The 112,780-nt window shown below is 66.2% G+C and carries 100 protein-coding genes, 3 tRNA genes and 2 pseudogenes (1 of these 105 cut by a window edge); 67 read left to right on the forward strand and 38 right to left on the reverse strand.

The genetic code is table 11. The features are described from left to right. From EPD66_RS13155 to EPD66_RS13165, 3 genes are all read left to right on the forward strand, one after another. Positions 1-705 (forward strand): FAD-binding protein (locus EPD66_RS13155; protein WP_142848980.1); only part of this gene is annotated, 705 nt, incomplete at its 5' end. Positions 706-744: 39 nt separating this feature from the next. Beyond that, a complete protein-coding gene (locus EPD66_RS13160; RefSeq protein WP_142848981.1) occupies positions 745-1,617 on the forward strand; it encodes a 3-hydroxybutyryl-CoA dehydrogenase in 873 nt (290 codons plus the stop codon). A 109-nt stretch (positions 1,618-1,726) separates the two neighbouring features. Continuing rightward, entirely contained in the window at positions 1,727-2,488 is a 762-nt protein-coding gene (locus EPD66_RS13165; protein WP_142848982.1) for a phosphatase PAP2 family protein, read from the forward strand. Between the two features lie 6 nt (positions 2,489-2,494). Here the strand turns inward: EPD66_RS13165 and EPD66_RS13170 are convergent, their stop codons facing one another. Beyond that, positions 2,495-3,049, reverse strand: coding sequence for a TlpA disulfide reductase family protein (locus EPD66_RS13170; RefSeq protein ID WP_142848983.1), 555 nt, complete (start codon positions 3,047-3,049; stop codon positions 2,495-2,497). Positions 3,050-3,068: 19 nt separating this feature from the next. Then, the gene (locus tag EPD66_RS13175) at positions 3,069-3,665 is read right to left on the reverse strand and encodes a TlpA disulfide reductase family protein (RefSeq protein ID WP_142848984.1); all 597 of its coding nucleotides are present in this window, start codon (positions 3,663-3,665) and stop codon (positions 3,069-3,071) included. Positions 3,666-3,695: 30 nt separating this feature from the next. Here EPD66_RS13175 and argH point away from each other — a divergent pair, with 30 nt between their 5' ends. From argH to EPD66_RS13195, 4 genes are all read left to right on the forward strand, one after another. Further along, a complete protein-coding gene (gene argH, locus EPD66_RS13180; RefSeq protein WP_142848985.1) occupies positions 3,696-5,111 on the forward strand; it encodes an argininosuccinate lyase in 1,416 nt (471 codons plus the stop codon). Then, positions 5,108-5,317: a lipoprotein gene (locus EPD66_RS13185; RefSeq protein WP_142848986.1), complete on the forward strand. Its 210-nt coding sequence runs from the start codon at positions 5,108-5,110 to the stop codon at positions 5,315-5,317. The genes argH and EPD66_RS13185 overlap by 4 nt, the downstream gene beginning before the upstream one ends. A 20-nt stretch (positions 5,318-5,337) precedes the next feature. Next, a complete protein-coding gene (gene lysA, locus EPD66_RS13190; RefSeq protein ID WP_142848987.1) occupies positions 5,338-6,639 on the forward strand; it encodes a diaminopimelate decarboxylase in 1,302 nt (433 codons plus the stop codon). 69 nt (positions 6,640-6,708) lie between these two features. Next, positions 6,709-9,090 carry a TIGR02302 family protein gene (locus EPD66_RS13195; protein ID WP_142848988.1) on the forward strand — a complete coding sequence of 794 codons (2,382 nt, stop codon included), beginning with the start codon at positions 6,709-6,711 and terminating at the stop codon, positions 9,088-9,090. A gap of 374 nt (positions 9,091-9,464) precedes the next feature. Here EPD66_RS13195 and EPD66_RS13200 read toward each other — a convergent pair whose 3' ends face one another. Then, positions 9,465-10,481 (reverse strand): DUF3426 domain-containing protein, encoded by a 1,017-nt coding sequence (locus EPD66_RS13200; RefSeq protein WP_142848989.1) that lies wholly within the window; start codon positions 10,479-10,481, stop codon positions 9,465-9,467. Between the two features lie 152 nt (positions 10,482-10,633). Here EPD66_RS13200 and ftsE point away from each other — a divergent pair, with 152 nt between their 5' ends. The 6 genes from ftsE (at position 10,634) to EPD66_RS13230 (ending at position 19,185) form a co-directional block, all read left to right on the forward strand. Beyond that, complete coding sequence (ftsE, locus tag EPD66_RS13205; protein ID WP_370511881.1) at positions 10,634-11,290, forward strand: cell division ATP-binding protein FtsE; 657 nt, start codon at positions 10,634-10,636, stop codon at positions 11,288-11,290. Continuing rightward, positions 11,290-12,192 (forward strand): ABC transporter permease, encoded by a 903-nt coding sequence (locus EPD66_RS13210; protein ID WP_142848990.1) that lies wholly within the window; start codon positions 11,290-11,292, stop codon positions 12,190-12,192. Before ftsE ends, EPD66_RS13210 begins: the two co-directional genes overlap by 1 nt. After that, positions 12,189-12,854, forward strand: coding sequence for a YdcF family protein (locus tag EPD66_RS13215; protein ID WP_255448481.1), 666 nt, complete (start codon positions 12,189-12,191; stop codon positions 12,852-12,854). Before EPD66_RS13210 ends, EPD66_RS13215 begins: the two co-directional genes overlap by 4 nt. Next, the gene (locus EPD66_RS13220) at positions 12,851-13,588 is read left to right on the forward strand and encodes a 1-acyl-sn-glycerol-3-phosphate acyltransferase (protein ID WP_142848991.1); all 738 of its coding nucleotides are present in this window, start codon (positions 12,851-12,853) and stop codon (positions 13,586-13,588) included. Before EPD66_RS13215 ends, EPD66_RS13220 begins: the two co-directional genes overlap by 4 nt. Positions 13,589-13,903: 315 nt before the next feature. Continuing rightward, entirely contained in the window at positions 13,904-15,505 is a 1,602-nt protein-coding gene (locus tag EPD66_RS13225) for an EAL domain-containing protein (RefSeq protein WP_185961407.1), read from the forward strand. 206 nt (positions 15,506-15,711) lie between these two features. After that, positions 15,712-19,185 (forward strand): LAGLIDADG family homing endonuclease, encoded by a 3,474-nt coding sequence (locus tag EPD66_RS13230; protein ID WP_142848993.1) that lies wholly within the window; start codon positions 15,712-15,714, stop codon positions 19,183-19,185. A gap of 189 nt (positions 19,186-19,374) precedes the next feature. On the opposite strand, the pseudogene thpR reads toward EPD66_RS13230, so the two are convergent. The 3 genes and pseudogenes from thpR to EPD66_RS13245 all read right to left on the reverse strand — a co-directional run. Further along, positions 19,375-19,743, reverse strand: a pseudogene (thpR, locus tag EPD66_RS13235) (RNA 2',3'-cyclic phosphodiesterase); the annotation flags it as partial. Between the two features lie 9 nt (positions 19,744-19,752). Continuing rightward, positions 19,753-20,940 carry an FIST N-terminal domain-containing protein gene (locus tag EPD66_RS13240; RefSeq protein WP_142848994.1) on the reverse strand — a complete coding sequence of 396 codons (1,188 nt, stop codon included), beginning with the start codon at positions 20,938-20,940 and terminating at the stop codon, positions 19,753-19,755. Between the two features lie 28 nt (positions 20,941-20,968). Continuing rightward, positions 20,969-21,550, reverse strand: a complete 582-nt coding sequence (locus EPD66_RS13245) for an arylesterase (protein WP_142848995.1) — start codon at positions 21,548-21,550, stop codon at positions 20,969-20,971. Between the two features lie 103 nt (positions 21,551-21,653). Between EPD66_RS13245 and EPD66_RS13250 the strand changes: the two genes are divergently transcribed. The 3 genes from EPD66_RS13250 to EPD66_RS13260 all read left to right on the forward strand — a co-directional run bounded on the left by EPD66_RS13250 (position 21,654) and on the right by EPD66_RS13260 (position 25,786). Further along, positions 21,654-22,412 carry an ABC transporter ATP-binding protein gene (locus tag EPD66_RS13250; protein ID WP_255448482.1) on the forward strand — a complete coding sequence of 253 codons (759 nt, stop codon included), beginning with the start codon at positions 21,654-21,656 and terminating at the stop codon, positions 22,410-22,412. Next, positions 22,409-24,943: an ABC transporter permease gene (locus EPD66_RS13255; protein ID WP_142848996.1), complete on the forward strand. Its 2,535-nt coding sequence runs from the start codon at positions 22,409-22,411 to the stop codon at positions 24,941-24,943. The genes EPD66_RS13250 and EPD66_RS13255 overlap by 4 nt, the downstream gene beginning before the upstream one ends. A gap of 114 nt (positions 24,944-25,057) precedes the next feature. Further along, positions 25,058-25,786 carry a Bax inhibitor-1/YccA family protein gene (locus tag EPD66_RS13260; RefSeq protein WP_142848997.1) on the forward strand — a complete coding sequence of 243 codons (729 nt, stop codon included), beginning with the start codon at positions 25,058-25,060 and terminating at the stop codon, positions 25,784-25,786. 364 nt (positions 25,787-26,150) lie between these two features. Here the strand turns inward: EPD66_RS13260 and rpoH are convergent, their stop codons facing one another. Further along, positions 26,151-27,035, reverse strand: a complete 885-nt coding sequence (gene rpoH, locus EPD66_RS13265; RefSeq protein WP_142848998.1) for an RNA polymerase sigma factor RpoH — start codon at positions 27,033-27,035, stop codon at positions 26,151-26,153. Positions 27,036-27,368: 333 nt separating this feature from the next. Here rpoH and EPD66_RS13270 point away from each other — a divergent pair. Next, a tRNA-Arg gene (locus tag EPD66_RS13270) sits at positions 27,369-27,445 on the forward strand. 224 nt (positions 27,446-27,669) lie between these two features. Next, a tRNA-Asn gene (locus EPD66_RS13275) sits at positions 27,670-27,745 on the forward strand. Positions 27,746-27,774: 29 nt separating this feature from the next. Here EPD66_RS13275 and EPD66_RS13280 read toward each other — a convergent pair. The 5 genes from EPD66_RS13280 to EPD66_RS13300 all read right to left on the reverse strand — a co-directional run bounded on the left by EPD66_RS13280 (position 27,775) and on the right by EPD66_RS13300 (position 33,891). Continuing rightward, positions 27,775-30,543 carry an ATP-binding protein gene (locus EPD66_RS13280; protein ID WP_142848999.1) on the reverse strand — a complete coding sequence of 923 codons (2,769 nt, stop codon included), beginning with the start codon at positions 30,541-30,543 and terminating at the stop codon, positions 27,775-27,777. A 73-nt stretch (positions 30,544-30,616) separates the two neighbouring features. Continuing rightward, positions 30,617-31,414: a xanthine dehydrogenase family protein subunit M gene (locus EPD66_RS13285; protein ID WP_142849000.1), complete on the reverse strand. Its 798-nt coding sequence runs from the start codon at positions 31,412-31,414 to the stop codon at positions 30,617-30,619. 22 nt (positions 31,415-31,436) lie between these two features. Next, positions 31,437-31,904: a (2Fe-2S)-binding protein gene (locus EPD66_RS13290; RefSeq protein ID WP_142849001.1), complete on the reverse strand. Its 468-nt coding sequence runs from the start codon at positions 31,902-31,904 to the stop codon at positions 31,437-31,439. 147 nt (positions 31,905-32,051) lie between these two features. Further along, positions 32,052-33,041 (reverse strand): prolyl aminopeptidase, encoded by a 990-nt coding sequence (pip, locus tag EPD66_RS13295; RefSeq protein ID WP_142849002.1) that lies wholly within the window; start codon positions 33,039-33,041, stop codon positions 32,052-32,054. Positions 33,042-33,084: 43 nt separating this feature from the next. Further along, entirely contained in the window at positions 33,085-33,891 is an 807-nt protein-coding gene (locus tag EPD66_RS13300) for a thermonuclease family protein (RefSeq protein WP_255448483.1), read from the reverse strand. A 136-nt stretch (positions 33,892-34,027) separates the two neighbouring features. Between EPD66_RS13300 and EPD66_RS13305 the strand changes: the two genes are divergently transcribed. After that, positions 34,028-35,047 (forward strand): alpha/beta fold hydrolase, encoded by a 1,020-nt coding sequence (locus tag EPD66_RS13305; RefSeq protein ID WP_185961408.1) that lies wholly within the window; start codon positions 34,028-34,030, stop codon positions 35,045-35,047. 83 nt (positions 35,048-35,130) lie between these two features. Then, positions 35,131-35,616, forward strand: a complete 486-nt coding sequence (locus EPD66_RS13310) for a metal-dependent hydrolase (RefSeq protein ID WP_142849004.1) — start codon at positions 35,131-35,133, stop codon at positions 35,614-35,616. Between the two features lie 552 nt (positions 35,617-36,168). Here EPD66_RS13310 and htpG read toward each other — a convergent pair. Continuing rightward, a complete protein-coding gene (gene htpG / locus EPD66_RS13315; protein WP_142849005.1) occupies positions 36,169-38,037 on the reverse strand; it encodes a molecular chaperone HtpG in 1,869 nt (622 codons plus the stop codon). Positions 38,038-38,306: 269 nt separating this feature from the next. Here htpG and EPD66_RS13320 point away from each other — a divergent pair, with 269 nt between their 5' ends. The 3 genes from EPD66_RS13320 (at position 38,307) to EPD66_RS13330 (ending at position 41,613) form a co-directional block, all read left to right on the forward strand. Beyond that, positions 38,307-38,666, forward strand: coding sequence for an HPF/RaiA family ribosome-associated protein (locus EPD66_RS13320; protein WP_142849006.1), 360 nt, complete (start codon positions 38,307-38,309; stop codon positions 38,664-38,666). Positions 38,667-38,790: 124 nt separating this feature from the next. Next, complete coding sequence (locus EPD66_RS13325; RefSeq protein WP_142849007.1) at positions 38,791-41,331, forward strand: helicase-related protein; 2,541 nt, start codon at positions 38,791-38,793, stop codon at positions 41,329-41,331. After that, complete coding sequence (locus EPD66_RS13330; protein WP_142849008.1) at positions 41,332-41,613, forward strand: RNA-binding S4 domain-containing protein; 282 nt, start codon at positions 41,332-41,334, stop codon at positions 41,611-41,613. A gap of 171 nt (positions 41,614-41,784) precedes the next feature. On the opposite strand, the gene EPD66_RS13335 is transcribed toward EPD66_RS13330, so the two are convergent. From EPD66_RS13335 to EPD66_RS13345, 3 genes are read right to left on the reverse strand one after another with little or no spacing between them, the layout of a single operon-like run. Continuing rightward, positions 41,785-43,176: an amidase gene (locus EPD66_RS13335; RefSeq protein ID WP_142849009.1), complete on the reverse strand. Its 1,392-nt coding sequence runs from the start codon at positions 43,174-43,176 to the stop codon at positions 41,785-41,787. A 24-nt stretch (positions 43,177-43,200) separates the two neighbouring features. Continuing rightward, positions 43,201-44,103 carry a diacylglycerol kinase family protein gene (locus tag EPD66_RS13340; protein WP_255448484.1) on the reverse strand — a complete coding sequence of 301 codons (903 nt, stop codon included), beginning with the start codon at positions 44,101-44,103 and terminating at the stop codon, positions 43,201-43,203. Positions 44,104-44,114: 11 nt separating this feature from the next. Then, the gene (locus EPD66_RS13345; protein WP_221930982.1) at positions 44,115-46,031 is read right to left on the reverse strand and encodes an LTA synthase family protein; all 1,917 of its coding nucleotides are present in this window, start codon (positions 46,029-46,031) and stop codon (positions 44,115-44,117) included. Between the two features lie 284 nt (positions 46,032-46,315). On the opposite strand from EPD66_RS13345, the gene EPD66_RS13350 reads away from it, so the two are divergent. Then, positions 46,316-49,141 (forward strand): EAL domain-containing protein, encoded by a 2,826-nt coding sequence (locus EPD66_RS13350; protein WP_255448485.1) that lies wholly within the window; start codon positions 46,316-46,318, stop codon positions 49,139-49,141. A gap of 314 nt (positions 49,142-49,455) precedes the next feature. Here the strand turns inward: EPD66_RS13350 and EPD66_RS13355 are convergent, their stop codons facing one another. Further along, a complete protein-coding gene (locus EPD66_RS13355) occupies positions 49,456-50,388 on the reverse strand; it encodes a LysR substrate-binding domain-containing protein (protein WP_142849011.1) in 933 nt (310 codons plus the stop codon). A gap of 110 nt (positions 50,389-50,498) precedes the next feature. Here EPD66_RS13355 and EPD66_RS13360 point away from each other — a divergent pair, with 110 nt between their 5' ends. Together EPD66_RS13360 and EPD66_RS13365 are read left to right on the forward strand one after the other, a co-directional pair. Next, a complete protein-coding gene (locus EPD66_RS13360; protein WP_142849012.1) occupies positions 50,499-51,245 on the forward strand; it encodes a sulfite exporter TauE/SafE family protein in 747 nt (248 codons plus the stop codon). A gap of 117 nt (positions 51,246-51,362) precedes the next feature. Continuing rightward, positions 51,363-52,016 (forward strand): J domain-containing protein, encoded by a 654-nt coding sequence (locus EPD66_RS13365; protein ID WP_142849013.1) that lies wholly within the window; start codon positions 51,363-51,365, stop codon positions 52,014-52,016. A gap of 162 nt (positions 52,017-52,178) precedes the next feature. Here the strand turns inward: EPD66_RS13365 and ppa are convergent, their stop codons facing one another. Next, positions 52,179-52,709, reverse strand: a complete 531-nt coding sequence (gene ppa, locus EPD66_RS13370; protein ID WP_142849014.1) for an inorganic diphosphatase — start codon at positions 52,707-52,709, stop codon at positions 52,179-52,181. A gap of 34 nt (positions 52,710-52,743) precedes the next feature. Beyond that, a complete protein-coding gene (ald, locus tag EPD66_RS13375; RefSeq protein ID WP_142849015.1) occupies positions 52,744-53,859 on the reverse strand; it encodes an alanine dehydrogenase in 1,116 nt (371 codons plus the stop codon). A 133-nt stretch (positions 53,860-53,992) separates the two neighbouring features. On the opposite strand from ald, the gene EPD66_RS13380 reads away from it, so the two are divergent. The 3 genes from EPD66_RS13380 (at position 53,993) to EPD66_RS13390 (ending at position 57,339) form a co-directional block, all read left to right on the forward strand. Then, positions 53,993-55,162, forward strand: coding sequence for a site-2 protease family protein (locus tag EPD66_RS13380; protein ID WP_142849016.1), 1,170 nt, complete (start codon positions 53,993-53,995; stop codon positions 55,160-55,162). A 98-nt stretch (positions 55,163-55,260) separates the two neighbouring features. After that, positions 55,261-56,463, forward strand: coding sequence for an MFS transporter (locus EPD66_RS13385; RefSeq protein WP_142849017.1), 1,203 nt, complete (start codon positions 55,261-55,263; stop codon positions 56,461-56,463). A gap of 87 nt (positions 56,464-56,550) precedes the next feature. After that, the gene (locus EPD66_RS13390) at positions 56,551-57,339 is read left to right on the forward strand and encodes an MBL fold metallo-hydrolase (protein ID WP_142849018.1); all 789 of its coding nucleotides are present in this window, start codon (positions 56,551-56,553) and stop codon (positions 57,337-57,339) included. A 40-nt stretch (positions 57,340-57,379) separates the two neighbouring features. Here the strand turns inward: EPD66_RS13390 and EPD66_RS13395 are convergent, their stop codons facing one another. Beyond that, positions 57,380-58,393: a complex I NDUFA9 subunit family protein gene (locus tag EPD66_RS13395; RefSeq protein WP_142849019.1), complete on the reverse strand. Its 1,014-nt coding sequence runs from the start codon at positions 58,391-58,393 to the stop codon at positions 57,380-57,382. A gap of 196 nt (positions 58,394-58,589) precedes the next feature. Here EPD66_RS13395 and EPD66_RS13400 point away from each other — a divergent pair. The 8 genes from EPD66_RS13400 to ptsN all read left to right on the forward strand — a co-directional run bounded on the left by EPD66_RS13400 (position 58,590) and on the right by ptsN (position 65,270). Continuing rightward, positions 58,590-58,676: transfer RNA gene (locus EPD66_RS13400), tRNA-Leu, on the forward strand. A gap of 76 nt (positions 58,677-58,752) precedes the next feature. Beyond that, on the forward strand, positions 58,753-59,364 hold the full coding sequence (locus EPD66_RS13405; RefSeq protein WP_142849020.1) for a ribonuclease D: 612 nt from the start codon (positions 58,753-58,755) through the stop codon (positions 59,362-59,364). Between the two features lie 242 nt (positions 59,365-59,606). Next, positions 59,607-60,599: an SIS domain-containing protein gene (locus EPD66_RS13410; protein WP_142849021.1), complete on the forward strand. Its 993-nt coding sequence runs from the start codon at positions 59,607-59,609 to the stop codon at positions 60,597-60,599. Positions 60,600-60,616: 17 nt separating this feature from the next. Next, the gene (gene lptC / locus EPD66_RS13415) at positions 60,617-61,267 is read left to right on the forward strand and encodes an LPS export ABC transporter periplasmic protein LptC (protein ID WP_142849022.1); all 651 of its coding nucleotides are present in this window, start codon (positions 60,617-60,619) and stop codon (positions 61,265-61,267) included. 2 nt (positions 61,268-61,269) lie between these two features. Further along, positions 61,270-62,184 carry an LptA/OstA family protein gene (locus tag EPD66_RS13420; RefSeq protein WP_142849023.1) on the forward strand — a complete coding sequence of 305 codons (915 nt, stop codon included), beginning with the start codon at positions 61,270-61,272 and terminating at the stop codon, positions 62,182-62,184. 7 nt (positions 62,185-62,191) lie between these two features. Then, entirely contained in the window at positions 62,192-62,968 is a 777-nt protein-coding gene (gene lptB, locus EPD66_RS13425; protein ID WP_142849024.1) for an LPS export ABC transporter ATP-binding protein, read from the forward strand. 12 nt (positions 62,969-62,980) lie between these two features. Next, positions 62,981-64,489 carry an RNA polymerase factor sigma-54 gene (rpoN, locus tag EPD66_RS13430; RefSeq protein ID WP_142849025.1) on the forward strand — a complete coding sequence of 503 codons (1,509 nt, stop codon included), beginning with the start codon at positions 62,981-62,983 and terminating at the stop codon, positions 64,487-64,489. 316 nt (positions 64,490-64,805) lie between these two features. After that, positions 64,806-65,270, forward strand: coding sequence for a PTS IIA-like nitrogen regulatory protein PtsN (gene ptsN / locus EPD66_RS13435; protein WP_142849026.1), 465 nt, complete (start codon positions 64,806-64,808; stop codon positions 65,268-65,270). Between the two features lie 87 nt (positions 65,271-65,357). Here ptsN and EPD66_RS13440 read toward each other — a convergent pair whose 3' ends face one another. Together EPD66_RS13440 and EPD66_RS13445 are read right to left on the reverse strand one after the other, a co-directional pair. Beyond that, positions 65,358-65,591 carry a DUF1150 family protein gene (locus EPD66_RS13440; RefSeq protein WP_142849027.1) on the reverse strand — a complete coding sequence of 78 codons (234 nt, stop codon included), beginning with the start codon at positions 65,589-65,591 and terminating at the stop codon, positions 65,358-65,360. 24 nt (positions 65,592-65,615) lie between these two features. Further along, entirely contained in the window at positions 65,616-66,110 is a 495-nt protein-coding gene (locus EPD66_RS13445; protein ID WP_142849028.1) for an Hsp20 family protein, read from the reverse strand. Positions 66,111-66,554: 444 nt separating this feature from the next. Here EPD66_RS13445 and EPD66_RS13450 point away from each other — a divergent pair, with 444 nt between their 5' ends. The 18 genes and pseudogenes from EPD66_RS13450 to EPD66_RS13530 all read left to right on the forward strand — a co-directional run bounded on the left by EPD66_RS13450 (position 66,555) and on the right by EPD66_RS13530 (position 85,234). Beyond that, entirely contained in the window at positions 66,555-67,250 is a 696-nt protein-coding gene (locus EPD66_RS13450) for a hypothetical protein (RefSeq protein WP_142849029.1), read from the forward strand. 193 nt (positions 67,251-67,443) lie between these two features. Next, the gene (locus EPD66_RS13455) at positions 67,444-70,179 is read left to right on the forward strand and encodes a LuxR C-terminal-related transcriptional regulator (protein ID WP_142849030.1); all 2,736 of its coding nucleotides are present in this window, start codon (positions 67,444-67,446) and stop codon (positions 70,177-70,179) included. A gap of 118 nt (positions 70,180-70,297) precedes the next feature. Continuing rightward, positions 70,298-70,738 carry a DUF305 domain-containing protein gene (locus EPD66_RS13460; protein WP_142849031.1) on the forward strand — a complete coding sequence of 147 codons (441 nt, stop codon included), beginning with the start codon at positions 70,298-70,300 and terminating at the stop codon, positions 70,736-70,738. 233 nt (positions 70,739-70,971) lie between these two features. Continuing rightward, positions 70,972-72,023 (forward strand): annotated as a pseudogene (locus tag EPD66_RS13465) (class I adenylate-forming enzyme family protein); the annotation flags it as partial. 45 nt (positions 72,024-72,068) lie between these two features. Further along, positions 72,069-72,515 (forward strand): class I adenylate-forming enzyme family protein, encoded by a 447-nt coding sequence (locus EPD66_RS24820; RefSeq protein ID WP_370511882.1) that lies wholly within the window; start codon positions 72,069-72,071, stop codon positions 72,513-72,515. Continuing rightward, a complete protein-coding gene (locus EPD66_RS13470) occupies positions 72,512-73,729 on the forward strand; it encodes an ABC transporter substrate-binding protein (RefSeq protein WP_142849032.1) in 1,218 nt (405 codons plus the stop codon). The genes EPD66_RS24820 and EPD66_RS13470 overlap by 4 nt, the downstream gene beginning before the upstream one ends. Positions 73,730-73,817: 88 nt before the next feature. Further along, entirely contained in the window at positions 73,818-74,573 is a 756-nt protein-coding gene (locus EPD66_RS13475) for an ABC transporter ATP-binding protein (RefSeq protein ID WP_142849033.1), read from the forward strand. Beyond that, positions 74,566-75,315: an ABC transporter ATP-binding protein gene (locus EPD66_RS13480; protein WP_142849034.1), complete on the forward strand. Its 750-nt coding sequence runs from the start codon at positions 74,566-74,568 to the stop codon at positions 75,313-75,315. The genes EPD66_RS13475 and EPD66_RS13480 overlap by 8 nt, the downstream gene beginning before the upstream one ends. A gap of 4 nt (positions 75,316-75,319) precedes the next feature. Continuing rightward, positions 75,320-76,207, forward strand: a complete 888-nt coding sequence (locus EPD66_RS13485; protein ID WP_142849035.1) for a branched-chain amino acid ABC transporter permease — start codon at positions 75,320-75,322, stop codon at positions 76,205-76,207. A gap of 1 nt (position 76,208) precedes the next feature. Beyond that, positions 76,209-77,231 carry a branched-chain amino acid ABC transporter permease gene (locus EPD66_RS13490; protein WP_142849036.1) on the forward strand — a complete coding sequence of 341 codons (1,023 nt, stop codon included), beginning with the start codon at positions 76,209-76,211 and terminating at the stop codon, positions 77,229-77,231. 292 nt (positions 77,232-77,523) lie between these two features. Further along, positions 77,524-77,817 (forward strand): integration host factor subunit beta, encoded by a 294-nt coding sequence (ihfB, locus tag EPD66_RS13495; RefSeq protein ID WP_142849037.1) that lies wholly within the window; start codon positions 77,524-77,526, stop codon positions 77,815-77,817. Between the two features lie 4 nt (positions 77,818-77,821). Beyond that, complete coding sequence (locus EPD66_RS13500) at positions 77,822-78,223, forward strand: lipopolysaccharide assembly protein LapA domain-containing protein (RefSeq protein ID WP_185961411.1); 402 nt, start codon at positions 77,822-77,824, stop codon at positions 78,221-78,223. Between the two features lie 2 nt (positions 78,224-78,225). Next, positions 78,226-79,059 (forward strand): hypothetical protein, encoded by an 834-nt coding sequence (locus EPD66_RS13505; protein WP_142849039.1) that lies wholly within the window; start codon positions 78,226-78,228, stop codon positions 79,057-79,059. 72 nt (positions 79,060-79,131) lie between these two features. Then, positions 79,132-79,857 (forward strand): orotidine-5'-phosphate decarboxylase, encoded by a 726-nt coding sequence (gene pyrF / locus EPD66_RS13510; RefSeq protein ID WP_142849040.1) that lies wholly within the window; start codon positions 79,132-79,134, stop codon positions 79,855-79,857. Between the two features lie 4 nt (positions 79,858-79,861). Next, positions 79,862-80,518, forward strand: a complete 657-nt coding sequence (locus EPD66_RS13515) for a phosphoribosylanthranilate isomerase (protein ID WP_142849041.1) — start codon at positions 79,862-79,864, stop codon at positions 80,516-80,518. A 155-nt stretch (positions 80,519-80,673) separates the two neighbouring features. Continuing rightward, positions 80,674-84,141 (forward strand): double-strand break repair helicase AddA, encoded by a 3,468-nt coding sequence (addA, locus tag EPD66_RS13520; protein ID WP_142849042.1) that lies wholly within the window; start codon positions 80,674-80,676, stop codon positions 84,139-84,141. Between the two features lie 144 nt (positions 84,142-84,285). Then, positions 84,286-84,600 (forward strand): thioredoxin TrxA, encoded by a 315-nt coding sequence (gene trxA / locus EPD66_RS13525; protein WP_142849043.1) that lies wholly within the window; start codon positions 84,286-84,288, stop codon positions 84,598-84,600. 163 nt (positions 84,601-84,763) lie between these two features. Then, a complete protein-coding gene (locus EPD66_RS13530) occupies positions 84,764-85,234 on the forward strand; it encodes a DUF411 domain-containing protein (RefSeq protein ID WP_255448486.1) in 471 nt (156 codons plus the stop codon). A gap of 1 nt (position 85,235) precedes the next feature. Here EPD66_RS13530 and EPD66_RS13535 read toward each other — a convergent pair whose 3' ends face one another. From EPD66_RS13535 to tsaE, 10 genes are all read right to left on the reverse strand, one after another. Then, positions 85,236-86,414 (reverse strand): hypothetical protein, encoded by a 1,179-nt coding sequence (locus tag EPD66_RS13535; RefSeq protein WP_142849044.1) that lies wholly within the window; start codon positions 86,412-86,414, stop codon positions 85,236-85,238. A 219-nt stretch (positions 86,415-86,633) separates the two neighbouring features. After that, complete coding sequence (locus tag EPD66_RS13540) at positions 86,634-87,905, reverse strand: folylpolyglutamate synthase/dihydrofolate synthase family protein (RefSeq protein ID WP_142849045.1); 1,272 nt, start codon at positions 87,903-87,905, stop codon at positions 86,634-86,636. Beyond that, on the reverse strand, positions 87,892-88,812 hold the full coding sequence (gene accD / locus EPD66_RS13545) for an acetyl-CoA carboxylase, carboxyltransferase subunit beta (RefSeq protein ID WP_142849046.1): 921 nt from the start codon (positions 88,810-88,812) through the stop codon (positions 87,892-87,894). Before accD ends, EPD66_RS13540 begins: the two co-directional genes overlap by 14 nt. 11 nt (positions 88,813-88,823) lie before the next feature. Further along, on the reverse strand, positions 88,824-89,669 hold the full coding sequence (gene trpA, locus EPD66_RS13550; RefSeq protein WP_255448487.1) for a tryptophan synthase subunit alpha: 846 nt from the start codon (positions 89,667-89,669) through the stop codon (positions 88,824-88,826). Next, the gene (gene trpB / locus EPD66_RS13555; protein WP_142849047.1) at positions 89,666-90,877 is read right to left on the reverse strand and encodes a tryptophan synthase subunit beta; all 1,212 of its coding nucleotides are present in this window, start codon (positions 90,875-90,877) and stop codon (positions 89,666-89,668) included. The genes trpA and trpB overlap by 4 nt, the downstream gene beginning before the upstream one ends. Positions 90,878-90,971: 94 nt before the next feature. Further along, on the reverse strand, positions 90,972-92,114 hold the full coding sequence (locus EPD66_RS13560; RefSeq protein WP_185961412.1) for a Fic family protein: 1,143 nt from the start codon (positions 92,112-92,114) through the stop codon (positions 90,972-90,974). 85 nt (positions 92,115-92,199) lie between these two features. Continuing rightward, positions 92,200-95,145: a double-strand break repair protein AddB gene (addB, locus tag EPD66_RS13565; protein WP_142849049.1), complete on the reverse strand. Its 2,946-nt coding sequence runs from the start codon at positions 95,143-95,145 to the stop codon at positions 92,200-92,202. A 156-nt stretch (positions 95,146-95,301) separates the two neighbouring features. After that, a complete protein-coding gene (locus tag EPD66_RS13570; protein WP_142849050.1) occupies positions 95,302-96,015 on the reverse strand; it encodes a nucleotidyltransferase family protein in 714 nt (237 codons plus the stop codon). Further along, positions 96,012-97,007 carry an aminoglycoside phosphotransferase family protein gene (locus EPD66_RS13575; protein WP_142849051.1) on the reverse strand — a complete coding sequence of 332 codons (996 nt, stop codon included), beginning with the start codon at positions 97,005-97,007 and terminating at the stop codon, positions 96,012-96,014. Before EPD66_RS13575 ends, EPD66_RS13570 begins: the two co-directional genes overlap by 4 nt. Further along, positions 97,000-97,476 (reverse strand): tRNA (adenosine(37)-N6)-threonylcarbamoyltransferase complex ATPase subunit type 1 TsaE, encoded by a 477-nt coding sequence (gene tsaE / locus EPD66_RS13580; protein WP_142849052.1) that lies wholly within the window; start codon positions 97,474-97,476, stop codon positions 97,000-97,002. Before tsaE ends, EPD66_RS13575 begins: the two co-directional genes overlap by 8 nt. Positions 97,477-97,604: 128 nt before the next feature. Between tsaE and EPD66_RS13585 the strand changes: the two genes are divergently transcribed. Further along, the gene (locus EPD66_RS13585; RefSeq protein ID WP_142849053.1) at positions 97,605-98,624 is read left to right on the forward strand and encodes an NAD(P)/FAD-dependent oxidoreductase; all 1,020 of its coding nucleotides are present in this window, start codon (positions 97,605-97,607) and stop codon (positions 98,622-98,624) included. A 167-nt stretch (positions 98,625-98,791) separates the two neighbouring features. Here EPD66_RS13585 and EPD66_RS13590 read toward each other — a convergent pair whose 3' ends face one another. Then, positions 98,792-99,226: a cytochrome c gene (locus EPD66_RS13590; protein ID WP_142849054.1), complete on the reverse strand. Its 435-nt coding sequence runs from the start codon at positions 99,224-99,226 to the stop codon at positions 98,792-98,794. A 4-nt stretch (positions 99,227-99,230) separates the two neighbouring features. Beyond that, positions 99,231-100,214 (reverse strand): NADPH:quinone oxidoreductase family protein, encoded by a 984-nt coding sequence (locus tag EPD66_RS13595; RefSeq protein WP_142849055.1) that lies wholly within the window; start codon positions 100,212-100,214, stop codon positions 99,231-99,233. An 88-nt stretch (positions 100,215-100,302) separates the two neighbouring features. Between EPD66_RS13595 and EPD66_RS13600 the strand changes: the two genes are divergently transcribed. Beyond that, positions 100,303-100,866: an RNA methyltransferase gene (locus tag EPD66_RS13600; RefSeq protein WP_142849056.1), complete on the forward strand. Its 564-nt coding sequence runs from the start codon at positions 100,303-100,305 to the stop codon at positions 100,864-100,866. A gap of 155 nt (positions 100,867-101,021) precedes the next feature. On the opposite strand, the gene EPD66_RS13605 is transcribed toward EPD66_RS13600, so the two are convergent. Then, the gene (locus EPD66_RS13605) at positions 101,022-102,260 is read right to left on the reverse strand and encodes a penicillin-binding protein activator (RefSeq protein ID WP_255448488.1); all 1,239 of its coding nucleotides are present in this window, start codon (positions 102,258-102,260) and stop codon (positions 101,022-101,024) included. Between EPD66_RS13605 and rsmI the strand changes: the two genes are divergently transcribed. The 5 genes from rsmI to gshB are packed head-to-tail and all read left to right on the forward strand — an operon-like array spanning position 102,215 to position 106,002. Continuing rightward, entirely contained in the window at positions 102,215-103,162 is a 948-nt protein-coding gene (gene rsmI / locus EPD66_RS13610; RefSeq protein ID WP_142849058.1) for a 16S rRNA (cytidine(1402)-2'-O)-methyltransferase, read from the forward strand. The genes EPD66_RS13605 and rsmI overlap by 46 nt on opposite strands. Then, positions 103,159-103,521, forward strand: coding sequence for a YraN family protein (locus tag EPD66_RS13615; RefSeq protein WP_142849059.1), 363 nt, complete (start codon positions 103,159-103,161; stop codon positions 103,519-103,521). The genes rsmI and EPD66_RS13615 overlap by 4 nt, the downstream gene beginning before the upstream one ends. 55 nt (positions 103,522-103,576) lie before the next feature. After that, positions 103,577-104,179 (forward strand): BON domain-containing protein, encoded by a 603-nt coding sequence (locus EPD66_RS13620; RefSeq protein WP_255448489.1) that lies wholly within the window; start codon positions 103,577-103,579, stop codon positions 104,177-104,179. 9 nt (positions 104,180-104,188) lie between these two features. Beyond that, entirely contained in the window at positions 104,189-105,022 is an 834-nt protein-coding gene (locus EPD66_RS13625) for a SirB1 family protein (protein ID WP_142849061.1), read from the forward strand. Between the two features lie 17 nt (positions 105,023-105,039). Next, the gene (gshB, locus tag EPD66_RS13630; RefSeq protein ID WP_142849062.1) at positions 105,040-106,002 is read left to right on the forward strand and encodes a glutathione synthase; all 963 of its coding nucleotides are present in this window, start codon (positions 105,040-105,042) and stop codon (positions 106,000-106,002) included. Positions 106,003-106,232: 230 nt separating this feature from the next. On the opposite strand, the gene hslU is transcribed toward gshB, so the two are convergent. The 3 genes from hslU to EPD66_RS13645 all read right to left on the reverse strand — a co-directional run bounded on the left by hslU (position 106,233) and on the right by EPD66_RS13645 (position 109,624). After that, positions 106,233-107,546, reverse strand: a complete 1,314-nt coding sequence (gene hslU / locus EPD66_RS13635; RefSeq protein WP_142849063.1) for an ATP-dependent protease ATPase subunit HslU — start codon at positions 107,544-107,546, stop codon at positions 106,233-106,235. Then, entirely contained in the window at positions 107,543-108,091 is a 549-nt protein-coding gene (gene hslV, locus EPD66_RS13640; RefSeq protein ID WP_142849064.1) for an ATP-dependent protease subunit HslV, read from the reverse strand. The genes hslU and hslV overlap by 4 nt, the downstream gene beginning before the upstream one ends. 183 nt (positions 108,092-108,274) lie before the next feature. Then, entirely contained in the window at positions 108,275-109,624 is a 1,350-nt protein-coding gene (locus EPD66_RS13645) for a S1C family serine protease (protein ID WP_142849065.1), read from the reverse strand. A 139-nt stretch (positions 109,625-109,763) separates the two neighbouring features. On the opposite strand from EPD66_RS13645, the gene hisB reads away from it, so the two are divergent. The 5 genes in view from hisB to EPD66_RS13670 are tightly spaced (at most 16 nt apart) and all read left to right on the forward strand, a layout consistent with a single transcriptional unit that may run on beyond the window. Next, entirely contained in the window at positions 109,764-110,363 is a 600-nt protein-coding gene (gene hisB, locus EPD66_RS13650; protein WP_142849066.1) for an imidazoleglycerol-phosphate dehydratase HisB, read from the forward strand. A gap of 13 nt (positions 110,364-110,376) precedes the next feature. Next, positions 110,377-111,021: an imidazole glycerol phosphate synthase subunit HisH gene (gene hisH, locus EPD66_RS13655; RefSeq protein ID WP_142849067.1), complete on the forward strand. Its 645-nt coding sequence runs from the start codon at positions 110,377-110,379 to the stop codon at positions 111,019-111,021. A gap of 1 nt (position 111,022) precedes the next feature. Next, positions 111,023-111,748: a 1-(5-phosphoribosyl)-5-[(5-phosphoribosylamino)methylideneamino]imidazole-4-carboxamide isomerase gene (gene hisA / locus EPD66_RS13660; protein WP_142849068.1), complete on the forward strand. Its 726-nt coding sequence runs from the start codon at positions 111,023-111,025 to the stop codon at positions 111,746-111,748. Between the two features lie 5 nt (positions 111,749-111,753). Next, positions 111,754-112,518, forward strand: coding sequence for an imidazole glycerol phosphate synthase subunit HisF (hisF, locus tag EPD66_RS13665; RefSeq protein WP_142849069.1), 765 nt, complete (start codon positions 111,754-111,756; stop codon positions 112,516-112,518). A gap of 16 nt (positions 112,519-112,534) precedes the next feature. Beyond that, positions 112,535-112,780, forward strand: the 5' portion of a protein-coding gene (locus tag EPD66_RS13670) for a phosphoribosyl-ATP diphosphatase (protein WP_142849070.1). Its footprint extends 72 nt past the window's final position; only the first 246 of its 318 coding nucleotides appear in the window; its start codon is at positions 112,535-112,537; the stop codon falls past the right edge of the window.

A 112,780-nucleotide genomic window follows, 5' to 3' on the forward strand; every position in this document is an offset into this window, starting at 1 on the left:
AAGCTGGCCGGGGGCTATTCGCACATCCTGGCGCCTGCCACCACCTTCGGGAAGAACTTCCTGCCGCGCGTCGCCGCCCTGCTCGACGTCGCGCAGATCTCGGAGATCGTCGCCGTCGAGAGCCCCGACACCTTCGTGCGCACCATCTATGCCGGCAACGCCATGGCCACCGTGCAGAGCAAGGATGCGGTGAAGGTCATCACCGTGCGCGCCACCGCCTTCGAGGCGGCCTCCGCCGGCGGCGGGGCGGCGGCCATCGAGGAAGCGGGCGCGGCGGACAATCCCGGCACCTCGTCCTATGTCGGCTCGGAACTGTCGAAGTCGGAACGTCCCGAACTGACCGCCGCGCGGGTCATCGTCTCGGGCGGGCGCGGCATGCAATCGGGCGAGAACTTCAAGCTGCTCGAGGCCGTGGCCGACAAGCTGGGCGCCGCCGTCGGGGCCTCGCGCGCCGCCGTCGATGCCGGCTTCGTCCCCAACGACCTCCAGGTCGGCCAGACCGGCAAGATCGTCGCCCCGGAACTCTACATCGCCGTCGGCATCTCCGGCGCCATCCAGCACCTCGCCGGCATGAAGGATTCCAAGATCATCGTCGCCATCAACAAGGACGAAGAGGCGCCCATCTTCCAGGTCGCCGATTACGGACTCGTCGGCGACCTGTTCCAGATCCTGCCGGAACTGGCGTCGGAACTCGACAAGAAATAACGTCTTCCACTGCGAGACTTTAAGACACGGAGCCCTAGCATGATTCAGAAAATCGGCGTCATTGGTGCCGGCCAAATGGGCAACGGTATCGCCCATGTCTGCGCCTTGTCCGGCTTCGATGTGAAGCTGGTGGACATCAACGAGGCGCAGATTTCGCGCGGGCTCGGTGTCATCGAGAAGAACCTCGACCGTCAGGTGTCGAAGGGCAAGATCTCGGCCGAACTCAAGGCCGCGACCATGAGCCGCATCAAGACCTCGACCGACTACAATGTCTTCGAGGACTGCGATCTGGTGATCGAGGCGGCGTCCGAGGACGAAAGCATTAAGAAGCAGATCTTCGCCAAGCTCTGTCCGGTGCTGAAGCCCGAAGCCATCGTCGCCTCCAACACCTCTTCCATCTCGATCACCCGTCTCGGCGCCGCCACCGACCGCCCCGCCCAGTTCATGGGCATGCATTTCATGAATCCGGTGCCGGTGATGCAGCTGGTCGAACTGATCCGCGGCATCGCCACCAGCGAAGAGACCTTCGCCACCATCCGGGAAATGACCCTGAAGCTGAACAAGCAGCCGGTCAGCGCCGAGGATTTCCCGGCCTTCATCGTCAACCGCATCCTGCTGCCGATGATCAACGAGGCGGTCTATACCCTGTACGAAGGCGTGGGCTCGGTCGATGCCATCGACACCGCGATGAAGCTGGGTGCCAACCATCCGATGGGGCCGCTGGAACTGGCCGACTTCATCGGCCTGGATGTCTGCCTCGCGGTCATGCAGGTGCTGCATGACGGTCTGGCCGATACCAAGTACCGTCCTTGCCCGCTGCTGGTGAAATATGTCGAAGCCGGTTGGCTGGGCCGCAAGACGGGCCGCGGCTTCTACGACTATACCGGCGAGAAGCCCGTCCCCACCCGCTGAGGGCAAGCGGACGCTTTGGGAATTCTTTTTGACAAGGACCCCGTGCCTCTTGAACGAGACACGGGGTTCTCCATTTCCTGGCCGCCTTCCGACAGAAGAGGAATAGCCTTTGGACCGGCCGCTTTCCCTGGACCTGACCACCCGCTTCCATGCCGTCAGGCGGGACCTCGTGTCCTTCTCCCGTTCTTATCCGCTGACCGCCGGTTTCATCGCAGTCCTCCTGTTCAGCCTGTTCAGCATGGTCGTCATCGACCGGCCCGTGGCCTTGTGGTTCAAGGCCAATATGGGCGGCAATATCCAGGGCTTCTTCAAGATCGTGACGGAGGTCGGGCTGGCCGAATACTGGCTGGTTCCGTCGGCCTTGCTGTGGGTTTTCTTCCGCTTGCGGGCGATGATGGCGCTGATGCTGCCGGCCCGCGAGATCCTGCTCTACCGCGCCCGGCTCTGCGCCTATTTCTTCCTTACCATGGCCCTGTCGGGCATCTTCGTGAACCTGGTCAAGCTGATCGTCGGGCGTTGGCGCCCGCGCTTCCTGTTTCATGACGAGCTCTACGGCTTTTCCATGTTCACGCTGGCGGCGAATTCCTATCCCTCGGGGCATAGTCAAGCCATCTGGGCCGCCATGACCGCGCTGATGGTGATCTGCCCGCGCTACAACTTGGCCTGGGCCTTCCTGGCGGTGCTGGTGGCCGTCAGCCGCTTCGCCACCACCGTCCATTTCGTTTCGGACGTCGCCATGGGCTCCTTCATCGGCATCGCCGGGGCGATCCTGATGCGCCGCTGGTTCGAGGCGCGCGGCTATCTTCAGCATCCCTATCCTGCCCAGGCGGGGCTGTGCTTGACCTGCCCGGCGCGCAGGGCGGCGGAATAGGGGCGGTCAGGACTGCTCCATCACCGCCTTGATCTTTTCGATCATCTGCGGCGAATCCCAGTCCCGCTCGCCCAGGACGGTCATGGCGATGGCGCCCTCGGCGTCGATCAGATAGGTGGTGGGCAGGGCTTGCAGGCCGAGGGCACGCCCGGCCGAGCCATCCTGGTCGAGATAGGCGGGCAGGTGGGTCAGCTGCTGGCGTTCGAAGAAGTCTTGTACCACCGGCAGGCCCTGGCGGTCCTGGGACAGCGTCAGGACCTGGAAGCCGTCGCCGCCCAGGCGCTGCTGCAGGCGGTCCAGCGACGGCATCTCCTTGACGCAGGGGGCGCACCAGGTGGCCCAGAAATTGACCAGCAGCACTTGGCCGCGGAAGTCTTCCAGGGTCATCGGCTCACCCTGTGGGCCGGTGAAGGCGACGGCAGGCGCGGTCTCGCGCTGGCCCTGGGGAACGGTCGGGGTGGCCGCTTCCACGCTGCCGGGGCTGGGCAGGCGCGAGACGGCGTAGGCCGAAAAACCACCGAGTGCCGCCAGAACCGCAAGAACGACCACAGCCCGCTTCATTCTTCCTTCTCCCTTTTCGTTATTGCCCCGTGGCGATGGCCTGGATATGGGCCATGATCTCGGGGCTGTCCCATTTCGTCGCGCCTTCCACCAGCATGGCCAGTCCGCCCTGGGCGTCGATGACGAAGCTGGTGGGCAGGCTGCGCAGATACATGGCGCTGACCGCCGTGCCGTTTATATCGGCATAGGGTCGCAGGTTTTCGACCTTCTGTTGACGCAGGAAGGACCGGGCCGCGGCGATGCCGCCGGGATCGACCGAGACGGCCATGACCTGGAAGCGCGGTCCGCCCATGACCTGCTGCACATGGTCCAGCCCGGCCAGCGTCTTGATGCAGGGGCCGCAGGTGCTGGACCAGAAATGCAGCAGGACGGTGCGGCCCCGGAAGAGGTTGAGGCGGATGGCCGCGCCCGACGGATCGGTGACGGTGATGTCGGGAACCTGGCGGCGTTTCCCGAGTTCGGCGAAATGTATGCCGCTATTGACCGTGGTGATGTCGAGCCTGCTTTCGGAGAGGGGAGGAATTGTGTACCCTCCCGCCCAAGCCGTGCTTGGTGCGGCGGCCAAGCCGCCCGCGATGAGGGCGGCGGAGGCGAAGACCTTCAATGCGCATTCCATCCTTGTGTTCCAGATCTCGAAGAAGAGCCGATGACCGCTAAGAACAACGCCGCCACGACGAATTCCGGAGCCAGCTCCATCTGGGGCGGCCGTTTCGAAGGCGGACCCTCCGCCATCATGCAACGGATCAACGCCTCCATCGACTTCGACAAGCGCCTTTATGCCCAGGATATCCGCGGGTCCAAGGCGCATTGCCGGATGCTGATGGCGACGGGCGTGATCGCCAAGGAAGATGGCGAGGCCATCCTGGACGGCCTTGAGAAGGTTTTGCAAGAGATTGAGAGCGGCAGCTTTGAATTCTCGGCGGCACTCGAGGATATCCACATGAACGTGGAATCCCGTCTCGCCCAGATCATCGGCGAACCGGCCGGGCGCCTGCACACGGCCCGCTCGCGCAACGACCAGGTGGCGACCGACTTCCGCCTGTGGGTGCGCGATGCTATCGACGGCATGGAAGCAGCGCTGAAGGGGCTTCAGGAGGTGCTGATCAGGCGCGCCGAACAGCATGCCGCCACGGTCATGCCGGGCTTCACCCATCTCCAGGCGGCCCAGCCGGTGACCTTCGGTCATCACATGCTGGCCTATGTGGAAATGATCGGCCGCGACCGCTCGCGCCTTGCCGATGCCCGCCGCCGCCTCAACGAAAGCCCGCTGGGCAGCGCCGCCCTGGCCGGCACCTCCTTCCCCATCGACCGCCACATGACGGCCAAGGAACTGGGCTTCGATCGTCCCTGCGCCAATTCGCTGGACGGCGTGTCGGATCGCGATTTCGCCCTGGAATTCCTGGCCGCCAGCTCGATCTGTGCGGTGCATCTGTCGCGTCTGGCCGAGGAATTGGTGATCTGGACCTCGGCCCAGTTCCGCTTCGTCACCCTGTCCGACGGCTTCACCACCGGCAGCTCGATCATGCCGCAGAAGCGTAATCCCGATGCCGCCGAACTGGTCCGCGCCAAGGCGGGCCGCGTGATCGGCGACCTGAACTCGCTGCTGATCGTCATGAAGGGCCTGCCGCTGACCTATTCCAAGGACATGCAGGACGACAAGGAACCGGTCTTCGAAGCCGCCGAGACCATGGAATTGTGCATCGCCGCCATGACCGGCATGATCGCCGACATGACGGTCAACGAGGACGTGCTGAAGGCCGCCGCCGGGGCCGGCTTCACCACCGCCACCGATATCGCCGATTGGCTGGTGCGCGTGCTGGGCATGCCCTTCCGCCAGGCGCACCATGTCACCGGGCGCATCGTCAAGCTGGCCGAGGATCGCGGCTGCGGCCTGGAGGACCTGAGCCTCGCCGACATGCAGGGCGTCGAGCCGCGCATCACCGAGGATGTGTTCACCGTGCTGGGGGTCGAGAAATCGGCGGCCAGCCGCACCAGTTTCGGCGGCACCGCGCCGGACAATGTGCGTGCCCAGGCCAAGGCCGCGCGGGAGCGTTTCCTGTGAGGCCCGTATCCTGTCTCGCCCTCGCCCTGGCCGCCCTGATGCTGGCGGCCTGCGGCCGGGTCGGGCCGCTGAACCCGCCGGAAGGCAGCGTCTATCCGCGCAGCTATCCCGAGGGCGCGCGGCAGCATCCCGTGCCGTCGCGCGAGCAGACGATGCCGACGCCGCCGGTTCCCGACACCCACCAGCAGCCCCGGCCAGCTTATTGAAGCCCTGAGCAAAGAAGATCATGAATCATTTCGAATACCGCTACGGCCAGCTTCACGCCGAAGACGTCGCCATCGCGCGCATCGCCGCTGCCGTCGGCACGCCTTTCTACTGCTATTCGACGGCGACGCTGGAGCGGCATTTCACCGTCTTCCGCGATGCCTTCGCCGGGCTGAATGCCCGCATCTGCTATGCCATGAAGGCCAATTCCAACATCGCCGTGGTGCGCACCCTGGCGGATCTGGGGGCGGGGGCCGACGTGGTGTCGGAAGGCGAGCTGCGCCAAGCCCTGGCCGCCGGTGTTCCGGCCGACCGCATCGTCTTCTCGGGCGTCGGCAAGACCCGCCGCGAGCTGGCGCTGGCCCTTGATGTCGGGATCATGCAGATCAATGTGGAATCCGAGCCGGAACTCCACGCCCTGAACGAAGCCGCCTTGGCGGCGGGCAAGAAGGCGCCGATCGCCATCCGCGTCAATCCCGACGTGGATGCCGGCACCCATGCCAAGATCACCACGGGGCGCAAGGAGAACAAGTTCGGCATCGAATGGACCCGCGCCCACGAGGTCTATCGCCGCGCCGCCGCCCTGCCGGGGATCGAAGTGATGGGCATCGCCTGCCATATCGGTTCGCAGCTGACCGACCTGACGCCCTTCCGCGAGGCGTTCCGCCGCGTCCGCGATCTGGTCGCCATTCTTCGTGCCGACGGCATCAATATTCGCCGCCTCGATCTGGGGGGCGGTCTGGGAATTCCGTATGATTCCGAAATCCCCCCGCAGCCCGAGGCCTATGCGCAGATGGTGCGCGAGACCCTGGGCGACCTGGGCTGCGAACTGGTCTTCGAGCCGGGCCGCCTGATCGTCGGCAATGCCGGCATCCTGGTCAGCCGCGTGATCTATGTGAAGGAAGGCGCCACGCGCAGCTTCGCCATCCTGGACGCGGCGATGAACGATTTGATGCGGCCGTCGCTCTATGACGCCTATCACGCGATCAAGCCGGTGGACGAGCCCAAGGCCGGTGTGCCGCTGGTGCCCATCGACGTGGTCGGCCCGGTCTGCGAGACCGGCGATACCTTCGCCCAGCAGCGCGCCCTGCCGCCGGTGAAGGCGGGCGACCTGATGGCCATCTGCTCGGCCGGCGCCTATGGCGCGGTTATGGCCTCGACCTACAACACCCGCCCGTTGATCCCGGAAGTATTGGTCAAGGCGGACAGGTTTGCCATCGTGCGCGCGCGTCCCACATACGAAGAGATGCTGTCGCTGGAAAGCCTGCCGGATTGGATGGAAGGCGGTTCCGTCGGCAGGAAAAGGTCCACCGGCACCATGTGAGGTCCCTTGACTCGAAGCGGCGCCCCTCAGCGGAAAGAGAATCCCGATCACGGTCGGATCGGGCGTCGCTTGCGCCAGGCACGCTTCGTGCTGTGGTGGGAGACCTTGTGGCCGGCCATGTGGCCGCCCTTCGGGGTGGCCCTGGTCTTCCTGGCCGTGGCCCTGTTCGATGTCCTGCCGCTCCTGCCGGGCTGGCTGCACGGATTGGTGCTGCTGGCCTTCGCCGGAACCTTCCTGGGCCTGCTGCTGCGGGCCATCCGCCAGGTCCGCCGTCATGAACCGCGCGACGAAGCCGCCTTGCGCCGGGTCGAGCGCGACAGCGGCCTGTCCCACCATCCCCTGACCGCCCTGTCCGACGACCTGGCCGCCGGGCAGGACGATCCCGTCTCCCGCTCTCTGTGGGAAGCCCATCGCCGCCGCGCCCTGGAAGCCGCCCGCAGTCTGCGGGTGGGGTTGCCCGATCCGCGCATGGCCCGCCGCGATCCGCTGGGCCTGCGCGCCGCCGCCTTGCTGGCGGTCTTCGTGGCCGTCTTCGGCACCTGGGGCAGCGCCATGCCGCGCCTGGAACGGGCCGTGACGCCGACCATTCCCTTCCTCGCCGCCGAGCCCGGCCGCTTGCAGGTCTGGATCACGCCCCCCGATTATACCGGCCGTCCGCCGATCCTGCTGGAACCCCTCCCGGAGGAGCAGCAGGCCCGGGGCGAGCCGGCGGAACTGGCGGTGCCGGCGGGCAGTCGCCTGCTGGGCATGGTCGAGGGCGGCAAGGGGCAGGCGCGGCTGGACGTGCTGGACGGCGTGAAGGGCGATTTCACCGCCTTGGGAAGCGGCGGCACCCAGCGGATCGAGATGGTGCTGGAACAGGGCAGCCGTCTGCGCATCTCGCAGGGCCGTTCCATCCTGGCCGACTGGCCGGTGGCGGTGGTGCAGGACGTGCCGCCCGATATCGCCTTCGCCGGGCGCCCCGAGACGGGAGAGCGGGGCCGCTTGCGGGTGGGCTACGAGGCCTCCGACGATTACGGCGTGACCGCTGCCTGGCTGGTGGTGCGCCGCCAGGACGGCCGCCAGGAGGAGCGGAATATCTCGGTCGAGCTGAACGTCCCGCAGGGACAGGCGGCGCGCGGCTTCCGCCTGTCTTCCTGGCAGGACCTGACCGCCCATCCCTGGGCCGGGCTTCCCGTCACCCTGCATCTGGTGGCCGAGGATGCCTTGGGCCAGCGCGGCGAGAGCGAGGCCCAGCAGATCACCCTGCCGGAGCGCCAGTTCACCCATCCCGTCGCCCGCGCCATCATCGAACAGCGCCGCCTGCTGTCGGAAACGCCCGAAGCGCGGCGCCAGGTGGCGGTGCGGCTGGACGACATCTCGCTGATGCCTGAAAGCTACGGCCATGACCTGCGCGCCTATCTGAGCTTGCGCACCGCCCGCCATCGTCTTCAGCACCAGCCGGGGCAGGCCGGTATCGACGGGGCCATGGACCTGATGTGGCACGCCGCCCTGCGTATCGAGGAGGGCGATCTGGCCGATGCCGAGGCCGAACTGGAACGTGCCGTCCAGGCCCTGGAAGAGGCGCTGGACCGCGACGCCACCGCCGAGGAATTGCAGCGGCTGGTGGACCAGTTGCAGCAGGCCACCGAGAACTATCTCCAGGCCATGGCCGAGCAGATGATGCGCCAGGGCGCCGAGCCCATGCCGGCGGAGCAATTCGCCGCCGATCAGGTGCTGCGCCCCGAGGACATGCAGGCCATGTTCGACCAATTGCGTGATCTGTCCCAGACCGGCGCCCGCGAGGGGGCCCGCCAGATGCTCAACGACCTGGCCGAGATGATGCAGAATCTGCGCATGGCCCAGCCCCAGCAGATGACCGAGGAAATGCGTCAGGCCATGCAGGCCATGGAGGGCTTGCAGGACCTGTCGCGGCGTCAGCAGGAACTGATGGATGAAGGCTATCGCCGCTCGCGCGAAGGCGGAATGGCCGAGGAAGAAAACCTGGCCGGGGCCGCGCGCCAGGAGGAACTGCGCCGCGAACTGGGGGAAATGATGCGCCAGCTGGGCGAGTCCATGGGCGAGATCCCGTCTTCCCTCGGTGATGCGGAACAGGCCATGCGCGAGGCCACCGGCAGCCTGGAGAGCAACCGCCCCGGCGAGGCCTCGGGCTTCCAGGGCGAGGCGCTGGAACATCTGCGCGAGGGTGCGCAGCAGGCCATGCAGGCCTTGTCACGCCAGATGGGGCCGGGACTGGCCCAGGGGCAAAGCATGCCGGGCCAGGGGCAGGACCCGCTGGGCCGCCGCATGCGCCAGCCCGGCCCGACCGATGACGGCACCGTGCGTATCCCCGAGGAAATGGAAATCCGCCGCTCCCACGAAATCCTCGACGAACTCCGCCGCCGCTCCGGCGAGCCCCAGCGCGGCCCGGACGAACGCGAATACCTGCATCGCCTGCTGCGCCAGTTCTGAGCGGGAGGGGTTCCCTTTCCCGCGGTGATTTCTTGCGTAAGCCCGTGGCTGTAGCGGCTTCTTGGTGCCTTGGTGGTTTCTTCCTGCTGCAGGATGCCGCCAAGGCACCAAGGGCACCAAGGCTGTGGGGGCGTGGCGTCGAGCCCTTTGCGGCCCAATTTCAACAGACTGCTGAGAAACCCTTTTTTCCTCGTCACTCCCGCGAAAGCGGGAGTCCATGGAGCTACTTCATCCATCTCTGGCGGGGCTCACATCGCCATGAACCCTAGCATGGGCTCCCGCTTTCGCGGGAGCGACGGAAATAGGGAAGGGAGTTCCGAGAGAAGGCCCTCGGCGGGGCCGGGCGGAGCCCAGCAGGCCCCGCCACCGTGACCTCAATTCGTCGGCTGAACGCCGTCTTCCGCGCGGGCGAAGGTGATCTCGAAGCGGGTCGAGTCCGGATGGGGTTCGTCCAGGCTGAGGCGGAAGGTGGTGGTGGCGCCGGCTTCCAGTCCGGGAACGGGCGGACGGACCACTTTTTCCTGCAACAGCGTGCCGCTGCGGTCGAACAGCGCCAGGCGCATCAGCGGCAGGTCGCGCGGGCGGTCGGTGACATTGGCGATGACGCCGCGCACCACCAGCACTTCGCTGCCGCCTTCCTGGCGGACGCGTTCCGGATGGAAATCCTGGAAGCGCAGGCCCGCGCCCACCTGTTCCTGGCGCAGGCCGGCGCTGCGGTACAGGCTTTCGGCGGCGGGAACGGCCCGGACGATCTGGTCCTGGAAGAACCAGGCACCGGCAGCCGCGCCGCCCAGGAGCAGCACGCTGACGCAGGCGGCGATCAGGCCGCCTTTCTTCTTGCCCTTGTCCTGGGCCTTGGATTTGGTGGCGGCCTGGGGGGTGGTGAAGACCTCGGGCAGCGGGTCCGTGCCGTCCAGGTCCAGGTCGAGATCCAGCTCGTCGGCCTTGTCCGCGCCCTCGCCGGCGATGGACTGGCTGAATTCGTCGCTTTCCTCGGGTCCGTCGCCGAAATCGAGGTTGAAGTCGAAATCTTCGGTGGTGTTCTTATCTTCTGCCGGGTCGTCGCCGCTGGGCGGCATTTCCAGCGGCAGGTCGTCCAGGCGGAAGTCGTCGGCCTGCACGCTGTCCTCCGAATAGCCGGAGGTGGCGAGGTCGTCGGAGGTGGCGAAGGCGTCGCGCGCGAATTCGGCCTGCGGTTCGGCCATCGCCTCGGCCATGGGTTCCGGCTGCGGGACGGCGGCCGGTTCGGCTTCCTCGGGCGCAGCCGCGTTCAGCGGCGCCTGATGCCAGACATGGCCGCATTTGGCGCATTTCATCTTCCGTCCCTTGGTCCCAAGGGCGGTATCGGGGACTGAGAACTGAGTCTCGCACTGCGGACAGAGAATATGCATGCGCTGCTAACCAACCAAAAGTCTTTCTCTTATAGAGTTTGCGTCAGCCCAACACAAGCGCGTGCTGGACGGAGCTGCGTGGGCAATGTAATCCTGCCTGGGTCTAAGGAGTGGGGGCAGTGCGTCAAAAGGGGTCCAATCAAGCAGAGAGCGTGGTGACGTTCGAGGAGGTCGGGCTGCGCTATGGACGCGGGCCGGAGATCCTTCAGGACGTGAATTTCGCCCTGCCGGCGGGATCCTTCCATTTCCTGACCGGCATGTCGGGGGCTGGGAAATCCTCGCTGCTGCGCCTGATCTATCTGGCGGCCCGTCCCTCGTCCGGCCGTATCCGGCTGTTCGGCCAGGATATCAGCCGCCTGCCGCGCGCGGAGATGCCCGCCTTGCGGCGGCGCGTAGGGGTGGTGTTCCAGGATTTCCGCCTGCTCGACCATCTTTCCGCCCTGGACAATGTGGCGCTGCCCTTGCGCGTGGCGGGGGCCAGGGAATCCGAGGTGCAGAAGCATGTGCCGGAATTGCTGTCCTGGGTCGGCCTGTCGGAATATCTGCATGCCAAGCCGCCGACCCTGTCGGGCGGGCAGCAGCAGCGCGTCGCCATCGCCCGGGCGGTCATCGCCCGGCCCGACCTGCTGCTCGCCGACGAGCCGACGGGCAATGTGGACGATCACATCGCCATGCGCCTGCTCTATCTGTTCGAGGAATTGAACCGCCTGGGCACGACCATCGTCATCGCCACCCATAACGAGGCCCTGGTCTCGCGCTTCAACCATCCGCGCCTGCATATCGAGCGCGGCCGCGTGGAGCGCGTGTGATGCTATTCTTCCGCCGCCGTTCCGACCTGCCGCTGAAGGACGACGCCACCAGCCGTTTCCTGCCCTGGCTGGTGGCCCTGATGACCTTCCTGTCCGCGGTATCGCTGGCGGGCGTCTTCGTGCTGGGCGGGGTGATCGAGCGTTGGGACCGCGATGTCTCCGGCACCCTGACGGTGCAGGTCGCTCCGGCCCCCGGCAATGCCGTGGATTCCGAGGTCCGCACCCGGGAACGGGTCGAGGCGGCGGTCAGGCTGCTGCGCTCGACGCCGGGCGTGCTGTCGGCCCATTCCATCGACAAGACCCGCACCCTGCAATTGCTGGAACCCTGGCTGGGGGACACGGCGCTGCTGCAGGACCTGCCGCTGCCCTTGCTGATCGACGTCACCGTCGATCCCTCCAAGCGCGTGGACCTGGACGCCTTGTCCGAGACGCTGAAGGCTTCCGTTCCCGGTGCGACCTTGGACGACCACCGGGTCTGGCTGTCGCGCCTGGTCAATCTCAGCCGTACGGTCGAGATGCTGGCCCTGTCGGTGGTGCTGATGATCGGCGGGGTGACGTCGGCGACGGTGATCTATGCCACCCGCACCGGCCTCGCGGTCCATCAGGAAGTGATCAACGTGCTGCACATGATCGGTGCGCAGGATTCCTATATCGCCCGGCAATTCGCCGAACGTGCCTTCAATCTGGGACTGGCCGGCGGCCTGCTGGGGCTGGCCCTGGCGGCGCCGGCCCTGGGGATGGTCGGCTGGGCGGCGCGGCGGCTGGAAGGCGGCTTGCTGCCCGACCTGTCGATGCCTTGGACGGGGTGGGTGATGCTGCTGGTGCTGCCCTGGATCGCGGCGCTGCTGGCCATGGTGACGGCGCGCTTCACCGTGTTGCGGAGCCTCGCGCGGATGCCATGAAGGACGAAGCCGGGATGGAGGGCGAGATCATGCCTGCCCGCTCGGGCTGGGGGGCCTTGCGTCGTCTGGTCCTGGCGGTGCTGGCGGTCGGCCTGTTCCTTTTCTTGCTCTGGCTGGCCGGGCTGATCTGGTTCGCCGCCGACATTCCCGACCGTGTCGAGGACGAGACGACGGCGACCGACGCCATCGTCGTGCTGACCGGCGGCAGCGACCGGGTGCGCACCGGCCTAGCCCTGCTGGCCGAGGGCAAGGCGCGCAAGCTGCTGGTCTCGGGCGTTCATCGCGACGTCGAGATGACCGAATTGCTGAGCCTGTTCGAGGAAGGCCGCAACATCGATTCCGATTGCTGCGTCGTGCTGGGCTATGCCGCCGACAACACCATCGGCAATGCCTCGGAAACCGCCGCCTGGATGGTCGAGGAAGGGTATGATTCGCTGCGCGTGGTCACCGCCAATTACCACATGCGCCGCAGCCTGATGGAATTCCGCCGCGCCATGCCGGGCGTGCGGCTGATCCCCCATCCCGTCTTCCCCGACCAGTTCAAGCGGGATGAATGGTGGCGCTGGCCCGGCACGGCCCATCTTCTCGCGACCGAATACACCAAGTATCTTGCGGCCTTCCTGCGCCACAAGCTGATTGACCATGGGAACCCACCTGGATGACCGCCCTGCGTTCGATTGCCTTTTCCATCGCCTTCTATCTGTGGACGGTGCCGCTCGCCTTCCTCTATCTGCCGCTGCTGCTGGCACCCCGGCGCTGGATGGTCGAGGCGGCGCGGTTCTGGATCAGGGGCGTGCTGGCGCTGCTGGCGGTCACGGCGGGGGTGCGGCATGAGGTGCGTGGGCGCGAGAACCTGCCCAAGGGCGGCTGCCTGATCGTCGCCAAGCATCAATCCATGTGGGAGACGCTGGTCTTCCACACGCTGCTCGACGATCCGGCCTATATCCTGAAGAAGGAACTGACGGCGATTCCCTTCTTCGGCTGGTATCTCAAGAAAACCGGCATGATCGCCATCGACCGCAAGGCAGGGGCCAAGGCGCTGCGCTCGATGCTGGACGGCGCGCGCGAGGCGGTCGCCGAAGGCCGCCAGGTCATCATCTTCCCGGAAGGCACCCGCACGGCACCGGGCGAGACCAAGCCCTATCATTCGGGCGTGGCGATGCTCTATGGCCTGGACGTGCCGGTGGTGCCGGTGGCGCTGAATTCGGGATTGTTTTGGGGGCGGCTCAGCTTCTTCAAGAAGCCCGGCACGATTACCCTGGAATTCCTGCCCGAACTGCCGCGCAACCTGGATCGCCGCCAGGTCGTCGCGGAAGTCCAGGGCCGCATCGAAGCCAGTTCGACCGCCCTGAAGGAAGAAGCCGAACGCCGTTTCCCGTCCTTGGTGCAAGGCTAGGGCAGCTTTCGTCCCGACGGTGCCGGAACGATAAATGCGATAAGCCCGCGCAGCGTCTGAGCGGCCCTGGGAAGGGCTGCCTGGCTGCATGCATGCGTATGTCCTTCGGTCTGTAATGCTGACCTTTGGCAGGTTGCCAGGGGAGAGGTTCCTTCCCTAAAATCCTAGGGTGTTGCTCGGACTTAACAAGATGGGTCCGAGACTTTCCGGAGTACCTCTATCCCGCGTTATCTGGCTTTTACAGACCGTGAAGGGGGGCGCATGCAGCACCCTCAGCCAAGTTCTTTATTCCTGCCTGTTTCCCTTGAAGGGACGGTGCGGAATATTGTTCTTCCAGCCGCCGTCGCCGTGCTGCTCGTCGTCGTGTACGGTGTCGTCTATCTGTCCGGCGGGAGCAAGTTCGCCTATACCCATCTCGCCTATTTCCCGATCATTCTCGGCGCCTTCCTGTACGGACCCCGGGGCGGGGTCTGCGTCGCCTTGCTCTGTGCCGTGATGCTGGGGCCGCTGATGCCCTTCGACGTGGCGACGGGCACGCGCCAGCCGCTGCATAGCTGGCTCATCCGGGGCGTCTTCTTCCTCTTCGTCGGCGGGGTGGCCGGAAAGCTGTTCCAGGCGGCCCGGCACCAATCCGCGCGCCAGTCGCTGGCCTCCCTGCGTTGCGGCCTGACGGGGCTGCCGACGCGGATGCGCTTCGAACGCGAGGCATTCCCGCATCTGGCCGACGGAACGGTCGTCCGCGCCATGGTATTCAACGACATCTTCCGCCTTACCGGCGTCTTTGGGGATGCGACGGCGGCAAGCGTGGAAGTGGCGGCGGTCGAGCGGATGCGGGAGAAGGCCGGAGGATTGCCCGTCTTCCGGATCAAGACGGGCGGCTACCTGCTGCTCGGCGCACCCAATCCCTGTACGGACCTCGCCCCGAGCATGAGCGCCGCCGTCAAGGCATGCGGCACTTCCTTCTATCTCCGCCCTTCTTTCGGGACGGCCGTCGTGCAGGCGGGGGATACGGCCAATGACGTGATCCGCCGGGCCTTTTCCGCTGCCGAACTGGCGGCGGAGGAGGGGGTGGCGCATCTGGAATTCTCCGAGGAAAGGGAGAATGAGCGGCGCCATCGCTTTTCCCTGCTGGGAGAGCTGCGGCAGGCGATCGACAATGGCGAGCTTCATCTCCTGTTCCAGCCGAAGATCCGGCTGAGCGACCGCCGGATCGGAGGATGCGAAGCCCTGCTGCGCTGGACGCATCCCAGGCGGGGCAACATCCCGCCCTCGGAGTTCATCCCGCTTGCGGAATATTCCCCGATCATGGCCGACCTGACCCTGCATGTCGTGGATCTGGCGGTGGCGCAGGTTCTGGAATGGCGGAAGTCGGGAATCGACCTGGACGTCTCGGTCAATGTTTCCGTGCGCAACCTGATGGACCCCGGATTCGCCGCCCGGCTGGTGACGCGCATCGCTCCCCTCCAGCCCCGGCCGCTGGCCATCGAGATCACGGAAAGCGCGGCTGCCGATCCGTCCTGCGATGTCTTCGCCTCCATGCAGGAAATCGCCGCGGCAGGGATCGAACTGCATGTGGATGATTACGGGACGGGGATGTCCTCGCTGGCCTATCTGAAGAAGATTCCCGCCACCCAGATCAAGATCGACCAGAGCTTCATCCGCAATATGAGCCAGGACATGCGGGACAGGGCCATGGTCAAATCGACGATCCTGCTCTGCCGTGAATTGGGACTGGCGGCGGTGGCGGAAGGCGTGGAAGATGACGCGGCTGCTGAGATTCTGCATTCCTTCGGATGTCATTACGCCCAGGGCTTTCACTTCGCTAAACCGCTGGCCGCGCGGGAGATCAGGGCGCTGCTCGCGGACGGGGGCATCCCGCAGGCCGGTCTTCCGGGGGCGGGGCGGACGGGGGTTTGAGGATATGTGGAAAACTCTGTGGACGTTCGTTTGTCCCCAGACTTTTCCACAACTGTGGAAAACCGGGAAAGCGGGGGAAGAATCGGGACACACCAGTCCCAGGGCGCATCGGAGTCTGTGGAAACAAAATAGGAACAAGGGCTCTTGACCCACCCCCTGCCCAAGACCTACACTTAGGAGCCTCACTCTAGCTGCGGAGGGCGGACATGAGGCAGGGGACAGGCATTTCCCGGCAGATCTGGGATATGAAGTACCGGCTGAAAACGCCTGAAGGCCAGCCGGTGGACGCCACCATCGAGGACAGCTGGCGCCGTGTCGCCCGCAGCCTGGCCCAGCCCGAAGCCGATCCCGTCCGCTGGGAAGCCGAATTCTACGACATCCTGGACGGCTTCAAGTTCCTGCCCGCCGGGCGCATTCTTTCCGGGGCCGGAACGGATCGCAGGGTTACCCTGTTCAATTGCTTCGTCATGGGGGACATCCCCGACGACATGGCGGGCATCTTCGAGCATCTGAAGGAAGCGGCCCTGACCATGCAGCAGGGCGGCGGCATCGGCTACGACTTCTCGACCCTGCGGCCCAAGGGCGCGGTGGTCAGGGGCGTGGGGGCGGATGCCTCGGGCCCGCTGTCCTTCATGGATGTCTGGGACGCCATGTGCCGCACCATCATGAGCGCCGGTTCCCGCCGGGGGGCGATGATGGCGACCTTGCGCTGCGACCATCCCGATATCGAAAGCTTCATCGAGGCCAAGCAGGAGCCGGGCCGGCTGCGCATGTTCAACCTGTCGGTGCTGGTCACGGATGCGTTCATGGACGCGGTGGAGCAGGACCGCGACTGGGACCTCGTCTTCGGCGGCCGGACCTACCGCACCGTCAAGGCGCGCGACCTGTGGGACAGGATCATGCGTGCCACCTATGCCTATGCCGAACCGGGCGTGATCTTCATCGACCGCATCAACCGGCGGAATAATCTTTGGTATGTCGAAAATATTCATGCGACCAATCCCTGCCTCACCGCCGATACCTGGGTCCAGACCGCTGAAGGACCACGCCGGGTGGGGGAATTGGTGGGGCGCCCCTTCACCGCCATCGTCAATGGCGGCGCCCATGAATCCGGCCCCCAGGGATTCTTCTCCACGGGTCGCAAGCCGGTCCTGCGTCTGACGACGCGGGAGGGCCATCTGCTGCGCCTGACCGACGACCACCCGCTGCGCAAGGTGGTGGAGAAAACGCGGTATCGCCTGGACACCGTCTGGGCCAAGGCGGGGGAGCTTGCCCCCGGCGACCGGGTCATGCTCAACGACCACCGCGGCCAGGCGGAATGGCCCGGCGCGCATGGTAGGGCCGAGGGCTATCTGCTGGGCTTGCTGGTGGGGGACGGCACGCTGAAAGAGGACAAGGCTGTCCTCAGCGTCTGGCCCGGCCGCTTGGCCGTCAATGGCGGCTGGGAGCGGCCGGGCATCGCCGCCGTCATGGAGGAAGCCCTGGAAGCCGCCCGGCGGATGCCCCATCGCAGCGATTTCGTGAGCTGGATGGAGGTGCCGGGCCGGGGGGAATGGCGGCTGTCCCTGGCGGCCTTGCGTCGCTTGGCCCTGGCTTTGGGCCTGTCGCCCGCGCGCAAGACCATCACCCCTGCCGTCGAAGTTTGTTCCAGCGATTTCTACCGGGGATTCCTGCGCGGCCTTTTCGATGCCGATGGCAGCGTCCAGGGCAGCCAGCAGAAGGGAGTCAGCCTCCGCCTGGCGCAAAGCGACCTGGACCTTCTGCGCGCGGTTCAGCGCATGCTGTTACGCCTGGGCATCGCCTGCAGCCTCTACCGGAACCGTCGTTTGGCGGCATCCCGTGCCCTGCCCGACGGCAAGGGCGGGATGAAGGCCTATGATTGCGCGGCCCAGCATGAGTTGGTGATAAGCGGAGAGAATATCGTCCTCTTCGCCGAGAAGATCGGTTTCGCCGATAGCGAGAAGTCAGCCCGCCTTGCCGCCAGCTTGGCCAATTACCGCCGGGCCCTCAATCGCGAGGCGTTCATCGCCACCATCGATTGCCTCGGTGCCGATGGCGAGGAGGAGGTCTTCGATGTGCAGATCCCCGGCATCAATGCTTTCGATGCCAATGGGCTGCTGGTCCATAATTGCGGGGAGCAGCCGCTGCCCCCCTATGGTGTCTGCCTGCTGGGATCGGTCAATCTGGCGAAGCTGGTGGAGAAGCCTTTCGCGCCCGATGCCGGGATCGATCTGGACAAACTGTCGGCGCTGGTGAAGACCGCCGTGCGGATGTTGGACAATGTGATCGACGTGTCCAACTTCCCGCTCGAGGCGCATCGGCGGGAGGCTTTCGCCAAGCGGCGGATCGGGCTGGGCGTTACCGGCCTGGCCGATGCGCTGATCCTGTGCCGGGCGCGCTATGGCGGCGGCGAGGCGGTGCGGCTGACGGAAACATGGATGGCGGCCATCCGCAGGGCCGCCTATCTGGCCTCGGTGGATCTGGCCCGCGAGAAGGGCGCCTTTCCGCTTTTCGATGCCGAACCCTATCTGGCGGGCGAGACCGTCCGCGAACTGGACGAGGATGTGCGCGAGGCGATTCGCGCCCATGGCATCCGCAACGCGCTGCTGACCTCCATCGCGCCGACCGGCACCATTTCGCTGTTCGCCGACAACGTATCCTCGGGGCTGGAGCCGGTCTTCAGCTTCGCCTATACGCGCAGCGTGCTCCAGCCCGACGGCTCGCGGCGCGACGAGGAGGTGACGGATTACGCCTATCGCCTCTATCGCCGCATGGCCGGAGACGGGGGACTGCCGGATTATTTCGTCGATGCCCAGACCCTGTCGCCCTCCGACCATGTGGTGATGCAGGCGGTGGTGCAGAAATACATCGATTCCTCCATCTCCAAGACCATCAACCTGCCCGAAAGCATCTCGTTCGAGGCCTTCAAGGACGTCTACCGGCAGGCCTACGACCTGGGCTGCAAGGGCTGCACCACCTATCGTCCCAACGACGTCACCGGGGCCGTGTTGCAGGTCAGGAAGGAAGCGGAAGAGAAGCCCCGGAAGGAACAGGAGGCCCGGAAGACCACGCTGGTGGTCCAGCCGGAACTGCCCTTCGAGGCCGAGACCCGCCGGGTACGGGCCGAGGACGAATATGAATCCGGCGTGGTCTACATGACCCAGCCGCTGGATCGCCCCGAGGCGCTGCCGGGCGCGACCTACAAGCTGCGCTGGCACGATTCCGACCATGCCCTCTATATCACCATCAACGATATCATCCAGGATGGCCGCCGCCGCCCCTTCGAGGTCTTCATCAACTCGAAGAACATGGAGCATTACGCCTGGACGGTGGCGCTGACACGCATGATCTCGGCGGTCTTCCGGCGCGGCGGCGACGTGGCCTTCGTGGTCGAGGAATTGAAGGCGGTGTTCGATCCGCGCGGCGGGCAATGGATGGGCGGGCGCTACGTGCCTTCGCTGCTGGCCGCCATCGGCGAGGTGATCGAGCGCCACATGACCGCCATCGGTTTCCTCGCCAATCCCGGCGAATCCAACCCGCCGCCCCAGGACCAGCGGATCGTCACCCTCCAGGCAAACCGGACGAAGCTCGCGCAATGCCCCAAATGCGGCCAGCCCTCGCTGCTGCGCCAGGAAGGCTGCGACACCTGCACCAGTTGCGGCTATTCCAAATGCGGGTGAGGGAAAGCGCGCAGGTTTCTCACCCGAGCGGATAGATCGCCGCCGCCGTGTAGACGGCGCCGGAGCGGCCGAGATGGCTGCGGAACAGGGTGAAGTGCTCGACGCGGGAAGAGGGGGCAGGCGGAGCAGGTTGTTGGCCGCCAGGAAAGCCTGGAGCCGCTGCATGGGGGCGTCCTTCAGGCGGGCGAGGGTGACATGGGGGGCGAATTTGCGGGATTCCGGGGGCAGGCCGGCCCGCACCACGGCGGATTCCACCTTGTCGCGCAGATGAACCAGTTCGGGCGAGCGCACCACCCCGGCCCAGAGGGAGCGGGCGCGGCGGCCGCTGTCGAAGCTGCCGACGCCGCGGATTTCCAGATCGAAGGCCGGGGCGGTGATTTCGCTTAAGGAATCGTGGATTTCCTCGGCCAGCGGCTCCTCCACCTCGCCGATGAAGCGCAAGGTGAGGTGGAGGTTCGTGTCCTCGACCCAGCGGGCGTTGGGGATGCCCGATTCCAGTTCCGCCAGTCTCTCGCGCGCTTCTTCGGGCAGCTCCAGCCCGACGAACAGCCTGATCATCCTCTCTCCCTACAGAAACAGCGTCAGCACCGCCGAATAGCCGAACAGGTGATCATTGCTGATTTCGCCGCTGGTATGGAAGCCGACCATGGGGAAATCCCCCAATGTCTCGCTGATCAGCGCGGTCTCGACGCTGCCGGGGCCGAACATGTGGGCGCCGCGCGCGATGCAGGAGACGTAGATGCCGCCCCGGATCGGGTGGCCGTTGACCTTCTCCTTCAGCTTGACCAGCATGTCCTCCAGGTCCTGGCGGGCGGTGTTGGGGTCGCGGCGCACGAACATCATGCGGTCGCCGGGCTGAAGCCGGTCGTCGACCGCCAGCCAGCCGCGCCGGGGATCGATGCCGGTCAGGCTGCGGACCGCATAGGTCGGTGCCTCGGGCCGCTGCGGCGGGGCGGCATTGACGCGGACGGCGGGCGGGGGAGGAGTGTCCAGCGGCAGGGCCACATGGATGTAGCCCGCCGCGCGGCGCAGGTCGCGGGCGATCAGGTCGCCCGCTTCGTCCTTCAGGACGCTCAGGGCCGGGCGGCCGTCCAGGCTCATCACCACGTCCTCCAGGCTTTCGGTGACGCAATGGATCGGGCCGATGGGCGAGCAGCCCTGGGTCAGGCCGGTGACGACGGGAATGTCGGCGCCGAACATCACCCCCGACAATCCGCCGCCCGTCACGTTGCCCGCCACCTGCGAGCGGAAGTCGCCGGTCACGGTCAGCCCGCCCACCAGGCTGCCCTGGGCGCCGGCGGACAGCCCGGCCAGCAATTCCAGCAGCATGGGATTGGACGGATCGCCATGGACCAGCCCGACCACCGGCAGGCTGTGCTCCATCCATTCCTCGTTCTGGCTGAGGAAGGGTTCGGGGGCGGCGGTCAGGCCGGTGAAGACGCGGAACGAGCCTTCGGGCAGGGCGGCGACCATGACCGAGATGGCCGCGCCGTCCTGGTATTCCTGGCCGGGCGCCAGCACGCCATGCCCCACCGCGCCGACCCAGTCCTGGATGCGCGTGGTCGCACGCAGGAAGGTCAGGATGCTGCCCAGATCGGGAGCGAAGGCCTGGGTGACGTAGAGGAAGCCCAGGTTATAGGCGGGCGAAAGCTCGCCCAGCCCTTGCAGGCAGGTCTTGGCGGCCAATCCCCAATGAATGGCCTCGCCGTCCAATGCGTCGGCACGAAAGGATGAAGCTTTGAAGGGGTCGGGCATTCTCCTCCGCCTTTCCTCGCGGCATGGGTTAGGACACCTTCACCCTGTCGAGTAATTCTTTAACATAGGGCAGGATGCTTTCCACGATGATATTGATTCCCGCTTCGTTGGGGTGAATGCCGTCGGCCAGGTTGAGTTCCGGCTGCATGGCTACCCCTTCCAGGAAGAAGGGATAGAAGACGATGTCGTGTTCCTCGGCCAGCCGGGTGAAGGTGGCGCGGAAGTCTTCGCCATATTGCCGGCCCAGATTGGGCGGGGCGTACATGCCGGCCAGCATGACCTTGATATTGCGGTCGTGCAGCTGGGTGATGATGGCGTCCAGGTTGCGGTAGGTTTCCGCAGGGTCGAGGCCGCGCAGGCCGTCATTGGCGCCCAGCTCGACGATGGCGGCATCCACATGCTCGCCGAGCATCCAGTCCAGCCGTGCCAGCCCGCCGGCGGAGGTGTCGCCGGACACGCCGCCGTCGATGACCTCGACGTCATAGCCGCTTTCGCGCAGCGCCTGTTCCAGGCGGGGGACGAAGCCCTGACCGGCCGGCAGGTTGTACCCCGCCGTCAGGCTATCGCCCAGAGCCAGAAGTCGTAACGTTTCGGCTGAGGCGGGAGCCATCAAGCCAAAGTTGACAAGGCACAGGACTAGACCATATCCCCAGAGAGCCCGCCCAAGCCTTGCTCCTGTCTTACGAGCGGCGTAACCGAGAAAAGAAACCCGCATGACAACTGTAACTCCCGCCAGCGAACCCATGATCGTCCTTGAAGACGTGCATCTTAAGCTGGCGAGCTTGGCGGGCGAGGTCAACATCTTGCGCGGCATGAATCTTGCTATCCCTGAGGGTGAGACCGTTGGGGTTGTGGGGCCGTCCGGTTCGGGCAAGTCGACCATGATGATGGTGATGGCCGGGCTGGAACGTCCCACCGGCGGCAAGGTGCTGGTCGGCGGGCAGGATCTGGGGGCCATGAACGAGGACCAACTGGCCCTGTTCCGGCGCGAGAATGTGGGCATCGTCTTCCAGTCCTTTCATCTGGTCCCGACCATGACGGCGCTGGAGAACGTGGCCCTGCCGCTGGAATTCGCCGGCCGCTCCGATGCCTTCGAGCGGGCGCGGGCGCAGCTCGACGCGGTGGGGCTGGGCCATCGCCTGAGCCATTATCCCGGCCAGCTGTCCGGGGGCGAGCAGCAGCGCGTGGCGCTGGCCCGCGCCTTCGCCGCCCGGCCCAAGCTGCTGCTGGCCGACGAGCCGACGGGCAATCTGGACGGCAAGACCGGCCAGTCCATCATCGAATTGCTGTTCAAGCTGCATGCGGAAACCAACACGACGCTGCTGCTGATCACGCATGATCCCGCCTTGGCGGCGCGCTGCGACCGCATGATCCGGGTGCAGGACGGCGTGATCGCCAGCGACGAGCGCAACGACCGCAGGCGCAGCGCCGAGTCCGGCGACGAACGCGTCGTGCCGATCCGCCGCCCATGACCATGCCTCTCGCCCTGCGCCTGGCCCGGCGCGAATTGCGCGGCGGGCTGAAAGGCTTCCGCATCTTCCTGGCCTGCCTGGCGATCGGCGTCGCCGCCATCGCTGCCGCCGGTTCGCTCAACGCCTCGCTGCGCAGTGCCCTGGAGCAGGATGCCCGCGCGCTGCTGGGCGGCGATGTCTCCATGCGCCTGACCCATAGCGAGGCCAGCCCGGAACAGGTGGCCTGGCTGGAAGAGCGCGGCGATCTGTCGAGCCTCATCGAAATGCGCGCCATGGCCGCAGGAGGAGCCGAGGGAGCCCGCACCCTGGTCGAGCTGAAGGGCATTGACGGCCCTTATCCCCTCTACGGGGAATTGCGGCTGTCGCCCGAAATGGGCGTGGACGAGGCCCTGGGGCAGCGCAACGGCCTGTGGGGCGCGGTGGCCGACCGCAACCTGCTCGACCGGCTGGGACTGGAGATCGGCGACCGCCTGACCCTGGGCGATGCCGATTTCGAATTGCGCGGGGTGATCGAGCACGAGCCCGACCGCGTGGCCGCCATGCTCAGCTTCGGCCCGCGCGTCATGGTCGAGAGCGCGGCGATGGCCGAGACCGGGCTGCTCCAGCCCGGCAGCATGATCCATTACGTCTACCGCGTCCGCCTGCCGCCGACGGTGCAGGCCGCCGCTTTCGTCGACCAGCTCGAGGCGGAATTCCCCCGGGCCGGATGGCGCGTGCGCACGCTGGAAGAAGCGGCGCCGGGCATCCGCCGTTTCCTCGACAACATGACCGTCTTCCTGACCCTGGTCGGGCTGACTTCGTTGCTGGTGGGCGGGATCGGCGTCGCCAATGCGGTCAAATCCTTCATCGAAGGCCGGGTGCGGACCATCGCCATCCTGAAGACGGTGGGGGCCGAGGGGCGGATGATCTTCGCCGTCTATTTCGCGCAGATCGCCGTGCTCGCCCTGCTGGGCATCGCCATCGGCCTGGCGGTCGGCGCGGCCTTGCCGCCGCTGGCGATCCTGTTGGCCGGGGACCGCTTGCCGCTGGACGCCCGGATCGGGGTCTATGGCGGGCCCTTGCTGCTGGCGGGCGTCTTCGGCGCCCTGACCGCCCTGGCCTTCACCCTGTGGCCCTTGGCGCGCGCCCGGGAGATTCCGGCCGCCAGCCTGTTCCGCGACACCATCGTCCATGGCCGGTTGCGTCCGCGCCTGCCGACCGTCGTTTCCATCCTCGCCGCTGGGCTGGCCCTGTCCGGCCTGGCCGTGATCACCGCCGAGCGGCCGATGCTGGCGGCGTGGTTCGTGCTGGGGTCGCTGCTGGCCCTGGTGGTCTTCCAGGGCGCGGCCGGTCTCGTCATCGGCTTGGCCCGCCGCCTGTCTCAGACCCGGGCCGAGCGCAGCGGCACGCCGCGCATGCGGCTGGCCCTGGGCAATCTGCATCGGCCGGGGGCGCCGACGGCCAGCGTCGTGCTGTCGCTGGGCCTGGGGGTGACGGTGCTGGTCGCCATCGCCCTGATCGAAGGCAACCTGACCCGCCAGATCGACCAGGACATGCCGGCCCGCGCCCCGGCCTATTTCTTCATCGACATCCAGCGCAACCAGGCCGAGGCCTTCCGTCAGGCCGTGTCCTCCGTGCCGGGGGCGGGCGAGGTCAAGATGGCGCCGACTATTCGCGGCCATATCACCCATATCGCCGGGCGGCCGGTGGACGAGGTGACGGTCGATCCCTCGGTGGAATGGGCGATCCGCGGCGATCGCGGCATCACGGCGGCCGAGCAGCAGCCGGCGGATAGCCGCCTGGTGGCCGGGCAATGGTGGGATGCGGATTACCAGGGGCCGCCTTTGGCCTCGCTGACCGCCGATATCGCGCGCGGCTTCGGCATCGGCGTCGGAGACACGATCACGCTCAGCATCCTCGGGCGGCCGATCACCGTCACCATCGCCAGCCTGCGCGAGGTGGACTGGTCCAGCCTGGCGATGAATTTCTCCTTCGTGCTGACGCCCCACACCCTGGCCGGCGCGCCCTATACCTATATCGCCACCGTCCAGGCCGAGCCCGAGGCGGAAACCGCCGTCGAACGCGCGGTGACCCAGGCCATGCCCAATGTCTCGGCCATCCGCGTCCGCGAAGCCCTGGAGCAGGTGTCGCAGATGATGGAGGATTCCAGCATCGCCATCCGCGCCGCCGCCGGAATCACTCTGCTGGCCGGGGCCCTGGTCCTGTCGGGCGCCGTCGCCGCCACCCATCGCCGCCGCGTCTACGAGGCCGTGGTGCTGAAGGTGGTGGGGGTGACCCGGGCCGATCTGTGGCGCGCCTTCCTGCTGGAATACGGCCTGTTGGGTGCGGCCACCGGCCTTGTCGCCGGGATCATCGGCGCCATCGCCGCCTGGGCGGTCTCCGTCCATGTCCTACGGTTGAACTGGGTCCTGTTGCCCGACGTCGCCTTGTGGACGATTGTTGCGTGCATGCTGGCAACCATGGTGGTAGGCTTCGCCGGCACCTGGAAGGCGCTGGGTGCCAAGGTGGCACCTTATCTGCGCAACGAGTGACGGACAGGGCAAGAAGCGGGAAACCCACTATTGAAGTGGTTCTATTGATTCCCTCTGGTTTTGTGCCATATCCTGCCCGAAACAATTCGTCCGTCCAGACCGAGGGACTTCGACATGGCGTTCAACACTCGTAAATATATGAGCAGCAGCCAAGCGGAAGCTGCTCATCTTGATGTAGGCCTGCGGGAGCATATGCTCCGCGTCTACAACTACATGGCTTCGGGCCTCGCCCTGACCGGTATCCTGGCTTGGGTCGTGGCGACCGTGCCGGCCATCCAGATGCTGTTCTTCCAGCCGACCGGCGGTTTGACCGGCCTGGGATGGATCGCCTTCCTGGCCCCCATCGGCCTGGTCCTGCTGCTCAGCTTCGGCGTTCACAAGATGAAGGCCAGCACCGCCATGGCGGTGTTCTGGGGCTATGCCGCGCTGATGGGCGTATCGCTGGCCGCGATCTTCATGGCCTATACGGCTGAAAGCATCGCCCGCGTCTTCTTCATCACGGCGGCCACTTTCGGCGCGATGAGCCTTTACGGCTACACCACCAAGCGCGATCTCAGCGGCTTCGGCTCCTTCCTGTTCATGGGCCTGATCGGCATGCTGATCGCCATGGTGGTCAACATCTTCCTGCAGAGCACCATGCTGCACTTCCTGGTGTCCGTGGTGGGCGTGCTGATCTTCACCGGTCTGACCGCCTATGACACCCAAAAGATCAAGGAAGCCTATTACGAAGGCGACGACGCCGACACCGCCGGCAAGAAGGCCATCATGGGCGCGCTGGCCCTGTACCTGGACTTCATCAACCTCTTCATCATGCTGATGAGGCTGATCGGCGAACGCCGCTAAGCCTTCCGGGCGACGGACATCGAAAGGCCGGGGAGCAATCTCCGGCCTTTTTCTTTGTCTTGGGCGAAGGCGGACAAGACGAGAGTTTCATGCCTATGACACGCCTTACCGTCCGGCTTCCTCCCAGTCCTCGCCGTGCCCGCCCCACGCTTCGAGACGCCGCTTCGCGGCTCCTCAGCGTGAGGCAAATCTCTCAGCATGCTAAACCTCATGCTGAGGAGGCCCGCAGGGCCGTCTCGAAGCATGGCCGCTTTGCAGGCCGTGATCCACATTAAGGGCATCACGATCTAGCGCCTTGCGGACATGAAAAAGCCCTCCTGCCTCTGGTCCGAGGCAGGAGGGCTGCTTTTGGTGGAGTGCATGATCAGGCCATGGCGAGCTTGTTCTTGTCCGAGTTCAGCAGGTCACCGACCATGCGCTTCAGCTTGTCGAAGGCCTTTTCCTCGATCTGGCGCACACGTTCGCGCGAGACGCCGTAACGCTTGCCCAGTTCTTCCAGGGTCGGCGGCTCTTCGAGGAAGCGGCGCTCGGACAGGATGGTGCGTTCGCGGTCGTTCAGCTTCGCCATGGCTTCGGCCACCAGGCTCCGCTGCCAGTCGCGATGCTCGCTGTTGCCCAGCAATTCTTCCTGGTTTTCGCGGTCGTCCATCAGGAAGTCCTGCCATTCGCCGCCGGGTTCGTCGGCCGAGAGGGGCACGTTGAGCGAGCGGTCGCCGCCGATGCGACGGTTCATGGCCACCACGTCTTCTTCCGAGACATCGAGGTCGCGGGCGATTTCGGCCACGGTTTCCGGCGACAGGTCGCCGTTTTCCAGCTCGTTCAGGCGGGCCTTGGCGCTGCGCAGGTTGAAGAACAGCTTCTTCTGCGAGGCGGTGGTCCCCATCTTCACCAGCGACCAGGAATGCAGGATATGTTCCTGGATCATGGCGCGGATCCACCACAGCGCATAGGTCGCCAGACGGAAGCCGCGATCGGGGTCGAAACGTTCGACCGCCTGCATCAGGCCCACATTGCCCTCGGCGATCAGATCCTCGATGGGCAGGCCGTAGCCACGGAAGCCCTTGGCGATCTTGACCACCAGACGCAGATGGCTTCCCACCAGCAGACGGGCGGCTTCGGGATCGCGGGAATCCCGCCAGCGCATGGCCAGTTCGAGTTCCTGGTCGGCGTCCAGCATCGGATAACGGCGCACGTCCTGAAGGTAGCGCGCCATTCCGCTCGCCGGAGTCACGGTCATCATCATAGACATACGGTTTCTCTCCTCTTCATGGATAGGCGTCGCCAACCTTGGCGCCGGTTGCAAACAAGCCGGCACCTGCTGTTTTTGTTATTGCCCTTGGGGGGAGTTGGCTCCTTTAATATGGGAACGTCCAGCGAACAATCAAGATGCAATCCCCCAAAAATATATAAGACTTTCTGGTACTTAGACCCACATCCATCGGTGTGTTTGGCCTATTCGATTGCGTGTGGGGGCAAGAGGTCTATATCGATAGGCGGGGGTGTCCGGGCGCGTTTTGTTCGACGCATTTCCCCCTGACGCAGGCGCATACCCATGCTATATAAATTTCTTCCCTATCCCGGCGCGCCCGTAGCTCAGCAGGATAGAGCACAGGATTCCTAATCCTGGGGCCACTGGTTCGAATCCAGTCGGGCGCACCATCCTTCCCTTCGCCAGGGCCCGTTCCATTCCTCGGGACTCTGACCCCGGAAGCAAGAATGGGGCATGAGGAGCTTTCCAGTCCAATCGATTATTACAAATGTTTTAATCGTTTTGGTCGATTACAGCCTGCCGCCTTGGCGGCGCGGAAGGAAAAGGTCATAAGCCCCGTCAAAGGCTGTTGACGCTCTTTGCCAGCTTTTGTATAAGGCCGGTCCCACACTGCTCCGGTGTAGCTCAGTCGGTAGAGCAAGCGGCTGTTAACCGCTCGGTCGTTGGTTCGAGTCCAACCGCCGGAGCCAATTCTCCCCCCTCTTCGGAAATCCTGTCCTTACGCCCCGGCGGGCGTGAGTTCGGCGAGCTTTTGCTCCACCTGATCCAGCATGTCCGCCAAGTCGGCGGGGCTGGCGGTGGCGGCTGCGCTTTCCAGCTGGGCCAGCAGGACGGTCATCGCGGGATCGGCGAAAAGCGCGGCCTTGCCGCGCAGACGATGGGCGAGTTCGGCCAGCTGGTGCCGGTCCTCCGCCGCCAGGCTTCTGCGCAGGCTGACGATATCGGCGGTGGCTTCCGTCAGGAAACGCGGAAACAGCGCCGCCAGGGCGGGGTCCAGACCCGGCGGCGGGGAATCGGCGGGAAGGGCGGCATGGGCCGCCGCCAGATGGGGCTCCAGGCGGGCGAACAGGGCTTCGCGGGCCACCGGCTTGGCGATGAAATCGTTGACCCCGGCGGCGCGGGCGGCGGCGCGTTCCTCGGCCGAGGCACCGGCGGTCAGGGCCAGGATCGGCACCGGGCGGCGGCCATGGCGGCGTTCGTTGTCGCGGATCATGCGCGTGGCCTCGAAGCCGTCGATGCCGGGCATGCGCATGTCCATCAGGATCAGGTCGAAATTCTCGGAGGCCGCCAGGGCCACGGCCTGCGTGCCGTCCGAGGCCTCTTGTACAGTGATCGGACGCTCGGCCAGGAATTCGCGCAGCACCACCCGGTTCAGCTCGGTGTCGTCGGCCACCAGGATATGCGTCTGTCCGGGCGCCGGTTGCGGGCGCTGATCGTCGAGTACCACCAGCGGCAAGGTGATGATGAAGCGGCTGCCCCGGCCTGGGCTGCTTTCCAGGACGATATTGCCGCCCATCAGCTCGACCAGCCGACGGCAGATGGACAGGCCCAGCCCCGAGCCGCCATGCAGGCGCCGGGTCGAGGCATCCACCTGCACGAAGGCGCCGAAGATATCCTCCTGCTTCTCGGGGGGAATGCCGCAGCCGGTATCGCTGACCTCGAAGGTGACCAGCCGCCGCCCCGCCTCGATCTCGGGCTTGGCCGAGACCTCCAGGCGGACATGCCCCTGGGTGGTGAATTTGGCAGCATTATCGAGCAGGTTGAACAGCACCTGGCGCAGGGCGCCGCTGTCGCCGACCACCTTTCCCGGCAGCCCCGGGGACAGGCGCAGCAGCAGCCGGACCGGGCGGCCCAGGGCCTCGATCCGGCCCCGGCCGACCGCCGCCACCCCCTCGACCAGGTCGTGTAGCTGGAAGGGCACGAGGTCCAGCTCCATCTTTCCGGCTTCGAGGCGGGAGGCATCGAGGATGTTGCCCATCAGCCCGCCCAGATGCTCTCCGGTCAGGCGCAGCAGGCGCACGAGGCGGCGCTGTTTCTCGTTCAGAGGCGTGGCTTCCAGCAATTCCGTCACGCCCGCCCAGCCATGCAGGGGGGTGCGGATCTCGTGGCCGATCATGGCCAGGAATTGCGTGTTGGCGGCCTTGGCCTTTTCCAGCGCGGCGCTCCGCTCGCGCACCTCGATCTCCAGCGCGTTCTTCAGTTGCCCCAGCTCGGTCACCTTCTCTTCCAGGTCGCGGTTGGCGGCCTCCAGGCTGCGCGACAGGGAGGAGACCTGGCGCTGGTGACGCAGGCCCAAGGCGGCGGCATGGCCCAGGATGAACAGCGCGAAGCCCAGCGGGACCATGTCCACCCCCTGCAGCAGGCGCTGATAGAGCAGGGAATCGTGCAGCGCCGCAGCGGTCAGGGCGATAGTGCCCAGCAGCACCGGCAGGGCGGCGACGCGCCCCCGGTGCCAGGCCAGGGCCAGCCCCACCAGGCCCAGCAGCAGGGAAGAGAAGACCACGCCCTGCATGGGCTCGCGCAGCAGGGTATAGGTTTCCGGCGGCACGATCAGGGCGAACAGCGAGGTGCCGACGGACAGGACCATGGCGACGGTCACCGCAAGGGACGGAATCTCGCGCGGGAACAGGCGGCGCAGGATCAGGAGATAGAGGCCGGAAAACAGGAAGAAGGGATGATAGCTTCCCGGCAGGTGCCACAGATCGGCGCGGAAGCCGTCGCCGAAGACCACGTAGAGCTGCCCGTTCATGGCCGTGCGCATGGCGGCCAGCAGCGACAGCAGCAGGAAGGGAGCGAATTCCGAGCCCCTGCCGATGCGCAGATGGAAGGTCAGCTGGAACAGGGCGATCAGCAGCATCGCCCCCAGCGCCACCCAATAGACCGCCCGGCGGCGCTCCAGGCCGATCGCCAGGTCCTTCGGCTGTCCCAGTTCGAGGGCCAGCCCCGGCCCACCTTCGAAATGATGGTAATTGGCGACTTCCAGGACCAGGTCGAGCTGCGGCCCGGCGGCGGGCAGGATGACGACGCTGCGCACGGTTTCCGGCCAGGATTCCGCGCGGCGCTCCCCCACCTGGCCGCGTGAGTCGATCAGGCTGTCATTGGCGAACAGGCGATAGGCGGAATTGATGTCGGGCAGCAGCAGCCCCAGGGCCGGGGGCATATTGCCGGGCAGCAGCACCCGCAGGCGGAAGGTGCCATAGCCTTGCCCGCCTAAGGTCTGGCCGTCGATGACGGCGCCGTTCCACATGCGCGGCAACGACAGGAAGGAAGGGCCGGGGTCGGGCGGCAGGTCGGCGGCCCAGCGCTGCCAGTGGAATTCCCATTCCCCCCGCAAGGGCAGGCTGCGCTGCGTCTCGAAGTCCCACTCGCGCAGGTCCAGTATCCCGGCCACGGCGCGGGGCGGCGCGTCGGCAAGGGCGGTGTTTTCCGAACAGAGCCAGGCGAACAGGAGAAGGAAGGAGGAGGCAACCCGCCGTACAAGACGCATGGCTCACGGCCAAAAGCTGTAGAAGCTGCCGCATCCTATCCTTTTTCGCGCGTCCGCGCCAAGCAAGTCCCCTTCAGAGGCAGGCGACGACGGCCCGGCGGGCCAGCACGCCGATCAGATGGGCGCGGTATTCGGGCGAGCCGTGCAGGTCGGAATTGAGGCCCTCGGCGGCGATATCCAGCCCGGCCAGGGCTTCCGGGCGGAAGGAATGGGTCAGGCTGGTTTCCATCTCGCCCTGGCGGAAGACGCAGGGACCGGCCCCGGTGACTGCGACGCGCACCCCGCCGTCCTGCATCACGCCGACGAAGACTCCGACCAGGGCGAAGCGCGAAGCGGGCTGGTCCATGCGGGCATAGGCGGCGGTCCGGGGAATGGGGAAGCGCACCGCGACCACCAGCTCGCCCGGTTGCAGGGCGGTTTCCAGGATGTCGATGAAGAAATCGGCGGCGGCGATCTCGCGCCGGTCGGTCACCACCACCGCGTCCAGTCCCAGCAGGGCGGCGGGATAATCGGCGGCGGGGTCGTTATTGGCGATGGAGCCGCCCAGCGTGCCGCGATGCCGCACCTGCTGGTCGCCGATCTTGGCGGCCATGGCCGACAGGGCGGGGATGGCCTGGGTCACTTCGGCGGATTCGGCGATCTCGGCATGGGTGGTCAGGGCGCCGATGGTGACGGCCTGGGGCGAGAGGTCGATGCCGCGCAATTCGGGGACGCCGGAAAGGTCCACCAGGGCGCTGGGCGCGGCCAGGCGTTGCTTCATGACCGGCAGCAGGGTCTGCCCCCCGGCCAGCGGCCGGGCCTCGGGCGATTCGGCCAGCAGCGCCAGGGCGTCCTTCAGGCTGCATGGACGGTGATAGGCGAAATCATACATCGGCCACCCCCGGGGTGAGAGGTCAACGCATGGCCTTGGCTCCCGCCTGCACGGCTTCGACGATGCTGCCATAGCCGGTGCAGCGGCAGAAATTGCCCTTCAGGCCATCGCGGATCTGGGCTTCGCTAGGATCGGGGTGTCGGCGCACGATGTCCAGCGCGCTCATGACCATGCCGGGCGTGCAGAAGCCGCATTGCAGTCCGTGATGGTCTTGGAAGGCCTGCTGCATGGGATGCAGCGTCTCACCCTCGGCCAGGCCTTCGATGGTCGTCACATCCGCGCCGTCCGCCTGCATGGCCAGGACCGTGCAGGCCTTGACCGACAAGCCGTTGATCTGGACCACGCAGGCGCCGCACTGGCTGGTGTCGCAGCCGACATGGGTGCCGGTCAGGCCGAGGTGGTCGCGCAGGAAGTCGACCAGCAGGGTCCGCGCCTCCACATGGGCATTCACTTCGCGGCCATTGACGATCATCGACAGGGCATGTGCCATCGGAAATTTCCCGTATCCGTCCCGCGTCATGCGAGAGCATCCCGCGCTTCGCTGCGGGCGGCTGCGCGGCTCTGATCCAGCAGATGAGATGGGAGAAGCGCGAAGGGGCTTCAACCCCCGCGTAAGCATCTCCCGTCCTTCGGCTACTCAGCGCAGATGGCGGAAATCCTGGGTCGCCTGGATCAGGGCGCGGCGCAGCGGAGGCTCCATGGCGGAATGACCGGCATCGGGGATCATCGTCAGGCGGCAGCTCGGCCAGGCCTGGGCTAGTTCGTAGGCGGTGGCGGGCGGGCAGACCACGTCGTAGCGGCCCTGCACGATGACGGCGGGATGGTCCTTCAGCACGGAAATGCCGCGCAGCAGCTCGCCTTCCTCCAGGAAGCCGCCATGCATCATGTAATGGGCCTCCAGCCGCGCCATGGCCAGGGCGTCCTCGCCCGCCCGTCCGCTGCTGGCCGGGCGTCCCGCCGTTTCCGGCGGCGGCAGCAGGCGCGAGCAGGCCTCTTCATAGGCGCACCAGGACAGTGCGGCGGGCAGATGAACGTCGCGGTCGGGATGGATCAGCCGGCGGTGATAGGCGTCCAGCGGATCGCCCCGCTCTTCCGCGGGCAGGAATTCGAGGAAGCGGCGACCGGCCTCGGGGAAGATCTGGCCCATGCGGTAGAGGAACCATTCTACCTCGGCGCGGCGGAACAGGAAGACCCCGCGCAGCACGAAGCCGAGGCAGCGTTCGGGATGGGCGATGCCATAGGCCAGCGCCAGCGTGCTGCCCCAGGAACCGCCGAAGACCAGCCAGCGCTCGATGCCCAGATGGCGGCGCAGGGCCTCGATATCGGCCACCAGGTCGGCGGTGGTGTTGGCCTCGATCCCGGCCTTGGGGACCGAGCGCCCGGCGCCGCGCTGGTCGAACAGCACCACCCGCCAGTGGCGGGGGTCGAAGAAACGGCGGAAGACGGGCGAGGCCCCGGCTCCCGGCCCGCCATGCAGGAACAGCGCCGCCACGCCCTGGGCATTGCCGGATTGCTCCCAGTACAGGCTATGGCCGCCGGAAACGTCCAGCATGCCGCGCTCATAGGGTTCGAGAGGGGGGAAAAGGTCCTGCGCCTTCAAGAAGGGGCTGCGTTGATCGGGGGCCATGTCTGGATATTAGCGCCGCTTGCGCCGGCGGCAAGGGCCGCGATCACGACAGGATTTCGATCTGCTCGGGATGGCTGACCTCAATGCGCGGGCCGTTATGGGATTTCAGCCAGCCGCGTACCCGGATTTCCCGTCCCTGCAAGGCCAGCGGGTCGATGCCCGCCTGGCGGAACAGGGCCAGGGCCGCGCGGTCCAGGCGCAGGCTGAACTCCCCGCGCCAGTCCTTGCTGAAATTCAGGAAGACCTGGTTGCCGACCCGCGTCGCCTCGACCACCCGGCCTTCGACCAGTTGATAGCTGTCGATCAGGCCGTCCAGTCCGTCGGGGCTGCGCACTGCATAGAAATCGTGGCCCCAGATGCCGCGCCTTGCCGCCCGTGCCTCGGCCTCGCGCGCCAGCATCTCGGGCACGACGGAGCGGTTGTCGGGGAAGGTATAGACCCGCGCCATGCCCTGGCGCAGCATCTCGCCCTGCACCCACAGCCCGTCCTCGCGGAAGAGATGGGCGAGATGGCGGCCATGCCGGTCCTTTGGCGCGCCGCCATGGCGCAGTTCGACGATCCGCCCCTGCACCATCTCTTCCAAGGCGCGCTTGGACTCCTCGGCCAGCGGCCAAGTGGGGAAATTGCGCCGTCCCAGGGGCAGCTTCGGCGCCTGCAGGCCGACCAGCCGTACCTGGCTGCCGTCCTCCAGCCGCACCGTGTCGCCGTCCACGACTTCGACCACCCGCGCCGAGGGACCCGGCGTCAGCGCCTCGCGCGGGGAGGCCTCGGCCAGGACGGGCAGCAGCAGGACCAGCAGCGCCATCACTCCGGCAGGTAATTTTCCGTTCGCCGCCAGTAACTTCCGCATGAACCCTCCTTACCTCCTCAAGGCATGTCTTAATGTAAGCGCGGCAGGGGGGAGAGCAAAAAGAAAGGCCTCTACCTCTACGGGAAGCGCGCGGTTCCGTTCAAAGCCGAGCATAATCAAGCAGGGAGGTGCGAGTTTGTACAACCTGGACGCCAAGGACTGGGCCAAGAGCGACGATTGGCGCCGGATGCAGGGCGAGGCGCTGGAGCGCTTGGGCCATGGTCCGTTGCGCACGCCGTCGCGCCGGATGCTGGAAGGGCCCGGCTTTCGCCTGCTCGACCATGGCGGCGAGGGGCCGCCCGTGCTGCTGCTGCCCGCGCCCATCAAGCGGGCCTATATCTGGGACCTGAACGAGCGGGCCAGCGTGGTGCGCCGCTGCTTGGAAAACGGCTGCCGGGTGCTGCTGCTGGAATGGATCGAGGACGAACGGATCAACCAAGCCGGCCTGGCTTGGCATGCCTGCGATGTCCCTCTGGCCTGTGCCGAGGCCATCCGTGCCGAGACGGGGGACTGGCCGGCAATCGTCGGCCACAGCCTGGGCGGCACCTTCGCCGCCATCTTCGCCGCGCTGTATCCCCAATGCCTGCGCGGGGTGGTCCTGGTGGCCGGGCCGGTGCGCTTCGGTCCCGCCGCCGGGCCGCTGGGCACGCTCGTCGCCTCCTCGCCGCCGGCGGGGATCGTGACTGCGGGCCTGGAACGGGTGCCGGGGCGGATGCTCAACATGGCCGCCGCCACCGCCTCGCCCGAGGAATTCATCTGGTGGCGCATGGCCGATTGGGCCGCCAGCCTCGCGGATCCCCCGGCCATGCGGCTGCATATGCAGGTGATGCGCTGGAGCATGGACGAATTCGCCATGCCCGTCCGCCTGTTCCGCGAGGTCATGGAACTGCTCTATCGCCGCGACCTGTTCCATCGCGGGCGGCTGGTCCTGGGCGGGCGGCTGGCCCGGCCGCGTTTGTCGGTGCCGCTGTTCTCGGTGGTGGACCCGGTCGGCACCATCGTTCCTCCCTCCTCGATCCTCGGCCTGTCTCCGGACCGCTGCGAGGAATATGAAGGCGATCACGGTGTCGGCCTGCGCCATGTCGGCATGCTGGTGGGAGCCAGCGCCCAGCGCCGCCTCTGGCCGCGCATCATCCGCTGGATGCATGATCTGTGAAAATCGTGAAAGGCCGGTCTGCCGCTTGCTTTCCGTGAGGCCGGCAGGCTAGAAGGGCGCCCTTCTGGAGGAGAGCGCAGCCAATGATGGCGAAATCCCACATGGTCGTCGGCGGCGCAAGCTGGGTGCTGGTCGCCGCTGCGGCGGGCATGGACCCGCTCGACCCGCAGGGGATTGCCCTGGCGGTGTTCGGGGCATTGCTGCCCGATATCGACCATCCGCAATCCTGGGCCGGGCGCAAGTTCCGGCTGATTTCGGTTCCCTTGGCGGCCCTGGTGGGCCATCGCGGCGTGACCCATTCCCTGCTGGCGACCCTGGCTTGTTTGCTGGCCGTGCTGTGGATGGGCATGGAGGCGATGGCGACGCCGCTGGTGGTGGGCTATCTGTCCCATCTCGCGGCCGATACCTGCACCCCTTCGGGTGTGCCCTATCTCTGGCCCTCGCGCCGCCGCTTCACTCTCAATCTCTGCCGCACCGGCAGTGCGGCCGAATACGGCATCGTGACGGCCGTGGCCGCCGGGGCGGCCTGGGCGGCAGGCGTTCCGGTCGAAGCCCTGCTGCCGAATTAACCTTCATCCAGCGGTAACAAAGTTTCTCTTGCCTGAGCGGCGGGGCTGCTTAAGTAGCCTTATGAGGCTGGCAGCATGCTATGCCTTTAGAATGAGTATAATAAAAATATTACCCAATATGGACAAAAGGGGAAAGTTTATTGCTTTCCGGCGTTCCGCAGTCCTATAATGCGGGACGTCCAAGAAAAAGAAATCTCCTGACATTCCACGTAGAAGGGAAGGGTTGCGCCATGGGTACAGGTGCCTCTCAGTTCAGGCCCGCCCGCCGGGCTTCCATGAATCCGCTTCGTCGTTCCTCCGGGTCTCGTGCCGTGGACGGGGCTCGCTATGCCGGCAGCGAAGAGCCGACATTGAACGAACTTCTCAACGATCCCATCATGCAGCGCCTGCTGGATAGCGACGGCATCGCGCCCGAAAGCCTGCGTGCGGTCCTCGACGACGCACGTGCCAGGTTGATGCCGTAGGGACTTTCTGCCTCTTGCAGAACAGCCCAAGACAGAAAAAGGGCGCCGGTGAGGACCGGCGCCCTTTGCCGTTGACGGGGGCTTTCCGTCAGGCCAGTCCTTTCTCCAGGGCGGCGGCCATGCGGCGGGCGAAGGCCGCCGGATCGGGCAGGGTTTCGCCTTCCAGGATGCGCGCCTGGTCGAGCAGCAGATGCGCCGCGTCCTCGATCCCCCCGGCGCCCTCGCTTCCGGCCTTCTCGGCCAGGCGGCGGATCAGGGCATGGCGTGGGTTGATTTCCAGGATGCGCGGCGCGCCCTGACCCAGTTGCTGGTGCTGGCGCAGCAGGCGTTCCAGATGCAGGCTCATCTCGCCCTGATCGGAGACGAGGCAGACGGCGCTCTCGGTCAGTCGTTCCGAGGGGCGCACATCCTTCACCTGTTCCCCCAGGGCCAGTTTCAGCGCGGCGATCAGCGTGTCCATGTCCTTGGCCGGGGCGGCTTCGGGCTCGGGCGTCTCGCCTTCCTTCTCTTCCTTGGCGATGGCGCCGAGATCGGTGCCGGCCTGGGCGACCGAGCGGAAGGGCTTGTCCTCGAAGCTGCCCACCGCCGAGACCCAGAATTCGTCGATGGGATCGGTCAGCAGCAGCACTTCGACGTCGCGCGCCAGGAAGCCTTCGAGCTGCGGGCTCTTGCGCAGGGCCACCGGATCGTCGCCGGTGATGGTGTAGATGGCCTCCTGGCCGGGCTTCATGCGCTCGACATATTGTTTCAGGCTGACCAGGCCATCGCCCTTGGTGCTGCGGAAGCGGCAGAGCGGCAGGATCTCGTCGCGGCGCTCGCGTTCCTCGTAGAGGCCCTCCTTCAGCACGGCGCCGAACTCGTTCCAGAAGGCGTCGTAATTGCCGTTTTCATCCTCGGCCCGCTTCTTCAGCTCAGACAGCACGCGCTTGACCAAGCCGGTACGGATCTTGGCCAGCACGGGATTGTGCTGCAGCATCTCGCGGCTGATGTTCAGCGGCAGGTCCTGGCTGTCCACCACCCCGCGCAGGAAGCGCAGGTAGGGCGGCAGCAAATCGGCGCAGTCGTCGGTGATGAAGACCCGCTTCACATACAGCTTCACATGCTGCTTGCGGTCGGGATGGAACAGGTCGAAGGGCTTGTGGCTGGGGATGAACAGCAGCCCGGTATATTCGATGGCGCCTTCGGCCTTGTAATGCAGGGTCAGCCAGGGCTCGTCGAAGGCATGGGCGACATGGTGGTAGAATTCGCGGTACTGCTCGGGGGTGACTTCCGACTTGCTGCGCGTCCACAGGGCCGAGGCGGCATTGAGGCGTTCTTCCTTGCCCTCTTCCTCGACCAGCAGCACCGGCAGGGCGATATGGTCGGAATAGGTCTTGACGATATGGCGCAGGCGCTGGCTTTCCAGGAATTCGTCCTCGCCGTCGCGCAGATGCAGCACGATCCGGGCGCCGCGTCCGGCCGATTCGTCTTCCGCGATGGTGAAGGCGCCGCGCCCGTCCGAGGTCCAGCGCCAGCCTTCGCTCTCGCCGGCCTTGCGGGTGATGACCTCGACCTTGTCGGCGACCATGAAGGCGGAATAGAAGCCGACGCCGAACTGGCCGATCAGGGTGACGTCCTTCTTGGCATCGCCGGAAAGCTGGGACAGGAAATTGGCCGTGCCCGAACGCGCGATGGTGCCCAGATTCTCGACCAGGTCGGCCTTGTTCATGCCGATGCCGTTATCGGCGATGGTCAGGGTGCGGGCCTGCTTGTCGGGGATCAGGCGAATCTTGTAGTCGCTGTCGCCCTCCACCAGTTCGGGCTGGGTCAGCGCCGCATAGCGCAGCTTGTCGCAGGCGTCGGACGCATTGGATACAAGCTCGCGCAGGAAGATTTCCTTGTTGCTGTAGAGCGAGTGGACGACGATCTCGAGCAGCTTTGAGACTTCCGCCTGGAAGTTCAGGGTCTCCTGGGCCATTTCCGCAACCTTCGGTGAAACTGTTCCTGGGATGAGCCATCCATGGCATCGGCCTGATATGAGGCAAAGGGCGCTTACACGCAAGACCCTGAGGGATTAGGTGCCAATTCCCTTTTTTCCTTCCGGTTTCCATTGCCGGGGCGCCCCCGAAAGGCTATGAATCAATAACCGGATTCGTGAAGCGGGGCGCCTGAGATGCGCTTCCGTGCGGTACCAAAAACAGGCCGGAGCGGCAACGAATCCTGCCGGCCCGAGTGAGGAGCAAGCCGATGCAGATTCCCTTGCAGATCACCTTCCATGGCGTCGACCATTCTGACGCGGTCGAGGAACGCATCCGCAGCAAGGTCCAGAAGCTTGAACAATTATGCGACCGTATCACCAGTTGCCGCGTGGTGATCGAATGCACGCACAAGAATGGCAGCACCGAGCACCAGCCCTTCCATATCCGCCTGGACGTGACCGTGCCCGGCCAGGAACTGGTGGTGCGCCGCGATCCCAAGGACCCGCATGCCCATGAAGACATCTATGTCTGCCTGCGCGACGTCTTCCAGGCCATGGAGCGTCAGGTGAAGGAATATGTCGAGCGCCAGCGCGGCGGTCCCAAGTTCAAGGCCCAAGCCGCCGGCTAGGCTCTTCCCATTCTCTCCGAAAGACGGCGCCGCCAGCAATGGCGGCGCCTTTTTTGTATCGGTGGGCCTGTGGCTCCGCCTCGCCGTGCTTGCATTCACTTCGGCCAGGGCCGATCTTCTGCTTATGAATACTCTTCGTCCGACTGGTGCCGAATCCGGACGTGTCATCGCCGTCCTGGGGCCCACGAATACCGGCAAGACCCATCTGGCTCTCGAAAGGATGTTGGGTCATGCCAGCGGCATGATCGGCTTTCCGTTGCGCCTGCTGGCGCGCGAGAATTACGAGCGGATCGTCCGCATCAAAGGACCGCAGGCGGTGGCCCTGCTGACCGGCGAGGAAAAGATCGTCCCGCCGCGTCCGTCCTATTTCGTCTGCACCGTGGAAAGCATGCCGCTGGACCGCCGCGTGTCCTTCCTGGCGGTGGACGAGATCCAGCTTTGCGCCGATCCCGACCGGGGCCATGTCTTCACCGACCGCCTGCTTTACGCGCGCGGCGAGACCGAGACCATGTTCCTGGGCGCCGAGACCATCAAGCCGCTGGTGCGGCGCCTGGTGCCGGGCGTCGAATTCATGAGCCGCCCGCGCTTTTCCCAGCTGGAATATAGCGGTCCGCGCAAGCTGACCCGGCTGCCGCCGCGTTCGGCCGTGGTCGCCTTCTCGGCCTCCGACGTCTATACCATGGCCGAGCTGATCCGCCGCCAGCGCGGCGGCGCCGCCGTGGTGCTGGGCGCTTTGAGCCCGCGCACCCGCAATGCCCAGGTCGGCATGTATCAGGCGGGCGAGGTGGATTACCTGGTGGCGACGGATGCCATCGGCATGGGGCTGAACATGGATGTGGACCATGTCGCCTTCGCCAGCCTGCGCAAATTCGACGGCCGCCAGCCCCGCGACCTCAATGCCTCGGAAATCGGCCAGATCGCCGGGCGCGCCGGACGCCATATGAATGACGGCACCTTCGGCACCACCGGCGATGCCGGGGGCATCGAGCCGGAAATCGTCGAAGCGGTGGAAAATCACGAATTCCCGGCGCTGAAGGGCCTGTTCTGGCGCAATCCCGAGCTGCGTTTCGCTTCGGTCGAGGCCCTGCTGCATTCCCTCGGCCGCCCGCCCCAGGAGCCGGGCCTGATCCGCGCGCGGGAGGCGGACGATCATCTGGCCCTGGCCGCCCTGGCGCGGGATGCCGAGATCCTGAAGGTGGCGGATAAGCCGAACCGCGTGCGCCTGCTGTGGGAGGTCTGCCAGATTCCCGATTTCCGAAAGGTGATGGCGGAGAACCACACCAGGCTGCTGGGCCAGATCTACCGTCACCTTACCTCGGGCAGCGGCTTCCTGCCCGCCGACTGGCTGGACAACCACGTCAAGCGGCTGGACCGCACCGACGGCGATATCGAAACCATCATCGGGCGCATCGCCAATATCCGCACCTGGACCTTCGTGTCCCATCGCGGCGACTGGGTGGCCGATCCGGTGCATTGGCAGGAACGCACGCGGACCATCGAGGATCATCTCTCCGATGCCCTGCACGAGCGCCTGACCCAGCGTTTCGTCGATCGCCGCACGGCGGTGCTGGTGCGCCGCCTGAAGGAAGGCGAGGAATTGCTGTCGGCGGTCAGCAAGCAGGGCGAGGTGCTGGTGGAAGGCCAGTTCGTCGGTCGTTTGTCCGGCTTCCATTTCGTCGCCGACCGTAGCGAAAGCGTCTCGGGTACCCGCGCCGTGGCCGCCGCCGCCAGCCGGGCGCTGAAAAGCGAGATCGCCGCCCGCGCCCGCCGCCTTGCCGCCGAACCGGACGAGGCCTTCGCCCTGACCTCGGAAGGCATCCTGCTATGGCGGGACGAGCCGGTGGCGCGGCTGGCCGCCGGGGCCGATTTGCTGCGCCCGGTGGTCGAACCCCTGTCGGTCGATCTGCTCGACCATGCCGCCCGCGAAGCCGTCGGCCAGCGCCTGGAAAGCTGGGTGGCCGGGGCCATCCGCACCCAATTGCGGCCCCTGTTCCGGGCGCGCGAGGCGGAACTGACCGGCCCCGCGCGCGGCCTAGTCTTCCAAATGAGCGAGGCCCTCGGCTCGCTGCCCCGCCGACCCGCCGAACAGCAGGTCTCCGCCCTGTCCGCCGAAGAGCGCAAGGCCCTGGCGCGGCTGGATATACGCCTGGGGGTGGAAAGCATCTTCCTGCCCGGCATGCTCAAGCCCAACGCCCAGGCGATGCGCGCCTTGCTATGGTGCGTTCATCGCGGCATCGCTCCCATCGAGCCGCCGCCGCCCGGGCGCGTGTCGCTGCAGGATGCGCGTTCCTGGCCGGTGGGATTCCTCGAGGCGGTGGGGTTCCGTCCGCTGGGTCCGATGGCCGTGCGGGTGGACATGCTGGAACGCTTCGCCGCCGAAATCCGCCAGCGCGCGCGGCAGAGCCCCTTCGCGATGCCGCCCGAATTGCTGTCCACCATCGGCCTGAAGGCGGAAGACCTGCCTGCCGTGATGGAGGCGCTGGGCTGGCGCGAGGTCAAGGGCGAGGAGGGCGGCATCCTGTTCGAAAGCGCCCGGAAAGGCCCGCGCGGCAAGAAAGCGCACCTGCCGCAAAAGAACAGGCCCGAGAAGGGCAGAAGACGGGAACGCCCGCGCGACCCTGCCGATTCGCCTTTTGCCAAGCTGCGTCATCTGGTGTCGTCTTGAATGAACGAAACTTTGCGTATCGATAAATGGCTGTGGTTCGCGCGCTTCTGCAAATCCCGCAGCCTGGCCGCCAGCCTGTGCGAGGAGGGCGAAATCCACCTCAACGACCGCCCTGCCGGCAAGGCGCAAAGCCTGAAGACCGGCGATATCGTCGAATTCCCGGCAGGCCCCCGCCGGCGCCGCCGCGTCCGGGTGCTGGCGCTTGGCGAAAGACGCGGTCCGGCGCCCGAGGCCCAGCTGCTTTACGAGGAACTGGACTCGGTGCCGGTGCGGGAGGATTAGGCGGAACAAGCTGCTTCTTTCCGGTTCCGTCACTCCCGCGGAAGCGGGAGGCCATATCAGGTCCGGAAGGCGTGGCGGCATGGATGCCCGCTTTCGCGGGCATGGCGAAGAAAATTCCATGAGGTCCAGGAGCCCGAGGCCCTTGGCGGGGTCGGGCAGAGCCCGGAAACCCTATCCCTGTTTGACGTCTATGGGGCCTTTCGGCAGCGCCAGTTCCGCTTCCAGCAGGGCCGCCGCCGACAGCAGGGCTGCTTCGCCGCGTGGCGGCGCGATCAGTTGCAGCCCGACCGGCAGGCCGTTGCGGGTGAAGCCGCAGGGCAGGGACAGGGCGGGGCAGCCGGTCAGGGTGATGGCGAAGGTGGGCGCGACCCAACTGATATAGGTGGCGAAGGCGACGCCTCCGGCCTCGGTGGGATAGCGCATGGTGACGTCGAAAGGCGGCACTACCGTCACCGGGCAGGCCAGCAGGTCGAAGCGGGTGAAGAAATCGGTGCAACGCCAGACCAGCGCCGCCCGCGCCCGTTCCGCCTTGCCGATGGTGTCGGCATCCAGCGCCAGGCCCTTCTCGATATTCCACACCACCTCGGGCTTCAGCTTGTCGCGCTGCCGTTCCAGCGTCGGGGCATGAAGCATGGCGAAATGGGCCGCGCGCAGGGTCTGGAAGATGGTTTCGGCATCGGACAGGTCCGGATGCGCTTCCTCGACCGCCACGCCCAGCCCGGCGAAGCGGGCGACGGCACGGGCGCAGACTTCCTTGATTTCGCGGTCCACCGGCGCCACGCCCAGATCGGGCGACCAGGCAATGCGGCGCGGCGCCCTGGGGGCATCAACGGCGGCGGTGAAGGGTTGTTCAGGACGGGGCAGGCTGAGCGGGTCGAAGGGATGCGCACCGCTCATGGCGTCGAGCATCAGTGCCGCATCGCCGACGCTGCGGGCCAGCGGGCCATGCACGTCCAGTGTCGAATAGGGAAGGGGATCGGGGCCGCGCGCGACCCGTCCCGGCGAGGGGCGCAGGCCGACCACGCCGCTGAAGGCCGCCGGGATCCGCAGCGACCCGCCGAGATCGGTGCCATGGGCCAACCAGGCTTGGCCGGTGGCGACGGCGACGGCCGATCCGCCCGAGGAGCCGCCGGGGGTCAGCGCGGTGTTCCAGGGATTGCGGGTGACGCCGAAGACCTCGTTGAAGGTCTGGGCCCCGGCGCCGAATTCGGGGGTGTTGGACTTGCCGATGACGATGCCGCCACGCGATTCCAGGGTCTGGACCACGATGTCGGAGGTATCGGCGATGCGTTCGGCGAAGGCCGCCGAGCCCAGGGTGCAGCGCAGACCAGCCACGTCGGTCAGGTCCTTGATCGCCACCGGCAGGCCGTGAAGCGGCCCGGCCTGGGGCTTGGCGGCGGCCTTGCGGGCGCGGTCGAAGCAGGGGGTGGGCAGGGCGTTCACCGCATCGTCCACCTGTTCGTGCCGCGCCGCCGCCAGATCGACCACTTCCCTGGGCGAAACCTCGCCTTTCGCCAGAAGCCCGGCCACGGCGCGGGCATCAAGGCGTAGCAGCTCTTCCATTTTTCCTCCCTTTCCCGTCCCGCTTCACGCCGCGGATTTTTCCGGCATCAGCAGCGATAGCGGCTTGTCCGCCAGCACGATATTGGCCGGCAGGGCGGTAAGGATATCACCGTCGCATTGAATGGGCAGGGCGGAGTCGCATTCCACCACCACTTCACGGCCGGTGACTACGGTGACGTCGGGAAGCTTGCTCAGGCGTCCCAGGGCCAGGGCGATGCCGTAGCGGATCTGGTCGAGAACGCCGCCGCCTGCCAGCAGGCAGATTTCGAAGCTGGGCTGGTCCAGGCGCGCCCGGGGGGCGAGGATGAAGCGCCCGCCATAGAGACGTCCCTTGCAGGCCACCACTCCGCGCGCCCGATATTCGCGGCCGTCCACGGTGACGCGGAAGTTGGGGAAGGGATAGCGGAGGCTTTGCACCAGCGCCTCGGCGACATAGGCCAGTTTTCCGGTCAGGCGCTTCAGGCGCGGGCGGAGTTTGCCGACCACCCAGGAATCGAAGCCGATCCCGGCCATCAGCAGGAAGCGGCGGCCGTTGACCATGCCCGGCCGCATGGCCATCGCATGGCCGAAGGCGATGGTCTCGGCGATGTCCTCGGGATTGTCCAGGCCGATCTCGGCGGCCAGCACATTGGCCGTCCCCAGGGGGATCACGGCCAGGGGCGGCACCGCTCCCTCGGCCTGGGCCAAGCCGTTGGCCAGTTCGTTGACGGTGCCGTCGCCGCCCGCCGCCGCCACCACGTCGAAGTCGGCGGTGGAGACGGTGCGGCCGATGCGTTCGGCGTCCCCGGCGCAGGTGGTCTCGCGCAGGGTGACGCGGCAGCCCCGGCGGGTCAGCCCCGCCAGGACGGCATCGAGCCGCTTGCGCCGGCGGCGTCCGGCGGTGGGGTTGAAGACCACGAGGACCCGGCGGAAGGAGGTGCGCGACATGGGAGTCTCCTTCAACTGCCGGCGGCGTTGGGCGAGGTGAGGGAGGATTGCAGCGGTCCGGGCGGCAGGACGGGCTCCGGTGCCGGGACGACGGGCGGCAGCATGTTCTCGCGCAGCACATGCTGGCGGCCCGAGAACAGATCGGTGCCGATGGTCCGCACATTGTCCAGCCAGGCCGAGGACATCTCGCACAGCGCCGGATCGCGCTCCTCGCCCCGGCAGACCGCCGTTTCGCCCCCGGGACCCTGGACCACATGCATGCCGGGCAGGGGACGGACGCGGAAGTCCTTGGGGGTGCGAGTCAGGTCCATGGGCGTGGCGACGGGCCGGTCCAGCAATTCCAGGATCAGCGAGGGCAGCTGGTACATGGGCATGTCGCCCAGGCGCAGCGGGCCCTGGCGCCCGTCGATGACGATCAGGGGCGTGGCCGAGACCTCGACGAACATCTTATCGGTGAATTCGCTGCGGCTGCGGGCCAGGACCCCGGATTGGGTGTAGTTCTCGAAATTCGGCCCCAGGAAGGGCAGATGGTCGCCGAAGATGACGATGATGCCGTCCGGGTCGCGGGCGCGCAGGTCCTTCAGCAGGTCCATCAATTCCAGCGTCTTGTAATGGACGGTGTTGGCATAGAGGGCCAGGCGCTGGTCGCCATGCTTGGCGGTGATGACCGGCGGGCGGTTGTCGTTCAGCGGATAGTCCAGATGGCCGAAGAAGGTCAGCACGTAGTTGAAGACGGGCGTGCCGGTATCGAGCATCGGCTCGACCTTTTCCATGACCTGGCGGTAGAGCGAGGCGTCGCCCAGGAACTCGCCGTTCATGTCGTCGAGCTGGAAGTCCTTGGCCGACCAATAGGTGCCGAAGCCGATGCGCTTATAGGCGTTCACCCGGTTCCAGAACACCGCGACATTGGGATGGGAGGCGACCGTCTCGTAGCCCAGTCCGCCCAGGGTGCGCGGCAGGCAGGGGACTTCGTTGCGCAGGCGGCCTTCGAAGAAGACGGCATCCTCGGTCACAGGAAAGCCGCACAAGGCTTCGAATTCGGCATTGGCGGTATAGCCGCCGAAGACCGGCGACAGGGCACGGGACTTGCCGGTGGCGTCCCACAGGGCACGGAACTCCTTGGCGAAGGGGTCCTGGGACAGGCCGGCCTTCTTCAGGACCGACGGATCCCAGAAGCTTTCGAGCACGATCATATGGACATTGCGCCCGGCGCGCGGGAAGGCTTCGGCCTTCTTCGTGGCCTTGCCGTCGGGGGCGGGCAGGGCGGCCGGGTACATGGACGGCATCAGGTTTTGCGACGCCGCCAGGACATGGCCGCGATGGGGCGGGTCGTCGCGCCGCGCGGCATGGCGCGTCGTTTCCTGGAGGATATGCACCAGCGGGCCGCGCCGGATGTAATTGCCGTGCTGGTCCCAGACGATATTGCCGAAGCGCTTGTCCATGGCCGCGACCAGCGGCTGGGGCGTCAGGGTGATCGCCGCAACGGCACCGGCGAGGCCGAGGGCCGCGATGCGCGCCCGCCAGGGCTTCAGCGTGATGGCGGCCAGCAGCGACAGGGTCAGCGCGGCGATGGCCAGCCAGCCCAGGACCAGCCAGCCGCCTTCCAGCAGCAGCATCAGCGTCGGCAGGGAACCGGCGTCGTCGGGCATCAGGGGGCCGCCGAGAATGGCGATCTTCATGGGGTTGCCCAGATGGAGCAGTGCCATCAGCACCGTCGCCAGGACCAGGAAGACGGCCAGGTTGCGCGACAGCGCACGGAGAAGCACCGCCAGGATCAGATGCAGGGTCAGATCGGCGGGAATGGCCTCGGGCCGCAGGGCGACGCCCAGGTTCCGTTCTGCAAACCACTGGAAAATTCCATACAAGGCCGCCACAGCCGCCAAAGGCAGACCCCAATGGAAAAGAAACATGCGACCGTATTTTACCATAGGTGCTTCCTGCAGCGGATAAATCGCGCATGTGGTTATTGGCGGGCGGAGAATTGCAACAGAATCGTCATAAAAGCAACCGCTCCTACACCACATTCTTACACTTTCGTGACATCACTTTTGGGCAGAACGATGGTTGCTTCGGCGCAACGCTCCCTCTACGATTGGGAACGCTGCGGACAGAGGTCGCAGCCTGGCCAGAGGTTTCGGAGACGGCGGTGCCGAACAGCACTGGGGTAATGCTAACGGAGACGGTAGATACGGCCTCCCCCGACAAGGAAGGCGTGCTTTGGCGCGCAATCCTGGACGGTGCGCCTGACGCCATTCTAGCGCTAGACGGGAATGGGCGTATCGCCGGCATGAATGCGGTGGCCGAGGCACTGTTCGGCCGGACGATGGTGCAGATGCGGGGCCAGACGCTGGATTCGCTGCTGGAAAAGAGCAGCGCGCTTCCCGCCTGCCTTACCGCCGCGCGCCAGGCCGGGCCGGGCATGCCGCAGCGCTGCCTTCACATCGGCCTGGACGGTACGCCGGTCACGCTCGAGGTCACCGTCACCCCGGCGGACGGCGTTTATAATCTGGATGTGGTGGTGCTGCGCGACGTGTCGGGCCGCACCGAACTGGAAGACGCGCTGATCGAGACCGAGGAAAGGCTGGCGGGCATCATCGCCAACCTGCCCGGCATCGTCTTCCAGCGCATGCAGACCCCCGACGGCGCCCTGTTCTATCCCTTCTTCACCATCGGCGTGCGCGACATCCTGGGCTACAGCCCGGAAGACATGCGGGTGAACGCCGAGGGCTGCCTGGAAGTGGTGCATTGGGCCGACCGTGACGAGCATATGGCCGCGATTCGCAGTTCCGCCGCCTTGCTGGAGCCCTGCGTCGAGGAATTCCGCGCCATCACCCGGGACGGCGAGGTGCGTTGGCTGCGCGGCACCTCGCGGCCTCAGCGCCTGTCGGGCGGGGAGGTGCTGTGGGACGGCGTGCTGCTGGACGTGACCGACCGCAAGCGCATCGAACAGCGCTTGGAAATGATCATGGACAATGCGGCCGACGGCATCATCACCGCCGACGAGCATGGCTGCATCGAGAACGTGAATGCGGCGGTCGAGCGGCTGTTCGGCTATTCCGCCTCGGAACTGGTGGGCGGGTCCATGGGGCTGCTGATGCCCGAGCCCTACCGCAGTACCCATGCGGATTATCTGAGCCAGTATCTGGAAACCGGGGAATCCCGCATTATCGGCAACGGGCCGGTGGAATTCCTGGGGCAGCGCCGCGACGGCAGCGTCTTCCCGATGGAACTGGCGACCACCGAAGTCCGCATGGAAGGCCGCCGCCTCTTCGTCGGCATCGCCCGCGACGTCACCGGCCGCAAGCAGACCGAAGCCGCCCTGCGCGAAAGCCAGGAGCGGATGCATACCATCGCCACCCATCTGCCCGGCATCGTCTATCAGCGCGTGCTGAAGACCAACGGGCAGCTGATCTATTCCTATGTCAGCGAGGGCTGCCGCCAGGTGCTGGGGGTCGAGCCGAGGGAATTGCTCGACGATCCCACGCTGTTCGTCCAGGCCCTGACGCCCGAGGCGCGTGACAGCTATGCCGATGCCCTGCAACGCTCGGCGCGCTTCCTCGAACCCTTGGACGAGGAATTATGCGTCATCGCCCGCAATGGCGAGATGCGCTGGCTGCGTGGCCGGTCGCGCCCGCGCCAGATGGAAAACGGCGATCTGGTCTGGGACGGCGTGCTGCTCGACGTGACCGACCGGCGCGAGGCGGAGGAACGCCTGTCCTTCCTCGCCTATCACGACCCGCTGACCGGCGTCGCCAACCGCACCCGCTTCATCGAGCTTTTCGAACAGGCCTCGCGCCGCGCGCTGGACCGCCGGGAGAGGCTGGCAGTGCTGTCGCTAGGCATCGACCGCTTCACCATCATCAACACCACCATGGGCCATGCCGTGGGCGATCAGGTGCTGATCGCCGTGGCGCAGCGCCTCCAGAAGGCGCTGAAGAGCGGCGATTTGCTGGCGCGGGCCAGCGGCGATCGTTTCCTGGTCCTGCTCGACGGCCTGGCGACCAAGCGCGACATCAACCGCGCCGTTGACCGCATCCTTTCGCAATTCCATGTTCCGGTGGTCATCGAGGCCGGGGAGTTCGACCTCAGCGCCTGCGGCGGGGTGGCTCTCTACCCGAATGACGGCGATGACGCCTCGACCCTGATCCGCAATGCCGAGGCGGCGCTGGCCGATGCCAAGAGCCAGGGGCCGGGGACCCAGCAATTCTATACGCGCGAGATGAACGATCTGGCGACCCGCACCCTGTCGGTGCAGAACCGCCTGCGCCGTGCGCTGGAACATGAGGAATTCGTCGCCTTCTACCAGCCCCAGCTCGATCTTCAGAGCGGCGCGATCGTCGGCATGGAGGCCCTGGTGCGCTGGATGGATCCGGAAAAGGGCATCGTGCCACCGGGCGATTTCATCCCGGTGGCCGAGGAATACGGGCTGATCGACGCCATCTGCGAACAGGTGCTGCGCGATTCCTGCCGCCACAACCGCGCCTGGATGGAGGCCGGTCTGGCCGAGGTCCCGGTGGCGGTCAATATCTCGGGCCGTCAGTTCCAGAATTCCCGCCAGCTCATCGCCACGGTCCAGGACGTGCTGGCCGAGACGGGCCTGCCGCCCCGGCTGCTGGAGTTGGAGCTGACGGAAAGCTCGGCCATGAGCGACGCCAATACCGCCATCGCCGTGGTCCAGATGCTGAAAGAGGAAATGGGAATCTCCTGTTCCATCGACGATTTCGGAACCGGCTATTCCTCGCTCAGCGTGCTCAAGCGCTTCCCCATCCGCAAGCTGAAGATCGACCGCTCCTTCGTCACCGACGCCATCACCGATCCCAACGATGCCGCCATCGTCAAGGCGATCATCGCCATGGCCCATGCACTGAAGCTGAAGGTGGTGGCCGAAGGGGTGGAAGTGGTCGAGCAGCTTGAATTCCTGCGCCGCCTGGGCTGCGACCAGATGCAGGGCTATTTCTTCAGCCGCCCGTTGCCGGCCGATGCGATGGAGGAACTGTTCCGCAGCGGGCGCCGCCTGCCGCTGGCGACGGCGGAGTAAAGCCTCCAGGCGTCGAATGGGGTGCAGGCGAGAGTCTAGCAGGTTGCGGAAAAATCGGCTCTGTCTGCACCGCATCGTCACTCCCGCGAAAGCGGGGGACCATATGGGGGCTTGTGGAGATGTGAACCGCTCAAGACCGATGCTGCGGCAGCATGGATTCCCGCTTGCGCGGGAATGACGAGAAAAATAGGAGTTTTCCCGCAGTATGCTAGATCGTGATGCCCTTGCGGTGGCTCACAGTCTGTAAAGCGGCCATGCTTCGAGACGGCCCTGCGGGCCTCCGTTAACCTATTGAGATATTTTCCGAATTAGCCTCATGCCGAGGAGCCGCCCTGGCGGCGTCTCGAAGCATGGGGCGGCCCCGGCTCGGCCGTCAGGTGCTCGACCAGCTTCCGGGCATGGAGGGGCAAGGCCTCGAAACGCCGGACGCAGAGGACGAGACGGCGCAGCGCCCACGGGTCCTTCAGGCGCAGAAGGCGGATGGGCATGGAACGGCGGCAGCGCCGCGCGGCGGTCTCGGGCAGGATGGCGATCCCGACGCCGCTCGCCACCATGCGGCAGACCGCCTCGAAGCCGCGCAGGCGCACGCGCAGTTTCAAGGGCGTCCCGGCCCGGATGGCGTGCTGGACGAGATGATCCTGCAAGGCGCTGCCGGGCGTCAGGCCGATATAGGGTTCGGCCAGCGTTTCGTGAAAGAATATCTCCCGCCGTCCGGCGAAGGCATGGTCCTGCGGCACGACCAGGACCAGCCGGTCGACCCGGAAGGGGAAGGTTTGCAGTCCCGCCAGGTCCACCGTATCGGCGACGATGCCGATATCTCCCCGTCCTTCGGCGATGGCCAGGGCGATCTCGTAGCTCAGTCCCTCCTCCAGGTCGATGTCGATATGGGGGTGGCGGGACAGATACGCGCCCAGGCTTTCCGGCAGGAATTCGGTCAGCGCCGCCGTGTTGCACAACAGGCGCAGATGACCTTTCAGCCCCTGCGCATATTGCCCCAACTCCCCCCGCATCTGCTCGACCTGTAGCAGAACGAGGCGGGCATGGTGGACCAGGGCTTGCCCGGCGGGAGTCGGCTGGACGCCCCGGGGGCCCCGTTCCAGCAGGGGAGCGCCGAGCGTTTCCTCCATTCCCCTGACCCGGGCGCTGGCCGAGGCAAGCGCCAGTCCGGCCGCCTCGGCGCCCTGGGTGATGCTTCCCGCCTCGGCGATATGCAGGAACAGGCGTAGGTCCGTCAGGTCGAAGCGCATGGGGGTCTTCCCAGAAGAAGGGACAGGGGGATGAGCCTTCGTGTGAGGCGAAGGCTCGTGCCGGAAATCCCAGATTGTCATCATGCCGGGCGCCAAGCAAGCTGGCCCCCATGTTCGAGTCTTCGCTGTTTCTGGCCTTCATCGGCCTCGTCTTCCTGCTGGCAGGCTTCGTCAAAGGCGTTATCGGCCTGGGCCTGCCCACCGTGGCGGTCGGCCTGCTCGGCCTGGTGATGATACCGGCCCAGGCGGCCGCCCTGCTGGTCGTGCCGTCGCTGGTCACCAATCTCTGGCAATTGATCGCCGGTCCCGGCCTCGTCAGGCTGATGCGCCGCCTCTGGCCGATGATGGCGGGGATCTGCTTCGGGACCTGGGCCGGGACGGGGATGCTGGGCGGCGCGAATGCGGCCCATGCCACGACGGCCCTGGGGCTTGCCCTGGTGGCCTATGCCGTTCTCGGCCTCGCTTCCTTCCGCCTGAATGTTCCGGCGCGGACGGAGGGGTGGCTTTCCCCTCTGGTCGGGGCGGTGACCGGCTGGATCACGGCGGCGACCGGCGTTTTCGTGATCCCCGCCGTGCCCTATCTCCAGGCGCTGGACCTGGAGAAGGACGAACTGATCCAGGCCTTGGGCCTTTCCTTTACCGTTTCCACCATCGCCCTGGCGCTTGGCCTGATGTATGGCGGGCTACTGTCGCAGGACATGGCCGGGGTCTCGCTGCTGGCGCTGCTTCCCGCCATGGCCGGGATGTTCCTGGGGCAATGGCTGCGCGGCAGGGTGAGCCCGCAGGCCTTCCGGCGCTGGTTCTTCCTTGGGCTGCTGGCGCTGGGAATTCACCTGGCGGTGAAGGCGCTGCTGTAGGCTTGTCCGGAAGGAGAAGTCCTTTCATCGACATGGGTAGTTGACGCTCTGTCCTGCGACGCCTATTCGTTTCCCAAACCAAAAGACGCTAAGGGCGCCGGTATGGGATTTCGCAGAATGACGGTTAGCTTTCTCAAGCATTCCTATACCATCCCCTGTGCCAGCGCCTTCCGCGATGCCATCGAGGCGCTGGCGGCGAAGCGCCGGGTCAATGTGGGCGATCTGGCACGTTCCGTCCTGCTGGTGGTGCCGGCTGGCGAGATCCAGGCCTTTCCCGATCCGGGCGAGCCGGAGGCCGAGGACCGCGAGACGGTGGTGCTGAAATCCGGCCCCGCCGAGGGCCGCCCCTGGCGCCGCAAGCCGCGTCTGCAGGTCCGCATGCCGCAGGGCTACAAGGTGGAATTCATCCGCAAGGCCCTGGGCGTGGCGCTGGCGATGGACCGGGGCGAACTGGCCGTCAGCCTGGGCCGCTCCGCCCCCGTTCCCCAGGACTACACGCCGCAGCGCCTGCCCGAGCATCTGGAAGAGATGGAGCGCATGCGCGCCATCATTTCCGTGCTGGCCTTCGAGCCCTTGGCCGAGGGGCCGCGCAATCGCGCCGAAGCCTTGCATGTGCTGGGCTTCCCGCCTTCGGCCAATCCCGACATGCGGAAAGTGCGCGCGAAGTTCCGAATGCTGGCGACCATCCACCACCCCGACAGCAATTACGGCAGCCATGCCCGCATGAGCCAGCTCAACAAGGCCATGGAGATACTCAAGCGGGCCTCCTAGCTGATGCTGCCCGGTTTGACCGCTTGCTGACAAAGTCGATACCGCTTGCATGGACTCCCGCTTTTGCGGGGGGGGGGCGAGGGCTCAGGTCCTTGAAGGCGGCGCAAATAAAAACCCCGCCGGGGACGGCGGGGTTTCGAGGTCGTTCTGGCGGTGCCGGAATTACTTGTTGGTGGCGCGGTCGATCGCGGCCTGGATCATTTCGGCGGCCTTTTCCGGGCCTTCCCAGCCCTTGATCTTGACCCACTTGCCTTCTTCGAGGTCCTTGTAGTGGGCGAAGAAGTGCTCGATCTGCTGAAGCAGGATCTTCGGCAGGTCTTCGGGCTTCTTCACTTCGTCGTAGAAGGGGTGCAGCTTGGTGTGCGGTACGGCCAGGATCTTTTCGTCATGGCCGCTTTCGTCTTCCATCATCAGCACGCCGATCGGGCGCGAGCGGAGGACGGAGCCGACCGCCACCGGGACGCGGCCCAGGACCATCACGTCCACCGGGTCGCCGTCATCGGACAGGGTGTGCGGGACGAAGCCGTAATTGACGGGATAGTACATGGCGGTGTGCAGGAAGCGATCGACGAACATCGCGCCGGATTCCTTGCAAACCTCATACTTGACCGGGTCGCTGCGGAGCGGGATCTCGATGATCACGTTCACGTCGTTCGGCGGGTTCTTGCCGATCGGGATCTTCTTGATATCCATGCTGCTATCGTTCCTTGTGCCTTAGGTCTGCCCGTCACGTAAGGACGTCGGCGGCGGGAGAATAACCGTAACCCAGGTCTTGAGCCACCGCTTCGTGCGTAATCCTTCCGGCGTGCACGTTTAGGCCATTCCGCAGCTGCGGATCGTCGGCAAGGGCCTGCTTCCAGCCCTTGTCGGCGAGGGCGAGGACGAAGGGCAGGGTGGCGTTGTTCAAGGCGATGGTCGAGGTGCGGGCGACCGCGCCGGGCATGTTGGTGACGCAGTAATGGACCACGTCATCGACCATATAGGTGGGCTCGGCATGGGTGGTGGGGTGCGAGGTCTCGAAGCAGCCGCCTTGGTCGATGGCGACGTCCACCACCACCGCGCCGCGTTTCATGCGCGACACCATCTCGCGGGTCACCAGCTTGGGCGCGGCGGCGCCGGGCACCAGCACCGCGCCGATCACCAAATCAGCATCCAGCACCGCGCTTTCGATGCCGTCCATGGTGGCGAACAGGGTGTTGAGGCGGGGCCCCCAGCGGTCGTCCAGCTCGGTCAGGCGGGGGAGGGAGCGGTCGATGACGGTGACTCGCGCTTCCAGCCCGATCGCCATGCGCAGAGCGCTGGAGCCGACAACGCCGCCGCCCAGCACCACCACATGGGCCGAGGGCACCCCGGCGACGCCGCCCAGCAGCACGCCTTGCCCCCCTTGCGCCTTTTCCAGGCAATGGGCCCCGGCCTGCACCGCCATGCGTCCGGCGACCTCGCTCATGGGGGCGAGCAGGGGCAGGCGGCCGAAGCGGTCGGTCACGGTCTCATAGGCGATCGCCGTCGCCCCCGAGGCCATCAGGCCGCGTGCCTGTTCGGCATCGGCGGCCAGATGCAGATAGGTGAACAGCACCTGCCCCTCGCGCAGCATGGCCCATTCGCCGGGCTGGGGTTCCTTGACCTTGACCACCATCTCGGCGTCCTGGAAGACGGAGCGGGACTCGCCGGCGATCTCGGCCCCGGCGGCGCGGTAATCCGCGTCGGTGAAGCCGCTGCCCAGACCGGCCTGGGTCTCGACGGTCACGGCATGCCCGCGATGGACCAGTTCGCGGATGCTGGAGGGAGTGAGGCCGACCCGGTATTCGTGGGTCTTGATTTCCTTGGGGACACCGATGCGCATGGGGTTTCTCCCGCCGGCATGCAATACTCCCTGAAAAGATGGGGATTCTTGGAAGGGCCGCAAGCTGCAGGGGTTGAAACCCCTTCCCCAGGACAAAGGTCTGTGGATATCGGCAACCGAAGGAGTCCGCCCCATGTTCGGCCACCGCGTCACCCTGTTCCGGTTGATGGGCTTCGCCGTCCGGGTCGATCTGTCCTGGCTGTTCCTGGCGGTGCTGATCACCTGGAGCCTGGCGGAGGGCTATTTCCCCCAGGCCTTGCCCGGCCTGGCGCCGGGGGCGTATTGGGCGATGGGGCTGGCCGGGCTGGTGGGGCTGGCTTTTTCCATCATCGTCCATGAATTCGCCCATTCCCTGGTGGCGCGGCGCTTTTCCATGCCCATCAACGGCATCACCCTGTTCATCTTCGGCGGCGTGGCTGAGATGGAGGAGGAGCCGTCCTCGCCCAAGGGCGAATTCCTGATGGCGATCGCGGGTCCCTTGACCAGTTTGGCCGTCGCCCTGGGATTCTGGGGCGTGGTGCTGGGGCTCGAGGCGGCGCTGGGCGATCCCGCGCAGCCCGGCCTGCATCCGGCGGCGGCGGTGGCCGGTTATCTGGCCTTCATCAATGTGATCCTGGCGGTGTTCAACATGGTCCCGGCCTTTCCTATGGATGGCGGGCGGGTGCTGCGCTCGATCCTGTGGGGATGGCGCGGCGATATCCTGTGGGCCACCCGCATCGCCGCCCAGGCCGGATCGGTCTTTGGCATGGTGCTGATCGCCCTGGCCTTGGTGTCGCTGCTTTGGGGCAATGTGGTCGGCGCGGTATGGTGGTTCCTGATCGGCCTGTTCGTGCGCATGGCTGCCGCCAGCGCCACCCAGCGGCAAGTCGCCCAGACCGTCTTCTCGGCCCGTCCGGTGCGGCATTTCATGCGTCACCGCCCCATTGCCGTCCACCCCGACCTGCCGCTGAACCGGCTGGTCGAGGAATATTTCTTCCACCACTATTTCAAGGACTTCCCGGTCACCAGCGACGGCCGCCTGCAAGGGGTGGTGTCGCTGGAGGCGGTCAAGCGGATCGAGGACGGGCGGCGGCGCTGGACCACCGTTTCCGCCGTCATGGAGCCGGTGGGCGCGGACAACGCCATCGATGCCGACGAGGATGCGGGCAAGGCGCTGGGCATGATGCAAAGGCTGGGCAAGACCCGCCTGCTGGTCACCGAACGCGAGCGGCTGGTCGGCGTGCTGGCCCTGCGCGACCTGATGAACTATCTGGAACTCCGCCAGAGCCTGTCCGAGAGCGGCGGGCTGAAAAAGGCGTCGTAGCGCCGCAGGTCCGGCGGCATTCCGCCTCTTCCGGCTGCTCCATTGACAGACCCGGCAGGTCGGTTGATCCTTTGGCTCCGTTCTACCCGGAGCCTTCCATGTCCAGATCCTGGCGTCTGCCAATCCTGATCCTGTTCTGCGGGTCGCTGGTGCTGTCCCTCAACCTGGGCATTCGCCAGTCCCTGGGCCTGTTCATCCCCGACCTGATGAACGAGAAGGGCTGGAGTGCCGGGACTCTCGCCTTTGCCTTCGCGATCCAGAATCTGGTCTGGGGCCTGGCCTCGCCGCTGGGCGGAATGCTGGCCGACCGCTGGGGGACGGCCAAGACGCTGGCCCTGGGCTGTGCCGTCTATGCCTCGGGCCTGGCGCTGATGGGCATGTCCGACAGCGTGTGGATGCTGCATGGCAGTGCCGGCCTGCTGATCGGAGCGGGGGTCGGGGCCACGACCTTCCCCATCGTGTTGGGAGCCATCGGCCGGGCGGTGCCGCCCGAGAAGCGCAGCTTCGCCTTGGGAATCGCCAGCGCAGGCGGCTCGTTCGGCCAGTTCATCATGGCGCCCGTGACCCAGCAGCTCAATCTCGGCTTCGGCCCGGAAACGGCGCTGCTGCTGCTGGCGGCGATCAGTCTGCTGATGGTGCCTGCCGGTCTGGCCCTGGCGGGCAAGCCCGAGCCGGGGCAGGGTGTGGGGCAGCAGAGCCTGACGGAGGCCCTGCGCGAGGCGGCGGGACAGCGCAGCTATCTGCTGCTGATGGCCGGTTTCTTCGTCTGCGGCTTCCATGTGGCCTTCATCTCGGTCCATCTGCCGGTCTTCTCGGCCTTGTGCGGCATGGTTCCGGCGGTGGCCGCCACCTCCCTGGCGCTGGTCGGGCTGTTCAACATCTTCGGGACGCTGACGACCGGGGCCCTGGGCGGGCGCTATCCGAAGAAATGGTTGCTGTCGGGAATCTATTTCGGCCGCGCCGTCGCCATTGGCGCCTTCATGCTGGCACCCAAGACCGAGGCTTCCTTCCTGATCTTCGCCAGCGTCATGGGTTTCCTGTGGCTGTCCACCGTGCCGCCGACCAGCGGGCTGATCGCGCAGATCTTTGGTCCCCGCTACCTCGCCAGCCTGTTCGGGCTGGTGATGCTCAGCCATCAGGTGGGCGCCTTCCTAGGCGCCTGGAGCGGCGGGCTGGTCTACGACCTGACGGGGTCCTACGATGCCGTCTGGGTTGCCGCCCTGGCGCTCGGCGTCTTCGCCGGGCTGGTGCATCTGCCGATCCGCGAGGCGCCGCTGCAGCGGGAGGCCGTTCCGGCCTGAGAAAGGCCCTTCCGCCTGGAACCGGATTCCCGCCGCCCCTGTTCAAGAGGATGAAGCATCCTTCAGGCAGAGCGGCGGGGGCAGGACATGGCGGTTATCAGTAAGGTGGATGAGGTCACGCCGGATCTCCTCCGGCTGCGCTATCTTTTCGTCAATCTCTATTTCTGGAGCTCCGGCTCCTCCTGGGTGCTGGTCGATGCGGGGCTGAACGGCTGCGCCGGCAAGGTCCTGGAAACCGCCGAGCGGCATTTCGGCAAGGGCGCCAAGCCGGAAGCTGTCATCCTGACCCATGGGCATTTCGATCACGTGGGAGCGTTTCCCCAGCTCTTTGAGCATTGGGACGTGCCGGTCTACGCGCACCGCCAGGAGATGCCGCATCTGACCGGCCAAGCCGATTATCCGCCGCCCGATCCCAGCATCGGCGAGGGCGTGCTGGCGAGCCTCTCCTTCACCTATCCCAACAAGGCCATCGATCTTGGCAGCCGCGTCAGGCCCCTGCCCGAGGATGGCGGCGTGCCGCACATGCCCGGCTGGCGCTGGATCCAGACGCCCGGTCATACCGCCGGTCATGTCTCGTTCTTCCGCGAGCAGGACCGCTGCCTGATCGCGGGGGATGCCTTCGTGACGGTGAAGCAGGAATCCCTTTATGCCGTCGCGGTGCAGGAGCCGGAAGTGCATGGGCCGCCTGCCTATTTCACCCAGGACTGGAAGGCGGCGCGGCATTCGGTGGAGAAACTGGCGGCGTTGCGCCCGGCCATCGCGGCGACCGGCCACGGTACGCCCATGCGCGGCGACGGCCTGAGCCGGGGACTCGAGCGCCTGGTCAGCGATTTCGAGACCCTCGCCGTGCCCGATCACGGGAAATACGTGCCCTGAAGAAAGGCCGCGCTTCCATCGGGAAACGCGGCCTTGGGGCTTACTTCATCCGCAGGCGGGTCAGCGTGCGGTCGGCGGGTTCGCGGAAGCGGTCGAGGTAAAGCGGCAGGATCACTTCCGCGGCGGTGGGGTTGATGCCCAGATCCTTCAGGCCGGGCTGCCCGCCGGTCAGGACGTTGTCGTTGCGCAACTGGCGCAGCTGGTCGGGCGTCAGCATGGGCTTGGGCAGGAATTGCAGGATAGCGGCCTGCAAGCCGGCCAGCCCGAATGTCAGGGGAAGCAGGCGGCGCTGGCGGCCGGTCTGGGCCATGACCAGTTCCATCACTTCCTTCATGGTGTAGACGCGCGGTCCGCCCAATTCGTAGGTCTGGCCCTTGGTGGCTTCGTCCGCGGCGGCCTTCATGAAGGCTTCGGCGACATCGCCCACATAGACCGGCTGGAACTTGGTGCCGCCGCTGCCGAAGCAGTCGAAGCGCAGCCTGCCGCCCTCGTTCTTGAGCTTCAGCCCGTCCCGGGTGATCACCGGCAGGAAGGGAGCGTTGGCGGCCAGGCTGGCGAAGCGGTTGAAGAAATCGTCTTCCGGGCCGAAGATCACGCTGGGGCGGAAGATGGTGGCCTCGGGGAAGGCGGCGCGCACGGTGTCCTCGCCCAGGGCCTTGGTGCGGGCGTAGTCGGATTGCGACCGCTTGTCCGCGCCGAGGGCCGACATATGCATGAGGCGCGAGACGCCGGCAGCCTTGGCGGCCTTGGCCACGTTGGCGGCGCCGTCCACATGCACGGCCTGGAAGCCGCTCTTGCCGCGCTCGAAGAGGATGCCCACCAGATTGATCACCAGTTCCGCGCCTTCGACGGCGGCGGCGACCGAAGCGGGGCGGGTGATGTCGGCGGCGACGGGAACGATCTGCGCCAGATTGCCGAGCGGCTGAAGGAAAGCGGCCGCATCGGGATCGCGCACGGCGACCCTGACGACCCAATCTTCCTGCGCCAAGCGCTTGACGAGATGCCGCCCAATGAAGCCGGATCCCCCGAAGACCGTGACCAGACGACGTGCCATAAGAGCCTTCTCCATGCTCAAATCATTGAGCGGGAAGCTAAAACTTTCCGCGACTGTTGGCAAGCCGGACCCCTGCGAAAGTGTGGGTTTAGGGTGGGGCTGTAAAAAAAATGACAAACCATACGAAAAGCCTTTGACAGGGCGTCTCGTCCCCAGTACATATCCCGCCATCGACGCCCTGCGGGGCGAGCGCGGTGCCCAGGTGGCGGAACTGGTAGACGCGCTAGATTCAGGTTCTAGTGGCCGAAAGGTCGTGGAAGTTCGAGTCTTCTCCTGGGCACCATTTCTCTCTACTCCCCCCTTGTTGTCGAATACCTGAAACTGCCGATAATCCGGCAGGGCACAAGGGGGAGTAAGAGATGAGCATTTCCTATCATCGTGGCGATCTTCCGGCCGGCATCGATTTCGGCGACATGGTCGCCGTCGATTCCGAGACCATGGGCCTGAACCTGCATCGCGACCGTCTTTGCGTCGTGCAGCTTTCGGCCGGTGACGGCACCGCCCATGTGGTCCACCTGCCCAACCGAGTCTATGACTGCCCGAATTTGAAGGCGCTGCTGGCCAATCCGGCAGTGACCAAGCTGTTCCATTTCGGGCGGTTTGACATTGCCATCCTGCAGCGCCATCTCGGTGTGGTCTGCGCCCCGGTCTTCTGCACGAAGATCGCGTCGAAGCTGGTGCGCACCAATACCGACCGTCATGGCCTGAAGGATTTGTGCCGCGACCTGCTGGGCGTGGAACTGTCCAAGCAGCAGCAGACCTCCGACTGGGGGGCCGACAGCCTGACCGACGAACAGCTGGCCTATGCCGCGTCGGACGTTCTTTATCTGCATGCGCTGAAGGCCAAGCTGGACGTGCTGCTGGACCGCGAGGGCCGGCGCGACCTGGCCCAGGCCTGCTTCGATTTCCTGCCCGGCCGCGCGGCCCTGGACCTGAACGGCTGGGAAGAGCAGGACATTTTCGCTCATTAAAAGAAAGAGCGGAGACGGAAGGGGCGGGCTTGGCTTGCTCCGACCGGCTCAGGGAAGCCCGGGGTCCAGGCAGGGCGAGGCTCCGCCCGGGGACGATCTTTGGTGTAATCGTCGTCCTTCATACCACCCTGGACCCTGGTTTCGTTGACTTTCATGCCGTCCGGCGCGTAGTTTGCATGACGGCTGGATTGTCCGGCCGGCGCCCCGGTGTGGAGCGGGGCGAAAGTGAGGGCAGGGCCTAGATGACTTCTTCGACCACCGCCATCCTTGCCGCCGTTCCGGCGGAATCCGATCTGGACGCGGCGCGCCGCGTGCTGGAAACCGAGGCCGATGCCTTGCGCGTGCTGGCCGACAGTCTGGGCGAGGGCTTCGTCCAGGCGATCGACCTGTTCTCGGCGGTGCAGGGCCGGGTGGTGGTCAGCGGCATGGGCAAGAGCGGCCATGTGGCGCGCAAGATCGCTGCCACCCTGGCCTCGACCGGGACACCGGCCTTCTTCGTCCATCCCGCCGAAGCCAGCCATGGCGACCTGGGCATGATCGCCAAGGGCGACGCCGTGCTGGCGCTGTCCAATTCCGGCGAGACGCCCGAACTCTCCGACCTGATCGCCTATACCCGGCGCTTCGCCATCCCGCTGGTCGGCATGACCGGGCGGGAGGAAAGCTCGCTGGCCCAGGCCTCGGATGCCGCCCTGGTCCTGCCGCGCCTGAAGGAAGCCTGCCCGATGGGTTTGGCGCCGACCACCTCGACCACGGCCATGCTGGCCTTGGGCGACGCCATTGCCGTGGCGCTGCTGGCGCGCAAGGGCTTCTCGGCGGCTGATTTCCGCGTCTTCCATCCCGGCGGCCAGTTGGGCCGGCGCCTGCTGAAAGTGGGCGACCTGATGCATCAGGGGCCGGAATTGCCGCTGGCGCCTGCTTCCATGCCCATGTCCGAGGCCTTGCTGGTCATGACCGCCAAGAGCTTCGGCTGCGTCGGCGTCATCGATGAAGACGGCCTGCTGGTCGGCATCGTGACGGACGGCGACCTGCGCCGCCATCTGTCCGACGACCTGCTGGCCCGTACCGCCGGCGAGGTGATGACCCCGGCGCCGAAGACGGTGCGCCCCTCGCTTCTGGCGGCAGAGGCGCTGCGCATCCTGAACAGCTGCACCATCACCAGCCTGTTCGTGGCGGAAGAGGGACGTCCGGTGGGCATCCTGCATATTCACGACTGCCTGCGGGCCGGTATCGCCTGATCCCGCCGAGGAACGCCATGGCCGCGACCGTTGATCCCAACACCCCCCTTGCAGCCGCGCCGCGAAAGGCGGATTTCGGCTATTCGCGCTTCGTCCATGTCATGAAGCGGCTGCTGCCGGCCCTGGCGGCGGCGCTGATGGGGCTGGTTTTCGCTTGGCCGCAGCTTTCGGGGATGGCCGAGCAGTCGTTCAGCCTCAGCCTGTCGGACATGGACCCTTCCGAGGCCGACACGCTGACTATGAACAATCCCCGCTTCTTCGGCAGCGACACGCAGCGGCGGCTGTTCTTCGTGACCGCCAATTCCGCTTCGCAGGTCGAGAGCCTGACCGGCGTGGTGACCCTCGATGCCCCGCGGGCCGACATGACCGGGGCGGACGGCAAGAAGATCAGCATGGATTCCCGGCTCGGCTATTACAGCCAGGAAGGCGAGCTTCTCGATCTCCTGGGCGGAGTGGACCTCTACCACCAGGACGGCTATCAGGTCCATACGACGGCCGCGCGGATCTCGCTGAAGGCAGGCCGCGCCGAGGGCGACACTCCGGTCCAGGCCCATGGCAGCTTCGGCGAGGCGGAGGGCGAAGGTTTCGTCATCTCCGATCATGGCCGTGTCGTTCACTTCACCGGTCAGTCCCGGGCGGTGCTGAAGAGTGGCGGGGTGAAGCAGTGAGGATGCGCCGCTCTCTTCTGGCGGCGGCCGTGGTGGCCCTGGGGCTCGGAGGGAGCGTCTGGCCGGCTCAGGCCTTCGAATTCGCCAGCCAGGGGCAGACCCTGCCCATCGAGGTCACCGCCGATGACGGCATCGAGTGGCGCCAGGACGGACAGGTCTTCATCGCCCGGGGCAATGCCCGCGCGGCGCGGGGCGATGTGACGATCAGCGCCGATACCCTGACCGCCCATTACCGCCAGACCCCTGACGGCGAAAGCGAGATCTGGCGGCTGGATGCCGACGGCGCGGTGACCATCGCCACCGCCACCGAGACCGCCACCGGCAGCAACGCCACTTATAATATCGATGATGCGGTGCTGGTCCTGGTCGGCCAGCCGGCCCGGCTGGTGACGGCCGATGAAGAGGTCATCGCCCATGAAAGCCTGGAATATTGGGAAGCGAAGCGGCTGGCGGTGGCGCGCGGCAAGGCCAGCCTGATCGCGCCCGACCGCCGCCTGGATGCCGATGTCATCACAGCCGATCTGGCGGAAGAGACCCAGGCGCAGCGCACGGGCAATGCGCCCCAGCCGGGGACGGGCGGATTGCGCCTCAAGGTGGCGCGCGGATTCGGCAATGTGGTGGTGTCCTCCCAGCGCGAGCGCGCCTCGGCCGACCGGGGCAGCTATGATGCCGAAACGGGTATCGCCGAGCTGATCGGCTCGGTGAGGCTGAGCCGCGACGATAACCATCTGGCCGGCGGCTATGCGACGATGAACCTCAATACCGGGGTCAGCCGCCTGTTCCCGGCACCGCCGGGCGGCCAGGCTGCGGAAGGCCGGGTGCGCGGTGTCTTCGTGCCCGAAGCCCGCCGCGAGCTTCGCGAACCGGCCGAGCAATCCCCGCAGTCTTCGCCCGCCCCGACGACCTCCACCCGCTAGGAGATACATGAACGCCGAGAACAATCCGCATAGCGGTTCCGGTCCGCGTCTGGTGACCGACAATCCCGGCCTGATGGCGATGAATATCGGCAAGCGCTACAAGGGGCGGCCGGTGCTGCGCGACATCAGCATGAAGGTGCAGCGGGGCGAGGCGGTGGGGCTGCTGGGGCCCAACGGTGCCGGCAAGACCACCTCCTTCTATTGCATCACCGGGCTGATCACCCCGGATTCCGGCAGCGTGATGCTGGACGGCCAGGACATCACCAACCTGCCCATGTATCGCCGCGCCCGGCTGGGCATCGGCTATCTGCCGCAGGAAGCCTCGATCTTCCGGGGCCTGAGCGTCGAGAACAATATCCGCGCCGTGCTGGAAGTGGTCGAACGCGACCGCGACCGGCGCGAGGCCATGCTCGACGATTTGCTGGCGGAATTCTCGATCACCCATCTGCGCCGCGCCCCGGCCCTGGCTTTGTCGGGCGGCGAACGGCGGCGCGTGGAAATCGCCCGCGCCCTGGCCGCTCAGCCCCATTTCATCCTGCTCGACGAGCCCCTGGCCGGCATCGATCCCATCGCGGTCAGCGACATCCGCGAGCTGGTGGGGCATCTCAAGCATCGCGGCCTGGGCGTGCTGATTACCGATCACAACGTGCGCGAGACTCTGGAAATCATCGACCGCGCTTATATCCTGCATGACGGCACGGTGATGATGGAGGGGACTCCCGACGAGATCGTTTCGCACGACGGCGTGCGGCGGGTTTATCTCGGCGAACGCTTCAGTCTCTGACGGAACAGGCTCATGGCGCTAACACCTCGGCTTGATCTTCGCCAGACGCAATCCCTGGTCATGACGCCGCAATTGCAGCAGGCGATCAAGCTGCTGCAATTGTCCAATCTGGAATTGTCCGCCTTCATCGAGCAGGAACTGGAGCGGAATCCGCTGCTCCAGCGCGAGGATGGCGAGGATGGCGGCAACGACGAGCATGTGCCGCCTGCCGAGGACCGGACCGGTGATAGCGACGGCGCCATGCTCGATGCCATGCCCGGCCGCGATGAAACGCCGCTGGACGTGGATTACGACAACACCTTCAACAATGACAGCGCCTCCGACGGGCATGACGGCGAGCGCTACGAGGGCGGCGAGGCCTTTGCCGAATGGGGGCGGGGCGGCGGCCAGGGTTTCGACGGCGGCGGCGGCGATTTCGAGCAGATGGTTTCGGGCGAGGTCAGCTTGCACGACCATCTGGTCGAGCAGCTCAACCTCGATTTGCCCGATCCCGCCGATCGCATCATCGGCCTGCATCTGATCGAGATGCTGGACGAGGTGGGCTATCTGCGCGGCGACCTGAACGAAGTGGCGGAATTGCTGGGCTGCCCGCTGGAGAAGGTGGAGGCCGTCCTGGCCCGCCTGCAGCACTTCGACCCGGCGGGACTATTCGCCCGCTCGCTGTCGGAATGCCTGGCCCTGCAATTGCGCGACCGCAACCGCCTGGACCCGGCCATGCAGGCGCTGCTGGACAATCTGGACATGCTGGCGCGGCGCGATCTGCCGGGCCTGCTGCGGGTCTGCGGCGTCGATTCCGAGGATCTGGCCGAGATGATCGGCGAGATCAAGGCGTTGAATCCCAAGCCGGCCCTGGCTTTCGACCATGTGGTGGCGCAGCCGGTGACGCCCGATGTGCTGATGCGCCCGGTGGCCGGGGGCGAGTGGCTCGTCGAGCTGAACAACGAAACCCTGCCCAGGGTGCTGGTGGATACCCGCTATCACGCCAAGGTGTCCGCGGCCAGCCTGAGCAAGGAGGACAAGACCTATCTGTCCGAGCAGTTCCAGTCGGCCAACTGGCTGGTCAAGTCGCTGCACCAGCGGGCCACCACCATCCTGAAGGTGGCCAGCGAGATCGTGCGCCAGCAGGATGCCTTCTTCGCCAAGGGCGTGCAGCATCTGCGTCCGCTGGTTCTGCGCGATATCGCCCAGGCGATCGGCATGCACGAAAGCACCGTCAGCCGCGTCACTGCGAATAAGTATATCGCCACGCCAAGGGGTATATACGAGCTGAAATACTTCTTCACCCAGGCCATCGCCGCTTCCGCAGGGGGGGAAGCACATTCGGCTGAGGCGGTACGTCATCGGATTAAGTCCTTGATAGACGCGGAGACTCCAAAGGAGGTCTTGTCCGATGACCGGATTGTTGAAATCTTGAAGGAGGACGGAATCGACATCGCCCGCCGGACCGTGGCCAAATATCGTGAAGCCATGCGCATCCCATCTTCCGTGCAGCGCCGTCGCGAAAAGGCGTTGGGGGTATGAAAGGCACACGCGGAAGGGTTAGGCCGCGCTGCGGCTTGACTTGCCGGGAAGCGGGAACTATGTTCCGGCCCTTCAACGGCCATACCGGTGGCCGGGCTGAAACGGCAGCGGCTTATAGCATGGCCGTGGCTGGAAACGAGGCTGGGCGGAAAGTGGATATGAAGCCGGAAGCGGCTATCGGGATGGGAAAGGATTGTCGCCCATCCGCCAGATACAGGACCGCCCGCCCGGTGGGCTTCCCTGTCAGACCGACAAAGATAACAAGAACAGTAGAAACCTCTCGGGGCGCCCCTATCGCAACCATGAGGGTATTGTCATGGAAATTGCCGACCTGATCACCCCGCAAAGCATCATTGCCAATCTGCGGGCCACCAGCAAGAAGCAGGCCCTGCAGGAACTGGCGCGCCGCGCGGCGGAGATCACCGGACTGCATGAACGTGCAGTCTTCGACGTGCTTCTCGAACGCGAACGCCTTGGCACCACCGGCGTGGGCAACGGAATCGCCATCCCGCATGGCAAGCTGCCCAACCTGGACGGCCTGCATGGTCTGTTCGCCCGTCTGGAGCGACCTATCAATTTCGATTCCATCGACGAACAGCCGGTGGACCTGATCTTCCTGTTGCTGGCCCCGGAGTCGGCCGGCGCGGATCACCTCAAGGCCTTGGCGCGGGTGTCGCGTCTGTTGCGGGACAAATCCATCTGCGAGAAGCTGCGCGGCACCGAAAAGACCGATGCCCTTTACGCTCTCCTGACGGAATCCCCGGCCAGCCGGGCGGCCTGAGCCCCCTTCCCGGACATAACGCATAACACGAGAAAGGCGGCCTCCGATGGAGGCCGCCTTTTTTCGTTCAGGAAAGAAGGACCTGGTTCAGTGAACGCTTAACGGTTCCAGATCGTGCTGCTTGATGGCGGCAAAGGCCAGTTCCCGTTCCGGGGCCATGCCCATATGGGTGCCGTCGGCGGCATAGATGGCCCAGCCTTCTTCGCCGTCTTCCATGACCCGCTTGACGTAGGCAACGTCCTGCAGGCCCCACAGGGCCAGGTCATGCGCCGACATGTCGCGCAGGTCCTGGCCTGGGCTATTGGTGGCGTCGTCCTTCATGTCGCACCTCCTTCTGGCGTCGGCCTAATCCTGGCCGGGCCGGTTAGCAGCCTGTGCGTCGTCGACATCTATCGTCTGCGGCGCCGTCGTGCCCTGAGACTGGTTAGGGGCACGTTGAATCTTGATGGTGCGTATGCGGGTTTCCGGTATGGGCCGGACCAGGTCCACATGCAGGAGACCATTGTCCAGCCACGCGCCCTTCACCTCGATGCCTTCGGCCAGGACGAAGCCGCGCTGGAACTGCCTGGCGGCGATGCCGCGATGCAGGAAGACGCGGTTGTTGTCGTCCTCGCTCTGTCGACCACGGATGATCAGCTGGTTGTCCTCGATGGCAACCTGGAGATTGTCCATGGTAAAGCCGGCGACGGCAAGGGTGATGCGCAGGCCGTCCTCCCCGATCTGCTCGATGTTATAGGGCGGGTAGCCCTCGGCGGAGGTCTTCGATATCCGGTCCAGCACCCGTTCGAAATGGTCGAAGCCGAGCAGGAGTGGACTGTTGAACGTGGAAAGGCGGGTCACGTGATGCGTCCTCCTCAAAGGTGAGCGAGTACGGCTTCGGGCCCGAAAGCGGCGCCCGTAACCGGCGGACCCCGGATCTGAGGCTCCGCCATGAGAATATTTTGTCCGCGAATCCCCCCGCGTCAAGTCGGTGTTGCGTTGCGGCAGCCGCGCGCGGGGCTTTGGTATGCATACCAAAGTATGAGGATGCCTGGGAATGTGAAGGATTTGTAAAAAATTTCAGCGCTGCCAGTGGTTTCGCAAATTATGTAAAATTCAATGAAAAAACGATAGAAATCCGAAAGTATGTTTAGGCTATTTGTGGGTTGTCTTAGCTTTCTGCTTTAGTAATAGTCGCCCCTCTGAGGGTGGTATGCCCTTTGTAATCAAATAAAAAATATACCGATCCGGCGAGGGGTGTAAATATCCAAGATGGAAAAGGCAGTCATTCATCAAGCGCGAGCGATGATCAAGAGGCTGCCGAAACATTTGCGTACCGAGCATTGGTACAATGATTGGCAGCATGCCGTGTTCCTGATCATTTTCGATCATCTCAGCAGGGCCTTGCGGGATAACCAGACGGCCATGGCCGAGCGTCAACTTGACAAGCTGACCCTTTATATTTTCGTTCATTTCCTGTGCGAGGAAGAAGGCATGAGCTTTTCCCTGGACCGCAGCCTGATCGCGGCCCAGACGGTGGAGCAGCATCAGGCCGTCCACATGAAGATCCTGGATTACTGGCATGAGGCCATCCAGCGCCCCTACAAGGAAGGATTGCTGCCCTATCGCGAGATCGCCGAGCGGATCGAGGAATTCTACGGCCGTATCCTCGACCATATCGAGCATACCGACCAGGCCAGCTATGGCGTGAAGTCGGACCGGGACCCGGCCAGCATCCGCAGCGAAGTGGCGCATATCGCCCGTTGCGGCCTGCCGCTCTCGCCCAACATGGCCGGGGCCGCCCGGGTGGTGGAGCAGGCCTCCGCCGAGACCTTTTCCCTTTTGGACCTCTCTTCCTTGCCCAGCAAGGCGGTGAACCCGTTGCGGGTCTTGACCCTGGTCAAGCAAACGGACGGCGCCGATCTCGTATCCCTGCGCCGCCGCTTCATTGTCAATCTTTCCCGCATCCAGTCGTTGCCGCGTGCAGCGCAAGCAGCCTGAAGAAGCTGCGTCGAATCAAGAACCTACGGAAGGACGGCGTCCGAGGAAGACCGGGCTTAATGCCCGGTCTTCCGTTTTGGGGCTGGCCCTTTTGGCTATGCCGGATTTGCGTTAGGATCGGCAGCAGCAAAGGTAGCGGAGAAAGCAGAATTCCGCGCAGAATGTTCTCCGGCCATAATCACCGGATAGCGTCATGAGCGTCTCACGGCCCAGCCTGCCCTATGGCGGCAGCCGGGCGATCCTTGCCACCAAGCTGAAGCCGCCGGTTTCGGAAAGCCGGCTGGTGTCGCGTCCGCGCGTCGAGGCCTTGCTGCCGGGGCGGGGGCGGCAGGCGCGGCTGGTGGTGGTCTCGGCACCGGCGGGGGCGGGCAAGACCACCTTGCTGGCGCGCTGGCATGACGCGGCGGACGGGGCCGCATGGCTGTCGCTGGACGCGGGCGACGACGATGCCTCGACCTTCTTCGCCCATCTGATCTGGTCGGTGCGGGAAAGCCATCCCGGTCTGGGCGCGCAGGCCCTGTCCCTGCTGGAGACGGCAAGCGAGGCGGCGGTCGGCGACGCGGTGCCGCTTTTCGCCAACGACCTGCTGTCGCTGGGCCGCCCGCTGACCCTGTTCCTGGATGATTATCATGTCATCACGCAGGGGCGCATCCACCAGCTTCTCGACCATTTCATCGCCTATCTTCCCGCCAATGTGATGGTGGTGATCGGCAGCCGCAACGAACCGCCCTTGTCCCTGGCCCGGCTGCGGTCGCGCGGGCAATTGGTGGAATTGCGCTGGCCGGAACTCCGCTTCACGGCCAAGGAGGCCAGCCAGTATCTGCGCGCCGCCCAGGCCCTGTCCCTGTCCGATGAATCGGTGGGGCGGCTGACCGAACGCAGCGAGGGCTGGATCACCGGGCTGCAACTGGCCGCCCTGCTGCTGCGCGGCGGCGGCGATCCGGCGGCCTTCGTCGAGGATTTCTCGGGCAGCCAAGCCGAACTGGCCGATTACCTGATGGACGAGGTGTTTTCCCGCCAGCCCGAGCAGATGCGCGACTTCCTGCTGCGCTCCTCGGTGCTGGAAAGCCTGTCCGGACCGCTGGTCGAGGCGGTGACCGGGCTGCCCGCCGGACAGCGGATGCTGGAAATGGTCGAGCGCGGCAACCTGTTCCTGTTCCGCCTGGACCAGAATCGCCGCTGGTTCCGCTATCACCACCTGTTCCGCCAGTTCCTGCGCGACCGCCTGGACGAGGAGCAGCCGCAGCTGGTGGCCGAGCTGCATCGCCGCGCCAGCTTGTGGTTCGAGGATGCCGGCATGGTCATCGAGGCGATGGGCCATGCCATGGCCGGGGGCTTCCACGAACGCGCCGCCACCTTGCTGTCCAGCGTCGGACGCGACTGGTTCCGCGCGGGCGGGTTCAAACAGATCCGTCAATGGATCGACCGCCTGCCTCAGGAGTTGATGCTGCGCCGTCCGCGCCTGTGCATCCTGCATGGCTGGTCCTTGGCCTATCTCGGCGAGTTCGACGCCGCCCGCCGCCGCATGGCCGAAGCCCAGGCCGGGCTGGAGGCCATGGGCGATGCGGCGGAAGGCTTGGCGGGCATCGTGCCGCTGGCGGTGGAGCTGAAGATCCTCAAGGCGGTGATGGGCGTCATCGAAAGCGATGAACCCGACGTGGAGGAGGATATCGGCGATTTGGCCGCCCTGGTGCCCGACGAGGATGCCGCGATGCGCGGCTTCGCCCATATCATCATGGGCTATGTCATGCGCAGCCGAGGCCGTTTCGACGAGGCCCAGCGTCATTTCCATTGCGCCGTCGAGGATTCCGCCCGTGTTGAAAGCGCCATGGTCAATCTGCTGGCGCGGTTCAATATCGGCACCCTGCTGTTCCTGAAGGCCGAGATGGCCGAGGCGGAAGCCTATCTGCGCGCCTCGCTCGCCTATTCCGAGGAAAAGCGCTGGACCCATTGCATCGCCTCGGCCTTCCTGCATGTCCAGCTCGGCGCGGTGCTGCATGAATACAACCGCATCGAGGAAGGGCTGGAGCATCTGGGAACGGCCATCCCCATCCTGGAAAACAGCGATGCCTTCGGCTTCCTCGGAGTCGGGCTGGTGGAGCGGTCGCGCCTGTTCGCCGCCGCCGCACGGGCGGACCGGGCCAGCCAGGACCTGGACCGGGCGCGCGGTCTGGCCCGCCGCCTGGCGGTCAGCCGGGTGGTGTTCCGCGCCGATGTGCTGGAAGCCCTGGCGGCCCTGGATGCCGGGGATGTGGCGCGGGCGGAACGGGCGGTGGAACGCCTGCGCGCCGCCACCCGCGCCGAGAAAGCGCCGCCCGGCGACGGCCTGTCGGAAAAGGCCGAACTGGCGATGATGGCCGAAATCCGCCTCGCCGCCGTCCAGGGCCAGCACCAGCAGGCCATCCGCCTCGCCGCCGAGGCCCTGCGCAGCGCCTCGAAGGCCCAGCGCAACCGCCATGCGCTGATCTTCCTGGCGATGCAGGCGGCCTCGTGGTGGGCGCTGGGCGAGGACGGGCGGGCGCTGGACAAGATGGCCCAGGCGCTGGGGCGGGCAAAAGGACTGGCGCGTCTGTTCCTGATGGCCGGGCCGGATGCGGTGCGGCTGCTCAAGCGCCTGGCGAGCGGCAAGGGCGCGCCGACGCCCGCCATCCAAGCCGAGGCGTCCCGCATCCTCGCCGATTTGCGCATCGGGCGCGGTGAAAGCCGTCTCAAGCCCCAGCCCGCTTCGCCGTTGCGCGATTTCCACCAGCGCGAGGTGCAGATCCTGCGCCTTGTCGCCGAGGGCCTGAAGAACCGCGAGATCGCCCAGCGCCTGAATATCTCGGACGAGACGGTGAAGTGGTATCTGAAGGGCCTCTACGGCAAGCTCGACGTCTCCTCCCGCACCCAGGCCCTGGCGGCGGCGCGGGGGCTGGGCTTGCTGGAGTAGGGGAAGCCTCTCTCCGCAAGCGGCCGGGCCGCTGCTTTACCCCCTTTTCCCAATGCCCGTCATGCCAGGCGGTAACATATATGCCGCAGGGATGGTGTCTCCTGGCGAGGGGAGAAAGATGAATTCTTACGCCAAGTTTGCCCTCATGCTCATCATAAATACGGCGGTCATGTTCGTCCTGACGATGGCCTTCGTGAATAGCTGGGATCACTTCCACCTTAATATCAGCAACTTCTACATGGCGCTTCTCATGGTCGCGCCGATGGCGATCCTCATGCTTGTCCTCATGGGGGGAATGTTTCCGAACAAGGCGCTGAACATGGCGCTGATCCTCGGCTTCGCCCTTCTGTTCGTGGCCGCCTTGTGGCTCGGGCGGGCGGAAGTCCTGGTGGGGGACGAGCAGTTTCTGAGGGCAATGATTCCTCATCACTCCCGCGCCATTCTGGTGTGCGAGCAGGCTGCGATCACCGATCCCGAGATCGTCCGGCTCTGCGGACAGATCATCGATTCCCAGCAGCGGGAAATCGATCAGATGCAGCAGATCCTGTCCCGCTATTGAGGCGACGGGGCGGGCGCCATTTTTCCGCCTTTTCCTTCGCGCCGCGCCCTCGGCCATCGAACTAGGCAGTGTTCTAGCCCTGAAGGCTAGTCCTTGCTTTTCCCCCCGTTCGGGGGGTGCCCCCCCTTGCGACTTGTCGTCATGCTCTTCGGTGCGCAGGACCGCGTGCATGTCGGAAAGACAGCACGTCAGAATCCGAAAACGGGTCTGGTCCGCAAGGGAGTAAACGTCTGATGAACGTGGGCAATCTGCTGGCCCGCGCCGGGACCTCTTGTGCCGATTTTCCGGCCGTGGCCCTGGGCAGCCAGCGCCTTCTGACCTATGGACAGTTGGCCCGCCGTGCCGGTGGCATCGCCGCCGCGCTGCGTGTGCGTCACGACTTGCGGCCCGGTGATCGGGTGGCGCTGGTGATGCGCAACAGCGTCCCTTATCTCGAAACCCTGTTCGCCATCTGGTATGCCGGACTGATCGCCGTGCCGGTCAATCCCCGGCTGCATGCCCGCGAGATCGGGCAGATCCTGGAAGATTGCGGCGCGCGCCTCTGCTTCGTCACCGACGACACCGCCCAGACGGTCAACGACGCCATCGCCGGCCTGCTGCCCGCGCCCTGCATCATCCCCGTTTCCAGCCGTGACTATGCCGCCCTCTGCGCCGCCGAGCCGATGGAACCGGTGGAATGTACGCCGCTGGACGGCGCCTGGCTGTTCTACACCAGCGGCACGACGGGGCGGTCCAAGGGCGCGCTGCTGAGCCATCGCAGCCTGATGGCCATGAGCTGCGCCTATTTCGTCGACGTCGACACGGTCGGGCCGCGCGATTCCATCCTGCATGCCGCGCCGCTGTCCCATGGTTCGGGCCTTTACATCCTGCCCTATGTGGCGGCGGCGGCGACCCATGTGGTGCCGGAAAGCGGGAAATTCGATCCGGCCGAGATGTTCGACCTGATCGCCTCCCATCGTGGGGTCAGTTTCTTCGTCGCGCCCACGATGATCCACCGCCTGCTCGACAGCCCGCTGATGGGCTCGACCGATACCGGCAACCTGAAGACCATCATCGCCGGTGGCGCCCCCTCTATGCCGCCGATTCCCGCCGCCTGCTGGCGGCCTTGGGACCGAAGCTGGCGCAGATCTATGGTCAGGGCGAGGCGCCGATGTCGATCGCCGCCATGCCGAAATGGCGGCTGCTCGACGAGTCCCATCCGCGTTTCGAGCAGCGCCTGGCCTCGGTCGGCACGCCTTTCTGCAATGTCGAGGTGCGGGTGGTCGACGAGGCCGGGCTGCCCTTGCCCCCCGGAGAGGCGGGCGAGGTGGTGGTGCGCGGCGATGTGGTGATGGCCGGATACTGGAACAACCCCGCCGCCACCGCCCAGGCCCTGCGTGACGGCTGGCTCTATACCGGCGATGTCGGCCTGTTCGACGAGGAGGGGTTCCTGACGCTCAAGGACCGCTCCAAGGACCTCATCATTTCCGGCGGCAGCAACATCTATCCCCGCGAAGTCGAGGAAGTGCTGCTCCGTCATCCGGCGGTGGCGGAAGCCGCCGTGATCGGTCGCCCCGATCCGGAATGGGGCGAGGAAGTGGTCGCCTTCCTGGTGACCCGCGAAACGGTGACGCCCGAGGAACTCGATGCCCTATGCCTGGCGCAGATCGCCCGCTTCAAGCGGCCGAAGAGCTATCGCTTCGTCGAGGCGCTGCCGAAGAACAACTACGGCAAGGTCCTCAAGACCGCGCTGAGGAACATGCTTGAACAACCAGAAAATTTGGGAGGCTTTCAATGAATTTCCGTGCATTCCTTGGCATGGCGACAGCCCTGTCGCTGGTCACCGGTGCGGCCCAGGCGCTGGAACTGACCGACGGCAAGGTCAAGATCGGCGTTCTGACGGACCTGTCGGGCACCTATTCCGACCTGTCGGGGCGGGGCTCGGTCGAGGCCGCGCGCATGGCCGTCGAGGATTTCGGCGGCCAGATCGGCGGCATGCCGATCGAGGTCGTCTCGGCCGACCACCAGAACAAGGCCGACATTTCCTCCTCCATCGCCCGCAAATGGTATGATGCCGAACAGGTCGATGCCATTTTCGACCTGGTGACCTCGTCGGTCGGCTTGGCGGTGCAGGAAGTGGGCCGCGAGAGCAAGAAGATCGTCGTCAACAACGCCGCCGGTTCCACCGCCCTGACCGGCAAGAACTGCTCGCCCTATGGCGTCCACTATACCTACGACACCTATGCCCTGGCGGTCGGCACCGGCAGCGCCGTGGTGCAGCAGGGCGGCGATTCCTGGTTCTTCGTCACCGCCGACTATGCCTTCGGCCACGACCTGGAAAACACCACCAGCACCGTGGTCAAGCAGGCGGGCGGCGAAGTGAAGGGCGCGGTGCGCCATCCCTTCCCGAATTCCGACTTCTCTTCCTTCCTGCTTCAGGCCCAGGCCTCGGGCGCCAAGGTGATCGGCCTGGCCAATGCCGGTTCGGACACCATCAACGCCATCAAGCAGGCGCGTGAATTCGGCATCGTCCAGGGCGGCCAGAGCCTCGCCGGCCTGCTGCTGTTCATCAGCGACATCCACTCGCTGGGCCTGGACACCGCCCAGGGCCTGCTGCTGACCACCGGCTTCTATTGGGACCGCACCGATGAAAGCCGCGAATGGGCCCAGCGTTTCGCCCAGCGCATGGGCGGCACCATGCCGACCATGGCCCATGCCGGCGTCTATTCCTCGGTCATGCATTACCTGAAGGCCATCGAGGCCGCCGGTACCGATAATTCCGACAAGGTGATGGAGCAGATGCGTGCCACGCCCATCAACGACTTCTTCGCCGAGAACGGCGTGATCCGCGAAGACGGCCGCATGGTCCACGACATGTATCTGGCCCAGGTCAAGACGCCCGAGGAATCCCAGGGTCCCTGGGACTACTACAACATCCTGCGCACCATTCCCGGCGAGGAAGCCTATCGTCCGCTGTCCGAGGAATGCCCGCTGGTGAAGAAGGCGAGCTGACCCTTCCGCGGAAAGGGGCGGGGGGCCGGGTCCTGCCGGTTTCCCGTCCCGCCGGAAGGCTTGGTTTCCTCCGACCATGGAGACGGGCATGAGCACCGATTACGTTATTCAGACCGAAGGGCTGACCAAGGCTTTCAAGGGCTTCGTCGCCGTCAACGACGTGACCATGAAGGTGCGTCGCCACTCGATCCACGCCCTGATCGGCCCCAATGGCGCAGGCAAGACCACCTGCTTCAACCTCTTGACCAAGTTCCTGACGCCGACTCAGGGCAGGATCATCTATAACGGCCGCGACGTCACCCATGCCAAGCCCGCCGACCTGGCGCGCCAAGGCATGGTGCGTTCCTTTCAGATTTCCGCGGTCTTCCCCCATCTGTCGGTGCTCGAGAATGTGCGGGTGGCCTTGCAGCGCAAGCTCGGCACCACCTTCCATTTCTGGCGTTCCGACAAGAGCCTGGACGTGCTCAACGAGCGCGCCCGCGAGCTGATTTCCGCCGTCGGCCTGGACGAATTCGTCGATGTGGCGGCGGGCGAGCTGTCCTATGGCCGCAAGCGCGCCTTGGAAATCGCCACCACGCTGGCGCTGGACCCCGAGATGATGCTGCTCGACGAGCCCATGGCGGGCATGGGGCACGAGGATATCGACCGCATCTCGGACCTGATCAAGAAGGTCTCGGCCAACCGCACCATCCTGATGGTCGAACATCACATGTCGGTGGTCGCCAAGCTGTGCGACACCATCACCGTGCTCCAGCGCGGCGAGATCCTGGCCGAGGGCACCTACGAAGAGGTGTCCAGCAATCCCGAAGTCATCGAAGCCTATATGGGGACCGGCCATGCTTGACACCAACACGTCCGTCCGCCCGTCCCCGGGCGCTGCTGCCGCGCCGGCGCTGCTGGAGGTGGAGAATCTCCAGGCCTGGTACGGCGAATCCCATATCCTGCACGGCATGACCTTCCAGGTCCGCCGGGGCGAGGTGGTGACACTGCTGGGCCGCAACGGCGCGGGCAAGACCACCACCATGAAATCCGTCATGGGCGTGGTCGGCCAGCGCACGGGGTCCGTGCGCTATCAGGGCACCGAGACGATCAGCCTGCCGCCCAACAAGATCGCCCGCCTCGGCGTCGCCTGGTGCCCCGAGGAACGCGGCATCTTCGCCAGCCTGAACGTGCGCGAGAATTTGATGCTGCCGCCCGTGGTCAAGCCCGGCGGCATGAGCCTGGAGGAGGTCTACGACCTGTTTCCGCGCCTGAAGGAACGCGCCACCTCGCAGGGCACCAAGCTGTCGGGCGGCGAGCAGCAGATGCTGGCCATCGCCCGCATCCTGCGCACCGGGGCCGAGATGCTGCTGCTGGACGAACCGACCGAGGGTCTGGCCCCGGTGATCGTGCAGCAGATCGGCACCATCATCCGCCAGCTCAAGGAACGCGGCCTGACGATCTTGCTGGTCGAGCAGAATTTCCGCTTCGCCGCCACCGTCGCCGACCGCCATTACGTGGTCGAGCATGGACAGGTGATCGACGAAATCGCCAATAGCGAGCTGGAGCGCAACCGCGCCAAGCTCGAAGAATATCTGGGGGTCTGACGCCATGGCGGAACTTCTCGGCTTCCCGCCGCAGGTCCTGTTCGGCCAGCTGCTGCTGGGCCTGATCAACGGCGCTTTCTACGCCATCCTGAGCCTCGGCCTGGCGCTGATCTTCGGCCTGCTCAACATCATCAACTTCGCCCATGGCGCGCAATACATGATGGGCGCCTTCTTCGCCTATCTGCTGCTCAACATCCTGGGCATCGGCTATTGGCCGGCGCTGATCCTCGCCCCGCTGCTGGTCGGCGTGACGGGCATCATCATCGAGCGGCTGTTCCTCTCGCGCCTCTATAAGCTGGACCATCTCTACGGCCTGCTGCTGACCTTCGGCCTGGCGCTGATCCTGGAAGGGGTGTTCCGCCACCTCTACGGCGTCTCGGGCCTGCCCTATGCTCAGCCCGCCGCCCTGCAGGGCGGCCAGAATCTGGGCTTCATGTATCTGCCCAATTACCGCGCCTGGGTTGTCGTGGCCTCGGTGGCGGTCTGCCTGGGCACCTGGCTGCTGATCGAGAAGACCAAGCTTGGCGCCTATCTGCGCGCGGCGACGGAAAACCCGACCCTGGTCCAGGCGTTCGGCATCAACGTGCCGGTGATGATCACCCTGACCTATGGCTTCGGCGTCGCCCTGGCCGGTTTCGCGGGCGTTCTGGCCGCGCCGATCTATTCGGTCAATCCGCTGATGGGCTCGAACCTGATCATCATCGTTTTCGCCGTCGTGGTCATCGGCGGCATGGGCTCGATCATGGGCGCGGTGCTGACCGGCTTCGGCCTCGGCATCATCGAGGGCCTGACCAAGGTCTTCTATCCCGAAGCCTCCTCCACCGTGATCTTCGTCATCATGGCCATCGTCCTGCTGATCAAACCGGCGGGCCTGTTCGGGAAGGCGCACTAATATGTCCCAGCTGAACCGCAACATCATCTACGGAATCCTGCTCGCCGGGCTTCTGGTGGCGCCGCTGCTCTTCTATCCGATCTTCCTGATGAAGGTGCTGTGCTTCGCGCTGTTCGCCTGCGCCTTCAACCTGCTGCTCGGCTTCACAGGCCTGCTGTCCTTCGGCCATGCCGCCTTCTTCGGCATGTCGGCCTATGTCACCGCCCATGCCGTCAAGGTCTGGGGCTTGCCGCCCGAGATCGGCATCCTGGCCGGGATGGTGGTGGGGGCTGGCTTGGGCTTGGTCGTCGGCCTCATCGCCATCCGCCGCCAGGGCATCTATTTCGCGATGATCACCCTGGCGCTGGCCCAGATGGTCTTCTTCTTCGCCCTCCAGGCGCCTTTTACCGGCGGCGAGGACGGCCTGCAGGCGGTGCCGCGCGGCCATCTCTTCGGCTTCATCAGCCTCGCCAACAACACGGCCATGTACTATTTCGTGCTGGCGGTCTTCCTGATCGGCTTCCTGCTGATCTGGCGCGTGGTGCATTCGCCCTTCGGCCAGGTGCTGAAGGCCATCCGCGAGAACGAGCAGCGCGCCATTTCGCTGGGCTACAAGGTCGACCAGTACAAGCTGACCGCCTTCGTCATGTCGGCGGCCCTGTCCGGCCTGGCGGGATCGACCAAGTCGCTGGTCTTCCAGCTGGCCTCGCTGACCGACGTGCATTGGCATATGTCGGGCGAGGTGGTGCTGATGACCCTGCTGGGCGGCATGGGCACCCTGTTCGGCCCCGTCGTCGGCGCCTTGCTGGTCGTGTCGATCCAGAACTACTTCGCCACCTTCGGCGCCTTCGTGACCATCATCCAGGGCGTCATCTTCGTCGCCTGTGTGCTGATGTTCCGCCGGGGCATCGTGGGCGAGTTCAACGCCTTCATCTCCCGCCGCCGCAACCAGAAGCGCGAAGCCGAGAAGGCGGTGCCGGGAGGGCATGCGGACAAGCCCGCCGGGCGCACGCCCCCCTCGGCCGGAGCGCCGGAGACGGCATAGGCGGATATCCTTCCCCAGGAGAAAAACCTTGAGGCGGTGCATGCACCGCCTTCTTTTTTGGGCGCCGACCCAAGCGGCGGGGCGGGCCTATCCTTCCGCATTCTCCTTCTTGGCGGCTGGCCCTTATGCCCTGCGGCAATCTGGCCTCCTGCCCCTTGCACTCGCGCGGTTCAGACGTAAAGTGTTGTTAATGAAAGGCTTATCTTGACGCAGGGGGGATGCTTGGGCAGACTTTCCAGGTCCGGGCGCCGATGCCGCCCGTTCATCAAGGCTTCTAGGAATTGATCGCGCCATGACCAAGTCGGAGCTCATCGCCCGCATTGCGGAGCAGAACCCGCATCTCTACCAGCGCGATGTCGAGCGCATCGTCACCACCATCTTCGACGAGATCGCCGGAGCGCTGGCGCGGGGCGATCGTGTTGAATTGCGCGGCTTCGGGGCCTTTTCGGTCAAGCACCGCGACGCCCGCCAGGGACGCAACCCGCGCACCGGCGAGTCGGTGGAAGTGACGGAAAAGGCCATTCCCTTCTTCAAGACCGGCAAGCAGCTGCGCGAGCGGCTGAATACCGGCGGCGACGAGGAGTAGTTCATTGCGTGTCCTGGCCTGGCTGATCGGACTACCCGTTGCCGTGATCGCCATCGTCTTCGCCGTTTCGAACCGGCAGACGACGACGGTCGAGCTGTGGCCGCTACCCTTCACCTTCAGCCTGCCGCTCTTCCTGATCGTGCTGGTGCCGTTCATGGTGGGGCTGCTGGCGGGTGCCGTGATCCTGTGGTTCAGCCAGGGCCGCCGCCGTTCCGCCGCGCGGGCCGACCGCCGCCGCCTGCGCGCCCTGGAACGCGAGAATGAACAACTGAAGGCCAAGGCCGCCACGCTGGTCGAGCCCGGACGTGACGCGGCGGGACGCGAAGTCATCGTCGCCCCGGCGTCCTCCACCCTGGAACATCCTTCGACCGAGGCGCCGCCCTCGTCGGCCCGTCCCCTGAACTGACGATGCAAGGCACCGAGGCGGGGCGCCGTTTCGACGCGGCCGCCCTGGACGGCTTGGCCGGGCAGCCCGCCTTCCTGGCGGCGCTGTCGGCCCGGCTGCAGGCCGCCCTGGCCGAGGGTCAGGACATGCCGGTGCGGCGCGTCCATGTGGAGGCCGGCCCCTCGGATCTGTGTACCCGGCAGGATCCTGTCGACCTCGAAGGGAGCGTCTTCGACGGCCCGGCTTTGGCGCGCCTGCGTGCTTGCGCCGTTTCCCTGCTGGGCGCTTCCTTCCTGGCCCGCCGCGAGGTGGCGCCGATCCTGGTGGTGGGGACGGGGGCACTGGCCACCGCCCTGGCCCGCGCCCATGCCCCGAATGCCTCCGGCGCGGAATTCCTGGTCTGGGGCCGCGATGAGGCCAAGGCCGCCGCCCTGGCGGCGGCGGTGGGCGGCAGGACGGTGTCCGATCTGGCCGCGGCCGTGGGACAAGCGGGACGTATCCTGGTGGCGGCGGGGACGGCCGCGCCGTTGCTTCAGGGGACATGGCTGAAGGCCGGGACCTATGTCGAGCTTGCGGGGGCCAACCGGCCCGATCTGCGCAGCGCCGACGACCAGGCCATGCGGCGCGCGGCGCTGTTCGCCGATGCCCGTCAGGCGGGCCTGCGGCGTGCCGGGGATCTGGCCCAGACGCTGCGCAAGGGCGTTATCGCGCCCGATGCCCTGCGCGCCGACCTGGCCGATCTGGCGCGGGGGCGGCATCCGGGGCGGCAGGACGGCACCCAGATCACCTTCTTCCTTCCCGTCGGCACGGCCTTTGCCGACCATGTGGCCGCGCGAATGGTGATGGAATGGGCCTGACACGAACTTTCATTTACCCTTCCGCATAAAACCGCTGTAACAAGAAGCTTTGACCACCGAAGCGATTACCCGATGCATTCTCCCTCTTCCGCCTCTCCCGTCTTCTGCGCGCTGGATACGACCGATGTCAGCCAAGCTACAGGTTTGGCCCAGCGACTGGCGGGCAGCATCGGCGGCATCAAGCTTGGCTTGGAATTCTTCTGCGCCAACGGCCCGTCCGGGATCGAGGCGGTGGCCGAAAGCGGCCTGCCGCTTTTCCTCGACCTGAAATTCCACGACATTCCCAATACCGTGGCGGGCGCCATGCGTTCGGCCCTGCGGCTGCGCCCCTTCATGACCACGCTGCATGCCTGCGGCGGTACCGAGATGATGCGCGCGGCCTGCGATGAAGCCGCCGAGGCCCAGGCCCGCCAGGGTGGTTCCCGCACCCTGGTCCTGGCCGTGACCGTGCTGACCAGCATGGACCAAGCGGGGCTGGACGGAACGGGCGTGACGGCGTCGGTCGCCGATCAGGTGCGCCGCCTCGCCGCCCTGGCCCAGGACGCCGGTTGCGACGGCGTCATCTGTTCGCCGCGCGAGGCCGCCGATCTGCGCGCCCATTGCGGTCCCGATTTCAAGCTGGTGGTGCCCGGCATCCGTCCGTCCTGGGCCGCCGCCAACGATCAGAAGCGTATCATGACACCGGCGGAAGCCATGGCCGCGGGGGCCGACTACCTGGTCATCGGGCGTCCCATCACCGAGGCGTCCGATCCCGCCGTCGCGGCGCGGCGCATCGCCGAAGAACTGGCGGAGGGCTAGAGACGTGGCTGTCGACGTCAAGATTTGCGGCATTACCAGCGAAGAGGCCATGGCGGCGGCTTATGAAAGCGGTGCGTCCTTCATCGGCATGGTCTTCTATCCACCCTCGCCGCGTTCGGTGACGGTCGAGCGGGCTCAGGAATTGCTGAGCCTGCTGCCGCCCGAGCTGGAGCCGGAGGAACTGGCCCGAGTCGGCCTGTTCGTCGATCCCGAGGACAGCCTGCTCGATTCGGTGATGAATTACGTGCGGCTGGATATCCTGCAATTGCACGGCAAGGAAACACCGGAACGGGTGGAAGCGCTGCGCCAGGAATACGGCCTGCCGGTGATGAAGTCGCTGTCCATCGGCAGTGCCGAGGACCTGGCGCGGGTGGATGAATGGCTGGACGTGGCCGATTGGCTGCTGTTCGACGCCAAGCCGCCGAAAGGTGCGACCCTGCCCGGCGGCAATGCCGCCAGCTTCGACTGGTCGCTGTTGCAGGGCAAGTCCTGGCCGCTGCCCTGGATGCTGGCCGGGGGGCTGAATGTCGGCAATCTGGAACAGGCCGTGCGCCAGAGCGGCGCGCGGATCGTCGATGTTTCCTCGGGCGTCGAGGATGCGCCGGGGGTGAAGAGCCCCGAGAAGATCAAGGCTTTCCTGGATCTGGCGCTGAGTTTGTAATAGAGGGATGGCCCGCCTCGCCCTTCGAGACGACCGCTGCGCGGTCTCCTCAGGGTGAGGCTATTTCCCCCTCATCCTGAGGAGGCCCGCAGGGCCGTCTCGAAGGATGCAAAACCACCGGGTGTTGGGGCCCCGGATTTCATTGAAGGGTGTCCATGACGCATCAGCGGCCTGATCCCGAAATTCCTCAGCGGCTTGCCGCCGACCCGGTCAAATCGGTCTGGGTGGGCGCTTCGGCCGGCACCGGCAAGACCAAGGTGCTGACCGACCGGGTACTGAACCTGCTGCTGGCCGGGACGCCGCCCCATCGCCTGCTCTGCCTGACCTTCACCAAGGCGGCGGCGGCGGAAATGTCCAACCGCATCGCCGCCCGCCTGGCCCGCTGGTCCACCGCGCCCGACGACCAGCTTGCGGACGAGCTGGGTCGCCTGCTGGGCAGCCCGCCTGACGAGGAACGCTGCACCACCGCACGCCGCCTGTTCGCCCAGGTGCTGGACGCGCCGGGCGGCATGAAGATCCAGACCATCCACGCCTTCTGTCAGTCGCTGCTGCGCCGCTTTCCGCTGGAAGCGGGCCTTGCGCCCCATTTCCAGGTGATGGACGACCGCGATGCGGGCGAGTTGCTGGAAGGGGCCAAGGAAGAAGTTCTGATGCGCGCCCGCTCGGGCGAGGACGACCTGCTGGCCAAGGCCCTGGCCGAGGTGACGGGCCATGTCCATGAATCCATGTTTCCCGATTTGATGAACGGTTTGGCCTCGGAACGCGGGCGTCTGCGCCGGATGATCGAGCGGGAAGGCGGGGTGGACGGGCTGATTGCCGCCCTCTACAAGCGCCTGGGACTGGAGCGGGGCGAGACGCCGCAGGCGGTCATCGCGGCGGCCTGCGAGGACAGCGCCTTCGACGCCGGCGGATGCCGCGCCGCGCTGGAGGCCCTGAACCAGGGCAGCAAGACGGATGTCGAACGCGCCGATCTGATGGCGCAATGGCTGGCGGCGCCGGAAGCCCGGGTGGACGGCTGGCGCGACTGGCTGCGTGCCTATCTCACCTCGACCGGCGAGATCCGCAAGACCCTGTGCACCAAGAAGGTCTTGCAGGCCGCGCCCCATGTGGCGGACATCCTGCTGAAGGAGGCCGAGCGGCTGCTGCGGGTCCAGGACCGTTGGCGCGCCGCCGTCACCGCCCAGGCCACTGCCGGGCTGCTACGCCTGGGCGAGGCGCTGCTGGCCTCCTATCAGCGTCACAAGGAAGGGCGGGCGCTGCTGGATTACGACGACCTGATCCTGGCCGCCCGCCGCCTGCTGTCCGCTCCCGGCGTCTCGGCCTGGGTGCTTTACAAGCTCGACGGCGGCATCGATCATGTATTGATCGACGAAGCCCAGGACACCAACCCCGACCAGTGGGCCGTCGTCGCCGCCCTGACCGAGGATTTCTTCGCGGGCCTCAGCGCCAGCGAGACCCTGCGCACGGTCTTCGCCGTGGGCGACGTCAAGCAATCCATCTACAGCTTCCAGCGCGCCGATCCCCGCGAATTCGAGCGGATGCGCCGCAGCTTCGCCGAGCGGCTGAACCTGCTGGGCGATCCACTGCGCCTGGTCGATCTGCAGATTTCCTTTCGCTCCACCCGCGCCGTGCTGGACGTGGTGGACAAGGTCTTCGCCGACGGGACCGGGCGCGATGGCGTGGCCTTCGGCGACGAAAATATCCGCCATATCTCTTGGCGCGACAGCGATGCCGGGCTGGTCGAACTGTGGCCGCCGGTCGAGCCGCGCGCCATCGACGAGCCGGAGGCCTGGAAGCCGCCGATCGAGCGTATCCGGGGGGATTCCCCGCGTACCCGCCTGGCCAAGCTGGTGGCCCGGCGCATCCAGAAGATGGTGGAAGGCGGCGAGCGGCTGGAGTCCAAAAACCGTCCCATCCGCCCCGGCGACATCATGGTGCTGCTGCGCCGCCGTTCGGCCTTCGTGGAAGAACTGGTGCGCGAGCTGAAGACGCTGAAGGTGGAAGTGGCGGGCGTGGACCGCATGGTGCTGACCGAGCAGATGGCGGTCATGGACCTGATGGCGCTGGCCAATTTCCTGCTGCTGCCCGATGACGACCTGACGCTCGCTACCGTGCTGAAGGGGCCGCTGATCGGCTTGAGCGAGGAGGATCTGTTTCGCCTGGCTTATAACCGCCGCGAAAAGCATCTGTGGCAGCGCCTGCGCGAAGAAGGGGCGGAAGGCAACGCTCCCTTCGAGGCGGCTTGGCAGATGCTGTCGGGCCTGCTGGCGCGCGCCGACCGCATGCCGCCCCATGAATTGTTCAACCATGTGCTGACGGCCAAGGACGGGCGGCGCAAGCTGGTCGAGCGCCTGGGTTCGGAAGCCGAGGATGCCATCGACGAATTCCTCGGCCTGACGCTGGCTTATGAACGCGCCCATGTGCCGTCGCTGCAAGGTTTCCTGCATTGGCTGGAGACCGGCCATGTGGAGATCAAGCGCGACCTGGAACAGGGCACGCGCGATGCCGTGCGCATCATGACCGTCCATGGCTCGAAGGGCCTGCAGGCGCCCATCGTCTTCCTGCCCGATACGCTTCAGGCCCCGGCCAAGGCACCGCGCTTCTATTGGCTGGGCGGGCGTGAGGACGAGGTGCTGCTGTGGCCGCCGCGCGCCGAGATGCAAGACGAGGCCTGCCGGGAGGCCAGGGCCGAGGCGGAAAAGGCGCGCGACCAGGAATATCGCCGCCTGCTCTATGTCGCCATGACGCGGGCCGAGGACCGGCTTTATGTCTGCGGCTGGCAGACCCGCAAGGCCGAGCCCGAGGATTGCTGGTACAACCTGATCAAGCGCGCCATGAATGCGTTGGGCGAGGAAGTCGAGGATCCTTTCCTCGCCGAACAGGGCGAGACGGCTACGAATACCCTGCTGCGCCTGTCCTGCCGCCAGGAACGCCAGGTGCCCGAACAGGCGCCGAAGGCCGAGCGTGCGGCCATGGGTGCCGACAGTCTGCCCGCCTGGGCGCTGACCGCGCCGGGGCGCGAGCCCAGCCCGCCGCGTCCGCTGGCGCCGTCCCGTCCCGAAGGCGAGGAACCGCCGGTGCGTTCGCCCCTGGGCGAGGATGACGGCGCGAAATTCCGGCGCGGCCGCCTGGTCCACCGCCTGCTGCAGATCCTGCCCGACTTGCCCAAGCACGAACGCGGCGCGGCCATGGCCCGTTTCCTGGCGAAATCGCCCTGGGGCCTGAGTTTCGGCGAACAGGCGCTGATCGCCACCGAGGTGGCGTCGATCCTGGAGGACCGGACCTTCGCGCCGATCTTCGGTCCCGGATCGCGGGCCGAGGTGCCGGTGGTCGGCATGGTGGGCGAACGTGTGATCTCCGGCCAGGTGGACCGGCTGCTGGTCAGCGATAGCGAAGTCCTGATCATCGACTACAAGACCAACCGCCGCCCGCCGCGCAAGGTGGAGGACGTGCCGGAGCTCTATCTGCGCCAGATGGCGGCCTATCGCATGGCGCTGGCCTGCATCTATCCCGGCCGGGCCATACGCTGCGGCCTGTTATGGACCGACGGCCCCAGCCTGATGCTGCTGGAGAATCATCGCCTGGACGACGCTTTGTCGGGTCTGTTGGACCAGATCGGATAGGGTGTTGGACAGGGGATGGGGCGGATCCTATATCTAGCCGGGTTGGCTGGCCGCTTGACTAGGATTGGGGGGCTCCCTAGAGTCTGACCCCGAACGGGGGCAAGCCGGCTTGACCCCAAGGAATAGCTGAACAGGATTGCCGAAATGAAACAAGTCACCGATGCGTCGTTCGATGCCGACGTCCTGAAGGCTTCGGGGCCGGTCCTGGTGGACTTCTGGGCCGAATGGTGCGGCCCTTGCCGCCAGATTGCCCCGGCGCTGGAGGAACTGTCCACCGAGCTGGGCGATCGCGTCACCGTCGCCAAGATCAATATCGACGAGAATCCGGTGACTCCGGCCAAATACGGCGTGCGCGGCATCCCCACGCTGATGATCTTCAAGGACGGTCAGGTGGCCGCCACCAAGATCGGCGCCCTGCCCAAGAGCAAGCTGTTCGAATGGGTGGAATCCTCCCTCTAAGACGGCTCTCGCTTTCGTCGGAACCCGTCGGCAGAAATGCCGGCGGGTTTTTTGATTCCGGCTCCCCGAAAGGCAGAATATGCCCCCTTACCCCTCCGCGCTCTTCCCCTTCCGGAAGTAGGGGAATATCCTGTCGGAAATTCCATTCGAGGGAGCCTGCCCCATGAAGATAACCCACAAGGCCAAGGCGATGGCCTTTTCCGCCCTGCTCGGTTTCGGTGCCGTCGGTCTTGGCGGCTATGCCTTCACCTCGGCCCCGGCCGCTGCCTCGGATGTGACCGTCTTCAAGTCGCCCTATTGCGGCTGCTGCGGCGATTGGATCAGGCATATGGAAGCCAACGGCTTCAAGGTCACCGCCAAGGATGTCGAAGACTTGGCGCCGATCAAGAAGCAGCATGGCCTGTGGGATGAAGTGGCGTCCTGCCATACCGCCGTCGTTGACGGCTATGTGGTCGAGGGGCATGTCCCGGCCGAGGACGTGAAGCGCCTGCTGGCCGAACGGCACAAGGCCCGCGGCCTCGCCGTGCCCGGGATGCCGCTCGGTTCGCCCGGCATGGAAAGCGCGGTGAAGGAACCCTTCGAGGTGCTGATGATCGGCCTGGACGGCAGCACCAGCGTCTTCGCCCAATACTGAGTCAGTCCGCCGCGATCATCCGGCGCACCAGCCGCAGGAAGGTCTGGGTGCCGGCCAGATAGAGCGGGCCGGGCGGCAGGCTGTCGAGGATCTCGGCCAGGGCAGGGGCGTCGTCATAGCGGACGGCGCCCTTGTTGCGTTCGGGCCACAGGCGTTTGGCCGTTTCGTGGGACAGGAAGCCGCGCTCGCCGGTCAGCTCCACATGGAAGGGCGGCAGGCCTCGGCTTTCCAGTGCGGCCACCACGCCCGTCACATCCTTGTCGTCGGGCAGCGAGACCAAGGCGTGCAGGCCCGGCATCGTCTCCTTCAGGCGGGCCAGGAAATCGAAGTCCAGCGAGGCCGGGGCGATGGCCGCTTCATGGACGATCTCGCGCCCGCGCCAGAGGCAGCGTCCGAAGGACGGCACCGGGGCCAGGGGCACCGGATGGCCCGTCGCCGCCTGGGCCAGGGCGCGATCCAGTTCGTACCAGGCGGGCGCCGCCTCCGCCGGGGGCTGAGCGATGCTTTCCCCCGGAATCCCCAGCCTGTCCGCCCAGGATGCCGCCAGCGGTCCCAGCAGCAGGCGGCGGCTGTTGGCGGCGATGGACAGCTTGTCGCGCGCCACGTCCTCTTCCGTCGGGCCGATCTGGGCCAGATGTTCGGGCAGGATCGAGGTGACGATGGACGTGGCGGAAGGAAACAATCCCGTCTCGTCATGGCGCACGCCGCGCCCGCCTTCGATGACGAAGCGCCGCACACCCTTTTCCTTGAACCAGGCCAGGGCGACGGCCAGGAACAGCCCGAAAGGCGAAAGATATCGTCCCGGCTTCAGGCTGGCGGCGAGGGCGTCCAGGCGCGGTTTCAGGCGGGCATGGACGGCGATGAAGTCTTCTTCCGGGATGGCTTGCCCGTCGATACGGATGCGGTCCAGCGCATGGTCTTCCTCGGGCGAGACCACCAGCCCCACAGGGCCTTCCCCGGCTACCGTCAGCGCCGCCGCCGCCAGACGGCTGACGCTGCCCTTGCCCTTGCTGCCGGTCACCCGGATCACCCTTTCGGCGGGGGGAATCAGCCTCATCTCCGCCAGCAGTTCCATCAGCGGCCTTGGGTCGCGGGTTTCCGAATCGGGACGGCCCGCCAGCAAGGGCTTGGCGGCCAGATAGCCGGAATAGATGTGGTCGAGGCAGGATTGCAGGGTCATCGGGGGGCCTTCTTGGGGGCTGCCGCCCATGCCTGCTTGGGGCCTTGAGGCCCCAAACCCCATTGGTTTTATTCCTTCGTCATTCCGGGCGGAGCGCAGCGCAGACCCGGAATCCAGCCGCCGCCACCGATGGACTCCCGCTTTCGCGGGAGTGACGAGAAACAAGAGAGGGGTTTGGGGCCTCAAGGCCCCAAGCAGGTCCGGGCGGCAGCCCGGAAGTTATCTTTCCAAATCCCGCAGCACTTCACCCACCAGCGCCACCGATCCACAGATCAGGACGCGGCCCGGCTGTTCCTTCGCCAGGATATCGGTCAGGGCGTCCCGCCAAGTGGCAAATTCGGCCGCTTGCAGGCCTTCGTCCCGGGCGGCTTGGGCGATGGCGGCGGCGGGCAGGGAATCGGGATGATGGAAGGTGATGGCGCGCAGCGAGGCGGCTTGACGACCCACCGGCCCGACGAAGGGGCGCGGGTCGCGGGTGTTCAGCATTCCGGCCACCACATGCAGGGGACGGTCGCGCCAGCTTTCGGCCTGGGCGACCAGAACCTGGGCAGCGCCGGGATTGTGGCCGGCATCGAGCCAAATTTCCCAGCCCTCGGGAGCTTGGCCTTCCAGACGTTGCAGGCGTCCCGGCCAATCGATCCGGGTCAGGCCCTGGCCGATATGGTGGACCTGCACATCCAGCGGCATCAGGCGGATGGCGGCGACGGCCACGGCGGCATTGTCGATCTGGTGGGGGCCGGGCAGCGAGGGAATGGGCAGGCGCAGCATCTCGTCGCCTTCCCAATACATCACGCCGTTCTCGGCCATGGCGCCGAAATCATCGACCTGGCGCCAGAGCGGGCAGCCCAGTTCCTCGGCGTGGGTGGCGATCACGGCGGCGGCCTCGGGCTCCTGCCGGGCGACGACGCAGGGAATTCCGGCTTTCAGGATCCCGGCCTTCTCGGCGGCGATGCTGGCGAGGTCGCCACCGAGATATTGCTCGTGATCCATCGAAATGGGGGTGATCACCGTCAGGGCCGGGCTGGCGACCATGTTGGTGGCGTCCAGCCGTCCGCCCAGGCCGGTTTCCAGCAGGCAGACATCGGCGGGCGTGCGGGCGAAGGCCAGGAAGGCCGCCGCCGTGGTGATCTCGAAGAAGGTGATGGGCTGGCCGTCATTGGCGCGCTCGCAGTCTCCCAGTACCTGGACCAGCGCATCTTCGGAAATGATCTCTCCGGCGACACGGATGCGTTCGTGGAAACGCACCAGATGCGGCGAGGTATAGACATGGACGCGCAGGCCGGCGGCTTCGAGCATGGCCCGCATCATCGCGGTGACCGAGCCCTTGCCGTTGGTTCCGGCGATGTGAATGACCGGCGGCAGCTTGTCCTGGGGGCGGTCGAGGGCGTTCAGCAGGCGCTCGACACGCTCCAGGGACAGGTCGATGACCTTGGGATGATACCGGCCCAGCCTCTCGAGAAGCTGGGCCGAGGTCACATCACGGCTGGACATTCTCGTCCCGGGCCGGGCTGTCGGCCTTTTCGGGCAGCGGCAGGACTTCGCCCGCCGGTTTGCGGTTCAGCAGCAGGTCGAGCACGCGGACCAGGGTGGCGCGCAGGTCCTTGCGCGGCACCACCATGTCGACCATGCCGTGGTCGAGCAGGTATTCGGCGCGCTGGAAGCCTTCGGGCAGCTTCTCGCGGATGGTGCTTTCGATAACGCGGGCACCGGCGAAGCCGATGACCGAACCCGGCTCGGCGATCTGGATGTCGCCCAGCATGGCGAAAGAGGCCGAGACGCCGCCGGTGGTCGGGTCGGTCAGCAGCACCACATAGGGCAGGCCCTTTTCCTTGACCTTTTCCACGGCCACGGTGGTGCGGGCCATCTGCATCAGCGACAGGATGCCTTCCTGCATGCGGGCGCCGCCCGAGGCGGGAATGACGATCAGCGGGGCGTCCTGCAACACCGCCAGTTCGGCGGCGGCGACGATGCCTTCGCCCACGGCGATGCCCATCGAGCCGCCCATGAATTCAAAGTTGAAGGCAGCGATGACCACGTTCAGCCCGCCCATGCGGCCATGGGCGACGATGATGGCGTCCTGTTCGCCGGTCTTGGCCTGGGCGTCCTTCATGCGGTCGCCGTAACGCTTCTGGTCGCGGAAGCGCAAGGGATCGGCGGGAGTCTTGGGCAATTCGATGCGCTGGTACTCGCCCCCGTCGAACAGCATCTCCAGGCGCTTCTTGACCGGCAGGCGCATATGATGGCCGCAATGCTGGCAGACGCGCAGATTGGCGTCCAGATCGCGGTGGAAGATCATATGGCCGCAATTGCTGCATTTATGCCAAAGATTCTCGGGCACCTCGCGCGGGCGCACCAGCTTTTGAATCTTGGGCAGGACGGAATTTGTCAGCCAGTTCATTTTGCTCTTCCTCAGCCGCGGGCCGTGCGTACGCCATTCGCCAGCGCACGCACCAATCCCAGCACGTTGTCCTTCAAGCCCTCGGTCGCGCGGCCTTCGCCATCCAGCGACTCGGCCAAGGCTTGCACCAGGGCGGAACCCACTACCACGCCATCGGCATGGCGCGCCACATCGGCCGCCTGTTCCGGCGTGCGGATGCCGAAGCCGACGGCGACGGGCAACGCAGTGGCCGCCTTCAGCCGGGCCACCGCTTCCTCGATGGCCGACATCTGGGCCGAGGCGGTACCGGTGATACCGGCGATGGAGACGTAATAGACGAAGCCGGAGGCGTTGCCCAGCACGACGGGCAGGCGCTCGCCCACCGTGGTCGGCGTGGTCAGTACGATGAAGTCGATGCCGGCGGGGCGGGCATGAGCCAGCAATTCCTCGGCTTCCTCGGGCGGCAGGTCGACGATGATCAGGCCGTCCACCCCGGCCTCGGCGGCATCCTTGCAGAAGCGTTCGGGACCGTAGGCATAGATGGGGTTGTAATAGCCCATCAGGATCAGCGGCGTTTCGCTTTCCTGTTCGCGGAAGCTGCGCACGGCGCTAAGGCAACGCTCGATGCTGCCGCCGGCGGCCAAAGCGCGCTGCGAGGCGAGCTGGATCGCCGGGCCGTCGGCCATGGGATCGGTGAAGGGCATGCCCAGCTCGATCAGATCGGCCCCGGCGGCGGGCAGGCCCTTCAGCACATCGAGCGAGGTGTCGTAATCGGGGTCGCAGGCGGTCAGGAAGGTGACTAGGCCCGCGCGGCCTTCGGCCTTCAGGGCGTTGAAGCGGCGCGCGATGCGGCCGGTTTGCAGGTTACGGGCGCTCACAGGCTCTCTCCCTGGGCCTTGGCGATGGTGGCGAGATCCTTGTCGCCGCGTCCCGACAGGTTGACGACCATCAGGTGGTCCTTGGGCAGGGACGGGGCGAGCTTGGCGGCATGGGCGATGGCATGCGAGGATTCCAGCGCCGGGATGATGCCTTCCAGGCGGGTCACCATGCCGAAGGCCTCGACTGCCTCGGTATCGGTGACCGAGACATATTCCACGCGCTTGATGTCGTGCAGCCAGGAATGTTCCGGCCCGATGCCGGGATAGTCCAGGCCCGCCGAGATGGAATGGGCTTCGGCGATCTGGCCGTCCTGGTCCTGCAGCAGATAGGTGCGGTTGCCGTGCAGCACGCCGGGGCGCCCGCCGGTCAGCGATGCAGCATGCTGGCCGGACTCGAGGCCGTGACCGGCGGCCTCGACGCCGATGATGCGCACGGCGGCATCGTCGAGGAAGGGATGGAACAGGCCCATGGCGTTGGAACCGCCGCCGATGCAGGCGACCAGGCTGTCGGGCAGGCGGCCTTCGGCCTTCATGATCTGCTGGCGCGTTTCCTCGCCGATGACGCATTGGAAGTCGCGCACCATGGCGGGATAGGGATGCGGCCCGGCCACCGTGCCGATCAGGTAATAGGTGGTGTCCACATTCGTCACCCAGTCGCGCAGGGCGTCGTTCATGGCATCCTTCAGGGTGCCCGCGCCCGAGGTGACGGGCTTGACCGTCGCGCCCAGCATCTTCATGCGATAGACGTTCGGCGCCTGACGCTCGATGTCGGTGGCGCCCATATAGATGACGCATTCCAGGCCGAACAGCGCGCAGACGGTGGCCGTCGCCACGCCATGCTGGCCGGCGCCGGTCTCGGCGATGATGCGCTTCTTGCCCATGCGGCGGGCCAGCAGGATCTGGCCGACGCAATTGTTGATCTTGTGCGCGCCGGTATGGTTCAGGTCTTCGCGCTTCAGATAGATCTTGGCGCCGCCCAGGGACTCGGTCAGGCGGCGGGCATAATAGAGCGGGCTGGGGCGGCCGACATAATCGGACAGGTAATAATCCAGCTCCTGCTGGAAGGAGGGATCGGCCTTGGCCGCCTTATAGGCCTTTTCGACCTCCAGGATCAGCGGCATCAGGGTTTCCGCGACGAATCGTCCGCCGAAAATGCCGAAATGGCCGCGCTCGTCCGGTCCGGCGCGGTAGGTGTTCAAACTCTGCATGCTGGCCCCGAGATGGTCTCGTACCTGAAAGGACGGTAATAAAGCACAAACAGGCCGGGGAGCCGAAAGGATTTCTGATTTTAATAGGCCTTCTTCACGAAGGGGGAAGAGTGGGGGCCACAGGCTCGAACAAGCGGATGACGTCGGGGGCGATGAACAGGCGTTCTTTCGTGGATGTCTCGACCTGCTTTAGGATTCCCGTAGATTCCAAGCGCCGGACGGCGGTGTTCATTGCCTGGAAAGAAAGATCCTTGCCAATCGCCACGCGGGCATCGCGCAGGGTGAAGGTCGGAGTGACCAGAACCCAGGGCACCAGGGCATGGACGATGCTGTGGGCACGGGCGGATTTCGTCACGCTTCTCCAGTGCTGATACACTTGTTCCAGTTGGTGAAGGCGGTCGAGATTGGCGGCGGCGGTCTGGGCGATCAACGAGCAGAAGACGCGGGTCCAGGCGCCCAGGTCGCCCTTGCGGCGGCCATCCTTCAAGGCCTCCACATAGATATCCTTGTTCAGGTGCACCGCTTCCCCCAGAAAAGCGCAGGCATGATGCAGGGTGCTTTTGCGGCGCAGGGCCAGGGGCACCAGCAATCTGCCGACACGGCCATTGCCGTCGGGGACGGGGTGGATATGCTCGAACATCCAGTGGGAAAGCGCCTGGCGCACCAATTCCGGCCGGTCGTCGCGGGCGGCGGTGAAGCTTTCCCATTCGGCCATGGCGTCGGCGGTGGAGGCCGGTGCGGTATAGTGGAAGGTGCCGGCCGGGCTTTCCCGGTCATAGGTCCCGTTGGGATAGGCTTTCAGGCGTCCTGCTCCGGCGGCGGCCATGGAATCGGCGGCATTGCGGAACAGCCGGTGATGGATCGCCAAAGCCATTTCCGTGAAGGAAAGGGAGGGGCTTTCCGCCAAGGCGTCGAAGGCATCGGCGGTGGCAGCCACCGCGCGCGCGTCTTCAGGGTCCCGTGCCCGGCTGAGCGAGGTCTGGTATTCGAGCAGGTCGGTAAAGGTGGTGGTCGTTCCTTCCGCCCCCGAGGAATGGACGGCATCCAGCCGGGCGAACAGCTTGCCGGTCACATCGGGGACGGGAAAGGTACTCAAGGCGCGGTCGAATTCCTCGACCGCCTTGCGGGCCCGTTCGTATTGCCCCCAAACATCATCCATCCTGGGGAAGGCCGGTATCGGCGGGCGATAGCAGGAGCGGCCCCGGTCATCCGTCTCGTAGAGGCCGAAAGCTTGCATCCCCACCCCTTTCATTCAAGTTTTCTGGTGGAAAGCTAGAATGAAAGGGGCGCTCCTTCAAGGCTGAGGATAGCAGCCGGGGAGACTATTCTCCTTCGTCATCCCCTAGGCTGGCCCATTCCTTGACGCGGGCGAGGTGGCCGTAATCGCTGTAGCGGGGGGCGCGGTCGGGATGGGGGCGGGCTTCGTAGGGGGTGTCGGGATTGTCGAAGACCTGGACCAGGCCGCGCAGGCCGTCCAGGGCTTCCTGCACCAGCTTGGCGCAGTCGTCACCGGCGCTGCTTTCCTCGCCGCCCGCTTCGTTGCCGCGCAGGCGCCAGTAGAGAAGTTGGGAGACCGGGGCGGCGGGAATGTCGCGGAAGCCGCCGGCCTGGGCGATGGCGGCTTCCAGCGGAAGCTGGGGCGCATAGCCGGCGGCGACTTCCTTCTTGCTGGGCACGGCGCCGGTCTTGTAGTCGATGATGGTTAAGCTGCCGTCCTTCATGCGGTCGATGCGGTCGGCCTTTGCGGTCAGGGTGAAGGGAGCGTAATCGGCATCGATCTCCAGCCGCCCGCCGCTTTCGCAGATGATCGACTGGATTTCGTGGCGGCGGCCGTATTCATGGCCGATGAACCATTTGGCGATGCGCTCGAAGCGCGGCCACCAGAAGGCCCAGACGCCGGGCCGGGTCAGGGCTTCGGCGAAGACGGCGCGGCCCGTCTCGATCAGCTTGGCCTCGGCATCGTCAGGCAACTGCCCCGGATAGTCGCGGGTGAAGGTTTCCAGCGCCTTGTGAACCAGGTTGCCGTAATCGGCGGCGCCCGGATCGGCATCGATGGGGTCCAGCGCTTCCAGCCCCAGGATATGGCGGGCGTAGATGGCGTAGGGGTCGCGCATCCAGGTCTCGATCTGGGTCACCGACAGGCGGCGCGGGCGGGCCTCGACGGGCGGGCGCGGGGCGGGCGGCGGCAGCGGAGTGTGGCTGGCCGGGGCATCCAGCAGGGTATGCCAGTCCAGCCAATGCGGCGCGTGCCATTCGGTTCCCTTCGCCGCCTCTTCCAGGCCGCAGGCGCGCATCACGGTTTCCAGCCGCAGCAGCCATCGCGAGGGAACGGTGGGCGTGCCTTCGTTCTTCATCGCCCGCGTCATCACCACGCGCGGGGCGCAGAAGGCCTGGACGAAGTCGTGGGCGGCGAGGCCGACCCGGCGCTCGGGCGAGGGCAGGCCGAAATCGCGGCGCATGGGGCGGCTCATCCAGGGATCGGAATCCGCTTCGGGCGGCCAGCTTCCTTCGTTCAGCCCGCCCAGGATGATCAGATCGGCATGTTGCAGCCGGGCTTCCAGCAAGCCCCAGATATGCAGGCGGGGATGGCGGCCCCAGACGGGGCGGACGACGACGCCTTCCATCAGGCAGGCGAGCAGGCCGGGATAGGCCCGGGGCCAGACCTCGCCCATGGCCTCGGCGGCCTCGCCCAGATCGGCGGCGAAATTGGCGGCCACTTCGCCCGCCTCGCCGCGCCACAGGCGGGTCGGGCCGGGCAGGGTGTCGTCGGTGGCAAGGGCTTCGGCGAATTCCATATGGGCGCGGACCAGATCGGCCAGGGGCACGATGTCCTTGTCCATCAGCGCGGCGAAGGGGCGGGCGGCCTGATCCAGGATGCCCAGCCATTCCTTCAGCTCCGTTTCCTTCTCGCCCAGGGCCGCGCACAGCCCTTCGATCCCCGGCGCCGGGCGCGCGCCGCGCAGCACCACCACTTCCAGGCGCCGCACCAGCGCGCGGCACTGGTCCGGGCGCAGCCCGGCGGCGGCCAGGGGATGTTTCAGGCAGGCCAAAGTGGCGTGCGGCGAGAAATTCTCGGCCACCATCTCGGCGGCCAGCAGCAGGAACACGCCGGGCGGAGTCAGGGCCAGCGGACGGCCTGCGGAATCGTCGACCTCGATGTCCCAGCGTTCCAGTTCGGCGGCGACGCGGCGGGCGAGGTTGCGGTCCGGCGTGATCAGGGCGGCGGTGCGGCCTTCGGTTTCCAGGGCCTCGCGCAGCAGCATGGCGATGGCGCCCGCTTCCTCGCGCGGGCCGGGGCAGTCCAGCCGCGTCACGCCCTCGATGGCGGCAGCATCGGCCTGGGCGGGCAGGCTGCGCCACAGATCGGTGGTGGCGGCGGGGCGCATGGCCTCGGCGATCAGCCAAGCGCGGGCGGTGCGGGGATTGGGCGTTCTGCTCCAGGGCCGCACCCGGTCGGGCGTGATCTCCAGCTTTTCCAGAAGCTGCTTCATGCCGTGCTGGGGATGGGTCTCGTCCAGGGCTTGCCAGGAGGTGCGGTCCATGTGCTGGTCCAGGCCGGGCAGCACCACGGCCCCTTGCGGCAGGTTGGCGATGACGGCCAGCAAGGCGGCGGCGGCCGGGTTGCTGCCGGTCGAGCCGGCGGCGATGACGGGGTGATGCGGCGGCTCCTTGCGCCAGCGTTCGGCCTGGGCATGGAGAAGCAGGCTGCGTCGCGTGCTGGGATCGGCCGCGCCATGGGCCTCCAGCAGGACCGGCCAGTTCTGGGTCAGGATTTCCAGGAATTTCAGCGTGACCTGCCAATGCTCGGCCAGGTTCTCCGGCACCAGCTTTTCCAGCAGGTCGAAGGACAAATCCTCGGTCTGCACCTGGTCGAGCAGCTTGGCGAGTTCTCCGGCCAGCCTTGCCGCCTGTTCCGGCCCCGGCGGCTTGCCGCCGCGTCCCTGGCCCATGGCCATGATCAGGCGGGCCAGCAGCAGTTGCCGCTTCAGCCCCGGTATGGCGGGCGGTACCTCCAGCGAGGCGAGCGAGATGGCAAGCTCTTCCTCCTCCACCTCGCCCAGCGGCAGCATGCGCGGCAGCAGCAGCGGCTTGCCCTTGGACAGGCGCAGGAAGGCTTCGCGCAGCGAACGGCAGGCGCGGCGGGTGGGCAGCAGGATCAGGTGGCTGGCCAGCGCCAAGGGATCATGCCCCGCCTGCTCCATCACGCCCCGCGCCAGTTCATCGACGAAGGGCAGGCCGGGCGGGATGGAATAGACGGTCGGGGACATGGACGATCCTTCCTGGGGCCGCCTCACCTTTCGAGACGGCCGCTGAAGCGGCCTCTTCAAGATGAGGCTATTCCAATACCTTCCTCCTTATGCTGAGGAGCCCCAAAGGGGCGTCTCAAAGCATGGGCAGGCGCTCAGGCGCGAGGCAAGCCCTTTCTACCCTTCCCGGGCGCGCAGCAGGGCATCTATTTCGAACAGGGCGTCCGGCGTGCCGACATGGAACCAGTCGCCGTCATGGACGATGCCGAACAGGCGGCCCGCCTCCAGTGCCCGGTCGTAGAGGACATTGAGCGAGAACCGGCCTTCCGGCGCGCCGTCGAACAGGCGCGGATGCAGGATCTGCACACCAGCGAACAGCAGCGGCGCCACTTCCTTTTCGCCTCGGCGGCGCGGCACGCCCAAGGGATCGAGAAAGAAGTCGCCCTTGCCCTCATAGCCCTTGGCGGTGGCGGTGCGCTGCATCAGCAGCAGGGCGTCCATGCGGTCTGGATCGAAGGCCTGGGCCAGGCGCTGCAGGGCCGGTGTGGTGCCGTCGAGCCAGATGATGTCGCTGTTGGCGACATAGAAAGGGTCGTCGCCCAGCAGGGGCAGGGCATGCTTCACGCCGCCGCCGGTTTCCAGCAGGCTTTCCTCGTTGGAAAAGGCGATCCCGGGCCGGGTGCCGAGATGGTTGTGGATCTTACCGGCCTTCCAATGGGTATTGACGACGATGCGCTCGACCCCGGCATTGCCGAAATGGTCGAGGACGCGGTCGAGCATGGTGCGTCCGGCGACTTCGATCAGCGGCTTGGGGATTTCGTTGGTGAGGGGGCGCATGCGTTGGCCCAGGCCGGCGGCCAGGGCCATGGCGACTTTGGGCGTAACCGTCATGGAGTGGGAACCTTGCGGGCGTGAGGGGGCATGTGCCGCTCCAGCCATTCGGCGACCGGGGCCAGGGCGGGATGGGCCAGGGCGTTGTCGAAAAGGCGCCAGACGCGGGGAATATGGCCCAGATAGAGGGGCTTGCCGTCGCGGCGGCTGAGGCGGGTGAAGATGCCGATGACCTTGGCATGGCGCTGGGCCGCCAGCACCGCCCAGGAGGCCTCGAAATCATCCTGCGCGATGGCGGGCAGGGCGGCGAGGTAGCGCGCCTTCATTCCGGCGATCAGGGCGGGGTCGATGTCGCGGCGGGCGTCTTCCAGCAGGCTCATCAGGTCGTAGGTGACGGGACCGGCCACGGCATCCTGGAAATCGAGCAGGCCGCAGGCGGCAAGGCCGGGACGGTCGAGCAGCATCAGGTTGTCGACATGGAAATCGCGCAGCACGATGGTGTCGGGCACGCGGCGGGCCTGGGGCAGGACCTGGCGCCAGCGGGCGATATACTCTTCCCGCGCCGCCGGATCGGTCTCTTGTCCCAGCACGGCGGGCATGTACCAGTCGGTCAGCAGCAGCGCCTCGGTGAGCAGGCGGTCCTCGTCATAGAGCGGCAGCCCCTGCGGGATGGCCGCGCCGCCGCGCCCGTGCAGGTCGGCCAGGACGTCCACCGCCAGGGCATAGAGGGCCTTCTCGTCATGGCCGCGCGCCAGCAGGCGGGTATAGGTGTCGTCGCCCAGGTCCTCGAGCAGCAGCAGCCCGGCATCCTCGTCGGCCGCCAGGATGCGCGGCGCGCTGTAGCCCAGGCCGGTTAGGTGGCGGGCGATGGCCAGGAAAGGGCGCACGTCTTCCTGCGGCGGCGGCGCATCCATCAGCACCGCGCGCTCGCCCTTGCGCGCCAGCCGGTCATAGCGGCGGAAAGAGGCGTCGCCGGCCAGCTTGCCGCGTTCCGCCCCGTTCCAGCCGCTGCGGGCCAGGAAGTCCTCGATCAAGCCGTCGCGCCTAGTCATGCCCAAGAAGCTCCTTTAGCCGGGCGGGCCAGTCCGCCGCGCCCTTCAGTTCCGCCTGCCGGACGGTCGGGCCGTCTCCGGGGGAGAGGGTGATGTCCAGCCGCTTGGCGGGCAGAAGGTTGCCCAGCCGGTCGGGCCATTCGATCAGGCTGATTCCGTCCGCGAACGCGTCCTCGATGTCCAGTTCCCAGGCGTCGTCCGGGCTTTCCAGGCGGTAGAGGTCGAAATGCCAGATCGTCCCGGCCTCGGTGTCATAGACCTGGACCAGGGTGAAGGTCGGGCTGGGCACGTCTTCCCCGGCCCCGGCCAGCGAGCGGACGAAGGCACGCGCAAAGGCAGTCTTGCCCATGCCGAGGTCGCCGCGCAAGGCGATGACATCGCCCGGCCGCACGCAGGCAGCCAAGCGTGCCGCCAGGCTGGCGGTCGCGGCCTCGTCGGCAAGGACGAGGGTGAAAGGGTCTGTATCCATAGTATGTTTTTATCCTTGCCACTGCGGCGGTGCAACAACGCCGGAAAGGCCCGAATGATGCTTCTCTTGATTCACGGACGCCAGCCGGTATTAATCGCCCCTGATCCGCCGCAAGGAGTAAGCCAGCCATGTCCCAGACCCCCCATATCACCGATGCCATCATCGTCGGCGCCGGCCCCGTCGGTCTTTTCGCCGTCTTCGAATGCGGCATGGTGCGCCTGCGCTGCCATGTGGTGGATGCGCTGGACATGGTGGGCGGCCAATGCAGCGCGCTCTATCCCGAAAAGCCGATCTACGACATTCCCGGCCATCCCAAGATCCTGGCCGCCGACCTGGTCGCGCAGCTCGAGGAACAGGCCAAGCCCTTCGCGCCGGTCTATCACCTGGGCCAGCGCGTCGAGAAGCTGGAACGCACGGAAGACGGCAAATGGCGTGTCGAATTGACCGATGCAACCGCGATCATCGCCCCGGTGGTCATCATCGCCGCCGGTGTCGGCGCCTTCGGCCCCAACCGTCCGCCGCTGGAAGGGCTGGACGCCTATGAAGGCAAGAGCATCTTCTACATGGTGCGCAAGCGCGAGGACTTCCGCGGCAAGCGTGTGGTCATCGCAGGCGGCGGCGATTCCGCGGTGGATTGGGCGATCTCGCTGGCCGAAGTGGCCGAGAAGGTGATGGTCGTCCATCGCCGTCCCAAGTTCCGCTGCGCCCCGGAAAGCCAGGCGCGGCTGGAGCAGATGGCCAAGGAGGGCCGGATCGAGATGGTCGTTCCCTACCAGCTTCACAGCCTGGAAGGGGAAGACGGCCAGCTTTCGGCGGTGAATGTGGCGACGCTGGACGGCGCGGTGAAGCGGCTGGAGGCGGACGCCCTGCTGCCCTTCTTCGGCCTGTCGATGAATCTCGGCCCCATCGCCGAATGGGGGCTGGACATGGACCGCGCCCATATCGCCATCGACCCCAATGGCTGCAAGACCTCGGCGGAAGGCGTCTTCGCCATCGGCGATATCGCCACCTATCCCGGCAAGCTGAAGCTGATCCTTTGCGGGTTCGCCGAAGCCGCCAGCGCCGCCCATGCCGCCCGCGAGGTGGTGCATCCCGGCGAGGCGCTGCATTTCGAATATTCTACCACCAGCGGCGTACCGCAGGCCTGATCAAGGGGGGCTTCGGCCCCCGAGAAGGCCGCTTCCACCCTTGCAATCCGTCACCCCCGCGCAAGCGGGGGGCCATGGCGGGGCATATGGAATGGATTCCCGCTTTCGCGGGAATGACGAAAAAGGGATGGGCCTGTCAGCAGTCTGAAGGGGGCTTCGGCCCCGTCCTATCGGTTGCGCCGTTCCTGCTGCGCCTGGATATGGGGCGGCCAGGTGGACTTGATATAGGCCAGCACCGCGCGGATTTCCTCGTCCGACAGGATGTCGCCGAAGGCGGGCATGTCGGTGGGGTAATCCGGCCCGGCGAAATGCTGGATGCCGTATTTGGTGATGGCGAACAATTCCTCGTCGGAATGGTGCCAAGTATGGCCGCTCTCGTCATGGGGCGGGGCGGGCAGGCGGCCATCGGCGCGGCGGCTGCGCCAGTCGGGCTGGCCTTCCAGGTCGGCGCCGTGGCAGGCGGCGCAATGCTCCTGGTAGACGGCTTGGCCCTGGGCCAGCGAAGGCGCTTCTTCGCCCTGGGGCAGATAACGGGCGAAGATCGACAGCACCGCGACGATGGAGGACAGCACCAGGACGGTCCGTCCATTGACCCAGCGCATCACCTCAAACGGCCCCGGTGGTGATGACGACCTTGCCGGTGGATTTGCGGGACAGCAGGCTTTCTATGGCCGCCGGGGTGTCGGCAAGGTCGAAGCTGGCCGAAACCAGAGGCTTCAGGCGCCCTTGTTCGTACCATTCCATCAATTGCCGGAACGAGGCCCGCATGCCCTCGGGATCGAGCTGGCGGTAGGCGCCCCAATAATAGCCGATGACGGTGATATTCTTGACCAGCAGGATATTGGCCGGGATCTGCGGCACGTTGCCGCCCGCGAAGCCGACCACCAGGATACGGCCGTTGGGCGCGGTGCAGCGCAAGGAGGCGTCGAAGACGTTTCCGCCCACCGGGTCGTAGACCACATCGGCCCCGCGTCCGCCGGTGATCTCCTTGACCCGTTCGCGGATGTCCTCGCTCTTGTAGTCGATCAGATGGGTGGCGCCATGGGCCTGGGCGACGGCCAGCTTTTCCGGGCCGCCCGCCGTGGCGATGACGGTGGCGCCCAGGGCCGCGCCCACTTCGACGGCGGTCAGGCCGACACCGCCCGCCGCGCCATGGACCAGCAGTACCTCGCCCGCTTTCAAGCCGCAGCGATGGACCAGCCCGTAATGCGAGGTCCCCCAGGCGATGGGAAAACCGGCGGCGGTGACGAAATCCATCCTATCGGGGATGGCATGGACGTCGCTGGCCCGGGCGATGGCATAATCGGCGAAGCCGCCCTTGCTCAGCGTCGCCATCACCCGTTCGCCGGGACGGCAGGAGGCGACGCCGGGCCCGACCGCCTCGATGATGCCGGCGGCTTCGAAGCCCGGCGTGAAAGGCGGCTGGTGCTTTTCCTGGTATTTGCCCGCCGTGACCAGGCTGTCGGCAAAGTTCACCCCTGCCGCATGGACGCGGATCAGCACTTCGCCCTCGCCAGGTTCGGGGCGCGGCAGGTCTTCGAGCACCAGGGCGGAAGGGCCGGACAAATCGCGGCAGATCACGGCGCGCATGCGGTTCTCCTTGAACGGGGAACGTAAATGGTCATCATGCCGTTCCTGATCGACGGAGTGAAGAGGTGACGGCGTGTCGGAATTGGGGATGCGGGGTTTCTACGGTATCGGCGTGGAAGGGATCAGCAAGATCGCCAATGTCGGCAGCCTGTTCCGCACCGCTCATGCCTTCCAGGCCAGTTTCGTCTTCACCATCGGTACCGATTATTCCCGCATGCAGGGAAAACGTACCGATACCTCCGATACCACCCGGCAATTGCCCTTCTACGCCTTCCCCGACGCCACCGCCCTGATGCTGCCTCAGGGCTGCAAGCTGGTGGGGGTGGAACTGACCGACGAGGCCATCGACCTGCCGGTCTTCCGCCATCCCTATAACGCCGCCTATGTGCTGGGCCGCGAGCGGGGATCGCTGACCCCGGCCTTGCAGGAACGCTGCGACTTCATGGTGAAGATTCCCACGCGCTTCTGCCTCAATGTCGCCCTGGCCGGGGCGCTGGTGATGTATGACCGCCTGCTCAGCTTCGGCCGCTTCCCCGACCGCGCCGCCAAGCCCGGCGAAAAGCCCGAAGCCCGCCAGCACACTTTCGGCACGCCGATCTTCCGCAACCCGGAAAATCTGGCCCGCTTCCGCATGGAGCCGCCGGAGGAGTAAGGGGGTAAGGCTGCCGTCACTCCCGCGTAAGCGGGAGTCCATGTCGGTCCCAAAAGACGCTGCGGTGGCATGGATTCCCGCTTGCGCGGGAATGACGTGCTAAATCAATAAGTTCCAAGAGGCGTGCCTCTTGGCGGGTGCAGGACGGAGCCCTGCTAGAACACCGGCCGCTCGAAGGTCTGCGGCGCGGGCGAGATTTCGCGCGGGCCGGCGCGGGTGACTTCCAGAACGGCGAAGCCGCGTTCGGCGGTGCCGTTGGGCAGCAGGCGGAAGATGCCGTCGATGCCGGCAAAGCCGCTGGGATTGGTCAGGCTGGCGGTGGAGAAGTCCGGATTGGGGCGGCGGGCCAGCACGGCGGCCAACGCCGTGGCGTCATAGGCCAGGCTGGCGATGCGCGGCGGACGCGAGCCGAAGGACTGGGCGTAGCGGCTCTGGAATTCCATGAACTGGGCCGAGGGTGGCAGGGGATACCAGGCGCCGACCAGGGCCGGTTCCTGGCCCAGGCGTGGATCGTCCCACAGCATGGTGCCCAGCAGCTTGACCCGCGTCGTGTCCACTCCGGCGACCGCCAGCTGCGAGGCCAGGGCACGCAGGCGCAGGCCTTCGTCGGGCAGCAGGATGGCATCCAGGCTATCGGCCTGGGCGGCGATGGCGCGCACCGGCTGGCCCAGGTCGTTGGCGTTGGGGTCGTAGAATTCCGTTGCCACGAGGGTGCCGCCGCCACGCCTCAGGGTTTCCTGCATGGCCTGCGAGACGGCGCGGCCATATTCGGTATTGGGCAGCAGCGCGCCGAAGCGGCTCATGCCCTGGCTGCGGGCGTAGGAGACGACGCGCTCGACCTGCGGGCCGGGCAGGAAGCCCAGCACGAAGACCCCCTGCGACGCCGCCGTGCGGTCGGTCGAGAAGGACACCACGTTCAGGTTGGCCTGGCGGGCGATCGGGCCGGTGGCCTTGACGTCGCCGGAAAAGAGCGGGCCGAGGATCACGTCCACGCCCTCGGACACGGCGTGGCGCGCGGCCGCGGCGGCACCGTCGGGCGTGCCGCGCGTATCCAGCGGCAGTAGGGTGAAGTTTTCCGGCGCGGTGTCGAACAGCGCCAGCTGCGCCGCGTTCAGCATGGCGGTGCCGACGCCCGCCGAGGGGCCGGACAGCGGCAGCAGCAGGGCCGCACGCACCGGGCGGCCTTCCTGGAGCGGAACCGCCATCTCGGGCGAGATGATCACCTGCTCCTGCGGCGCGGCCTGGGCCGGCGGCGCTTCGGCGACGGGCGCAGCCCTATTGGTTCCGCCGAGGATGGGTGGTAAGTCAGTGGTCCCGCAACCGCCGACAAGCAGCAGGGCTCCAAGCAATGGCAGGACGGACAGGCGACGAAAACGAGCGGCGAGACGGCGCAAGCGCATCCTCCGATACGACAGTTCCGGGAGAGGCGCAGAGTAACGGTGGAACGGCCGGAAGTAAACCTGCCGCCGGTCTCTATCTGGTCGCTACTCCCATCGGAAATATCCGCGACATCACCTTACGGGCGCTGGATGTGTTGGCCGGCGCGGATCTGGTGGCCTGCGAAGACACCAGGGTTACCGCCAAATTGCTGGGCCTGCTGGGACTGAAGGCGCCGCTTTTCGCCTATCACGACCACAATGCCGACCGCGCCGGTCCGGCCCTGCTGGAGAAGCTGCGGGCGGGTCTTGCCGTGGCGCTGGTTTCCGACGCCGGAACACCGCTGGTTTCGGACCCGGGCTTCCGGCTGGTGCGCGCCTGCGTGGAGGAAGGAATCCCCGTCACCTCGCTGCCCGGCCCCTCGGCGCCGCTGACGGCGCTGCAATTGTCCGGCCTGCCCAGCGACCGTTTCCTGTTCGCGGGCTTCCTGCCCAACAAATCCTCGGCCCGCCGCACGGTGCTGGCCGAGCTGGCGGGGGTTCCGGCGACGCTGATCTTCTTCGAAAGCCCCCATCGCCTTGCCGAAAGCCTGGAGGACATGGCGGCCGTCCTGGGCGGACGCGATGCCGCCGTGGCGCGCGAACTGACCAAGCTGTTCGAGGAGGTGCGCCGGGCGCCCCTGCCGACGCTGGCCGCCCATTATGCCGAGGCAGGCGGTCCCAAGGGCGAGGTGGTGGTGGTGGTCGGGCCGCCGGGCGAGGCCGAGGCCGCTTCGGCCGAGGACGTGGATGCCCTGCTGCGCGATGCCCTGGCCGATGCCTCGGTGCGCGATGCCGCCGCCACCGTGGCCGCCGCCACCGGACGGCCGCGCCGGGAAATCTACGCCCGCGCCCTGGAACTGGCGAAAGAGCGGAAATGACGGGCGAGGCGCAGCGCCGGGGGCGGCGGGCCGAAACGCTTGCCGTCTGGCTGCTGCGGCTGAAGGGCTGGCGGATTCTGGCGCGGGGCCACAGGACCGGGCGCGGCACCGGGGCGGGCGAGGTGGATATCGTCGCCCGGCGGGGCAGGGTGCTGGCCTTCGTCGAGGTCAAGGCCCGCGCCGACCGCGCCGCCGCCGCCGAGGCGGTCTCTCCGCGCCAGCGCGCCCGCATCCTCCGGGCGGCCGAAGCTTTTCTTGCGGCACATCCTCATCTGGCCACATTGACGCCACGCTTCGACGTGATTCTGGTTACCCCCGCCGCGCTGCCCTGTCATCTGATCGACGCTTGGCGGCCATGAGGCGGCGGGGGTAAACTTATAGCCAATCCCATTATCCATGAGGATGAGGACCATCGTGACCATCTGCCGCCTTCTTCCCGCCTTGGCCGCCTGCGGCCTTGTTGCCCTTTCGACCGCTTGCGTTCCCGTGGTCGTCGGCGCGGGTGCCACGGCGGGCGTCGCCGCCGTTCAGGAACGGGGTTTCTCGGGGGCCGTGGATGACACGCGCATCCGCGCCGAAATCAACCATCTGTGGTTCCAGCATAGCGAGGAGATCTTCCGCAAGGTGGATCTGCGCATCACCGAAGGCCGCGTTCTGCTGACCGGGCAGGTGCCGACGCCGGAGGACCGCGTCGATGCGGTGCGCCTGGCCTGGCAGGCCAATGGCGTGCGCGAGGTGCTGAACGAGATCCAGGTCGGCGAGACGTCGGGCCTGATGGACATGGGCCGCGACAGCATCATCGCCAATCGGTTGCGTACCCGTCTGCTGACGGATAGTGCCATCCGTAACGTCAATTACAGCGTCGATACGGTCAACGGCGTTGTCTATATCATGGGACTGGCACAGGACCAGGAGGAGCTTGACCGCGTCATCGGCCATGCTCGCAGCATCCCCAACGTCCGACAGGTGGTATCCCATGTCGTATTGCGTGACGACCCAGCCCGCTTCCAGCGCTGATTCCGTGTAATGGCGGAAAAGGACGCGTTGCGCGAGGAACTCGCCCGGCTGGCGACGCTGGAGGACGAGCGGATCGATCTGGCCGGGGTCGCCCTGACCCTGGCCGCCCTGCATCTGGAAACCCCGAGGCTGGAAGAGGCCTATACCCATCTCGACGAGATCGTGGCCGATCTGGCCGGATTGGCGGCCGAGGCCGTGCAGCCCGAGGAAAAGGCCGCCGCCTTGACGGAAGTGCTGGCGGTGCGCTGGGGCTATGCCGGCGATGACGAGGATTACGACAATCTCGACAACGGCAACCTGATCCGCGTGATCGAGCGGCGCCGGGGGTTGCCGGTGGCCTTGGGCATCCTGTGGATTCATGCCGGACGCAGCCAGGGATGGAGCATTGAAGGACTGTCCTTCCCCGCCCATTTCCTGCTGCGGATCGAGGACGATAGCGGCCGGCGCGTCATCATCGACCCCTTCCATGCCGGGCGGCTGGTCGATGCCGCGGGCTTGCGCGAATTGCTGAAGACCTTCGCCGGTACGGCGGCCGAGCTGGAACCGGCCCATTACGCCCCGGTGGGCAACCGCGACATCCTGCTGCGCCTGCAAAACAACAACAAGCTGCGCCTGCTGCGCGGCGGCCGTTTGGAAGAGGCGCTGGAGATCGTCGAGGAAATGCTGCTCTTCGCACCGGAGGAGTTGCTGCTGTGGCGCGAGGCGGGCATGATCCATGTGCGCCTGGGCAATACCCGCGCCGCCATCGCGGCGCTGGAGCAATTCGTCGCCCGCGCGCCCAACGGGGCGATGCGCACCCGCGCCGTCATGCTGCTGCGCGATCTGCGCGAAAGACTGCACTAAGAAGAAAAGAGGATTTCATGAGCCTGGCCGTCGCCATCCAGATGGACCCCATCGAGAGCATCGATATCAATGCCGACAGCACCTTCGCCCTGGCATTGGAAGCGCAGAAGCGGGGCCACGGCCTGTTCCACTACCTGCCGCAGTCCTTAAGCTTCCGCAACGGCCGGGTGATGGCCCGTGCCCGCGCCCTGTCGGTGCGGCGCGAGAAGGGCAATCACGCCACGCTGGGCGCGCCCGAGATGCTGGACTTGGCGACCATGGACGTGGTGCTGATGCGCCAGGACCCGCCCTTCGACATGGCCTATATCACCGCCACCCATCTGCTGGAGCATGTCCATCCGCAGACCCTGGTGGTCAACGATCCGGTGCAGGTGCGCAATGCTCCCGAAAAGCTGCTGGTCACCCATTTCCCGACGCTGATGCCGCCGACCCTGATCACCAGCGATCGCCAGGAAATCCTCGACTTCCGGGCCGAGCACAAGGATATCATCGTCAAGCCGCTGTTCGGTAATGGCGGGGCAGGGGTGTTCCACATCAAGCCCGAGGACGATAACCTCAATTCCCTGCTGGAATTGTTCACCCAGCTCTACCGCGAGCCGATCATCGTCCAGCGCTATCTGCCCGAGGTACGCCAGGGCGACAAGCGCATCATCCTGGTGGACGGCAAGGTGGCCGGGGCGGTCAACCGCGTCCCCGCCCAGGGCGAATCCCGCTCGAACATGCATGTCGGCGGCAGGCCCGAAAAGACGGCGCTGACCCCGCGTGAAGAGGAAATCTGCGAAGCTATCGGGCCGACCCTCTCGGAACGCGGCCTGCTGTTCGTCGGTATCGACGTGATCGGCGACTACCTGACCGAAATCAACGTTACCTCGCCCACCGGCATCCAGGAAATCGACCGCTTCAACGGCAGCAACATCGCCGGTCTGGTCTGGGATGCCATCGAGGAGAAAGTCACCGCCCGCCATGCCGCCTCGGCCTGAGCGGCGGCCCATGCTTCGAGACGGCCCTTCGGGCCTTCTCGGCATGAGGTTAGGTCATTGAAAAATGAGAAAGTAGCCTCGTCCTGAGGAGCCGCATAGCGGCGTCTCGAAGGACGGGGCGGGCCGGAAGCCTCGCCCACACCCATCCGTCACCGCTGCGATGGATGGGTGTGGCGAGGGCATGACGATGAAGAAAGGGATGCAGGACAGGACCCTGCATCCCTTTTTCCTTACAGGATGAACTTCGACAGGTCGGCGTTCTTCGCCAGCGTGCCGACGCGGTCGCGGACCATGGCGGCATCGATGGTGATGGTGGTGCCGGACTGGTCGGTGGCGGTGAAGCTGATCTCTTCCAGCAGCCGTTCCATCACCGTGTGCAGGCGCCGGGCGCCGATATTCTCCACCCCGCGATTGATCTCGGCGGCCAGGTCGGCCAGGGCCTCGATGGCGTCGTCGGTGAAGTCCAGCGTCACTTCCTCGGTCGCCAGCAGGGCCTTGTACTGCTTGATCAGGCTGGCTTCCGGTTCGGTGAGGATGCGGATGAAGTCCTCGCGAGACAGGGCCTTCAATTCCACGCGGATGGGCAGGCGGCCCTGCAATTCCGGCAGCAGGTCCGACGGCTTGGCGACATGGAAGGCGCCCGAGGCGATGAACAGGATGTGGTCGGTCTTCACCGGGCCGTGCTTGGTGGCGACCGTGGTGCCTTCGATCAGCGGCAGCAGGTCGCGCTGCACGCCTTCGCGCGACACGTCGCCGCCGCCGCCGCGTTCGGCACGGGCGCAGATCTTGTCGATCTCGTCCAGGAAGACGATGCCGCTGTTCTCGACCGAATGGATGGCTTCCTTGACCACCTTTTCCTGGTCGAGCAGGGCTTCGCTTTCCTCCTGCACCAGGATGGGATGGGATTCGGCCACGGTCATGCGGCGGGCCTTGGTGCGGCCGCCGAAGGCCTTGCCGAAGATGTCGCCCAGATTGACCATGCCCATCTGCGTGCCCGGCATGCCGGGAATGTCGAATGTGGGCAGCCCCATGCCGCTGTTGTCGGCGACCTGGACCTCGATCTCCTTGTCATCGAGCTGGCCTTCACGCAGCATCTTGCGGAATTTCTGGCGCGTCTCGGCGCTGGCGGTCTCGCCCACCAGGGCGTTCAGCACGCGCTCTTCGGCGGCCAGTTCGGCCTTGGCGACCACCTGCTTGCGCAGCTTCTCGCGGGTCATGCCGATGGCCGCTTCCAGCAGGTCGCGGACGATCTGCTCGACGTCGCGGCCGACATAGCCGACCTCGGTGAACTTGGTCGCTTCGACCTTGATGAAGGGCGCCTGGGCCAGGCGGGCGAGGCGGCGGGCGATCTCGGTCTTGCCGACGCCGGTCGGGCCGATCATCAGGATGTTCTTGGGCAGGACCTCTTCGCGCAGGGCCTCGGGCAATTGCTGGCGGCGCCAGCGGTTGCGCAGGGCGATGGCGACGGCGCGCTTGGCGTCGTTCTGGCCGACGATGTAGCGGTCGAGTTCCGAGACGATCTCGCGCGGGCTGAAGGCGGTCATAGGCTTTCCACGACGACGTTGTGATTGGTGTAGACGCAGATTTCTGCGGCGATCTTCATGGCGCGGCGGGCCACGGTCTCGGCGTCCAGGTCCTCGACCGTCATCAGGGCGCGGGCGGCGGCCAAGGCGTAATTGCCGCCCGAACCGATGCCGATGACGCCGTCTTCGGGCTCCAGCACGTCGCCGGTGCCGGTCAGGACCAGCGAGACGGAAGCATCGGCCACCGCCATCATGGCTTCCAGGCGGCGCAGGTAGCGGTCGGTGCGCCAGTCCTTGGCGAGTTCGACGCAGGCGCGGGTGAGCTGGCCGGGATATTGCTCCAGCTTGGCTTCCAGGCGCTCGAACAGGGTGAAGGCGTCGGCGGTGGCGCCGGCGAAGCCGCCGATCACGCTGCCGTCACCGAGGCGGCGCACCTTGCGCGCGTTCGACTTGATGACCGTTTGGCCCAGGCTGACCTGACCGTCACCGGCGATCACCACCTTGCCGCCCTTGCGGACGCAAAGGATGGTGGTGCCATGCCAAAGCTGGCTGCTGTCCTGTGACATGATTCCCCGCGAAACTGACGTAGGGGCCCGCCGGGCGACGTTTACGTGAAGGGTCTCCGGTTGGCCCAGGACCCCCGAAGATGTCGTGACTCGGCAGCAGCGGTCAAGTCTGCGGGGGATGGCTTGAACCCAAGATATAGCGCGTGAAACCGGGCAGTCCAGGAAGCGGCTTCTTTTCCCCGTTCAGTCCAGGCGGAGGTTCAGTTTTTCCAGGGCGTCATGGATGGGGATGAACAGGTTCAGGCCCATGGTGTCGCCGCTTTCGCCCAGATAGCCCGCCACCGCCATGCCGACCAGATTGCCCTGGCCGTCCAGCAGCGGACCGCCGCTATTGCCGCCATGGATGGTGACGTCGCTCTGGATCAGGTCCAGCCCGGTGCGGGGCTGGCGGCGGATGCTGCTGACGACGCCCTTGGTCAGGGTATGGGACAGGGCTGGGGAGGTCGGGGCCCCGATCGCCAGCACATCCTCGCCCAGCTGGGCCATGCGGTCGCGGACCGGCAGGGCCGGGTAGTGGCTTTCCTCGACCAGCAGCAGGGCGACGTCGCGCATTTCGTTGACGCGCAGCACTTCGGCCACCACCTCACGGCCAGACAGCAGGCGAACCTTCACCAGCCGGGCGCCGCCGGTGACATGGGCGTTGGTCAGCAGATAGCCCTTGGGCGAGATGAAGAAGCCCGAGCCATGGCCGTCGGGCGTGATGACCGTCACGGTGGCGGCGCGGACCTGGTCCATATGGGCGGCGATGGGCGCGGTATAGGCGGGCACGCGATCCAGCCGCATGGCCGGGCCGTCATAGGCACGCACCGCCACGGGAAGCAGATCGGCGCCGCCGTCACGGTGCAGGCCGGGGGCGGGCTGGCCGCTGGTGACCAGGCGGCGGAAGCCCGCATCGGCGGCCAGATTGGCGGCGGCCGCGGCGAAGGCGCCGCCCAGGATCACCGCTTCGCCGTCGACCGAACCGGAAGAGGTCGAGAAACTGCCCTCGGTCGTGGTCTCGTAGATGATTTCGCGGTTGAGATTGTCGTAGACCTGCCAGGTCACGCGCAGGAAACCGTCGCCGCTGATGGTGCCGGTGCGCGTGCCCCAGAACCAGTCCACGTCGCGGCAGAGATTGAACTGGATCTCGGAGACGCGCCCGCCGACGCTGTAGACGGCGCGCCCGGCATCGCGGCGCTGCTCGAAGATCTGCCTGGGGTCGCCGACCACGTCGTAGCCGGCCCCGGTCAGGGCTTCGTGGAAGAGATCGGCCAGTTCGACCGAGGAATCGGTCAGCCGCCCGCTGCCCCAGCTTACCTGCCCTATGGAGGCGTCGCAGGACAGGGGGACGAATTTGAAGCCGCCCAGCGTGGTGCCGCGCTTGATGTCGAAGACCGTGCGCAGATAGCGGATGGGCTGGGGCTGCGCCTCGGGCGACAGGGTGACGACCGGCCGCTGTTCGGCCTGATGGACGGGGGTGCCCTGGCAGGCGGCAATGACCAGCACCGCCGCTGTCGGCAGGATCAGGCGCAAGGCCCGGAACGGCTGTGGCATCTTTCCCCCTTTTTGCAGCTGCGCACTACATTAGCGCGAGAATTCTATCGTTATTCGCGCATAGGGCAAGCCGGGGAAACGGGGGCTGGTGATAAAAGGCTTTTCCTGTTAGTACGGGGCGCAGCACAGGAGTACCGTCATGCGCCAGGCAACGATCGAGCGCAATACCAACGAAACCCGTATCAAGGTCACGGTGAACCTCGACGGCACCGGGATCTATGACGTGAAGACCGGCATCGGCTTCTTCGATCACATGCTCGAACAGCTGTCGCGGCACAGCCTGATCGACATCACCTTGCGCGCTGAGGGCGACCTGCATATCGACTGCCATCACACGGTCGAGGATTGCGGCATCGCCATGGGCATGGCGGTGGCGAAGGCGCTGGGCGACCGCAAGGGCATCACCCGCTACGGCTCGGCCATGATCCCGATGGACGAGACGCTGACGCGCGTGGCGCTGGACCTGTCGAACCGGGCCTATCTGATCTGGAAGGTCAAGTTCACCCAGCCGCGCCTCGGTCAGATGGACACCGAACTGTTCAAGGAATGGTTCCAGGCCTTCGCCCAGGCCGCCGGCATCACGCTGCATGTCGAATGCCTGTATGGCGAGAACAACCATCACATGGTCGAAGCCAGCTACAAGGCCCTGGCCCGCGCGCTGCGCGAAGCCATCGAGATCGACCCGCGCAAGGCCGATGCCGTGCCCTCGACCAAGGGCGTGCTCGGCGGCTCGCTCTGAAGGCGATAGGGGCATGAACGTCGCGATCATCGATTACGGTTCGGGCAATCTGCGTTCGGCGGCCAAGGCCTTCGAGCGGGCGGTGGCCGAAGCCGGGCTGGACATCGCCGTCGCCGTCACCTCGGACCCCGAGGCGGTGCGCCGCGCCGACCGGGTGGTGTTGCCCGGCGTCGGCGCCTTCGGCGATTGCATCAAGGGGCTGAATGCCCTTTCCGGCATGCGCGAGGCCATGGAAGAGGCCGTGCATGGCGCGGGCCGCCCGTTCCTCGGCATCTGCGTCGGCATGCAGCTCATGGCCAGCAAGGGCCGCGAGCATGGCGAGCATCGGGGCCTGGGCTGGATCGACGGCGAGGTGGTGCCCATCACGCCCGCCGACCCGGCGTTGAAGGTGCCGCATATGGGCTGGAACGAACTGGACTTCACGCCCGGCCGCCATCCGCTGCTGGACGGGCTGGAGCCCGGCGCCCATGCCTATTTCGTCCATTCCTATCATTTCGTCTGTGCCGATCCGGCCCAGAGCCTTGCCTCCGTCTCCTATGGCGAGGCGCTGACGGCGGTGATCGGGCGCGGCAACATGGTCGGCACCCAGTTCCATCCCGAAAAGAGCCAAGCCACCGGTCTGGCCGTCCTTACGAATTTCCTGCGCTGGAAACCCTAAGATGATTCTCTTTCCCGCCATCGACCTGAAAGACGGCGCCTGCGTGCGTTTGCTGCGCGGCGAGATGGACCAAGCCACGGTGTTCAGCACCGCCCCCGCCGAGCAGGCTCGCGAATTCGCCGATGCCGGTTGCGAATGGCTGCATGTGGTGGACCTCAACGGCGCCTTCGCCGGCAAGCCGGTGAACCAGGATGCGGTGGCCGCCATCCTCAAGGCAGTCAAGGTGCCGGTGCAATTGGGCGGCGGCATCCGCGACATGCGCACCATCGAGGCCTGGCTGGAAGCGGGCGTGCGCCGCGTCATCCTGGGCACCGTCGCCCTGCGCGACCCGACCCTGGTCAAGGAAGCCTGCAAGCGCTTCCCCTCGCGCGTGGCCGTGGGCATCGACGCCCGCGACGGCATGGTGGCGGTCGAGGGCTGGGCCGAGACCTCGCAGGTCAGTGCCCTGGACCTCGCCCTGAAATTCGAGGATGTGGGCGTCGCCGCCATCATCTTCACCGACATTTCCCGCGACGGCGCCATGCAGGGCCCCAATGTGGAGGCCACCGCCGAGCTGGCCCGCCGCCTGACCACGCCGGTTATCGCCTCGGGCGGCGTGTCCTCGATCGAGGACTTGAAGGCGCTGAAGGCCCTGTCCGGTTCGGGCATCGCCGGCGTCATCTCGGGCCGGGCGCTCTATGACGGCCGGATCGACCTGCGCGAGGCGCTGGCGCTGCTCAAGGGCTGATACCGATGCTGAAGACGCGCGTCATTCCCTGCCTGGACGTCAAGGACGGCCGTGTGGTCAAGGGCGTCAATTTCGTCGATCTGGTCGATGCCGGGGATCCGGTGGAACAGGCCCGCGTCTATGACAGGGCCGGGGCCGACGAACTGACCTTCCTCGACATCACCGCCAGTTCCGACAACCGCGACACTTTGTATGACGTGGTGGCGCGCACGGCGGAACAATGCTTCATGCCGCTGACCGTGGGCGGCGGCGTGCGGCAGGTCGAAGACATCCGCAAGCTGTTGCTGGCCGGTGCCGACAAGGTCTCGATCAACACCGCCGCGGTGCATCGCCCTGAATTCGTGCGCGAGGCGGCCGAGAAATTCGGCAGCCAGTGCATCGTGGTCGCCATCGATGCCAAGTCGGTGGGGCCGGGCAAGTTCGAGATCTTCACCCATGGCGGGCGCAAGCCCACCGGCCTGGACGCCGTGGACTGGGCCAAGCGCATGACCGAATATGGCGCGGGCGAGATCCTGCTGACTTCGATGGACCGCGACGGCACGCGCGAGGGCTTCAACCTGCCGCTGACCCGCGCCGTCGCCGATGCGGTGTCCGTACCGGTTATCGCCTCGGGCGGGGTGGGCAATCTCGACCATCTGGTCGATGGTGTGCGCGAGGGCCATGCCTCTGCCGTTCTGGCTGCCTCCATCTTCCACTTTGGTCTCTATTCCATCAGCGAGGCGAAGGCACATATGAAGGCGGCGGGCATTCCCGTCCGTCTGGACCGCTAAGAAAAAGAAAGAAGGTATGAGCGCCACCATCGACGAGCTTTATGCCGTCATCGCCAGCCGCAAGGGCGGCGACCCCGAAAAATCCCATACCGCCAAGATGTTCGCGCGCGGGCGCGGCAAGATCGCGCAGAAGGTGGGGGAAGAAGCGGTCGAAACCGTGATCGCCGCGCTGGCCGAGACCCCCGACCATGTGGTCGCGGAAAGCGCCGACCTGCTTTATCATCTGATGATCCTCTGGGCCGATATCGGTATCAAGCCGGAA

Source organism: Telmatospirillum sp. J64-1 (assembly GCF_006980715.1).
Classification (GTDB): domain Bacteria; phylum Pseudomonadota; class Alphaproteobacteria; order Rhodospirillales; family Magnetospirillaceae; genus Oleiliquidispirillum; species Oleiliquidispirillum nitrogeniifigens.

What these genes read in the sequence shown, in the direction of transcription:
- ptsN (WP_142849026.1), top strand. Translation starts at nt 64,806, where the DNA reads ATGGAAATTGCCGACCTGATCACCCCGCAAAGCATCATTGCCAATCTG.
- EPD66_RS13540 (WP_142849045.1), bottom strand. Translation starts at nt 87,905, where the DNA reads ATGTCCAGCCGTGATGTGACCTCGGCCCAGCTTCTCGAGAGGCTGGGC.
- EPD66_RS13320 (WP_142849006.1), top strand. Translation starts at nt 38,307, where the DNA reads ATGCAGATTCCCTTGCAGATCACCTTCCATGGCGTCGACCATTCTGAC.
- EPD66_RS13200 (WP_142848989.1), bottom strand. Translation starts at nt 10,481, where the DNA reads ATGCATATTCTCTGTCCGCAGTGCGAGACTCAGTTCTCAGTCCCCGAT.
- rpoH (WP_142848998.1), bottom strand. Translation starts at nt 27,035, where the DNA reads ATGTCTATGATGATGACCGTGACTCCGGCGAGCGGAATGGCGCGCTAC.
- EPD66_RS13645 (WP_142849065.1), bottom strand. Translation starts at nt 109,624, where the DNA reads ATGCCACAGCCGTTCCGGGCCTTGCGCCTGATCCTGCCGACAGCGGCG.
- EPD66_RS13365 (WP_142849013.1), top strand. Translation starts at nt 51,363, where the DNA reads ATGACGGTTAGCTTTCTCAAGCATTCCTATACCATCCCCTGTGCCAGC.
- trpB (WP_142849047.1), bottom strand. Translation starts at nt 90,877, where the DNA reads ATGCAGAGTTTGAACACCTACCGCGCCGGACCGGACGAGCGCGGCCAT.
- EPD66_RS13285 (WP_142849000.1), bottom strand. Translation starts at nt 31,414, where the DNA reads ATGTATGATTTCGCCTATCACCGTCCATGCAGCCTGAAGGACGCCCTG.
- argH (WP_142848985.1), top strand. Translation starts at nt 3,696, where the DNA reads ATGACCGCTAAGAACAACGCCGCCACGACGAATTCCGGAGCCAGCTCC.
- EPD66_RS13290 (WP_142849001.1), bottom strand. Translation starts at nt 31,904, where the DNA reads ATGGCACATGCCCTGTCGATGATCGTCAATGGCCGCGAAGTGAATGCC.
- EPD66_RS13530 (WP_255448486.1), top strand. Translation starts at nt 84,764, where the DNA reads ATGAAGATAACCCACAAGGCCAAGGCGATGGCCTTTTCCGCCCTGCTC.
- rsmI (WP_142849058.1), top strand. Translation starts at nt 102,215, where the DNA reads ATGGCAGGACGGACAGGCGACGAAAACGAGCGGCGAGACGGCGCAAGC.
- EPD66_RS13255 (WP_142848996.1), top strand. Translation starts at nt 22,409, where the DNA reads ATGACCATGCCTCTCGCCCTGCGCCTGGCCCGGCGCGAATTGCGCGGC.
- EPD66_RS13325 (WP_142849007.1), top strand. Translation starts at nt 38,791, where the DNA reads ATGAATACTCTTCGTCCGACTGGTGCCGAATCCGGACGTGTCATCGCC.
- hisF (WP_142849069.1), top strand. Translation starts at nt 111,754, where the DNA reads ATGCTGAAGACGCGCGTCATTCCCTGCCTGGACGTCAAGGACGGCCGT.
- pip (WP_142849002.1), bottom strand. Translation starts at nt 33,041, where the DNA reads ATGGCCCCCGATCAACGCAGCCCCTTCTTGAAGGCGCAGGACCTTTTC.
- EPD66_RS13405 (WP_142849020.1), top strand. Translation starts at nt 58,753, where the DNA reads ATGAGCATTTCCTATCATCGTGGCGATCTTCCGGCCGGCATCGATTTC.
- tsaE (WP_142849052.1), bottom strand. Translation starts at nt 97,476, where the DNA reads ATGGATACAGACCCTTTCACCCTCGTCCTTGCCGACGAGGCCGCGACC.
- EPD66_RS13410 (WP_142849021.1), top strand. Translation starts at nt 59,607, where the DNA reads ATGACTTCTTCGACCACCGCCATCCTTGCCGCCGTTCCGGCGGAATCC.
- EPD66_RS13310 (WP_142849004.1), top strand. Translation starts at nt 35,131, where the DNA reads ATGATGGCGAAATCCCACATGGTCGTCGGCGGCGCAAGCTGGGTGCTG.
- EPD66_RS13535 (WP_142849044.1), bottom strand. Translation starts at nt 86,414, where the DNA reads ATGACCCTGCAATCCTGCCTCGACCACATCTATTCCGGCTATCTGGCC.
- EPD66_RS13345 (WP_221930982.1), bottom strand. Translation starts at nt 46,031, where the DNA reads ATGGTAAAATACGGTCGCATGTTTCTTTTCCATTGGGGTCTGCCTTTG.
- EPD66_RS13485 (WP_142849035.1), top strand. Translation starts at nt 75,320, where the DNA reads ATGGCGGAACTTCTCGGCTTCCCGCCGCAGGTCCTGTTCGGCCAGCTG.
- EPD66_RS13570 (WP_142849050.1), bottom strand. Translation starts at nt 96,015, where the DNA reads ATGACGGTTACGCCCAAAGTCGCCATGGCCCTGGCCGCCGGCCTGGGC.
- EPD66_RS13340 (WP_255448484.1), bottom strand. Translation starts at nt 44,103, where the DNA reads ATGTCGCGCACCTCCTTCCGCCGGGTCCTCGTGGTCTTCAACCCCACC.
- hisA (WP_142849068.1), top strand. Translation starts at nt 111,023, where the DNA reads ATGATTCTCTTTCCCGCCATCGACCTGAAAGACGGCGCCTGCGTGCGT.
- EPD66_RS13160 (WP_142848981.1), top strand. Translation starts at nt 745, where the DNA reads ATGATTCAGAAAATCGGCGTCATTGGTGCCGGCCAAATGGGCAACGGT.
- EPD66_RS13260 (WP_142848997.1), top strand. Translation starts at nt 25,058, where the DNA reads ATGGCGTTCAACACTCGTAAATATATGAGCAGCAGCCAAGCGGAAGCT.
- ppa (WP_142849014.1), bottom strand. Translation starts at nt 52,709, where the DNA reads ATGGATATCAAGAAGATCCCGATCGGCAAGAACCCGCCGAACGACGTG.
- hisB (WP_142849066.1), top strand. Translation starts at nt 109,764, where the DNA reads ATGCGCCAGGCAACGATCGAGCGCAATACCAACGAAACCCGTATCAAG.
- EPD66_RS13250 (WP_255448482.1), top strand. Translation starts at nt 21,654, where the DNA reads ATGACAACTGTAACTCCCGCCAGCGAACCCATGATCGTCCTTGAAGAC.
- EPD66_RS13390 (WP_142849018.1), top strand. Translation starts at nt 56,551, where the DNA reads ATGGCGGTTATCAGTAAGGTGGATGAGGTCACGCCGGATCTCCTCCGG.
- EPD66_RS13215 (WP_255448481.1), top strand. Translation starts at nt 12,189, where the DNA reads ATGAAGGACGAAGCCGGGATGGAGGGCGAGATCATGCCTGCCCGCTCG.
- ihfB (WP_142849037.1), top strand. Translation starts at nt 77,524, where the DNA reads ATGACCAAGTCGGAGCTCATCGCCCGCATTGCGGAGCAGAACCCGCAT.
- EPD66_RS13585 (WP_142849053.1), top strand. Translation starts at nt 97,605, where the DNA reads ATGTCCCAGACCCCCCATATCACCGATGCCATCATCGTCGGCGCCGGC.
- htpG (WP_142849005.1), bottom strand. Translation starts at nt 38,037, where the DNA reads ATGGCCCAGGAGACCCTGAACTTCCAGGCGGAAGTCTCAAAGCTGCTC.
- EPD66_RS13490 (WP_142849036.1), top strand. Translation starts at nt 76,209, where the DNA reads ATGTCCCAGCTGAACCGCAACATCATCTACGGAATCCTGCTCGCCGGG.
- EPD66_RS13480 (WP_142849034.1), top strand. Translation starts at nt 74,566, where the DNA reads ATGCTTGACACCAACACGTCCGTCCGCCCGTCCCCGGGCGCTGCTGCC.
- pyrF (WP_142849040.1), top strand. Translation starts at nt 79,132, where the DNA reads ATGCATTCTCCCTCTTCCGCCTCTCCCGTCTTCTGCGCGCTGGATACG.
- EPD66_RS13175 (WP_142848984.1), bottom strand. Translation starts at nt 3,665, where the DNA reads ATGGAATGCGCATTGAAGGTCTTCGCCTCCGCCGCCCTCATCGCGGGC.
- trxA (WP_142849043.1), top strand. Translation starts at nt 84,286, where the DNA reads ATGAAACAAGTCACCGATGCGTCGTTCGATGCCGACGTCCTGAAGGCT.
- EPD66_RS13380 (WP_142849016.1), top strand. Translation starts at nt 53,993, where the DNA reads ATGTTCGGCCACCGCGTCACCCTGTTCCGGTTGATGGGCTTCGCCGTC.
- EPD66_RS13245 (WP_142848995.1), bottom strand. Translation starts at nt 21,550, where the DNA reads ATGGCTCCCGCCTCAGCCGAAACGTTACGACTTCTGGCTCTGGGCGAT.
- EPD66_RS13385 (WP_142849017.1), top strand. Translation starts at nt 55,261, where the DNA reads ATGTCCAGATCCTGGCGTCTGCCAATCCTGATCCTGTTCTGCGGGTCG.
- lysA (WP_142848987.1), top strand. Translation starts at nt 5,338, where the DNA reads ATGAATCATTTCGAATACCGCTACGGCCAGCTTCACGCCGAAGACGTC.
- EPD66_RS13360 (WP_142849012.1), top strand. Translation starts at nt 50,499, where the DNA reads ATGTTCGAGTCTTCGCTGTTTCTGGCCTTCATCGGCCTCGTCTTCCTG.
- addB (WP_142849049.1), bottom strand. Translation starts at nt 95,145, where the DNA reads ATGTCCCCGACCGTCTATTCCATCCCGCCCGGCCTGCCCTTCGTCGAT.
- addA (WP_142849042.1), top strand. Translation starts at nt 80,674, where the DNA reads ATGACGCATCAGCGGCCTGATCCCGAAATTCCTCAGCGGCTTGCCGCC.
- EPD66_RS13210 (WP_142848990.1), top strand. Translation starts at nt 11,290, where the DNA reads ATGCTATTCTTCCGCCGCCGTTCCGACCTGCCGCTGAAGGACGACGCC.
- EPD66_RS13600 (WP_142849056.1), top strand. Translation starts at nt 100,303, where the DNA reads ATGCGGGGTTTCTACGGTATCGGCGTGGAAGGGATCAGCAAGATCGCC.
- EPD66_RS13395 (WP_142849019.1), bottom strand. Translation starts at nt 58,393, where the DNA reads ATGGCACGTCGTCTGGTCACGGTCTTCGGGGGATCCGGCTTCATTGGG.
- EPD66_RS13615 (WP_142849059.1), top strand. Translation starts at nt 103,159, where the DNA reads ATGACGGGCGAGGCGCAGCGCCGGGGGCGGCGGGCCGAAACGCTTGCC.
- lptB (WP_142849024.1), top strand. Translation starts at nt 62,192, where the DNA reads ATGAACGCCGAGAACAATCCGCATAGCGGTTCCGGTCCGCGTCTGGTG.
- EPD66_RS13280 (WP_142848999.1), bottom strand. Translation starts at nt 30,543, where the DNA reads ATGCGTCTTGTACGGCGGGTTGCCTCCTCCTTCCTTCTCCTGTTCGCC.
- EPD66_RS13420 (WP_142849023.1), top strand. Translation starts at nt 61,270, where the DNA reads ATGCGCCGCTCTCTTCTGGCGGCGGCCGTGGTGGCCCTGGGGCTCGGA.
- EPD66_RS13450 (WP_142849029.1), top strand. Translation starts at nt 66,555, where the DNA reads ATGATCAAGAGGCTGCCGAAACATTTGCGTACCGAGCATTGGTACAAT.
- EPD66_RS13230 (WP_142848993.1), top strand. Translation starts at nt 15,712, where the DNA reads ATGAGGCAGGGGACAGGCATTTCCCGGCAGATCTGGGATATGAAGTAC.
- EPD66_RS13475 (WP_142849033.1), top strand. Translation starts at nt 73,818, where the DNA reads ATGAGCACCGATTACGTTATTCAGACCGAAGGGCTGACCAAGGCTTTC.
- EPD66_RS13590 (WP_142849054.1), bottom strand. Translation starts at nt 99,226, where the DNA reads ATGCGCTGGGTCAATGGACGGACCGTCCTGGTGCTGTCCTCCATCGTC.
- rpoN (WP_142849025.1), top strand. Translation starts at nt 62,981, where the DNA reads ATGGCGCTAACACCTCGGCTTGATCTTCGCCAGACGCAATCCCTGGTC.
- EPD66_RS13505 (WP_142849039.1), top strand. Translation starts at nt 78,226, where the DNA reads ATGCAAGGCACCGAGGCGGGGCGCCGTTTCGACGCGGCCGCCCTGGAC.
- EPD66_RS13170 (WP_142848983.1), bottom strand. Translation starts at nt 3,049, where the DNA reads ATGAAGCGGGCTGTGGTCGTTCTTGCGGTTCTGGCGGCACTCGGTGGT.
- EPD66_RS13220 (WP_142848991.1), top strand. Translation starts at nt 12,851, where the DNA reads ATGACCGCCCTGCGTTCGATTGCCTTTTCCATCGCCTTCTATCTGTGG.
- EPD66_RS13470 (WP_142849032.1), top strand. Translation starts at nt 72,512, where the DNA reads ATGAATTTCCGTGCATTCCTTGGCATGGCGACAGCCCTGTCGCTGGTC.
- EPD66_RS13300 (WP_255448483.1), bottom strand. Translation starts at nt 33,891, where the DNA reads ATGCGGAAGTTACTGGCGGCGAACGGAAAATTACCTGCCGGAGTGATG.
- hslU (WP_142849063.1), bottom strand. Translation starts at nt 107,546, where the DNA reads ATGACCGCCTTCAGCCCGCGCGAGATCGTCTCGGAACTCGACCGCTAC.
- gshB (WP_142849062.1), top strand. Translation starts at nt 105,040, where the DNA reads ATGAGCCTGGCCGTCGCCATCCAGATGGACCCCATCGAGAGCATCGAT.
- EPD66_RS13335 (WP_142849009.1), bottom strand. Translation starts at nt 43,176, where the DNA reads ATGGAAGAGCTGCTACGCCTTGATGCCCGCGCCGTGGCCGGGCTTCTG.
- ald (WP_142849015.1), bottom strand. Translation starts at nt 53,859, where the DNA reads ATGCGCATCGGTGTCCCCAAGGAAATCAAGACCCACGAATACCGGGTC.
- accD (WP_142849046.1), bottom strand. Translation starts at nt 88,812, where the DNA reads ATGAACTGGCTGACAAATTCCGTCCTGCCCAAGATTCAAAAGCTGGTG.
- EPD66_RS24820 (WP_370511882.1), top strand. Translation starts at nt 72,069, where the DNA reads ATGGCCGGATACTGGAACAACCCCGCCGCCACCGCCCAGGCCCTGCGT.
- EPD66_RS13440 (WP_142849027.1), bottom strand. Translation starts at nt 65,591, where the DNA reads ATGAAGGACGACGCCACCAATAGCCCAGGCCAGGACCTGCGCGACATG.
- EPD66_RS13455 (WP_142849030.1), top strand. Translation starts at nt 67,444, where the DNA reads ATGAGCGTCTCACGGCCCAGCCTGCCCTATGGCGGCAGCCGGGCGATC.
- EPD66_RS13560 (WP_185961412.1), bottom strand. Translation starts at nt 92,114, where the DNA reads ATGCAAGCTTTCGGCCTCTACGAGACGGATGACCGGGGCCGCTCCTGC.
- hisH (WP_142849067.1), top strand. Translation starts at nt 110,377, where the DNA reads ATGAACGTCGCGATCATCGATTACGGTTCGGGCAATCTGCGTTCGGCG.
- EPD66_RS13355 (WP_142849011.1), bottom strand. Translation starts at nt 50,388, where the DNA reads ATGCGCTTCGACCTGACGGACCTACGCCTGTTCCTGCATATCGCCGAG.
- lptC (WP_142849022.1), top strand. Translation starts at nt 60,617, where the DNA reads ATGGCCGCGACCGTTGATCCCAACACCCCCCTTGCAGCCGCGCCGCGA.
- EPD66_RS13575 (WP_142849051.1), bottom strand. Translation starts at nt 97,007, where the DNA reads ATGACTAGGCGCGACGGCTTGATCGAGGACTTCCTGGCCCGCAGCGGC.
- EPD66_RS13460 (WP_142849031.1), top strand. Translation starts at nt 70,298, where the DNA reads ATGAATTCTTACGCCAAGTTTGCCCTCATGCTCATCATAAATACGGCG.
- EPD66_RS13330 (WP_142849008.1), top strand. Translation starts at nt 41,332, where the DNA reads ATGAACGAAACTTTGCGTATCGATAAATGGCTGTGGTTCGCGCGCTTC.
- EPD66_RS13240 (WP_142848994.1), bottom strand. Translation starts at nt 20,940, where the DNA reads ATGCCCGACCCCTTCAAAGCTTCATCCTTTCGTGCCGACGCATTGGAC.
- EPD66_RS13595 (WP_142849055.1), bottom strand. Translation starts at nt 100,214, where the DNA reads ATGCGCGCCGTGATCTGCCGCGATTTGTCCGGCCCTTCCGCCCTGGTG.
- hslV (WP_142849064.1), bottom strand. Translation starts at nt 108,091, where the DNA reads ATGTCACAGGACAGCAGCCAGCTTTGGCATGGCACCACCATCCTTTGC.
- EPD66_RS13625 (WP_142849061.1), top strand. Translation starts at nt 104,189, where the DNA reads ATGGCGGAAAAGGACGCGTTGCGCGAGGAACTCGCCCGGCTGGCGACG.